This is a genomic window from Bradyrhizobium sp. AUGA SZCCT0105 (genome assembly GCF_018129565.1).
GTDB lineage: Bacteria > Pseudomonadota > Alphaproteobacteria > Rhizobiales > Xanthobacteraceae > Bradyrhizobium.
The window spans coordinates 221,910-337,252 of record NZ_JAFCMK010000005.1; the positions used below are offsets into that span (position 1 = coordinate 221,910).

104 protein-coding genes and 1 pseudogene (1 of these 105 only partly in view) are annotated in these 115,343 nt (G+C 62.5%); 66 read left to right on the top strand and 39 right to left on the bottom strand.

Annotation, left to right across the window (positions count from 1 at the left end; all coding sequences use genetic code 11):
- The 5 genes in view from paaI to JQ573_RS24125 are tightly spaced (at most 3 nt apart) and all read right to left on the bottom strand, a layout consistent with a single transcriptional unit that may run on beyond the window.
- Positions 1–331, bottom strand: partial view of a hydroxyphenylacetyl-CoA thioesterase PaaI gene (gene paaI / locus JQ573_RS24105; protein WP_249132226.1) — the 5' portion only. The gene continues 176 nt to the left of window position 1, outside the view; only the first 331 of its 507 coding nucleotides appear in the window; it begins with the start codon at positions 329–331; its stop codon lies off the left edge, out of view.
- Positions 273–1,277: a methylmalonyl Co-A mutase-associated GTPase MeaB gene (gene meaB, locus JQ573_RS24110; RefSeq protein WP_212316467.1), complete on the bottom strand. Its 1,005-nt coding sequence runs from the start codon at positions 1,275–1,277 to the stop codon at positions 273–275. Before meaB (JQ573_RS24110) ends, paaI begins: the two co-directional genes overlap by 59 nt.
- Positions 1,278–1,280: 3 nt before the next feature.
- Positions 1,281–2,960, bottom strand: a complete 1,680-nt coding sequence (locus JQ573_RS24115; protein WP_212316017.1) for a methylmalonyl-CoA mutase — start codon at positions 2,958–2,960, stop codon at positions 1,281–1,283.
- Positions 2,957–3,403, bottom strand: a complete 447-nt coding sequence (locus JQ573_RS24120; RefSeq protein ID WP_212316015.1) for a cobalamin B12-binding domain-containing protein — start codon at positions 3,401–3,403, stop codon at positions 2,957–2,959. Before JQ573_RS24120 ends, JQ573_RS24115 begins: the two co-directional genes overlap by 4 nt.
- A complete protein-coding gene (locus JQ573_RS24125; protein ID WP_212316013.1) occupies positions 3,400–4,011 on the bottom strand; it encodes a TetR/AcrR family transcriptional regulator in 612 nt (203 codons plus the stop codon). Before JQ573_RS24125 ends, JQ573_RS24120 begins: the two co-directional genes overlap by 4 nt.
- A gap of 197 nt (positions 4,012–4,208) precedes the next feature.
- Here JQ573_RS24125 and JQ573_RS24130 point away from each other — a divergent pair, with 197 nt between their 5' ends.
- Positions 4,209–5,564, top strand: a complete 1,356-nt coding sequence (locus JQ573_RS24130) for a phenylacetate--CoA ligase family protein (protein WP_212316011.1) — start codon at positions 4,209–4,211, stop codon at positions 5,562–5,564.
- Between the two features lie 326 nt (positions 5,565–5,890).
- Here the strand turns inward: JQ573_RS24130 and JQ573_RS24135 are convergent, their stop codons facing one another.
- The gene (locus JQ573_RS24135) at positions 5,891–6,412 is read right to left on the bottom strand and encodes a TetR/AcrR family transcriptional regulator (protein WP_312011606.1); all 522 of its coding nucleotides are present in this window, start codon (positions 6,410–6,412) and stop codon (positions 5,891–5,893) included.
- Positions 6,413–6,671: 259 nt separating this feature from the next.
- Here JQ573_RS24135 and JQ573_RS24140 point away from each other — a divergent pair, with 259 nt between their 5' ends.
- From JQ573_RS24140 to JQ573_RS24150, 3 genes are read left to right on the top strand one after another with little or no spacing between them, the layout of a single operon-like run.
- Entirely contained in the window at positions 6,672–8,594 is a 1,923-nt protein-coding gene (locus JQ573_RS24140; RefSeq protein ID WP_212316007.1) for a class I adenylate-forming enzyme family protein, read from the top strand.
- A 35-nt stretch (positions 8,595–8,629) separates the two neighbouring features.
- Positions 8,630–9,853 (top strand): cytochrome P450, encoded by a 1,224-nt coding sequence (locus tag JQ573_RS24145; RefSeq protein ID WP_212316006.1) that lies wholly within the window; start codon positions 8,630–8,632, stop codon positions 9,851–9,853.
- A gap of 31 nt (positions 9,854–9,884) precedes the next feature.
- Positions 9,885–11,138 (top strand): thiolase family protein, encoded by a 1,254-nt coding sequence (locus JQ573_RS24150; RefSeq protein ID WP_212316005.1) that lies wholly within the window; start codon positions 9,885–9,887, stop codon positions 11,136–11,138.
- 94 nt (positions 11,139–11,232) lie between these two features.
- On the opposite strand, the gene meaB (JQ573_RS24155) is transcribed toward JQ573_RS24150, so the two are convergent.
- The 3 genes from meaB (JQ573_RS24155) to JQ573_RS24165 are packed head-to-tail and all read right to left on the bottom strand — an operon-like array spanning position 11,233 to position 13,190.
- Positions 11,233–12,144 (bottom strand): methylmalonyl Co-A mutase-associated GTPase MeaB, encoded by a 912-nt coding sequence (meaB, locus tag JQ573_RS24155; protein ID WP_212316004.1) that lies wholly within the window; start codon positions 12,142–12,144, stop codon positions 11,233–11,235.
- A gap of 6 nt (positions 12,145–12,150) precedes the next feature.
- Entirely contained in the window at positions 12,151–12,537 is a 387-nt protein-coding gene (locus tag JQ573_RS24160; protein WP_212316003.1) for a cobalamin-dependent protein, read from the bottom strand.
- Between the two features lie 23 nt (positions 12,538–12,560).
- A complete protein-coding gene (locus JQ573_RS24165) occupies positions 12,561–13,190 on the bottom strand; it encodes a methylmalonyl-CoA mutase family protein (RefSeq protein ID WP_212316002.1) in 630 nt (209 codons plus the stop codon).
- Positions 13,191–13,202: 12 nt separating this feature from the next.
- Between JQ573_RS24165 and JQ573_RS40655 the strand changes: the two genes are divergently transcribed.
- Complete coding sequence (locus JQ573_RS40655; protein ID WP_312011607.1) at positions 13,203–13,388, top strand: MarC family protein; 186 nt, start codon at positions 13,203–13,205, stop codon at positions 13,386–13,388.
- Between the two features lie 145 nt (positions 13,389–13,533).
- Complete coding sequence (locus JQ573_RS24175) at positions 13,534–14,208, top strand: hypothetical protein (RefSeq protein WP_212316001.1); 675 nt, start codon at positions 13,534–13,536, stop codon at positions 14,206–14,208.
- A 185-nt stretch (positions 14,209–14,393) separates the two neighbouring features.
- On the opposite strand, the gene aspT (JQ573_RS24180) is transcribed toward JQ573_RS24175, so the two are convergent.
- Both aspT (JQ573_RS24180) and aspT (JQ573_RS24185) read right to left on the bottom strand, forming a co-directional pair.
- Positions 14,394–16,088, bottom strand: coding sequence for an aspartate-alanine antiporter (gene aspT, locus JQ573_RS24180; protein ID WP_212315999.1), 1,695 nt, complete (start codon positions 16,086–16,088; stop codon positions 14,394–14,396).
- Between the two features lie 15 nt (positions 16,089–16,103).
- Positions 16,104–17,795 carry an aspartate-alanine antiporter gene (aspT, locus tag JQ573_RS24185; protein WP_212315997.1) on the bottom strand — a complete coding sequence of 564 codons (1,692 nt, stop codon included), beginning with the start codon at positions 17,793–17,795 and terminating at the stop codon, positions 16,104–16,106.
- A gap of 322 nt (positions 17,796–18,117) precedes the next feature.
- Here aspT (JQ573_RS24185) and aspD point away from each other — a divergent pair, with 322 nt between their 5' ends.
- Together aspD and JQ573_RS24195 are read left to right on the top strand one after the other, a co-directional pair.
- Positions 18,118–19,749 carry an aspartate 4-decarboxylase gene (gene aspD / locus JQ573_RS24190; protein WP_212315995.1) on the top strand — a complete coding sequence of 544 codons (1,632 nt, stop codon included), beginning with the start codon at positions 18,118–18,120 and terminating at the stop codon, positions 19,747–19,749.
- A 196-nt stretch (positions 19,750–19,945) separates the two neighbouring features.
- Positions 19,946–20,134 (top strand): hypothetical protein, encoded by a 189-nt coding sequence (locus tag JQ573_RS24195; protein ID WP_212315993.1) that lies wholly within the window; start codon positions 19,946–19,948, stop codon positions 20,132–20,134.
- A gap of 9 nt (positions 20,135–20,143) precedes the next feature.
- On the opposite strand, the gene JQ573_RS40805 is transcribed toward JQ573_RS24195, so the two are convergent.
- On the bottom strand, positions 20,144–20,419 hold the full coding sequence (locus JQ573_RS40805) for a hypothetical protein (RefSeq protein WP_212315991.1): 276 nt from the start codon (positions 20,417–20,419) through the stop codon (positions 20,144–20,146).
- Between JQ573_RS40805 and JQ573_RS40315 the strand changes: the two genes are divergently transcribed.
- The gene (locus tag JQ573_RS40315; RefSeq protein ID WP_312011627.1) at positions 20,309–20,539 is read left to right on the top strand and encodes a hypothetical protein; all 231 of its coding nucleotides are present in this window, start codon (positions 20,309–20,311) and stop codon (positions 20,537–20,539) included. The two genes, JQ573_RS40805 and JQ573_RS40315, sit on opposite strands and share 111 nt — an antisense overlap.
- Positions 20,540–20,575: 36 nt before the next feature.
- On the opposite strand, the gene JQ573_RS24205 is transcribed toward JQ573_RS40315, so the two are convergent.
- On the bottom strand, positions 20,576–20,971 hold the full coding sequence (locus tag JQ573_RS24205) for a hypothetical protein (RefSeq protein WP_212315989.1): 396 nt from the start codon (positions 20,969–20,971) through the stop codon (positions 20,576–20,578).
- A gap of 189 nt (positions 20,972–21,160) precedes the next feature.
- Between JQ573_RS24205 and JQ573_RS24210 the strand changes: the two genes are divergently transcribed.
- Together JQ573_RS24210 and JQ573_RS24215 are read left to right on the top strand one after the other, a co-directional pair.
- The gene (locus tag JQ573_RS24210; RefSeq protein WP_212315987.1) at positions 21,161–22,240 is read left to right on the top strand and encodes an AI-2E family transporter; all 1,080 of its coding nucleotides are present in this window, start codon (positions 21,161–21,163) and stop codon (positions 22,238–22,240) included.
- Positions 22,240–22,677, top strand: a complete 438-nt coding sequence (locus tag JQ573_RS24215) for a potassium channel family protein (protein ID WP_212315985.1) — start codon at positions 22,240–22,242, stop codon at positions 22,675–22,677. The genes JQ573_RS24210 and JQ573_RS24215 overlap by 1 nt, the downstream gene beginning before the upstream one ends.
- Positions 22,678–22,685: 8 nt before the next feature.
- Here the strand turns inward: JQ573_RS24215 and JQ573_RS24220 are convergent, their stop codons facing one another.
- On the bottom strand, positions 22,686–23,309 hold the full coding sequence (locus JQ573_RS24220) for a helix-turn-helix domain-containing protein (protein ID WP_249132316.1): 624 nt from the start codon (positions 23,307–23,309) through the stop codon (positions 22,686–22,688).
- A 388-nt stretch (positions 23,310–23,697) separates the two neighbouring features.
- Here JQ573_RS24220 and JQ573_RS24225 point away from each other — a divergent pair, with 388 nt between their 5' ends.
- The 3 genes from JQ573_RS24225 to JQ573_RS24235 all read left to right on the top strand — a co-directional run bounded on the left by JQ573_RS24225 (position 23,698) and on the right by JQ573_RS24235 (position 26,739).
- The gene (locus JQ573_RS24225) at positions 23,698–25,446 is read left to right on the top strand and encodes an ABC transporter substrate binding protein (RefSeq protein WP_249132232.1); all 1,749 of its coding nucleotides are present in this window, start codon (positions 23,698–23,700) and stop codon (positions 25,444–25,446) included.
- An 84-nt stretch (positions 25,447–25,530) separates the two neighbouring features.
- On the top strand, positions 25,531–26,163 hold the full coding sequence (locus JQ573_RS24230; RefSeq protein ID WP_212315979.1) for a response regulator transcription factor: 633 nt from the start codon (positions 25,531–25,533) through the stop codon (positions 26,161–26,163).
- 102 nt (positions 26,164–26,265) lie between these two features.
- The gene (locus JQ573_RS24235; protein ID WP_312011608.1) at positions 26,266–26,739 is read left to right on the top strand and encodes a response regulator; all 474 of its coding nucleotides are present in this window, start codon (positions 26,266–26,268) and stop codon (positions 26,737–26,739) included.
- On the opposite strand, the gene JQ573_RS24240 is transcribed toward JQ573_RS24235, so the two are convergent.
- Complete coding sequence (locus tag JQ573_RS24240; protein ID WP_312011609.1) at positions 26,721–27,167, bottom strand: invasion associated locus B family protein; 447 nt, start codon at positions 27,165–27,167, stop codon at positions 26,721–26,723. The two genes, JQ573_RS24235 and JQ573_RS24240, sit on opposite strands and share 19 nt — an antisense overlap.
- A 169-nt stretch (positions 27,168–27,336) precedes the next feature.
- Positions 27,337–28,224: a S9 family peptidase gene (locus JQ573_RS24245; protein WP_212315973.1), complete on the bottom strand. Its 888-nt coding sequence runs from the start codon at positions 28,222–28,224 to the stop codon at positions 27,337–27,339.
- 163 nt (positions 28,225–28,387) lie between these two features.
- Here JQ573_RS24245 and JQ573_RS24250 point away from each other — a divergent pair, with 163 nt between their 5' ends.
- The 3 genes from JQ573_RS24250 to JQ573_RS24260 all read left to right on the top strand — a co-directional run bounded on the left by JQ573_RS24250 (position 28,388) and on the right by JQ573_RS24260 (position 33,534).
- Complete coding sequence (locus JQ573_RS24250) at positions 28,388–30,082, top strand: SulP family inorganic anion transporter (protein ID WP_212315971.1); 1,695 nt, start codon at positions 28,388–28,390, stop codon at positions 30,080–30,082.
- Positions 30,083–30,258: 176 nt separating this feature from the next.
- The gene (locus JQ573_RS24255) at positions 30,259–33,009 is read left to right on the top strand and encodes a decarboxylase (RefSeq protein ID WP_212315969.1); all 2,751 of its coding nucleotides are present in this window, start codon (positions 30,259–30,261) and stop codon (positions 33,007–33,009) included.
- Between the two features lie 90 nt (positions 33,010–33,099).
- Complete coding sequence (locus JQ573_RS24260) at positions 33,100–33,534, top strand: hypothetical protein (RefSeq protein ID WP_212315967.1); 435 nt, start codon at positions 33,100–33,102, stop codon at positions 33,532–33,534.
- A gap of 40 nt (positions 33,535–33,574) precedes the next feature.
- On the opposite strand, the gene ppk2 is transcribed toward JQ573_RS24260, so the two are convergent.
- Together ppk2 and JQ573_RS24270 are read right to left on the bottom strand one after the other, a co-directional pair.
- On the bottom strand, positions 33,575–34,375 hold the full coding sequence (gene ppk2 / locus JQ573_RS24265) for a polyphosphate kinase 2 (protein WP_212315965.1): 801 nt from the start codon (positions 34,373–34,375) through the stop codon (positions 33,575–33,577).
- 26 nt (positions 34,376–34,401) lie between these two features.
- Entirely contained in the window at positions 34,402–34,854 is a 453-nt protein-coding gene (locus JQ573_RS24270; RefSeq protein ID WP_212315963.1) for a hypothetical protein, read from the bottom strand.
- A gap of 157 nt (positions 34,855–35,011) precedes the next feature.
- Here JQ573_RS24270 and JQ573_RS24275 point away from each other — a divergent pair, with 157 nt between their 5' ends.
- The 12 genes from JQ573_RS24275 (at position 35,012) to JQ573_RS24330 (ending at position 48,459) form a co-directional block, all read left to right on the top strand.
- Positions 35,012–35,455 carry a hypothetical protein gene (locus JQ573_RS24275; protein WP_212315961.1) on the top strand — a complete coding sequence of 148 codons (444 nt, stop codon included), beginning with the start codon at positions 35,012–35,014 and terminating at the stop codon, positions 35,453–35,455.
- A complete protein-coding gene (locus JQ573_RS24280; protein WP_212315959.1) occupies positions 35,448–36,680 on the top strand; it encodes an HlyD family secretion protein in 1,233 nt (410 codons plus the stop codon). The genes JQ573_RS24275 and JQ573_RS24280 overlap by 8 nt, the downstream gene beginning before the upstream one ends.
- A 24-nt stretch (positions 36,681–36,704) precedes the next feature.
- Positions 36,705–37,118: a hypothetical protein gene (locus tag JQ573_RS24285; protein WP_249132233.1), complete on the top strand. Its 414-nt coding sequence runs from the start codon at positions 36,705–36,707 to the stop codon at positions 37,116–37,118.
- A gap of 93 nt (positions 37,119–37,211) precedes the next feature.
- Positions 37,212–38,537, top strand: a complete 1,326-nt coding sequence (locus JQ573_RS24290) for a TAXI family TRAP transporter solute-binding subunit (protein WP_212315957.1) — start codon at positions 37,212–37,214, stop codon at positions 38,535–38,537.
- An 87-nt stretch (positions 38,538–38,624) separates the two neighbouring features.
- Complete coding sequence (locus JQ573_RS24295) at positions 38,625–40,325, top strand: DUF3300 domain-containing protein (RefSeq protein ID WP_212315955.1); 1,701 nt, start codon at positions 38,625–38,627, stop codon at positions 40,323–40,325.
- Entirely contained in the window at positions 40,322–41,254 is a 933-nt protein-coding gene (locus JQ573_RS24300) for a DUF2950 domain-containing protein (protein WP_212315953.1), read from the top strand. The genes JQ573_RS24295 and JQ573_RS24300 overlap by 4 nt, the downstream gene beginning before the upstream one ends.
- 16 nt (positions 41,255–41,270) lie before the next feature.
- Positions 41,271–41,702, top strand: a complete 432-nt coding sequence (locus JQ573_RS24305) for a hypothetical protein (RefSeq protein WP_249132234.1) — start codon at positions 41,271–41,273, stop codon at positions 41,700–41,702.
- 651 nt (positions 41,703–42,353) lie between these two features.
- Entirely contained in the window at positions 42,354–43,091 is a 738-nt protein-coding gene (locus JQ573_RS24310; protein ID WP_212315951.1) for an SDR family NAD(P)-dependent oxidoreductase, read from the top strand.
- 107 nt (positions 43,092–43,198) lie between these two features.
- A complete protein-coding gene (locus tag JQ573_RS24315; protein WP_212315949.1) occupies positions 43,199–44,248 on the top strand; it encodes a phosphotransferase family protein in 1,050 nt (349 codons plus the stop codon).
- 458 nt (positions 44,249–44,706) lie between these two features.
- Positions 44,707–46,437, top strand: coding sequence for a thiamine pyrophosphate-binding protein (locus JQ573_RS24320; RefSeq protein ID WP_212315947.1), 1,731 nt, complete (start codon positions 44,707–44,709; stop codon positions 46,435–46,437).
- 113 nt (positions 46,438–46,550) lie between these two features.
- Positions 46,551–47,630 carry a zinc-binding dehydrogenase gene (locus tag JQ573_RS24325; protein WP_212315946.1) on the top strand — a complete coding sequence of 360 codons (1,080 nt, stop codon included), beginning with the start codon at positions 46,551–46,553 and terminating at the stop codon, positions 47,628–47,630.
- Positions 47,631–47,679: 49 nt separating this feature from the next.
- Positions 47,680–48,459: an SDR family NAD(P)-dependent oxidoreductase gene (locus JQ573_RS24330; RefSeq protein ID WP_212316461.1), complete on the top strand. Its 780-nt coding sequence runs from the start codon at positions 47,680–47,682 to the stop codon at positions 48,457–48,459.
- 104 nt (positions 48,460–48,563) lie between these two features.
- Here the strand turns inward: JQ573_RS24330 and JQ573_RS24335 are convergent, their stop codons facing one another.
- The gene (locus tag JQ573_RS24335; protein WP_212315945.1) at positions 48,564–49,517 is read right to left on the bottom strand and encodes a LysR family transcriptional regulator; all 954 of its coding nucleotides are present in this window, start codon (positions 49,515–49,517) and stop codon (positions 48,564–48,566) included.
- A 140-nt stretch (positions 49,518–49,657) separates the two neighbouring features.
- On the opposite strand from JQ573_RS24335, the gene JQ573_RS24340 reads away from it, so the two are divergent.
- The 9 genes from JQ573_RS24340 (at position 49,658) to tenA (ending at position 61,537) form a co-directional block, all read left to right on the top strand.
- On the top strand, positions 49,658–50,875 hold the full coding sequence (locus tag JQ573_RS24340; RefSeq protein ID WP_212315944.1) for an acyl-CoA dehydrogenase family protein: 1,218 nt from the start codon (positions 49,658–49,660) through the stop codon (positions 50,873–50,875).
- A 215-nt stretch (positions 50,876–51,090) separates the two neighbouring features.
- Complete coding sequence (locus JQ573_RS24345; RefSeq protein WP_212315943.1) at positions 51,091–52,917, top strand: NAD(P)/FAD-dependent oxidoreductase; 1,827 nt, start codon at positions 51,091–51,093, stop codon at positions 52,915–52,917.
- A gap of 70 nt (positions 52,918–52,987) precedes the next feature.
- Positions 52,988–53,869: an SDR family NAD(P)-dependent oxidoreductase gene (locus tag JQ573_RS24350; RefSeq protein ID WP_212315942.1), complete on the top strand. Its 882-nt coding sequence runs from the start codon at positions 52,988–52,990 to the stop codon at positions 53,867–53,869.
- Between the two features lie 451 nt (positions 53,870–54,320).
- A complete protein-coding gene (locus JQ573_RS24355; protein ID WP_212315941.1) occupies positions 54,321–55,526 on the top strand; it encodes an ABC transporter substrate-binding protein in 1,206 nt (401 codons plus the stop codon).
- 58 nt (positions 55,527–55,584) lie between these two features.
- Positions 55,585–57,147 carry an acyl-CoA synthetase gene (locus JQ573_RS24360; protein ID WP_312011610.1) on the top strand — a complete coding sequence of 521 codons (1,563 nt, stop codon included), beginning with the start codon at positions 55,585–55,587 and terminating at the stop codon, positions 57,145–57,147.
- 75 nt (positions 57,148–57,222) lie between these two features.
- Positions 57,223–58,443: an ABC transporter substrate-binding protein gene (locus JQ573_RS24365; protein ID WP_212315940.1), complete on the top strand. Its 1,221-nt coding sequence runs from the start codon at positions 57,223–57,225 to the stop codon at positions 58,441–58,443.
- Between the two features lie 194 nt (positions 58,444–58,637).
- Positions 58,638–59,612, top strand: a complete 975-nt coding sequence (locus JQ573_RS24370; RefSeq protein ID WP_212315938.1) for an NADPH:quinone oxidoreductase family protein — start codon at positions 58,638–58,640, stop codon at positions 59,610–59,612.
- Between the two features lie 373 nt (positions 59,613–59,985).
- Complete coding sequence (locus tag JQ573_RS40935; protein ID WP_212315937.1) at positions 59,986–60,327, top strand: HEPN/Toprim-associated domain-containing protein; 342 nt, start codon at positions 59,986–59,988, stop codon at positions 60,325–60,327.
- 535 nt (positions 60,328–60,862) lie between these two features.
- Positions 60,863–61,537, top strand: coding sequence for a thiaminase II (tenA, locus tag JQ573_RS24380; RefSeq protein ID WP_212315935.1), 675 nt, complete (start codon positions 60,863–60,865; stop codon positions 61,535–61,537).
- Positions 61,538–62,192: 655 nt separating this feature from the next.
- On the opposite strand, the gene JQ573_RS24385 is transcribed toward tenA, so the two are convergent.
- Both JQ573_RS24385 and JQ573_RS24390 read right to left on the bottom strand, forming a co-directional pair.
- Positions 62,193–62,615 (bottom strand): SseB family protein, encoded by a 423-nt coding sequence (locus JQ573_RS24385; protein ID WP_212315933.1) that lies wholly within the window; start codon positions 62,613–62,615, stop codon positions 62,193–62,195.
- A gap of 95 nt (positions 62,616–62,710) precedes the next feature.
- Positions 62,711–64,585 (bottom strand): sigma-54-dependent Fis family transcriptional regulator, encoded by a 1,875-nt coding sequence (locus tag JQ573_RS24390; protein ID WP_212315932.1) that lies wholly within the window; start codon positions 64,583–64,585, stop codon positions 62,711–62,713.
- A 334-nt stretch (positions 64,586–64,919) separates the two neighbouring features.
- On the opposite strand from JQ573_RS24390, the gene JQ573_RS24395 reads away from it, so the two are divergent.
- The 10 genes from JQ573_RS24395 (at position 64,920) to JQ573_RS24440 (ending at position 74,800) form a co-directional block, all read left to right on the top strand.
- A complete protein-coding gene (locus JQ573_RS24395) occupies positions 64,920–65,963 on the top strand; it encodes an NAD(P)-dependent alcohol dehydrogenase (RefSeq protein ID WP_212315931.1) in 1,044 nt (347 codons plus the stop codon).
- Positions 65,964–66,020: 57 nt separating this feature from the next.
- Positions 66,021–66,392, top strand: a complete 372-nt coding sequence (locus tag JQ573_RS24400; protein WP_212315930.1) for a hypothetical protein — start codon at positions 66,021–66,023, stop codon at positions 66,390–66,392.
- Positions 66,389–66,622, top strand: coding sequence for a hypothetical protein (locus JQ573_RS24405; RefSeq protein WP_249132235.1), 234 nt, complete (start codon positions 66,389–66,391; stop codon positions 66,620–66,622). The genes JQ573_RS24400 and JQ573_RS24405 overlap by 4 nt, the downstream gene beginning before the upstream one ends.
- 151 nt (positions 66,623–66,773) lie before the next feature.
- Positions 66,774–68,444, top strand: coding sequence for an aromatic/alkene/methane monooxygenase hydroxylase/oxygenase subunit alpha (locus JQ573_RS24410; protein ID WP_212315929.1), 1,671 nt, complete (start codon positions 66,774–66,776; stop codon positions 68,442–68,444).
- 104 nt (positions 68,445–68,548) lie between these two features.
- Positions 68,549–69,589 (top strand): NADH:ubiquinone reductase (Na(+)-transporting) subunit F, encoded by a 1,041-nt coding sequence (locus JQ573_RS24415; protein ID WP_212315928.1) that lies wholly within the window; start codon positions 68,549–68,551, stop codon positions 69,587–69,589.
- A 49-nt stretch (positions 69,590–69,638) separates the two neighbouring features.
- Positions 69,639–70,742: an aromatic/alkene monooxygenase hydroxylase subunit beta gene (locus tag JQ573_RS24420; RefSeq protein WP_212315927.1), complete on the top strand. Its 1,104-nt coding sequence runs from the start codon at positions 69,639–69,641 to the stop codon at positions 70,740–70,742.
- Positions 70,743–70,786: 44 nt separating this feature from the next.
- The gene (locus JQ573_RS24425; RefSeq protein WP_029085595.1) at positions 70,787–71,143 is read left to right on the top strand and encodes an MmoB/DmpM family protein; all 357 of its coding nucleotides are present in this window, start codon (positions 70,787–70,789) and stop codon (positions 71,141–71,143) included.
- Between the two features lie 111 nt (positions 71,144–71,254).
- Positions 71,255–72,298, top strand: coding sequence for an amidohydrolase family protein (locus tag JQ573_RS24430; RefSeq protein WP_212315926.1), 1,044 nt, complete (start codon positions 71,255–71,257; stop codon positions 72,296–72,298).
- Positions 72,299–72,303: 5 nt separating this feature from the next.
- Positions 72,304–73,104 carry a metal-sulfur cluster assembly factor gene (locus tag JQ573_RS24435; RefSeq protein ID WP_283815109.1) on the top strand — a complete coding sequence of 267 codons (801 nt, stop codon included), beginning with the start codon at positions 72,304–72,306 and terminating at the stop codon, positions 73,102–73,104.
- Between the two features lie 67 nt (positions 73,105–73,171).
- A complete protein-coding gene (locus tag JQ573_RS24440) occupies positions 73,172–74,800 on the top strand; it encodes a molecular chaperone GroEL (RefSeq protein ID WP_212315922.1) in 1,629 nt (542 codons plus the stop codon).
- Between the two features lie 96 nt (positions 74,801–74,896).
- Here JQ573_RS24440 and JQ573_RS24445 read toward each other — a convergent pair whose 3' ends face one another.
- The 4 genes from JQ573_RS24445 to JQ573_RS24460 form a co-directional block, all read right to left on the bottom strand.
- Complete coding sequence (locus tag JQ573_RS24445; protein WP_212315920.1) at positions 74,897–76,822, bottom strand: sigma-54-dependent Fis family transcriptional regulator; 1,926 nt, start codon at positions 76,820–76,822, stop codon at positions 74,897–74,899.
- 837 nt (positions 76,823–77,659) lie between these two features.
- Positions 77,660–78,823: an alkene reductase gene (locus JQ573_RS24450; RefSeq protein WP_312011611.1), complete on the bottom strand. Its 1,164-nt coding sequence runs from the start codon at positions 78,821–78,823 to the stop codon at positions 77,660–77,662.
- Positions 78,824–78,829: 6 nt separating this feature from the next.
- On the bottom strand, positions 78,830–79,837 hold the full coding sequence (locus JQ573_RS24455) for an MBL fold metallo-hydrolase (protein WP_212315918.1): 1,008 nt from the start codon (positions 79,835–79,837) through the stop codon (positions 78,830–78,832).
- Between the two features lie 39 nt (positions 79,838–79,876).
- A complete protein-coding gene (locus JQ573_RS24460) occupies positions 79,877–80,812 on the bottom strand; it encodes an alpha/beta hydrolase (protein WP_312011612.1) in 936 nt (311 codons plus the stop codon).
- A gap of 283 nt (positions 80,813–81,095) precedes the next feature.
- Between JQ573_RS24460 and JQ573_RS40810 the strand changes: the two genes are divergently transcribed.
- Positions 81,096–82,037, top strand: coding sequence for a ring-cleaving dioxygenase (locus JQ573_RS40810; RefSeq protein WP_212315917.1), 942 nt, complete (start codon positions 81,096–81,098; stop codon positions 82,035–82,037).
- Here the strand turns inward: JQ573_RS40810 and JQ573_RS24470 are convergent.
- Together JQ573_RS24470 and JQ573_RS24475 are read right to left on the bottom strand one after the other, a co-directional pair.
- Positions 82,034–84,895: a winged helix-turn-helix domain-containing protein gene (locus JQ573_RS24470; protein WP_212315916.1), complete on the bottom strand. Its 2,862-nt coding sequence runs from the start codon at positions 84,893–84,895 to the stop codon at positions 82,034–82,036. The two genes, JQ573_RS40810 and JQ573_RS24470, sit on opposite strands and share 4 nt — an antisense overlap.
- 92 nt (positions 84,896–84,987) lie before the next feature.
- Positions 84,988–85,419: a hypothetical protein gene (locus tag JQ573_RS24475; RefSeq protein ID WP_212315915.1), complete on the bottom strand. Its 432-nt coding sequence runs from the start codon at positions 85,417–85,419 to the stop codon at positions 84,988–84,990.
- Between the two features lie 191 nt (positions 85,420–85,610).
- Between JQ573_RS24475 and JQ573_RS24480 the strand changes: the two genes are divergently transcribed.
- Positions 85,611–86,534 carry a helix-turn-helix domain-containing protein gene (locus JQ573_RS24480; protein WP_212315914.1) on the top strand — a complete coding sequence of 308 codons (924 nt, stop codon included), beginning with the start codon at positions 85,611–85,613 and terminating at the stop codon, positions 86,532–86,534.
- 17 nt (positions 86,535–86,551) lie between these two features.
- Here JQ573_RS24480 and JQ573_RS24485 read toward each other — a convergent pair whose 3' ends face one another.
- The gene (locus JQ573_RS24485; protein WP_212315913.1) at positions 86,552–87,178 is read right to left on the bottom strand and encodes a hydrolase; all 627 of its coding nucleotides are present in this window, start codon (positions 87,176–87,178) and stop codon (positions 86,552–86,554) included.
- Between the two features lie 14 nt (positions 87,179–87,192).
- The gene (locus JQ573_RS24490) at positions 87,193–88,008 is read right to left on the bottom strand and encodes an alpha/beta fold hydrolase (protein WP_212315911.1); all 816 of its coding nucleotides are present in this window, start codon (positions 88,006–88,008) and stop codon (positions 87,193–87,195) included.
- Between the two features lie 343 nt (positions 88,009–88,351).
- Between JQ573_RS24490 and JQ573_RS24495 the strand changes: the two genes are divergently transcribed.
- From JQ573_RS24495 to JQ573_RS24530, 8 genes are all read left to right on the top strand, one after another.
- Positions 88,352–88,990, top strand: a complete 639-nt coding sequence (locus JQ573_RS24495) for a hydrolase (protein WP_212315909.1) — start codon at positions 88,352–88,354, stop codon at positions 88,988–88,990.
- A 132-nt stretch (positions 88,991–89,122) separates the two neighbouring features.
- A complete protein-coding gene (locus JQ573_RS24500; RefSeq protein WP_212315908.1) occupies positions 89,123–89,407 on the top strand; it encodes a XapX domain-containing protein in 285 nt (94 codons plus the stop codon).
- Entirely contained in the window at positions 89,404–91,281 is a 1,878-nt protein-coding gene (locus JQ573_RS24505) for an amidohydrolase (protein WP_212315906.1), read from the top strand. Before JQ573_RS24500 ends, JQ573_RS24505 begins: the two co-directional genes overlap by 4 nt.
- Before the next feature lies 1 nt (position 91,282).
- The gene (locus JQ573_RS24510; protein ID WP_212315904.1) at positions 91,283–91,723 is read left to right on the top strand and encodes a DoxX family protein; all 441 of its coding nucleotides are present in this window, start codon (positions 91,283–91,285) and stop codon (positions 91,721–91,723) included.
- 25 nt (positions 91,724–91,748) lie between these two features.
- Entirely contained in the window at positions 91,749–92,702 is a 954-nt protein-coding gene (locus JQ573_RS24515) for a VOC family protein (RefSeq protein ID WP_212315902.1), read from the top strand.
- A 26-nt stretch (positions 92,703–92,728) separates the two neighbouring features.
- Complete coding sequence (locus JQ573_RS24520) at positions 92,729–94,132, top strand: alginate export family protein (protein ID WP_249132240.1); 1,404 nt, start codon at positions 92,729–92,731, stop codon at positions 94,130–94,132.
- A 1-nt stretch (position 94,133) separates the two neighbouring features.
- The gene (locus JQ573_RS24525; protein WP_212315899.1) at positions 94,134–94,829 is read left to right on the top strand and encodes a YoaK family protein; all 696 of its coding nucleotides are present in this window, start codon (positions 94,134–94,136) and stop codon (positions 94,827–94,829) included.
- 6 nt (positions 94,830–94,835) lie between these two features.
- On the top strand, positions 94,836–96,437 hold the full coding sequence (locus tag JQ573_RS24530; RefSeq protein ID WP_212315897.1) for a Na+/H+ antiporter: 1,602 nt from the start codon (positions 94,836–94,838) through the stop codon (positions 96,435–96,437).
- Between the two features lie 59 nt (positions 96,438–96,496).
- On the opposite strand, the gene JQ573_RS24535 is transcribed toward JQ573_RS24530, so the two are convergent.
- Positions 96,497–97,126, bottom strand: coding sequence for an alpha/beta hydrolase (locus tag JQ573_RS24535; protein ID WP_212315895.1), 630 nt, complete (start codon positions 97,124–97,126; stop codon positions 96,497–96,499).
- Complete coding sequence (locus tag JQ573_RS24540; protein ID WP_212315893.1) at positions 97,123–98,061, bottom strand: ring-cleaving dioxygenase; 939 nt, start codon at positions 98,059–98,061, stop codon at positions 97,123–97,125. Before JQ573_RS24540 ends, JQ573_RS24535 begins: the two co-directional genes overlap by 4 nt.
- 123 nt (positions 98,062–98,184) lie before the next feature.
- Between JQ573_RS24540 and JQ573_RS24545 the strand changes: the two genes are divergently transcribed.
- Positions 98,185–99,078, top strand: a complete 894-nt coding sequence (locus JQ573_RS24545) for a LysR family transcriptional regulator (protein ID WP_212315891.1) — start codon at positions 98,185–98,187, stop codon at positions 99,076–99,078.
- 7 nt (positions 99,079–99,085) lie between these two features.
- Here the strand turns inward: JQ573_RS24545 and JQ573_RS24550 are convergent, their stop codons facing one another.
- Genes JQ573_RS24550 through JQ573_RS24560 form a run of 3 tightly spaced genes read right to left on the bottom strand, consistent with a single transcriptional unit; the run spans position 99,086 to position 102,625 of the window.
- The gene (locus JQ573_RS24550; RefSeq protein WP_212315890.1) at positions 99,086–100,234 is read right to left on the bottom strand and encodes a hypothetical protein; all 1,149 of its coding nucleotides are present in this window, start codon (positions 100,232–100,234) and stop codon (positions 99,086–99,088) included.
- A 38-nt stretch (positions 100,235–100,272) separates the two neighbouring features.
- Positions 100,273–101,382 carry an FAD-dependent monooxygenase gene (locus JQ573_RS24555; RefSeq protein ID WP_212315889.1) on the bottom strand — a complete coding sequence of 370 codons (1,110 nt, stop codon included), beginning with the start codon at positions 101,380–101,382 and terminating at the stop codon, positions 100,273–100,275.
- A 40-nt stretch (positions 101,383–101,422) separates the two neighbouring features.
- A complete protein-coding gene (locus JQ573_RS24560; protein ID WP_212315888.1) occupies positions 101,423–102,625 on the bottom strand; it encodes an MFS transporter in 1,203 nt (400 codons plus the stop codon).
- Positions 102,626–103,053: 428 nt separating this feature from the next.
- On the opposite strand from JQ573_RS24560, the gene JQ573_RS24565 reads away from it, so the two are divergent.
- Genes JQ573_RS24565 through JQ573_RS24575 form a run of 3 tightly spaced genes read left to right on the top strand, consistent with a single transcriptional unit; the run spans position 103,054 to position 107,117 of the window.
- Complete coding sequence (locus JQ573_RS24565; protein WP_212315887.1) at positions 103,054–104,361, top strand: cytochrome c; 1,308 nt, start codon at positions 103,054–103,056, stop codon at positions 104,359–104,361.
- 42 nt (positions 104,362–104,403) lie between these two features.
- Positions 104,404–104,892, top strand: coding sequence for a (2Fe-2S)-binding protein (locus tag JQ573_RS24570; RefSeq protein WP_212315886.1), 489 nt, complete (start codon positions 104,404–104,406; stop codon positions 104,890–104,892).
- Entirely contained in the window at positions 104,889–107,117 is a 2,229-nt protein-coding gene (locus JQ573_RS24575; RefSeq protein ID WP_212315885.1) for a molybdopterin cofactor-binding domain-containing protein, read from the top strand. Before JQ573_RS24570 ends, JQ573_RS24575 begins: the two co-directional genes overlap by 4 nt.
- Positions 107,118–107,133: 16 nt before the next feature.
- Here the strand turns inward: JQ573_RS24575 and JQ573_RS24580 are convergent, their stop codons facing one another.
- A complete protein-coding gene (locus tag JQ573_RS24580; protein ID WP_212315883.1) occupies positions 107,134–107,805 on the bottom strand; it encodes a TetR/AcrR family transcriptional regulator in 672 nt (223 codons plus the stop codon).
- Positions 107,806–108,003: 198 nt separating this feature from the next.
- Here JQ573_RS24580 and JQ573_RS24585 point away from each other — a divergent pair, with 198 nt between their 5' ends.
- The 4 genes from JQ573_RS24585 to JQ573_RS24600 are packed head-to-tail and all read left to right on the top strand — an operon-like array spanning position 108,004 to position 111,720.
- Positions 108,004–109,254, top strand: coding sequence for an FAD binding domain-containing protein (locus JQ573_RS24585; RefSeq protein WP_212315881.1), 1,251 nt, complete (start codon positions 108,004–108,006; stop codon positions 109,252–109,254).
- Between the two features lie 31 nt (positions 109,255–109,285).
- On the top strand, positions 109,286–109,585 hold the full coding sequence (locus tag JQ573_RS24590; RefSeq protein ID WP_212315879.1) for a DUF485 domain-containing protein: 300 nt from the start codon (positions 109,286–109,288) through the stop codon (positions 109,583–109,585).
- Entirely contained in the window at positions 109,582–111,240 is a 1,659-nt protein-coding gene (gene actP / locus JQ573_RS24595) for a cation/acetate symporter ActP (protein ID WP_212315877.1), read from the top strand. Before JQ573_RS24590 ends, actP begins: the two co-directional genes overlap by 4 nt.
- A gap of 36 nt (positions 111,241–111,276) precedes the next feature.
- On the top strand, positions 111,277–111,720 hold the full coding sequence (locus JQ573_RS24600) for a hypothetical protein (protein ID WP_212315875.1): 444 nt from the start codon (positions 111,277–111,279) through the stop codon (positions 111,718–111,720).
- Between the two features lie 99 nt (positions 111,721–111,819).
- On the opposite strand, the pseudogene JQ573_RS24605 reads toward JQ573_RS24600, so the two are convergent.
- From JQ573_RS24605 to JQ573_RS24620, 4 genes and pseudogenes are all read right to left on the bottom strand, one after another.
- Positions 111,820–112,101: pseudogene (locus tag JQ573_RS24605) on the bottom strand (nitroreductase family protein); the annotation flags it as partial.
- Between the two features lie 360 nt (positions 112,102–112,461).
- Positions 112,462–113,394 (bottom strand): sugar-binding protein, encoded by a 933-nt coding sequence (locus JQ573_RS24610; RefSeq protein WP_212315873.1) that lies wholly within the window; start codon positions 113,392–113,394, stop codon positions 112,462–112,464.
- Between the two features lie 91 nt (positions 113,395–113,485).
- Entirely contained in the window at positions 113,486–114,568 is a 1,083-nt protein-coding gene (locus JQ573_RS24615; RefSeq protein ID WP_212315871.1) for an ABC transporter permease, read from the bottom strand.
- Positions 114,568–115,332 carry an ATP-binding cassette domain-containing protein gene (locus tag JQ573_RS24620; protein WP_212315869.1) on the bottom strand — a complete coding sequence of 255 codons (765 nt, stop codon included), beginning with the start codon at positions 115,330–115,332 and terminating at the stop codon, positions 114,568–114,570. Before JQ573_RS24620 ends, JQ573_RS24615 begins: the two co-directional genes overlap by 1 nt.
- Positions 115,333–115,343 lie beyond the last annotated feature (11 nt).

A 115,343-nucleotide genomic window follows, 5' to 3' on the forward strand; every position in this document is an offset into this window, starting at 1 on the left:
GTCGCGCAGGGCGCAAGAACGTGATGCTGCATTGCTGCGCGACCGCCGGCCGGCCGTGGCTGTTGCAGGCGATCGAGAATGCCGTATCGGCTAGGGTGAACAGGACGCCGCCATGACATGTTCCGAACACGTTCAGGCCGGCTTGAGAGATGGTCATCTCGAGCTCGGCCTCACCGGGGCTGGCCCGGCGGAGCGTAAAGCTGAACGCCTTGGCGGGGGCGTCGCCAGAGAGCATGAAGGCGGCGCAATGCTCTGCCAGTTGCTTTGGGTCGTCAGGTAACGGGTTCATCGCGTCTGCTGCCGCTCGTGTGCGAGTTAGAGACGTGGTCATGTGCCTCGTGGTGAGAGCCCAGCGCCGCGCGCGTCGCAGTGTCGATCGAAACTTCGCCGGCCTCGACCTGCCGCAGCATGTTCACGAATGGTTCGTCAGTCCGTTCCAGGATGGAGCGTCGGATCTCGGCCGCGGCGGTCTCCGCGAGGAGACGATGGATGCGCGCGCGACGGCGCGCCTGACGCTCGGCGGGCGTTCGCGGCGCGACATTGAAGACAGCTTCAACCAGTTCGACGACGCCCTGGCCGGAGCTTGCCACGGTCTCGATGACCGGCACATTCCTGTCGGTCTCGCGGCGTAGGCTCAACATGCTGCGGAGTTGCCGGACAGTGCGCGCGGCCAAGGGCAGATCGGCCTTGTTGACGACGAGGACGTTGGCGATCTCCAGTATCCCGGCCTTGATCGCCTGGATGTCATCGCCGAGGCCCGGAGCGTTCACGACGACCCGGACATCGGCAACTTCGACGATCTCGACCTCGGACTGCCCAGCTCCAACGGTTTCGATCACGATCACGTCACGGCCTGCGAAATCGAGGATGTCGACGATCGGCTGAATGCTGTCGGTCAACCCGCCGAGATGGCCGCGCGAGGCAATCGAGCGGATGAATACGCCGGCGTCTTCGGTATGCCGCCCCATCCGCACCCTGTCGCCGAGTACCGCGCCCCCTGAGAGCGGGCTCGACGGATCGACCGCCGCAACGGCGACCGTCTTTCCGCTCCTGCGCAACTCGGCCACGAACGTGTCGATCAGTGTCGACTTTCCGGCACCGGGCGGCCCGGTGAAGCCGACTGTGAGCGCGCTCCCTGTCTGCGGCAGCACCGCGCGATGCAAGCTGGCGGCGGCGGCGCCACCTGCTTCGGCGATCGTGATGGCGCGTGCGATGGCTTTGGCATCACCGGCCCGCAGCCGTACCAGGAGTGACGTTGCGATGGAATCCGAGGTCATCACTCAGGCAACGATCAATGGATGTCCGAAGCCGAGCTCGCGACGCAGGCAACTCACCACCTCGCCATGCGTAACGCCCGCTCCGGTCGCTTCCACCACTTTTTCAAACACGTTCTCGTCCGAACTGTTGGCGGCGCGGGCCAGTGCGTCGAGCGCGCTGGCGACGTCACGCTGGCTGCGCTCCTGCTTGAATGCCTTGAAGCGCTCGACATGCCGGAGCATCGCGCCTGGGTCCGGCCGCTCGGCCGGAGGGACCGTCGAATCCTCATCGATCTGGTAGCAATTGACCCCGACGATCCTGCGTGCGCCGGCGTCGACCTGCTCCTGGAACGCAAGAGCCGATTCGCCGATCATGGTCTGGACCAGGCCCGCCTCCGCGGCCTTGTACATACCGCCGGCTGCGTCGATCTTTGCAATCACGCCTTCGATCTCCGCCTCCATCTGGTCGGTCAGGCGCTCGACGTAGTACGAGCCGCCCAAGGGATCGATGACGTCGCAGAGTCTGGCCTCGTCGCGCAGGATATTCTGCGTGGCCACGGCAACGCGCGCGGTTTCCTCGCTTGGGCAGGCGATCGCCTCGTCATAGGCGTCCGTATGCAGCGATTGCAGCCCACTGAGAATCCCGGCGATGGCCTGGATCGAGACTCGCGCGATGTTGTTGAGCGGCTGCTGTTGGGTCAGGTCGACGCCGGAGGTCTGGCCGTGGAATTTGAACCGCCAGCATGCAGGATCCTTTGCCCCCAGCCTGTCCCGCGCGATCCTGGCCCAGATGCGCCGGCCGGCGCGGAATTTCGCGACCTCCTCGAACAGCGAGATCGAGATGTCGAAGAAGAAGGTGAAGCGCCGCAGCACGTCGTCGATGTCCATGCCGCGCGCCTTGCAATCGTCGGCATACTGGATCGCGGTGGAGAGCGTGAAGCCCATGGTCTCGGCAGGCGTCGAGCCGGCCTGCTGCATATGCTGACCGACGACCGAGACTGGATTCCAGTTTGGAACGTGACGCCGGCAAAACTCGATATGGTCGAGTAGCACCCGCCGCGATCCTGGCAGTGACAGGCGGTAGAATTGGTGATTGGCGATGAAGTGCGAAATGTAGTCACTCTGGTTGGACGTTCCCGTCACCGAGCGCCAGTCGACGCCGCGCCGCCGCGCCACGCCGAGCGTAAAGGCAAGCAGCGTAAAGGGCGACGGGTCGTTCATAGCCGTCGAGATTTCTCCGATCGGAACGCCATCCAGCGCGTTGTCCATATGGTCGGTGGTGTTGATCACGGTGCCGCAGGTGCCGAGCAGTACCGGCTCGACCTCGTCGCAATCGACGCCGCGAAATCCCGAACAACACGGCAACAGGCTGATTGCGGTGGCGCCGGCACCGATGATGCGTCGTACCCGCTTGTTGTAGTCCTCCGGTGTGCCGAGGCCGATCAGTTGACGCTGCGTCCAGGTGCGGCCCCGATGCATCGTCGGATAGATGCCGCGCGTGAACGGAAACTGGCCCGGAAAGCCGACGTCCTCAAGATACCGCTCGCCGGTCCAGTCGCGTGGCGAATACAGCGGCTGGATCTCGATCCCGGAGCGGTTACGGATTGCTTTCTCGTCGCCGATCTGGCGAGAGTATTGCGCGCGCCACTCGCCTTGCGCATGTTCAAAGCCGGGGAGCGGAAGCTGGATCGCCGTGCGGGTCATTGGGTCGCCTCAAAAAATTCATCGCTCCGTGCCGTGCGCGATTGCCCGCCGAGTGCGGTGACGCAATCAACGATCTCTTCGCGGCCCGAGCCGGGCCCGAAAATCCGGCTGACGCCGGCGCCGAGCAGCGCAGCTTTCTCCTCGTCAGGCACGATGCCACCAATGATGACGCTGACATGGCCGAGCCCCGCCACCCGCAGCGCATCCATCATCTTCGGCACGATCAGATGATCGGTCGCCAGCGAACTGATGCCGATGACGTCGACATCCTCTTCGGTCGCGAGTTTCACCACACCCGAAATGGTCTGCCACGGCGGGGTGTAGATCACTTCCATGCCGGCGTCGCGAAGATAGGCGGCGACGATGCGGCTACCGCGGTCGTGGCCGTCGAGGCCGATCTTGGTCACGAGAACGCGAAGCGGCAATGCATCGACCTTCATCATCGTTTTGACCTGCGTCGGGGTTTGGTGTCGGTGCCGGACGGAGCGATGCCGAACACGGCGACGAATTCGTCGACAATCGCGTCCAGGCCCCCGCGGGGTCGCCGGTACCAGATCGGCGTCGCGTTGAGGGCGCCCAGCAGCAGCATCCTGAGCAAGGCGGGCGAGCGGCCGCTGGGCAGGCCGAGCGCGGCGATCAGCGACCGGAAGCGCGTCTCATAGCGATCGCGCTGGGCACGCAGCTCGGCTGCGGCTTCCGCGACGTCGTCCGGCAGGACCCGGACGATGACGCGAGCGAACGCGCTGGCATCGAGGATGGATTCAAGATGCGCCTCGATCGCGCGCCGGAAGCGCAGCGCCGGCTCGGTTTCCTTGTCGACCAGGGTGTCGACGTGGCGGACGATGCGGTCGACGCCTTCGGTGTAGACCGCGACCAGCAGCGCCTGCTTGGTCGGGACATGGAAATAGAGCGCGCCCGGCGTCACGCCGGCCGCCTCGGCGACGTCGCGGATGGTCGTTGCGTGATAGCCGCGCTCGGCGAAAAGCGCTGCGGCGGCTTCCAGCAGCGCCGGCCAGCGGTTCGCTTGGTGCTTTGCAAGGGTGGCAGCCAACTTGTTCTCCATTTAACTAAACGATCGTTTAGCATGTCACGCCGCTGCACACAATCTGTAAGTCGTCCAGATTCAAAATCTGCGATTCCAACGAGAAATCTGATCAGTCTTGCCTCGTTCAAGCGATATCTTGACGCTGTATCTGAATCTAGCTAAACAATCGTTTAGTTAATAAAAGAGAGCAGGGAGGGTGACGCATGGCAGAGCAGCGAGCCTTTTGGAATGCCGACAAGGAGAACCGTCCGCGCGAGGTGCGCGAGGTGGAGGTTCTCGGCTTGATGCAGCGGCAATTGCGCTATGCCTATGAGCATCTGCCGTTCTACCGACGACACTACGATCGGGCCGGCTTCCACCCCGATCAGGTCGACTCGATCGCGGCCTTCACGCATCGCGTGCCCATCATCACCAAGCAGATGCTGCGCGACGACCAGGCCGAGCATCCGCCATTCGGCAGTTATCTCGGCGCCGGCCCCGTTGACGTCTGCCGCGTGCATGGGTCTTCAGGAACCAGTGGAAAGCCGACCCTTTACGCGATCTCGCGCAGCGACTGGGACTACATCTCAGACGTGATGGCGCAGGCGTTCTTCACCTGCGGTGTGCGCCCGGGCGACGTGGTGCAACTCGCGACGGTGTTCAGTCTGTTCATGGGGGGCTGGGGCTCGCTGCTCGGGGTCGAGCGGCTCGGTGCGACGGCCTTCCCGATCGGCGCTGGCGAAACCGAGCGGCAGATCGAGCTGATGTGGCGGGTCAAGTCGACCGTGCTCATCACGACGCCGAGCTACGCGCTGCACATGCTGGAGGTGGCGAGGTCGATGGGGCTCGATCCCGCAACCTCGCCGCTGCGTCTCGGAATCTTCATCGGTGAACCGGGCTCATCGATCCCCGGAACGCGTCAGGCTCTCGAGAACGGATGGGGCATCGTCGTGCGCGACATGGCAACGACGTCGGAGATGACGCCGTGGGGTACCAACGCGGAATGTGAGATGGGCCAGGGTGTGCATGTGATGCAGGATGAGGTCTGGACCGAGATCGTCGCGAAGGACAATCCCAACCGCGCGCTTCCAGACGGGGAGAGCGGGGCGGTCGTCTACACGCATCTAAGGCGGCAGTCGCAGCCGATGATCCGTTTCTACTCTGGCGATGAATCGCACATGACGCATGCGCCTTGCGGCTGTGGCCGGACTTATCCGCGCCTCCCGATGGGTGTGTATGGCCGCCTGGACGACATGCTCCTGATCCGCGGCGCCAATGTCTATCCGAGCCAGGTCCAGCGTTCCCTGCTGTCGGTGCCGGGCACGGGGATCGAGTTCAAGATTCTGCTCGAACGCAACGGCGCGCTGGACACGGCGACCGTGCGTGTCGAACGCGATCCGGCAGCCAAGATAGATAATCTGGCGGAATTCGACATCGAACTGGCCAAGCAGGTCAGGCGCCGGCTGAAGAACGATACCAACATCAATTTCGAGGTCGAGGTGCTGCCGCCGAATTCGCTGGAGCGGGCGATCTCGAAAGCCAGCAGAGTTGATGATCGGCGCCCGCGGCTTCGTCCTTGATATCCTAAAGCAGAGAATTGTGCGTCAATTCCGGCCTCGGGTAGGACAGTGAGCGAGCTTCGTGCCGTGACGAAACTGCGCCGATGACTTCAGACGGAGCGGGAGCCGCCCGCTATCATGACAGGCTCGGGCGGGCGCGATAGTATCGAGACGCTGAGGCCGGCGATTTCTCGCCGTCTCCTCTTGGTGCAGTCATCACGGGACGCAACCTCCGCATGGGGGCTGGAATATCCGTCGGAGATGGAAGGCTCGCCGCGTGAGGCCTTTGCGCGGGCTGGGGAAGCGCCTGAATAGTTGCAGCAGTATCTGAATTCCGATCGAGCCGCTTACTCGCGCCGAATGATGTTAAGCAGTTTCCGCACGATGCTCGCAGGTGTCTCGCCGCCGGGCCGATACCAGGTGATCGCCCAGTTCATTGCGCCCAGCAGTCCAAGTCTGAAGATGCGCTGATCAAGCCCTGCGGGCAGCGGGAGCGCCGAGATCAGATCCTTGAAAATGGATTCGTAGCTGTCGCGCAGGGTAACCACCTCTTCCGGCAGGCTGGTGACCGACAGATGCGAGACCAGGACTGCGGCGAAGCGGCTTCTCTCGAGCAAGCCTTGCGCATGCGCGATGCAGGCGGCTTCCAGCCGGGTCCACGGATCCGTGCGGCCTTCGATGGCCGCATTCACCGCCTCGCGCGATTGCGACACCGCAAAGGAATAGACGGCGACGAACAGTTCCTCCTTAGAGGGAAAGTGGTGATACAGCGATCCCGGCAGAATGCCGACCGCTGCCGCGATGTCGCGCATCGAGGTGTTTTCGTAGCCCTTGCTGCCGAACAGCCGGGCCGCCTCGTTGATCAGCACCTGTCGACGGTCATCCGGAAGCTCTTGGCGCCTGTCGTCCTTGTGCGGCCGGCGTGCTGCCTTTGTCGATTGAGTTCGTGGCGTGGGACGGGCTCGTCTTTTCGCAATCATCGGATCGGTTCGCGTTCGGGCTGAAGCGTCTCTTACCTGACATGCTCTGCCTCGTCGAGGACAGCAAGAGTTGCCAAACAAACAGTTGTTTGGTAGCGAGGTCGACAGGCGCCGGATGGATGAGTGCCCGGATCAGCGAGGAGGGAAAATGGGAGCTTGGGAGGTGAAGGGCCCGGCGAGGGGGGTGTGCAAGTCGTGGCGTGACGTCTATCCGGAGCTTGCCGGGCAGGTCACCAGGATCACAGCTCCGCACGGGCGGGGCATCGCGTGGGAAGGTTCTGAAATCTGGGCCTATCGCGATCGGCCGCGCAGCATTTCGGAGTGTCTTGCGGCCAATGTGGCGCGCTGGCCCGATCGTGAAGCCTATGTCTTCCATCCCGGCGGCGAAAGAATGACTTGGGGGGATGTCGGCAGTCAGGTTCAGCGAGTCGCCGCGCGGCTTCGAGATGACTTCGGCTTCCGGAAGGGTGATCGGCTCTGCTTGCTGACGGCCGGGTGTCCAGAGTACGTGACCAGCTATCTCGCAATCATCCAACTCGGTGGCATAGCGGTTCCTGTCAACCTCGGTCTGCACGCGGAGGGATTGGCGGCGCAGATCAACAAGGTAGGCGCCAAGGGCCTCGTGGTCTCGCCCGAGGTCTGGAACGGCAAGCTCGAACCGGTGCGAGGCAGCCTCGAGAGCGTAAAGGCCGTGTTTGTCATTGGCGGAGAAGCGCCGCAGGGAACGCTTCCCTTCGCCAAGCTGACCGGCACCGGGACGAACCCGGTCGAGCACGAGGCAGTCGACGAGTGGGATCTCTGTGCGATCTCGTTCACTTCCGGCACGACTGGGGTGCCGAAGGGCACTATGGCCTTGCACATCAACGCGCTTGGCTGCGCCCAGAACGTTGTCATGGCCGCCAAGGGGCTCGGCGTTGACGACGTCAATCTGTGCATGCCGCCGCTCTATCACAACACCGCCGTCTATGCGGACTTCCTGCCCGCGCTGCTGAGCGGCGGCAAATGCGTGATCATGGCGGCCTTCACGCCGCTCGATGCGATTAAGCTCATCGAGGCCGAGCGGGCGACATGGGCGGTTGCGGCGCCGATCATGCTCTGGATGATGATGAACCATCCGGAGTTCCGAAGCCATGACCGCTCGACGCTGAAGAAAATCATCTTTGGCGGTCATGCCTCATCGGAGACGTTCATCAACCAGCTCAACCAGGAATTCGCGCCGATCGCGATGGTGAATGCCGGCTCGGTCTCGGAAAGCACGGCGCTCGGCTTCGCGCTGCCAACCGAGGACGCGATCCGCAAGATCACGAGTTGCGGCCTCGCAACGCCGAACACCGACATTGCGATCTTCGACGACGCCGGCAACGAAATCATCGAGCCGAATGTCATCGGTGAAGTTGCCTACCGCGGCCAGCAGACCAACGCGGGATACTGGGAGGAGCCCGGCAAGACCGCCGAGGTATTCCGGCGCGACGGCTTTGTCCTGTCCGGGGACTGGGCCAGGATCGATGAGGAGGGCTACCTCTGGCTGCTCGATCGCAAGAAGGACATGATCGTGCGCGGTGGTCAGAACGTCTACTGCATCGAGGTCGAGAACAAGCTGTATCTGCACCCGAAAGTCCTGCGAGCGGCGGTGGTCGGAGTACCCGACCATGTGTTCTCGGAGCGCCTGAAGGCGGTCGTGGTGCTCAAGCCCAGCGAGAGCGCGACGGCCGACGAAATCCGCGACCACTGCGCGAAGCATCTCGCCAGATACGAGACGCCGGAATACGTGGTTTTCGCAACCACCCTGCCGGCCAACGCCGCCGGAAAGACCCTCAAGCCACCGCTCGTCGACTTCTGGGGTGAGTCGGGGAACGCCACGCTCGAACGATTTGCCGCGTTCTGTGCGAGCATGCCGCCTGCGCTGTTCGACATGCCCCACCTGAAGATCGACGGAAAGTCGGCCGCACCACGCGAGGTGCTCGCAGAGCTCGAAGAGGGCACGGATCGCGGGCGAACCTTCGCGCGAATGATCGAGGAGCAGGGCATTTGCGCGCTGACGACGCCAAACGAATCCAGATTCCGCAAATGAATGCCGACACTCCGAGAAGACAGAGAGTTTGATTGATGCTGAACCTCGATTTCGCGGATCCAAGCACAAATGCCGATCCATTCCCCATCTTCGCACGGCTGCGCGAGAGCGACCCAGTGCACTGGTCGTCGGCCATGAAGACGTGGGTCATCACGCGGTATGAGGACGTTAAACGCGTGGCGGTAGCGAACTCCGACATGTCCGCGGAGCGGCTTGCGCCATTCTTCGCAACGGTTCCGGCCGAGAGCCAAGGCGGCTATGCCCACCTGATGACATACCTCGGCAATTGGATGGTATTTCGTGATCCGCCCGAGCACACGCGCCTGCGCCGGCTGTTCACCAAGGCTTTCACCTCCCGTTCGGTCAAGGCGCTGGAGCCCAATGTCGAGCAGATCGTCGGATTCCTGTTCGATCAGATGGAGAAAAAAGCGTGGTCATCGGGAGTTGTCGACTGGATCGCAGACTTCGCCTATCCGTTGCCTGCCACAGTGATGATGGACCTGCTCGGTGTGCCGCGAGAGGACCTGTACCTCGTCAAGGATTGGTCGGACGATATTGCGCTCTTCGTCGGAACCTCCCGTGCGACGGCCGACAAATATCTGCGTGCAGAGGCCGGGGCCAAGGCCATGGCGAATTACTTTCGTGGCATTCTCGCCAAGCGCGCCGCCGATCCCAAGGACGACATCATCAGCCAGCTCGTGTCGGCGCGCGAGGATCGCGAGGCCCTGACCGACGACGAGGTGATTGCAACCTGCATCCTTCTGCTGTTCGCAGGACACGAAACGACGACCAATCTGCTCGGCAACGGGCTCTACTACACCTTGAAGTCGCCGGAGCAATGGAAGCGTGTCAAGGATGATCCGTCTCTGGCTGAATCTGCGGTCGAGGAATGGTTGCGGTACGACGGTCCTAGCGGCGCCCTGGCGCGCGTTATCACGGCCGATCTCGATTTCGGAGGAAAGCGGCTGTTGAAGGGGCAACGCCTGTTCGCGTTCGTCAACGCGGCCAACCGTGATTCCGAACAGTTTCAGGACGCCGATCGGTTCGATATCGGCCGATCGCCGAATGCCCATCTGACCTTCGGTCACGGTATTCACTTCTGCCTCGGCGCGCAACTCGCCAGGCTCGAGGGACAGATCGCGCTTCGTGGCCTGATCGAACGCTTCCCCGACACCGCACTGGCGTACGCGTCCGCTCCGGATTGGAAGGACTCTCTTATCCTCCGCGGCTTGCAGTCGCTCCCGGTGCGTCTGCGCTGATCCACCTGCCATCTGACATTGGGTGCAAGATATGATGCCAGAAGCCTACATCATCGGAACTGCCTGCACTTCGTTTGGCAAGAAGCCGCAAACAAGCTTCAAGGCATTGACGCGCGAAGCCTACCTTGCCGTCCTCGCCGATGCGGGGATGGAGGATGGATGCGACATTGCGATGACGTGGTTCGGGAACTGCGGCATGGGCTCGTTCGGACAGCGCAATATCCGGGGGCAGGTCTGCTTTTCTCCACTGGTGCGGGAAGGCCTGTTTCCCGAGCGCGTTCCAACGATGAATGTTGAAGGCGGCTGTGCCACGGCGTCCCAGGCCTTTCATGGCGCCTGGAAGGACATTGCCTCCGGCGCAGCGGAGCTTTCACTGGCCATCGGGGTAGAGAAGACGTTCGTTCCGGACAACCCAGCGCGAACGCAGGAGATCTTCGACGGTGGCATCGACCAACTGGATCCGGACGAGTGGCTCGGCTACTACGGCGAAGCCGGGCGAGCCTGCGGCAAGCCCTTCGCGGCTGCCGAAAAGCGTGGCACGATCTTCATGGATACCTACGCCATGCAGGCGGCCTATCACATGAAACGTTACGGCACGACACGGCTCCAGATCGCTGCGGGTGCGGCAAAGAATCACGACCACGGAAGTCTTAATCCTCTCGCACAATATCGCTTCAGGATGACTGCCGACGAAGTGCTGGCAGATCGCGAGATCAGCTATCCGCTGACCCGAAGCATGTGCGCTCCGATTGGCGATGGAGCCGCGGCGGCCCTTGTCTGTTCGCGAGATTACCTCGCGAGGTTGCCGAGCAAGGTGCGTGAGCGAGCAGTCAAGGTGCGGGCCAGTGCCTTGTCGGGCGGAAAATACCGGTCGTTTGACGAGCCGGGTCTTTCACGCATTGCGGCTGACAAAGCCTACAAGATGGCAGGTCTCTCGCCATCGGAGATCGATATCGCTGAGGTTCACGACGCAACGTCGTTCTGCGAAATCTATCAGGCCGAAATGCTGAGATTCTGCGCAGATGGGCAGGGTGGTGCTTATGTCGCTTCCGGCGCGACCGCGCTCGACGGGGAGCGGCCCGTAAACCTGTCTGGCGGGCTCGTCTCCAAGGGACATCCCGTTGGCGCTACAGGCCTGTCGATGATCCATGAGCTTGTTCTGCAGTTGCGTGGGGAGGCGGGTGCGCGTCAGGCAAAAAGGGCGCGAATCGCGCTTGCCGAGAATGGCGGCGGTGTCATGGGCTTTGACGAAGCAGCTTGCGCGATAACGATACTTGAGAAGTAGGGCTCCAATCGCTGCTTTCACCTGGCGAGACCCCGACAAGCATTGCGCGCAAGCTGCTCAGCGGCATACGTCGGACGCAAACCTCAACGCCTTCTCAGCGACGTCGCTCCTTCAAGCGCCCTACCACTCGTTCAAAGGCCTCGCGGGGAGAGCGATCGATGGCTTCCGGGCTTTCCGCCAGGATGTCGGCGACAGTGCGCATGATGAGACTCTTGACGTGATACTCCCTGCGCAGACGGCGGACCTCGTCCGCGTTCCGCGATGCTCGCAAGAAGTCCAGATGGTGGGAAACCGCGTCGTTGAGGGCCGTGATACCGTCCGGACTCTCCGCAGCGGTCATGATCACCGGCGGCTCCCAGTCCGACGCCAGTCTCCGGCGTAATCTGGCGACCGCGCGGATTTCGCTTGCAATTCTCTCCGCGCCAGCCAGATCGGCCTTGTTGATGACGTAGATATCCGCCATCTCGAGCGTACCCGCCTTCATCGCCTGGACCTGATCCCCGGACTCGGGAATGAGCACCAGGACCAGCGTATCGACCAGGGCCCGCACGGCGTATTCGGCCTGACCGACGCCTACGGTTTCCAGGATCACCTCGTCAAACGGGTAACCGTCCAGCGTCGCCAGGACGTCGGCAATGTTGTCGGCAAGACCGTCATTTGCACCCCGGCTTGCCAGGGATCGAATGAACAGCCGCGGATCGTCGGCAACGCTATCCATCCGGATGCGATCGCCGAGGATTGCACCGTGCGTGTGGGGGCTGGTTGGATCGATCGCCACAACGGCAACCGCGGCGCCGTCGTCAAGACGCCGCCGCGCCAGACGGCCGATCAACGTGCTCTTGCCCGCGCCGGGCGGACCGGTGATCCCGATCCGGCTTGCGCCGCCCGCAGTCTCGCGCATGCCGGCCAGGGCTTCCTCAACTGACGCATTGGCAATCCTCGAGAGCGACCGGCCGAGCGCACGGCGGTCCAGATGTCCGTCCGGCTTGCCCGAAGCTGCTGCCACAGCCGCCTACGCAGCCTTCACCGGCATGAGCACGCGCGCGACCTCAGCAACGACGTCGTCAAGCCGCATCTCCGCAGTGAAGATGCCTATCACGCCAGCATCCAGCAGCGCCGCGCGATCCTCGGCCGGGATAGTGCCGCCGACGAACACGGGGATGTCGCTGGCATCGAGGGCACGAAGCTCCTGCATGGTCTCGGCGACCAGTTCCTTGTGACTCCCGGAAAGCAGCGACAGACCAACCGCGTCGACGTCTTCGTCGACTGCAACACGCGCGATGAAACCCGGTGTCTTGCGCAGTCCCGTATAGATCACTTCGGCGCCGGCATCGCGCAACGCCAGCGCGATGATTTTCGCTCCGATATCGTGACCATCAAGGCCGGGCTTGGCGATCAAAATCCGCTTTCCCTTGAGAGTGCTCATAGGCGTACTGGCTCCTGAAATTCACCCCAGCCCTGCTTCAGGCGGCTCACAATCTCCCCGACGGTCGCATAGGCGTGACAGCAATCGATCAGATAGGGCATCAGATTTTCGTTGTCTTTCGCGGCTGCCGCGGCAAGATCGTCGAGGCTCTTCTCGACCGCGGCGTTGTTGCGGCCGGCCCGTATCGCGTCGAACTTCTCGAGCACGCGTGCAGCGCCCGTCGGATCCAGCCTGAACACTTCGCCAAAGTCGTCCGTCTGGTCCTCGCGGCGAAACGCGTTCTGGCCGACGATGATCGTATCGAGCGAATCGATCTTGCGGCGCCGTTCCGTGGCCCGCTCCGCCAAACGCATCTGCAGCCAGCCATCCTCGATCGCCTTCACGACACCGCCATAGGCATCGATCTCACCCATGACTTTCAGGATCTCCTCCTCCATCCGGTCCGTCAGGTGTTCGACATAGAAGCTGCCGCCCAGCGGATCGACCGTCTTCGAGATACCGCTCTCATAGGCGATGATCTGCTGCGTTCTCAGCGCAATCTCGGCCGAGAACTCGGTCGGGATCTGAAACGCCTCATCGTATGCACAGGTAAAGATTGACTGGGCACCGCCGAGCACGGCGGCCATCGTCTCACCGTCGTGACGGCAGCAATCTACCATGCATATCGCAAGTCGAGTGCGATGGCGCGACTATTCGGCGAAGAAGGGACCAGCGTGGTGACACGGCTGTCTGCCTTCCTCCTGGTTTGCATCGGCGTGCAGATCATTGTCGTCGGTGTCACGGAGGTTGCGCGCTCGATCGCCGGCGTTGGGCCGACCATCTGATCTCCCGTCGATTAATCCCGGTGGAGGGCGGTGGTCGCGCGGTTGACCTATGTCAAGCGTCACGGGTGGTCCTCCGATCATGCTGAGAACGACTTAACGTCAATCGGGGTGAGACGTGCCTAGTCAGGATAGCTGTCGGATTGGCATGGCTCGAATCGTGGAAGCGGCCAAGACCGGCCTGAGCGCCGCGATGCTGCTGCTGTCAACCAGCTGTTTTGCGATGGACATCCTGCGGGTGCCTAATTGCACAGGAGATGTCCTGAAGCTGAGCGGCGACATCGGGCCTGGCGATTTTGCCCGTTTTCGTGGGTTTGTGGGCGCGGAGAGGCGCGTGCGTGGTGTCGATCTCGACTCAGGCGGCGGCTCTCTTGATGAGGGCTTCCAGATTGCCATGCTTGCCTACCGACGTCAGCTCACAACCTATGTTTCCGGAGAATGCGACTCAGCCTGCGCATTCATTTTCCTGACAAGCAGGAAACGCTACGTGTCGCCAGACGCGAGGATTGGCGTTCATTCCGTCTCCAATGTGCACGGCAACGAGGATAGCGGGACCATTCGCGACACGATCAAGCTGGCGCGATTGATGGCCAAGCACGGGATTTCTCCTTCGACGATCGGCAAGATGGTGACGACCCCACCGGGAAAGATGTCTTATTTGAACAAAGACGATCTCGCGGCGCTCAAGGTCATCGTGCGGAACCCCTTCGATCGCATCATCGGCACCTCAACGGCGCAAGCGATGAAAAGCACTTCGACATGTGACACAGGAGCTTCGAACAGCAGTCCTGCGTTGGCTGGCAGCGGCGGAAAGAAAAGCTAGGTGGCGATCCGCCGACAGGTTCGAGGCGTTCAAGGAGCGGGCAGACGAACGCGGGTTCGGCGCGGAGGAAATCGCCGCCCGTTTCGGCGTTACGGCGCATGTGGTACGGCAACGCCCGCGACTAGGCGCTGTCTCCCCGAAGCTGGCACAGCGCTTTCGCCACGGCGACCTACGCGCCCGCCGGTTCATCCAGCGACGACGACCACCATGATCGATCCCCAGGTCGTCAACAGTATATTCGAAATCGGATAGGCAGGCGTATAGCCGAGCACCACCACGGAGCTGCCCGAGCGTTCCTGAATGGCGGCCATCGCTGCCGTGACCGTCTGTGCCCCAGTCAATGCACCGAGCAGGAGGATGGAATTCATGCGCAGCACGAAATGGCCAAAGCAGAAGCCGACGATCTGCGGCAATAGGGTGACGATCATGCCACCCAGAAGCAGGCCGATGCCCGACTCCCGGATGGCGGAAAGGAAGATCGGTCCGGCATGAATCCCGGTCAGGCCGACAAAGGCCGCCAGTCCGAGCGACGTCATCAGGCTGACGGCGCCGTCAGGGATCCGGCCGAAATACGGCAGGCGGGTGCGGAGATAGCCGACCAGAAGTCCGGCGAGCAGGGTGCCCACGCTGGTGCTCAGCGAGATCGTGACGCCGCCAACGGAAAAGCTCAGGAGAACGCCGACGAGGCCGCCGAGGAAGATCGCGAGCCCCAGCACGACGAAATCGATGCTGGTGCTCGGCGCGACGATGACGCCGATGCTGTTGGCCGCATTCTGCACCACCGCTTCAGGACCCACGATGCGAAGCAGATCGCCGCGCTGCAGGACGACGCCGGCGGCAATGGGAAGTGCCTCGCCACCCCGGCTCACCGAGCGCAGATAGAGGCCGCGTGCCCAGCTCTGCTCCGACGCCTGCTGGAGACTGCTGCCCGCGAGCTTCGGGTTGATCAGGAACACGTCGGCCGCGACCAGCGGGATATCGAGCAGCTCCCGGTCTTCCACCTCCTGGCCGCGCGGTCCGATCAGCTCCACGACGGTTTGGCGCGGAGCGGACAGCGCGACAACGTCGCCGGCCGCGAGTATGGTTCCAGGCTCCGCCTCGAGGATGCGCTCTCCGCGGCGAATGCGGTGGACGAACACGCGCTGCTCGGGCACCCGTGCTTCGGCGGCCGCAACCGTCAATCCGACGATCGCCGCGTGATCATCCAGCCGGTAGGCACGCATTTCGAACTTGCGCCAGGCGGACGCCAAGCCGGGCTTGGCGCGCGTGATCCCCAGTGCCTGCTCCAGCTTGAGCGCTTCCGTCTTCAGGTCGAATTTCAGCAGCGCCGGAACGACAATCGTGCAGAATGTGATCACGCCGGCATAGCCGAAGATGTAGCAGACCGCATCGGCCACCGCGATGTGTGAAACGAACAGCGCACGCTGCGCTTCGGACACGGGTAGCGAATTGACTGCGTCGGTCGCCGTACCCATTGCAGCGCTCTGGCTGAGTGCACCAGATAGCAGTCCGGCCGCAAAGCCGGGGTCGAGTCGCAGCACGCGCGCCACGACGATCGCCGCCGCAAGACCAGTGAGGCTGACGACAACGGCCATCAGCACCGGCTTCAGCCCGTCGCGCTTCATCGCCAGCACGAATTGCGGACCGACCGAGTAGCCCACCCCGAACAGGAACAGCAGGAACAGGAACGACTTGGTCATGCTGGACACGGGGACGTGCGCGAAATCGCCGACCGCGAGGCCCGCGAACAGCGCGCCCGTCACCGGGCCAAGGCTGAAGGCGCCGATCCTGAAGCTTCCTATCCAGTAGCCGGCCGCGATCACCAGGAACAGCGCCAGCTCCGGATAGCGGACCAGAAACTGCTGCAGCCAGATCAACATTTTCCCGGACCACGGCTAAGTCATCATCATAACCAGCACCATGCCCCAGATCGTCAGCAGCGTGTTTCCGACCGCGTAAGTGACGGTATAGCCGAGGCCGGGTATCTGGCTTTTCGCGCGGTCGTTGATCATGCCGAGCGATGCGGTGGTCGTGCGCGCGCCGGAGCAGCATCCGAGCAGGATCGCGTCGTGGAAACGGAACAGGTATTTGCCGACGAACATCGCGAGGATCAGCGGCACGGTGGTCACGACGACGCCCCAGAGGAACAGGCTGAAGCCGAGCTTTTGCAACCCGGCGACAAATCCCGGTCCCGAGGAGATGCCGACCACGGCAATGAAGACGTTCAGGCCGACCGAGTTCATGAACCACACGGTGGGTGACGGGATGCGGCCGAAAGTCGGGTGCACGGATCGGAGCCAGCCGAAGAACAGGCCGGAGATCAGCGCGCCGCCGGACGTGGACAAAGTGAGCGGCACGCTTCCGATCTTGTAGACGAAGGCGCCGACCAGGGCGCCGATCGCAATGGCTGCGCCGATGAACGCGACGTCGGCAATGTCGGTCGCACGATCCGGCCGGCCCAGCATCTTTGTGGTGGCCGCGACATCGGACGTGCGGCCCACCAGGGTGACGATGTCGCCCCGATTGATCTTCGTGTTCGGCAGGATCGGGATCTCGGTCGCGATCGCGCCCCGGGCGATCTTGCGCAGGAACACGCCGCGAGCGCCCGGTTCTTTCGCCAGTTGCTCCAGCGTCTTGCCATCGACGTCCTTGCTGGTCACGTAGACGTCGACGCCCTCGATCGGTACCGCCAGCAGCTCGCGATCGTCGACTTCCTCCGCCTGCTCGCCGATCAGCTGCACGAGCACATCGCGGCGGCCGGCGACGGCGACGACATCGCCGGCGTGAATCACCGTGTCGGAAGTTGCCTCCGCGATCTTTCCACTTTGCCGAAGCCGCAGGACGAAGACGCGATGATCGGGAATCAGTGACTCGGCCTGCTCGACCGTCTTACCGACGACAGGCCCACGCTCGCGAACGCGGTAGGCGCGCAAATCGAACTGGTGCCAGGCCGTTCCGGGGCCACCCAGCTCCTTTTTGCCGCCATGCTCCTCCTCATATCTCTTGCAAGCGGCCTCGAGATCGATACCGAGCAGCGCAGGGCCTAGCAGGGCGAGGACGATCGCCGACCCGACCGTGCCGAAAATATAGGTCACGGCATAGGCGACCGGCATCGCATCGAGCAGTTTCTTGGCTTCGTCTGCGGGCAGACCGAGGCGATTGATGGCGTCGGTCGCGAGCCCCATCGACGCCGAAATCGTCTGCGAGCCAGCATAGAGCCCGATGGCCGACCCGACGTCGTAGCCGGCGACCTTCGCGCCGAAATACGCCGAGAGAAGACAGAACACGCAGACCACGGCCGCGAAAATCGCCTGCGGAACGCCGTCCTGCGCGATGCCGCGCACGAACTGCGGTCCGACGCCATAACCGATCGCGAACAGGAACATAAGGAAGAAAAACGGCTTGAGCGGGCCTGAAATGGTGATTCCGATCTGGCCGATGATGACCGCGGCGACCAGTGTCGCGGTGACCGCGCCGAGACCAAGGCCCTTGTAGGTGAACGATCCGAAATAGTAGCCCAGGGCCAGAGAGAGGAAGATCGCGATTTCGGGATAGGTGCGGAGCGTCTGGAAGAGCCAATCGATCATGATGTCACCCGTTCATGCTGTCCCGGGGCCTAAGGAGGGCGAGGCGACCGTATTGATCGACATCAGGCGGCGGCCGGTGAGAAGGATGTTGATCTATGTCAAGCGCAACTGCGAGAGCCCTCGCTGTTTCATCGTCTTGCCTGCAGCTCACGCGCGGTTCGCACATTGCATCGTGACGCGGCCGCTGCGACTGCATCGCCGGCACAGGACCGTTGACATAGATCAAGCTCGGTCACCGGCGGCCGATCATGCTGACCGCGATTGCGCAGGCGAACAGCCCGTCCGCCTCCATCAACAGCTTGCATCGCCCCGGGAGTGTCAAATGGCCGATCTTCTGACCTTAAAGAAATTTGAGGCGTTGAGCCCCTTCGAGATCAAGGACGAGCTGATCAACCTCGCGAAGAGCAATTCGAAGCGGAGCCAGATGCCCTTCCTGAATGCCGGGCGGGGCAATCCCAACTGGGTGGCCACGACGCCGCGTGAAGGCTTCTTCCTGCTGGGACAATTCGCCATCACCGAGAGCAAGCGGGTGTTGGAGCACCCGGCGGGCATCGGCGGCATGCCTCAGGCAAAGGGCATTGCCGGGCGTTTCGAGGCCTGGCTCGCACAGCACAAGGATATGCCCGGTGCGAGCTTCCTGACCGAGATGCTGCCCTTTGCGGTCAAGAAATTCGGCTTCGATCCCGACGCCTTCGTTCACGAGCTGGTCGATTCGATCATCGGCGACAATTACCCGGTGCCGGATCGCATGCTGGTGCACAACGAAAAGATCGTACACGAATATCTGATGTGGGCCGTCTGCGGCGAGCCCCGGCCGGCTGGAAAATTCGACATCTATGCGGTCGAGGGCGGCACCGCGGCGATGTGTTACCTCTTCAAGTCGCTGAAGGCCAATCGGCTGCTGGTGCCAGGTGATACGATCGCGCTGGCGACGCCGATTTTCACGCCCTACATCGAGATGACGCACCTGGAAGATTACGATCTGAAGGTCGTTCAGATCAGGGCTCCGCAGGAAAACAAGTTCCAGTTCACCGACGAGGAAATCAAGAAGCTGGAGGATCCGAAAGTTAAGGCCTTCTTCGTCGTCAATCCGTCCAATCCCCCGGGGATGGCGCTGAGCAAGGAGACGGTTGCCAAGTTGGCCAATTTGGTCAAGACCAAGCGCCCCGACCTGATGATCCTCACCGACGACGTCTACGGAACCTTCGTGCACAACTTCCGTTCGCTGCTCGGCGAGCTGCCGCGCAACACCATTGGCGTTTACTCCTATTCGAAGTATTTCGGCTGCACGGGATGGCGGCTCGGGGCCATCGCCATCCACGAAGACAATATCTTCGACAAGAAGATCGCCAAGCTCCCGGACGAAGCCGTCAAGGCGCTCGACAAGCGTTACGGGCCGCTCACGCTCGAGCCGCGCAAGCTCAAGCTGATCGACCGCATCGTCGCCGACAGCCGCGATGTGGCGCTCAATCACACCGCGGGATTGTCGTTGCCGCAGCAGGTGATGATGAGCCTCTTCTCGCTGGCGGAGATGCTGGACGTGAAAAAGGCCTACCAGGCCGCCTGCATGGAAATCGTCAACAAGCGCCTGTGGTCGCTGCTCGACGGGCTGGGGCTCGCCGACAAGCTGACCCCGAACCCGAACTACGATGCCTACTATGCCCTTATCGATTTCGAGTTCTGGGCCCGAAAGAACATCGGCGACGATGCCGTCGAACACCTGAAGAAGAATGTACACCCGCTGGACCTTGCGTTCAGGCTGGCCGAGGCCCACGGGATCGTGCTGTTGAACGGAGGTGGCTTCGATGCTCCGGAATGGTCGCTTCGTGTTTCGCTCGCGAACCTGTCTGACGATGTCTACGACGATATCGGACGCGGCGTCCGGACCATCGCCAGGGGCTACCGCGATGCCTACGAAGCGGCAACCGGGAAGGGCGGAGCGGCGAGGCGCTGAGCTCTCCACGTGATCGGAACTTTGTCAGCCTCCAGCGCGAGAGCTGTCGCGGATAGCGCTGCCCAGGCATTCGTCACTCATGGGGTCACGTGGTCAACCGGGCAATCTAGTCCGATTGGGTGAGCCAGCTTGTCGCAGGTCATTTCGATTGTCTGGCACAAGCTGCACTGGTCATTCGGTTTTTCCGTGATCTACCATGACCAGCATGGGGAACGGCAGCGACATATTTCGGCGAGTGCTTCGAGCGAGAGAGGCGGCCGGCGCGCGCAATTGGCTGCATCGTTCGCTTGAAGCGATCGACGGCGATTTTGCATTTAGGATAACCGTTATGACGGCCGGGATGCTGTCGACTGTCGCGCTTGCCTTCGGATTGCTGTCGCTTTGAGCGAGCCTCTCATCCGAAGCCGAGCGAACTGATGCCGGCGACGAGTTCGGCGCCTGCAACCGGAGGCCCCAGCCCGGGCGGCAATGAATGCGCTTCAAAATAGTTGCAAATTCGACCGGACGGCGAGACCATCCCGCGCCAAGGGTAGGGATCGGGGCATCCGCCACGATTGTCCTGTTCTGTTGTGCACAGCAAACGGTTGCGCTGCCGCTGACGTCGTTCCGTCATCAGGACCAGGCTCAGCGGCATTGTCCTGGCGATACCGTCGTCTGGCTCGATCTCCACCGCGGACGCTACTTCCTCAAGGGACAGAGCCGCTACGGCAGGGGCTTCGACGGCAGTTTCGTGTGCAGGAACGAAGCCCGCGATAGCGGCTATCGGCGTTCGTTGCTCGGCCTCCGGTGACTTCGCCGCGAGCGAGCCAGGCGCCCAACGGCCGACCTACCAACCATAATACCGCGGCTGGGCATAGTAGCCGTAACCTGCGCCAGGCGGGCAATAGCCGTATCCGGAGCCATAGCCATAGCCGTATCCGGCGCCATAGTAGGGATATCCGCCATAGGCCGCGCTCGCGATGGCTCCGCCAACGATCGCACCGGCAGCGGCGGCGCCCCATCCTCGATAACCCCAGCCGCCGTAACCTCCTCTCCAACCGCGATAGCCCCAGCCGCCGCGCCAGCCACCACCCCAGCCGCCCCAACGGACCTCAACCGCGCTGTTGTCGACCACGCCTTTCATGGCGGCGATGTTGGTCGGTAGTGGGGCCGCCCGGCCTCCGCCAATGGCGACCGCGCTCGCAAGCAGGGTCAAGGCCAGCAAGGTTTTGGTGTTCTTCATGGCGTCCTCCACATCAGGGTGACATGCGCGGCTGTGATCGAAACGGCAGGCAAGGTCATGATCAAATTCCGAATCATGCGGAGCCTGTCAGCCGGCGCCATCCGACGCTTGATCTGGATCAAGCAGCGTGTGCCGAGGCGATGCCACCGCTTCCCATCTGCCTGCTGACGCCCAATCGAAAGCACGCTCTTGAGAACCCTTCGCCAACTCGTGGCCGGAGACGAGTTCATCCAGCTCGCAATTCGCCTCGGATTGCTTGCGCTGCTGATCTACTGGTCGTTCGTCCTGGTCCGCCCGTTCGTGCCGATCCTGGCCTGGAGCGTTGTGCTCGCGGTCGCGCTCTATCCGGTGTTCAACTGGCTCACAGGGATGCTCGGGGGCCGTGCAGGCATCGCGGCCCTGGTCCTCACCTTGATCGCATTGGGAATCGTCATCGGACCGGCGGCCTGGCTCGGGATTGGGGCAGTGGAGGGGGTGAGGGAGCTCGCCGAACAACTGAGCGCCGGCAACGTCGTCGTGCCATCGCCGATGCCGGGGATCAAGGAATGGCCACTGATCGGCGGCCCGCTCTATGACCTCTGGGATCGGGCGTCGACCAATCTGCGCGCCGTGCTGCGCGAGGTCGTGCCGCATCTGAAGCCGCTGGCCGGGATCCTGTTTGCGTTTGCGAGCAATGCCGGCGTCGGGATGCTGAAGTTTCTGCTGGCGGTCGTGCTGGCCGGGTTCCTGTTTCCCCACGGCCGGCAGCTTGCCGCGGCATGCAGGGGCTTCCTGTCCCGCATCGTGCCGGAGCAAAGCGAGCACTTTCTTGACCTGGCTGGCGCGACCATTCGGGCAGTCTCCCAGGGCGTTATCGGCGTCGCCGTCCTGCAGTCGCTGCTGGCCGGCATCGGGTTCAAGCTCGCCGGAATTCCGAATGCGGGCCTGCTGGCGTTTGTCGTGATGCTGTTGGCGATCGTGCAGATTGGGGCGGCCATCGTCCTGTTTCCCGTCATCATCTGGCTCTGGTCGGCCAAAGACTTCACGACGGCGCTTGCTTTGACGTTGTTCTTCCTGGTCGTCGGCGTCCTCGACAATGTGCTGAAGCCGCTGGTCATGGGGCGGGGCCTGACCACGCCGGCCCTCGTTATCTTCGTCGGCGTGATCGGCGGGACGCTCGCCCACGGGATCGTGGGCCTGTTCATCGGACCGATCATTCTCGCAGTTGCATGGGAGTTGATCACGGCATGGATCGGGGACGACCGTGTCAGGCTGGCAGGACAGCAGTGATGCTATTTCAGCTCATCGTGGGATCGGCGGTAAGCGCGACCAATATCGTGCTTCATTCGTTGTTCACCGTCGGGGTGATCGGACTGCTGCGGAACCTCACTCTGAGCGCCACCGGCCGGTTTGGGTTGCAGCTCAGCGGCGTGATGGTGGCGACTGCGCTGATCCTGATGGTAGCTCACACGTTGGAGATCGTGGTCTGGTCGCTGGCCTATCACGCGGCTGGTGCAGCGCCAGTGGGCAGCGATCTGCTCTATTTCGCCTTTGTGAACTACACAACGCTTGGCTACGGCGACGTCATTCCGGTCAAGGAGTGGCAGCTGATTGGACCGATGGCGGCCATGAACGGCATTCTGATGTTCGGCTGGTCGACTGCGGTCCTGTTCGAAGTGCTGCAGAAGACGATCGAGCGCCAGGCCGCGCTCGCGAAATCCCCGTGATGTCGCGCTCAATTGTCGAGTTGGGCCAGTTTGCCGCGGTCAACCAGCATGATTTCGCGCTGGTTTGAGCCCAGGAAGTTGAGAGTTCCGTAGGCGTGCAGCTTGGATAGCGCACGCGATACGGTCTCGAGGGTCAGTCCGAGGTAGTCGGCGATATCGCGCCGGCACATCGGAAGGGCGACGACGCCGACGCCGGCCAGCCGGCGATCCATTTCGAGCAGAAACGCGGCCACCCGCTCCAATGCGGTCTTGCGGCCTAGCAGCAGCATGTGATCTTCCGCATGCTGCAGGTTGCTGGTGGTCATGATCAGCAGGTTGTGAGCCAGATCTGAATCAGAATGGGCAACCCGCTCGAGACTCATTCGCTTGATCAAGCGCACATTTGTGTCGACAATGGCTTCGGCAGTGAAGCGATGGGTGTCGGCATTCTCAAGACCGAAAATGTCTCCGACGAGGTGAAAAGCACCGATCTGGCGTCGTCCGTCGGAGAGGAGCTTGTAGCTGCGGACAGCCCCAGAAACGACCTGGTAGACGTACTCCGCGGGCTCCTTCTCGCCGTAGATCTCGGCGCCCCTTCTGTAGTGGAATTCGCTGGTGATGAAGTTGGTAGGATGGGCGGTCAGCCCACCCATGATGCTCGGTACATTGGCCGGTCTGACGTTGACGCGAGCGAACATGGACCAACTCTTTTCACTACGGTCTTGCGGTGTCCGCAGCGGCTCGAAAATGCTTGTCCGCATGCAATGACTACGACACGGCCCGGCCAGCCTCTATTGGTCTTGAGGCCATTGTCCCAAAGGACAGGGTACGCGGAATGCGAAAACTTGTTCGCAATTGGTACGCAAGTCCCGCATTAGTTTTCAGCATTTGCAGCGATAACCGTGTTAGCTTTCGTGAACCCGTTGATCTCCGGCTCCGAGCGCTATGAGCAACGCAATTCGGCTCTCTGGACTGATCATTTTGCTGGCTAGCTTGCTATCGCCGGCTGGTCTCCGGGCGCAAGAGATGCGTCCACATTCCATGCTGGTGCTGGACCAGTCCGATCGGCGCGGCCCGTTCTACTACCAGGTCTTCGTTGGACTGAGGGATGCCGTGAGCGCGCACGGTCACGCTTCGACGACAATCTACACGGAAAGCCTCGATCTCAATCGCTTCGGCGGTGAAGCCTATCAGGATGGCTTTCGGCGCTTCCTCGAGGCCAAATATCGCGATCGACCGATCGGTGTCGTGGTCTCCGTTGGAGCGGCTGCGCTCGAGCTCGCGCTCCGCTGGCGCTCGCAACTTTGGCCCAACGCGCCAATCGTGTTTGCGATGGTCGAAGAGAACGATTTCAAGCGATTGCGGCCGCCGGCCTATGTCACCGGCGGGATCGTGACCTTGAAGCTCAAGGATGCCGTCCGGGCCGCCCGCGCCGTGGTGCCAGACCTCAAGACGGTCGTGCTTGTTGGTGCCGAATGGGATCGGCAAGTTCTGTTTCGCAATTGGAAGGACCATGCCGCGGCCGACCTTCCGGGCCTCGATCTGATAGAGATCATCGGACGTCCGATGCCCGATGTCATCGAGCAGGTGGGCGCGTTACCCGACCGCAGCGCGATCATACACACAGGGCTCTATAGCGACGGCAAAGGCAACTATTATCCGCCCTCAGATGCCCTCGCGTTTGTCGCGGCCAAGGCAAATCGTCCCATTGTCGTTGGGGCGGAGACGTTCCTCAAGCCGGGCGGGATCGGCGGATTCGTTGTCGTCCCGTCCTTGATCGGTGCCGAGGCAGCACAAAGGGCGCTGCGGATCCTGGATGGAGAAGCGCCGGAAAATCTGCCGCCGTCGGTCATCGATGCCGTGAAGCCGATCTTCAATTGGCAGCAGATGCAACGCTGGAATGTCAGCGAAGCCAGTCTGCCGCAAGGCAGCGAAATCCGCTTCCGAGAGCCGACCTTCCTCGAAAAATATCGCTGGCGAGCGGTTGCGTTCAGTGCGGCGTTGCTGTTTCAGACCGTGCTGATTGCGTTCCTGCTGCACGAGCGGTACATGCGACGAAAGGCCGAAGTTGAGGCCCGCAATCGCCTGTCCCAGCTTGCCCACAGCAATCGGCAGGCTACCGCCGGAGAGCTGTCGTCCTCGATCGCCCATGAGCTCAACCAGCCGCTAGGCTCGATCCTGACCAATGCCGAGACGGCGGAGTTGATCCTCGGCTCGCCGACGCCCGACCTTCAGGAGGTGCGGGAAATCATTTCCGATATTAAGCGCGATGATCTGCGTGCGAGCGAGGTGATCCGCCGGATGCGCAGCCTGCTGAAGCGTGCGCCATTCGAGAAGACCGAGATCGACCTAAACCAGATCATGCGGGAAGCATTCGACTTCCTCAAGCTGCAAGCGTCGGCACGCAACGTCGCAATCTACCTGCAGACATCGCCGCAGACCCTGCGGGTGAAAGGAGACCCGGTCCAGTTGCAGCAGGTCATTCTCAACCTCGTGGTCAATAGCATGGACGCGATGGGAAAGATGCCCTACGGACGCACGATCATCGGTCGTACCGAAGTCAACGGAGGGGCGTCGGCCGTGATTTCGATCTGCGATTCCGGTCCGGGAATTCCCACGGACAGGCTGAACGAGATTTTCGATCCGTTCTTCACCACAAAGGAGCAGGGAATGGGCATTGGACTGTCTATCGCGCGGACGATCGTTCTGGCGCATAGTGGTCAGATCTGGGCTGAGAACCAGTCTGGCGGCGGAGCGGCTTTCCATCTGTCATTGCCGCTGGCGGCATAGCGCGTTTGGGCTCTTACTTTAGCAGGAGGCAGTGCTAACTTAGCGACGCAGTCTTTTGTCGTCGGATGTGTAGGAGAGAGGGTAATGCACGCTTACGTGCATATTGTCGACGACGACGCCTCGTTTCGCACAGCACTTGAGCGCAGGCTCAAGCTCGCCGGCTACCGTGTTGCGACCTATGCATCGGCCCGGCAACTGCTTGATCAATTGCCTGGCGACGAGGATGCCGGCTGTATCGTGCTGGACGTGCGTATTCCCGGAATGAGTGGTCCGGAGCTGCAGATGCGCCTCAACGAGCTGGAGTCGACGCTTCCGATCGTATTCCTCACTGGACATGCCGACACGGCGACGACCGTGCAGGCGATCAAGGCCGGAGCCGAGGATTTCCTGACCAAGCCGATCGCGTCGGAGCAACTGATCGAGGCAATCAATCGCGCTGTCGCGCAGCACAAGTTGGCCCGCGGCCAACGAACCAAGCTCGACTCACTCCGCGCGCTGCTGGCAAGGTTGACCCCGCGCGAGCGGCAGGTATTCGATCTGATTGTGCGCGGTCGGATCAACAAGCAGATCGCCCATGAACTCGGCACGACGGAACGCACGATCAAGGCGCATCGTCACCAGGTCATGGAGAAGATGCAGGTGCAGTCGCTTGCCGAGCTGGTCTCGATCGCCGAGCGGCTCGGCGCGCGCGAGCTTGATGGCGAGGTCAAGGGGTGACCCGCCGCCGGCGCGGCTGCGGCCGTCCTGTCCCATGGTACAATATGAAAGCTCTGTGACGGCGTTTATCTCCAATAGTGCCCGCGACGGTGTCGCGCGCCGATGGAGGCTAAGTGTGCTGCATCGGGACATGGGCATTGGATCGCGGCGCCGAGGTGGAGGCTTCAAAATTTGCCGATCCCGAGAATTGTTTTCGTTGTGGACGATAACCCCTCCATGCTCCGGGGAATCGGACGGCTGCTTCGAGAATATGGATTTGCATCCAGATTGTTCGAGACCGGAAATGCCTTGCTGATGGATGGCGGCTTCGATTGCGCGCTGTGTCTGATCCTGGACATCAATCTCAGCGATGGTTCAGGGATCGAACTGCGTCATCGCCTGGCGGATCAAGGCATCGAAGTCCCCGTCATCTACATCACCGGAAATGACAACCCGGCGACACGAATGGCCGCGATGGCATCGGGATGCGTGGCCTATCTGACCAAGCCGTTCACGGCAAAGTCGCTGATGCAGCCGATCGAACAATTGTTGGCTGGCGCAGCGATCGCGGGTCTGGATCATTCGTCGATGGCTTGATCGAGCGTCAGCGCGGGTGCTCCGTTGCGGACGACCGCAAAGCGGTCGAGCGGGACCGATGTCGTCACCGTCAGAATGCTGGTGTCGACGACGTCGACCGAGAGCGCCTGTCCGCCATCCATTTCCTCGATCAGCTTGGGATCGGCAACATCGGCTGCGATGCACATGTTGCTCACGCACCAGGTGTAGGGCAGGCGGTGGACCTGCTGCTGGTCGACCGACAGCTTGACGCCGGCTTGCAGGTACATGCCGACCGGCAGGAATAGCTGGATGCGGGAGGTCCCGTCTTCACGCTCGATCAGGTCGATGCGAACGGCTGTCTGGCCGGTCCCGAAGGTCCCGGTGATCGTGGTCCGGCATAATGTCCTGGCGCCGGCCGCATTGAAACAAAGCTTGCGCCAATCGCCAAATTTGACGTCTCGCGCCACGTGTGATCCTCGAGAGGCGACCTCGCCACCGTCCTTCACCGCGGGCGGCGGCGTGGAGGTCTGCTGACTGTGGGCAGCACCGATGCTGGCTGCTACCAGCGCCAACGTCGCCAAGGTAGTATACAAGGCACCATATCGGACCATGGACACTCCTCCAGCGAGAGTGCGCCTAGCGCACCTTGTCCAGAAATCGTTCGACCAATGGCGACCAGATGGGAATGGCATCGGGAGAGCCGATCAGGAAATGCCCTTCGTCGCCGAACGGCGGCAATAGGTGGTACTCGGCTCGGCCGCCGGCGCCCATGAACGCCTCATACATCCGCTTCGACAGGGCCGGCCCGAAGAAGGTGTCGTTCTCGATGTAGAGCCACAGCATGGGCACGCGTGACGTATGGCCAAAGAAGCCGGTCGCTTCGACAAGCTTGTCAGGATTGCAGTTGTTGTTGGGCTTGCCATCGACCCTGCCGCCGCGGCCGGCTGCGAAGGTGATGATGGCCTTGACTTGCGGCGGATTGAGGCTCGACAGCGCGATGGCAGCCCAGCCGCCGGCCGACTGTCCGACGACGATGACGTCTTTCGGTACGATGAGCTTTTCGGCTGCCACGTAGTCGATGATCCAGAGATCGACCTGCGCGACGGCGAGACCCGGATCGAGGAAATTCGGATTGGTGCATTTCCCGATCTTGGAGAAGAACGGGCCGTAGAGACCGCGTTCGGGAATATCGATGGCCGCCGCGCCATAGCCGGTGCCGACCGGTGCGACCACGAGATAGCCGCGCCGCGCAAACCACATTGCGGCGTCGCGAAACTCTACCAACGGGAAGAAACTGCGATCCCTGGCGTTCAGCGACACACCGTGGTTCATGATGAGCAGCGGGAAAGGGCCGTCGCCCACGGGGCGGACCAGGTAAGCGAACATTGGTAGCGGGAGTGGCAACGCCCAGATCTCTTCCTGGATGCGCTGGGATGGGCCTTGATCATCGGCGCGTGCTGGAGCGGTCAGGCCAAGCACCAGAAGGGCTGCGGTTACGAGGATCCGTAAGCGGTGCTGACCCATGCCATGCGCTCCAGCGGTCGTCCGGCAAATGTGCAGGTCACGCTAATCGAGCCGAGCTAGGTGAGAAGCACATTGCGGGCAGCGAGGCTTGATCTGAGTCAACGAGCATCGCGTCCGCCGGCGCAACCACATCCAGCCATTGCGGCTTCATACGGCGGGCTTGATGTCGATCCAAGGAGAGATGAGTTGGATGCGCCGGTTCCCGCCGGCGATCTGGCTCGCCGATTATCGCGCATCCTGGCTTGGCGCAGACGCAATCGCCGGGGTCACGCTGGCGGCCTATGCCATACCGGTGTCGCTGGCCTATGCGGGGCTCGCCGGGCTGCCGCCGCAGGTCGGCATCTACGGCTATCTGCTTGGCGGTGTTGGGTATGCGTTGTTGGGCTCATCCCGGCAACTCGCGGTCGGTCCGACCTCAGCGATCTCGCTGATGATCGCCGGCGCCGTCGGCCTATTGGCCGGCGGCGATGCCACACGCTACGGGCAGATCGTCAGCGTCGTTGCCTTCAGCGTCGCGCTGCTCTGCCTGATGGCGTGGCTGTTCAAGCTCAGCCTGCTGGTGCGGTTGATCAGCGACAGCATCCTTGTAGGCTTCAAGGCCGGAGCGGGGCTCACCATTATCATGAGCCAGCTGCCGAGCCTGTTCGGCGTGGCTGGCGGCGGTCACAATTTTTTCGACCGCGCGATCAAGCTTGCCGGCCAGTTGGGCGATACGAGGCCGCTGGTGCTCGGCATTGGTGTAGCTGCGACCGTGCTGCTCCTGCTCGGCGAACGCAGGCTGCCCGGCAAGCCCGTTGGGTTGGCAGTGGTCGCGCTGTCGATCCTGACCGTCTCCCTGCTCGGGCTTGCAGAAATGGGATTGCCGGTGACCGGAAAAATCCCGACCGGGTTGCCGAGCCTTGCGCTGCCGACGTTCGGCTTGCTCGAATTTGACGATCTGTTTCCCATCGCCGCCGGATGCCTTGTGCTGGCTTACGTGGAAGGCGTGTCCGCCGCGCGAGCCTTCGCGGCCAAGCATGGCTACCCGTTGGACGTCCGGCAGGAGTTTTTGGGACTCGGCGCGGCCAACCTCGCGGCGGCCCTTGGGCATGGTTACCCCGTCGCGGGCGGCCTGTCGCAGTCGGCCGTCAATGACGCAGCCGGCGCGCGGACGCCTCTCGCACTCGTGTTCTGCTCCGCGACCCTCGCCCTCTGCCTGCTGTTTTTCACGGGTCTCTTGACCAATCTGCCGAAGACCGTGCTTGCTGCGATCGTCTTTTCCGCGGTCTACAAACTGGTCGATATTCCGGCGCTCGCAACAATGTGGCGGATCAGCCGCATCGATTTCTATGCCGCGGTCATCGCGCTTGTCTCCGTGCTGTTCCTCGGGATCCTGCAGGGCGTGCTGCTGGCCGCCGTCGCCTCGATCTTCCTGCTGCTGTTGCGCGCGTCCCAGCCGAATATCGCGTTTCTTGGCCGTCTGCCTGGCAGCGGCCGCTATTCCGACCGGGCGCGGCACGACGATGTGGAGCCCTTGACCGGGATCATCGCGTTTCGCCCGGAAACTTCTCTCCTTTATGTCAATTCCGAGACAGTCTTCGAGACGGTGCTGGCCACACTGCGGACGTCCCCCGACATCAAGCTGGTGGCCTGTGATCTGTCGGCCTCGCCATTCATCGACCTGGCGGGGTCGCGCATGCTGCACGATCTTCACCAGGAACTCGCATCGCGTGGAATCACGTTCTGCATCGTCGGCGCGCACGCGCAGTTGCGGGATCTGCTTCGGGCGGACGGTCTTGCCGACAAGACCGATAGCGGAGACTGGATGCGCACGCTCGACAGCGTATTGAGCAGCTGGAGGCCGCCGGCAAACACTTAGCGTGCGCAGCCGTGCGGACTGCTCCTGACATTGCAGCCTTGTTGCATCGCAAGGCGACGCGCTCACTCGGCAGCTACGAGGCTTGTCTCATCCGGCTGCGGCTTGACTTGGATCAAAGGGGGCGATGGGCGCGGTTCTTACCGTCGCAGAACCAGCGCCAAGATCGGGAGACACAGATGGCAAACGACGCGAAACCGGCACCGCAGCGCATCGACCAGTTCTTCTCCGGCCCCGGCGGACGCGCGGATAATTGGCGCGATCTGGTTGAGGCCGCAAAGCTGTGGAGCAAGGGCGGTGACCGTGCGCCGTATGACGCGGCGCTGTCGGCGCTTACGGTCACGGAGGAGTTTCACGGCTACCCGGGCCTACGCTTGATGACAGCGCTGAAGGAGGCCGCGGTGGCGGGCGACGCCGCCACCTCGCATATGCTTGCAACGCGGATCGCGCAGGCCCTTCAGACAAAATCCTTCCGCCAACATGCCCACGATTGGAGCACGCAGGACGACGGCAATGGCGATGTTCCGGATCTGCTCCCGCCGACCCTCGGACAATCGGCCGCGCGCCGTCCTTACTTCGAGACCCTGATCGTGACCGGGGTGCCGGCCAGCAACTGGCCGGGACTCCTGGCGGAATGGCGCAGGCTGCGGCGTCCGGTCGACGCCTTCATCTATGAGCCCGTGGTGGTGGGCAGTCTCGAGGACGCCTTCTGTGCGGCAATGCTGAATCCCAACATTGCGGCCGTGGTCATCAATGAAGGCTTTGGCTTGCGCTCGCGCCACGATGCGCCCGTGCTTCGTGCCATGACTGCCGCCATGGGGCTCAACGACGAGTCCGATGCGTCCGCACTGCGGCTGGCGCATATCCTGAAGCGGATCCGGCCCGAGCTTGATCTCTACCTGATGTCCAATCGCGACGTCGAGCAGTTGGCCGGCAATCCCGAGGCCGACGTGGTGCGCAGGGTGTTTTACTCGGTCGAGGATATCCTCGAACTGCACCTTTCCATTCTGGAGGGCGTTCAGGATCGCTTCGATACGCCGTTCTTCGACAATCTGAAGAAATACGCGCAGCGGCCGATCGGGACCTTCCACGCGTTGCCGATCGCGCGCGGCAAGTCCGTGTTCAAGTCGGACTGGATCCGCGACATGGGCGAATTCTACGGGCTGAACCTGTTCCTTGCCGAGAGCAGCGCTACCACCGGTGGCCTCGACAGCATGCTGGAGCCGACCGGCAACATCAAGAAAGCGCAGGAGAAGGCCGCACGCGCGCTCGGCGCCGACCGCGTCTACTTCGTGACCAACGGCACTTCGACCTCCAACAAGATGGCGGTGCAGGCGCTGCTCGGTCCCGGCGACATCGCGATCGTCGACCGCAACTGCCACAAGTCGCACCACTACGGCATGGTGCTGGCTGGCGCGCAGCCGCTCTACGTCGAGGCGTTCCCGATGACGGAATACTCGATGTACGGCGCGGTGCCTCTAAAGACGATCAAGCAGGCGCTGCTGAACGCGAAGGCCGATGGCCGGCTCGACCGGGTCAAGATGATCGACCTCACCAATTGTACCTTCGATGGTCACATCTACAACACGCGGCGGGTGATGGAGGAATGCCTCGCGATCAAGCCCGACCTGATCTTCCTCTGGGACGAGGCCTGGTTCGGCTTCGCGCGGTTCTCGCCATTCCTGCGGCGGCGAACCGCGATGGGCGCGGCGAACGAGATCGAAGCCTGGATGCGCGATCCCAAATCGGTTGCGGCTTACGAGAAGCAGCAGGCCGAGCTCGGCAAGAACCCCTCGGACGAGGTGCTGCTCAAGACCCGGCTGATTCCCGACCCGCGCCAGATCCGGTTGCGGGTCTACCAGACCAACTCGACGCACAAGTCGATGTCGGCGATACGGCAGGGCTCGATGCTGGCCGTCAAGGACATCGAATTCCACACCGTCGAGGCGCAGTTCAAGGAAGCAGTGTTCACGCACGCATCGACCAGTCCGAACCAGCAGCTGATTGCGAGCCTGGACGTCTCGCGCCGCCAGATGGAGCTCGAGGGTTATGGATTGGTGGCCAATGCGATGGAGATCGCGTTCGCGATCCGCAATGCAGTCAACACCAATCCGCTGATTTCCCGGTACTTCCGCGTTCTGGGTGCGGATGCGATGGTCCCCAAGGAGTATCGCCAGAGCGGGTTCACCGACTATCTGGCGGCTGGGACCAACTGGGCGAGCGCGCTGAAGAGCCTGAACGACGACGAGTTCTGCCTCGATCCGACCCGGATGACGCTGGTCTGCGGCACGGCCGGCTACGACGGAACGCAGTTCAAGGGCCTGCTCGCCAGCCGCTACAACATCCAGGTCAACAAGACCTCGCGCAACTCGGTGCTGATCCAGTCCAACATCAACAACACGCGGAGCGACGTCGCGCACCTCGTCCGGGTGCTGGCCGAAGTCTCCGGCGAAATCGATCGGGGCCTCGCCAAGGGCGGGGCGAACGCCAGGCGCGATTTCGACGCGCGGGTCGACAGCCTGATGAAGGACGTGCCCGACCTGCCGAACTTCTCGCATTTCCACGACGCTTATCGCGGCGACGCGGGCACGAAGACGAACGAGGGCGACATCCGCGGTGGATTCTATTCAGCCTATGATGCGGCTGGATGCCAATACATTCGCCTGAACGATCCCGAGATCGACAGGCGCCTGAAGAACGGGCCCGCTCTCGTTTCCGCGAGCTTCGTGATCCCGTATCCGCCGGGCTTCCCGATCATGGTGCCTGGCCAGGTCATCACGCAGGAGACCATCGATTTCATGCGCAAGCTCGATGTGAAGGAGATCCATGGCTACGACGCCGCCGAAGGCTTGAAGCTCGTGACCACCGAGGCGCTGGCCAGGATGGGCAAGCCGCGGGCGGCAGCGCCGAAGCTGAAGGCCGCATCATAAGGGCACGAGATCTCGCAAGGCGTCTTCGCATTCTCGGAGCGGTGATCCTGGCACAACAAGTCGTAACGCAACCGGTTTCTGGAGAGAGTCATGAGGAAAGTGAGTTTGATCGGAGTTCTTGCTGCGGTGGTGATGGGATTGGCCGGCTTCAGCACGCCATCAATGGCCGAAACCGGCTCCGTCGCCGTCATCTTCACCAAGGGCGGCTTCATCGTGGGTGTCGGAGGCGGCGAGGGCGTATTGACGTTGCGCGGCAAGCATTATCCGTTCACAGTGTCGGGGATGAGCGTTGGCTTCACGATCGGCGCTTCGACCACCAAGTTCGTCGGGCGCGCCATCAATCTCAGGGGGCCTGCCTCAATCGAGGGCTCCTACAGCGCCGCAGGCGCCGGTGGTGCGATCGCCGCGGGCGCCGGCGGCGTGCAATTGCAAAATGCCAATGGTGTGATCCTGCAGCTCAGCGGCCCGAAAGTCGGCGCCGAGGTCTCGGCCGCCGTGGGCGGTGTCACGATCCGCTTGAAATAGATCTGAGGGACCAAGGCCGCGCCCGGCGCGGCCTTGCCCTTCAGTAGCGTTCCTCGACGAACTTCATCCCGCGCAAGCCGGTCTGGTCGTTGTAGCGGCCCTTGTTCGAGCGCTTGGGCAGCTTGACCTTGACGCGCTTGACGCGTCCGTGAGGAATTGTCTTGAGCAGGAATGAGATGCAGTTCAGTCGCGCCCGCCGCTTGTCATCGGATCGGATGATGTTCCAGGGCGCATGCTTCGAGCTCGTCGCCTTGAACATCAGGTCGCGCGCACGTGAGTAGTCATACCAGCGGCGATAGGATTCGGTGTCCATCGGGCTCAGCTTCCACTGTCGCAACGGATCGTCGATCCGAGCCCTGAAGCGCCGTTCCTGCTCATCCATCCCGACCTCGAGCCACAGCTTGATCAGGATGATGCCGCCCTCGATGATGTATTGCTCCATCTGCGGGCAGAGCGAGAGGAACCGCTTGTGGTCCGCAGACGTACAGAATCCCATCACATATTCGACGCCTGCGCGATTGTACCAGCTGCGATCGAAGATCACGATCTCGCCGGCGGCGGGAAACTGCTGCATGTAACGCTGGATGAAGAGCTGGGACTTCTCGCGATCGGATGGTGCCGGCAGCGCGACCACCCGAAACACACGTGGGCTGACCTTCTCGGTCAAGGCCTTGATGGATCCGCCCTTGCCGGCTGCATCGCGCCCCTCGAACAGGATGATGACCCTGAGCTTGTTCGCCACCACCCAGTCCTGGAGATGGCAGAGCTGGACCTGCAGCTTGTGCAGCTCTTCCTCATACTGCTTGCGCGTCATCTTCTCTGCGGACTTATCGTTCGCCATGGGATACCCGTCCATCGTTCGAGCTGTTAGCCCCAGGCAATGACGATGCCGATGTCGCCGGGCATGCCGCCGGGGTATTCAACGACCTGGTATCGAATGCGGTAGCCGCGCGGTTGCAGGTAGTCCGCCCAAAGCTGGTATATTTCCTTCGGTATGCCTGTCAGCGTCTTTTCCCAGCCCGTCTCCATTTGATTGATGGCGCGCCCCTTGTCGGTGCACAGCGTGTTGGGGAAGCGGTAGACCTGCACTTCGGTCAGTCCGTTGCGTACTGCGCGCTGAATCACCGTCGAGGCCAGCTTGACCTTCTCGTCCTCGCTGAGACCGGATGGCTTGCTCAACCGCTCGATCAGGGCGCGCTTCTCGGCCTCCACGGCCGCCGCGCGCTTGGCATGCTCCTCGGCCTTTTCCGCCTCCTTGAGGGAGGCCTGCTTCTGGATCTCGTGCGCATTCGGGATCAGGTCATCGATTTTGTCTCGCATGGTTGGGGACTCCTACGCCCGATCTTCCACCGTGCCCCCCGAACGGTAGGAGTGAACTGAGCGGCCTCCTTGATCCAGATCAAGCAAGCCGCGCGACGGGAAGGCACGGTGCGGGGCACGGCTGCGACGCGCCAGGCGCTCGGAAGGGAGATGAAACTTGAGCGAACAGATGCATCCGGCAGCGCCCCATCATCTGCCGTTTTTCATTCCCGGCGCCGACGGGTCGGATACCCTGATGGTGGTGATGGGCATTTTCCTCGTGGCTACCGTCTTGTGGGTTGGCACTCTCTATTGGAAGCTGCACAGCCTGCCGGAGCGCATGGCGCACAAGAGCCAGAAGCTTCAATTTGAGATCGTCGCGGTCCTCGGCCTGATATCGCTTTTCACCCACATGCATATCTTCTGGGTCGCCGGCTTGCTGCTGGCACTGATCGATCTGCCGGATTTCGGCACGCCGATGCGCAGCATTGCCGATTCCGTCGAACGCATTGCCGACGCCACGCCGGGCGCGCCCGCTGCCGAACCGGAAGCCGAATCCGGCCCTGCCGGCAGTCCCGACGCCCGCACGCCCGCGAAGCAAGAGGTGCACGACCATGCTTGAGCTGATGATCTGCTCGCTGGTGACAATCCTGCCGGATTACCTCTACCGCCGCTATCGGCAAGGCAAGCGGTTCGGCAAGGAGATCACGTTCTTCTCCGTCTGGTACGAGCTGAGATGGGGCATCACCGGCTGCCTGATGCTCACGATCTCGCTGATCACGATGATCTTCTACTTCCATCCCTCGACAAGCTCCGCGGCGATCTACTTCAGGACCGTACCGATCCTGCCCGAAGGGTCCGGCCGCGTCATCGAGGTCAATGTCGACTTCACCGCGCCGGTGAAGAAAGGCGACGTTCTGTTCCGGCTTGATAGTTCGAAGCAGGAGGCTGCGTTGGAGACCGCCAGGCGAAAGATCGCCGAGGTCGATGCGTCGCTGATCTCGGCGCAGGCCGATGTGGTCAAGGCGGACGCCCAGATCGGGGAGGCGAAAGCCTCATTGCAGCAGGCCAAGGACGAACTCGACGTGAAGAGCGAATTGCAGCGCCGTAATCCCGGCATCGTGCCGCAACGCGACATCGAGAAGCTGCAGGTCCTGGTCGATCAACGGCAGTCCGGCGTCGATGCCGCTAGCGCCACCAAGGAATCTGCGACGCTGCGGGTCTCCACGCTTCTGCCGGCCGAGCGGGCAAGCGCAGAGGCCGCGCAGGCGCAAGCGCAGGTGGATCTCGACAAGACCTTCGTCCGTGCCGGCGTCGATGGCCGTGTCGAGCAATTCCTGGTTCGCCCGGGAGACCTCGTCGCTCAGATCATGCGGCCGGCCGGAGTCCTGATACCGGACGAAGCGGGCCGCAACAGGTTGCAGGCGGGCTTCGGGCAGATCGAGGCCCAGGTGATGAAGCCCGGCATGGTTGCGGAAGCCACGTGTATGTCGAAACCCTGGGTGATCATCCCGCTCGTCGTCACCAGCGTGCAGGATTTCATCGCCGCCGGCCAGTTTCGGGCCACCGAGCTGTTGATCGACCCGCAGAGCCTGCAGAAGCCGGGTTCGATCCTCGTGTTCCTTGAGCCGCTTTACAAGGACGGCCTCGACGGCGTGACACCGGGCAGCAGTTGCATCGTCAATGCCTACACCAGCAACCATGACGTGATTGCCGATCCGAAAACCGGCGTGTTGAAGGGTTTTGCCCTGCACGCCGTCGACGCGACCGCACTCGTTCATGCACTGCTGCTGCGGATCCAGGCTCTGCTGCTGCCGATCCAGACGCTGGTGCTCAGTGGTCATTGACCGGCGCGAACTGGGAGACTGCAGATGAAGCCGGACGGCAAGCTTCGTGCAATCGTGGTGGCGGGCATGATCTTCGCACTGCCGGATCATGCGCTCGCATTCGATCTCGCCGGCGCCTGGGCCACGAGCGCGAACCAATGCGGCAAGGTGTTCGCCCGCAAGGGAAGGGCGAACCAGGTCACGTTCACGAATTTCTCCGGGGTCTATGGCGGCGGCTTCATCGCCGAGGCCGATCGCCTTCGGGGCAAGTTCGAGAACTGCAAGATCAAATCGCGCAAGGATGACAGCAAGGACATCAATATCATCGTGAGTTGCGCTTCGGGGATCATGATGTCCAACGTGCAGTTCTTCCTCAAGGTCGTCGACGACGACACCATTACGCGCGAGTTTCCGGGTATCGAGGGGATGCAGATCTCCTATCATCGCTGCAAACTCTAGCGGAATGCAGCCTTTGACCAATTTCTGCGGCCCGATATATTGAGCGTTGTGAAGCAAAATCCGGTCAACGCCGGATTGACCGAGTAGCGCGCCGTGGATCCCAGCAATTTGCCAAGGTCGTTGCGCATCGCCCTGGTCGCCGGGCTCGTGCTGATGCTCGGAGGTGCCGCTTTGTTGGCATATCGCTGGTATCTTCGGCCGACAACGCTCGCTGTTGCCGTCGGTTCGCTCGATGGCGAGGCGAACAAGCTCGTTTCGGCGATCGCCGGCAGGCTTACTGAGTCGAAGGCGACGGTCCGGCTTCGCCTGGTCCAGACCACGGGGCCGCTCGAGTCTGCCGCTGCGTTCGCGTCCGGAAAGGTCGACCTTGCGGTGGTGCGTGGCGATGTCGGCGACCTGTCACAGGCGCAGGCGGTGATCGTGCTGGCCCATGCCGCCGTCCTGATCGTTGCGCCGCCTGGGGCTTCGATATCCGACGTGACGGAGCTGAAGCGCACGACGCTCGGTGTGATCGGGTTCGACGCCAATCAGAAGCTAATCAAGGTGTTGTCGGACGAGTACGATCTTGCGCGCGCCGGCGTGACGTTCAAGCCGCTTCTGCCCTCGGACGCGCGCCGGGCGCTGGAAACCAAGGAAGTCCGCGCCATCCTGCTCGTGATTCCGCTGACCGAGAAATATCTGTCCCTTCTGCGGGGCGTTCTCCCGCACACATCGCGAACCGGCCCCGTGATGATTGCGATCGAGTCCGCGGGCGCGATTGCTGAAAAAGAGCGAGCCTACGAAAGCTTTGACGTGCCCAAGGGAACATTGCGGGGCTCGCCGCCAATTCCCCCCGATGACCTGACGACGCTGCGGACTTCGTTTTACCTGGTGGCGCAGAAGAAGCTCGGCAACGACCTGATCGGCGACCTGACCCAGTCGATCATGACCGCACGGCACGATCTGCTTGCCGAATTGCCCGGGCTGGCGCAGATCGTGACACCCGACACCGATGCAGACGCCTACATCCCAGTACATCCGGGTGCCGCCGCGTTCTACGAGGGGACCCGGGAGAGCTTTCTCGATCAATGGGGAAATGCGATTTTCCTGGCACCGATGATCGCGGGAGGCCTTGCATCGGTGCTTGCCGCTGCCTGGAAGTTTCTGCGGCCGGTCGAGACACCGAGCCGCCAGGAAGCGCTCGACATGCTTTATGCACTGGGACCTCGGATCCGGGCGGCTGAGCATGTGCCCGAGCTGGAAGAGATAGAGCGCGAGATTGACCAGGTACTGCGGACGCAGCGCAGCCAGCCGGTCGGGGACGACAAGAGCGAGCGTGCTGTCACCGCAGTGAACGTTGCGGCCCATCGGCTCGAAAGTCTGATCCACGATCGCCGTGCCCATCTTGCGTCGCGGCAAGCGGACCAGGTCGGAAGCTGAGCGAACCGGCGCTTTCCTTGATCTCGATCAAAGGGCGGACGTGGCCCGTCGCCGATTCTGTCGACCGTCGTGTCAATGGAGGTGGCCATGTTCCGTTGGGGCAAGACCCTGCTTGCGATCGCGCTGATGTCGGTAACGCCTGTTGCCGCATGGGCGCAGACTGCCGACAAGCCGCCGGCCCAGGCCAGCCAGCCGGCCGCGGCAACAGCGCAGCCGGCGGATCAGCTCCTGAAGCCGGAGCAGCTGGAAGCCCTGGTGGCGCCGATCGCGCTTTATCCGGACTCGCTGCTGGCCAATGTGCTGGCGGCCTCGACCTATCCGCTCGAAGTCGTGCAAGCCGATCGCTGGCTGAAGGAGCGCAAGAGCCTGAAAGGCGATGCGCTGAAAGCCGAGGTCGACAAGCAGGCCTGGGATGACAGCGTGAAGGCACTCGCGAGTACCGCCGACGTGCTCTCGATGATGAGCGACAAGATCGATTGGACGAAGAATCTGGGTGACGCCGTGCTGGCCCAACAGGCCGACGTCATGGATGCGATCCAGCGGCTGCGCAGCAAGGCGCAGGCGAACAACAAGCTGGTGACGACCAAGCAGCAGAAAGTCAGCGTCCAGACCCAGGAGAACAAGCAGGTCATCGTCATCGAGCAGACCGATCCGGACACGGTCTACGTACCTTATTACGATCCTGCCACGGTCTACGGCGCGTGGCCCTATGCTGCATACCCGCCGTATTATTTCGGCTATCCGTCCTATATCGGCGCGGGTGTGATCGCGGCCGGCCTTGCCTTCGGCGCCGGATGGGCGATCGGGCGCTGGGGCAATTATTGGGGCGGCGGCTGCAACTGGGGCAATCGCAACGTCTATGTGAACCATTTCAACAGAACCAACAATATTGCCAACGGCTGGCAGCACAATTCCGCGCATCGCCAGGGCGTACGCTACAACAACAGCAGCGTCCAGCAGCGCTTCGGCGGCAACAACAATCGTGCCGGCGTCAGCGACCGGATGAACTATCGCGGCCGCGACGGTCAGCAGGTTCTCAACCCGGGCGGCGATCGCGCGGGTGGCGCAGATCGGGCAGGAGACCGCGGCGGAGACCGTGCGGGTGATCGCGCTGGAGATCGTGGAGGAGACCGCGCCGGCGATCGCGCCAGAGGTGGCGACCGTGCCAGTGCGGGCGATCGTGCCAAAGGTGGCGACCGCGCCGGTGCCGGCAACAAGGCCAAGGGCGGCGGCGATCGCGCAAAGGCCGCCAACCGTGGCAATTCCGGTAACCGCGCCGCTTCGGCTAATCGCGGTGGCGGCGGCAGTCGCGGCGGCGCCATGAACGTGTCGTCGGGACGGGCAGCCGCGGCGGCATCGGCGCGCGGGCGATCGAGCATGGCCAGCATGCCGCGCGGTGGCGGCGCAAGCTTCGCCGGCCGCGGTGGTGGCGGTGGCTTCCATGGTGGCGGCGGTGGCGGTTTCCGAGGCGGAGGAGGTGGTGGTGGCTTCCGCGGCGGCGGCGGCGGCGGACGGCGCTCCGACATCGCGCTCAAGCACGATATCGAACTGCTTGGATATCTCGCCAACGGCCTCGGCTATTACCGCTTCAGCTATCTCGGCAACAACAAGGCCTATGTCGGCGTGATGGCGCAGGAGGTCGAGCAAGTGATGCCAGCGGCAGTGACACGCGGCGCCGACGGCTATCTCAGGGTCTATTACGACAAGCTTGGTCTCAAGTTCCGCAGCTACCACGACTGGCTTGCCGCTGGTGCGAAGATTCCATCCCCGTCGGAGGCTTCACGATGACAGGCACTTCGTACTTGCGATTGGGTCGCCTGGCTTGGATCAGCGTCGCGGCGGCGGCAGCATTCGCTTTGCTAATTTCTCCGGTTCGCGCCCAGCAGGGCTTCCCCAATCCGGAAGATGCGTCGTCCGCCCTGGCGGCCGCCGTCAAGGCCGGCACGAGCCGCGCCATGCTGAAGGTGCTGGGCCGCGATGCTGCCGACATCATCGAGTCCGGCGACGATGTCGCCGACGCCAATGCGCGTGAGCATTTCCTTTCGGCCTACGACGCCAGGCATTCGATCAAGGCCGACGGCAACAAGAAGGCCACCCTGATTCTGGGGCCGGACGATTTCCCGTTCCCGATTCCCCTCGTCAACAATAACGACGGCTGGAGCTTTGACGCGGCTGCAGGGCGTCGCGAAATCCTCTATCGCAGGATTGGCCGCAACGAGCTTGCCGCGATCCAGACCTGTCTCGCCTATGTCGACGCGCAGAATGAATATGCCGAGAAGGATCGCGGTGAGGGGGTGGGCACCTATGCCCAACGCATCGTCAGCAGGCCGGGCAAGACCGACGGATTGTTCTGGCGCGACGACAAGGATCCGAGTCCGCTCGGTGAGCTGGCTGCCCAGGCCGCGGCGGAAGGCTACAAGGTCGGCGAGCAGGCCGAGCCCTACCACGGATACTATTATCGGATCCTGAAGGCGCAGGGCTCCGATGCCCCGGGCGGCGCGCTGAACTATGTGGTGAAGGGCAAGATGATCGGCGGATTTGCACTGGTCGCGTGGCCCGCCGAGTACGGCAATTCCGGCGTGATGACGTTCCTGGTCAACCACGCAGGCACTGTCTATCAGAAGGATCTCGGCCCTCGTACCGATTTCCTGGCCAAGCGCATGATCGTTTTTGATCCGGATCACACCTGGAAGAAAGTCGACCCTACAAATCCCTGAGCGAAGAGGGGCTGCAATGATGCGAGGCATCCGTCCCGTCATACTGGCTCTTGTGGTGATGGTGTTGTCGGTCACGCCATGCTCCGCACAGGCGATCGGTCATGTCCAGGTCAAGTTCGTGAAGGCGGCTCTCGTCGTGGGTGGTGGCGGCGGGAGCGGCACGCTCATCTACCGCGGGCGGCACTATCGGTTCATCGTGTCCGGCTTCAGCCTCGGCATAACCGCGGGCGCGTCCGTGACCTGGCTGGAAGGCACTGCCACAGGCATCAGGGAGGTCAACGATTTCGCCGGCAGCTATACGCTGGTCGGAGGAGGCGGCGCATGGGCGGCCGGCGTGGGCGGCGTGAGCATGCGAAATGAACACGGCGTTCTGCTCATGCTCAAAGGGCCGAAAGCAGGACTGGAATTTGCGGCAAATCTGGGCGGGTTAACGATTTCGCTGCGGTGAACTCAGGTTCCATGTCTCAATCTTGATTTAGCCGATAAGGTGCGGCAGCTCGGGGATCGGCAGCTTGCCGATGAAAGGCACTTCGACGTGAGATCGTAGAACCCGAGCGAAGTCTGGTAGGTTTTCAGTTTCCGCGCCTCCAGCCAAACCTTGCTTGACCCGCCCTGCTAAGCCACGACGCACTTTGTGCGCGTTGTCTTCACGATAGAGTTGTCCGACCAGACCGCGAAGCTTCCTCCAGGCCGAACGCAATGTAACATGTCGCCTGGCTGTGGGTTCTCGACGGCCAGGCACGCGCAAGCCGTCGGGTTACCACGCGTTGGCGGTTACGGACCACGGCCGAGAGGTTGAAGCAATGCAGCGGCTCCCACACTCTGAGCTGAAAAAATTTCGCAGCTTCAGCTTGGGCATCTCGGCTAACGCGTCAAGCCGCAGTCCATAACCAATTCGAATTGAATCTGCATGAATTTTCGATTGGACCGGGGGGCGTGGTTAGCCCATTTTCGCGGCCGAATGCGATTTCATAAGCTCCAGCGCTTTGACGGAAGAACTGGGAGTTGTTTGGAAACGTCATGAGCGAATGAATCGCTCCACCGATTTAGACAGATGACTAAAACAAGCCACTTAGGAGTGGCGAACGGAGGGCTCGCCATGGAGACGCTGGACTTTACCGGCCGAAACGTTCTGGTCGTGGGCGGCTCGAGCGGGATCGGCAACGGGATCGCCCAGGCGTTCCGGGCGCGCGGCGCCGCTGTCACTGTCTGGGGGACGCGGAAATCAGCGCAGGACTATGCCACGTCAGAGGGATCCGACCTGACGGGGCTCGCCTATGAACAAGTCGACGTGTCCGATGAGCGCTCGATCGAGGCGGCCGCCGGTTTCACCGAACTCGACGTCCTCGTGCTGTGCCAGGGCGTTGTTCGCTACGAGCGCGCGGAATTCAAGATGCCCGGGTTTCGTGAGGTTCTTGAAGTGAATCTGATGAGCTTGATGGCCTGCGCCGACAAGTTTCATGACGCGCTGACGGCGGCCAAGGGGGCGCTGATCATCGTTAGCTCGATCGCGGCGTTCCGCTCCACCATGGGTAACCCCGCCTACAACGCGTCGAAGACGGGCGCGTATGGATTGACGCGCACGCTTGCCGAAGCCTGGGCGCGCGACGGCATAAGGGTCAACGGCATTGCGCCGGGGCTCGTCGATACCAAGTTGACAAAGGCGACCACGGATAATCCGAAAAGACTCTCCGCCAGCTTGAGGAAGATTCCGCTCGGCCGCCTCGGTATGCCCGCGGACATGGCCGGCGTTGCGCTATTTCTCGCCTCGGACCTGTCCGCCTACGTGCTCGGCCAGACAATCATCGTCGACGGTGGGCTCATTCTCGGAGGCTAACGCCGCTTTGAGATCTGGACGGCGGCGGCGTGTGAACACACCGCCGCGCTTTATCGTGAAGAGGCAGGCTACGCCCGGGCGAACGGATCGCGCGCGTGGAGGGATAGATGATTCAACCGAACTGGCGCGAACTGGTCGATTTCGACAAGCTTACTGCATGGATGGACGGGTTGGGCCTGGAATCCGGTCCAATTGTAGACGCCGTGCCGCTTGCTGGCGGGACGCAGAACATACTGCTGCGGTTCAAGCGCGGTGGGCGCACGTTCGTGCTGCGGCGGCCGCCGAGTCATCCGCGCATGGACGGCAATTTCACCAACAGGCGCGAGGCGCGCATGCTCGGCGCGCTTGCCAACACGGACGTCCCGCATCCTCGCCTGATCGCGGCTTGCGACACGCCAGACGTGCTCGGCGGCACCTTCTACCTGATGGAGTCGATCGACGGATTCAACGCCGGTATGGCCTTGCCCCAGCCTTTCTCGGAGTCTGCAGATCTGCGGCGGCAGATGGGCTTTTCGATCATCGACGCGCTGCTTTCGCTTGGCTGCGTCGATCACGTCGCTGTCGGGCTCGGCGATTTCGGCAAGCTCGACGGGTTTCTGGAGCGTCAAACTCCACGCTGGCGTGCCCAGCTCGAAAGCTATCGCGAATATGACGGCTGGCCCGGGCCACAATCGCTGAAGCATGTGGATGAAATCGGCAAATGGCTGAGCGAGAATCAACCAAAATCGTTTCAGCCGGGCATCCTGCATGGCGACTATCACCTGTCCAACGTTCTCTACCGCTCCGACGTGCCGCAAGTCGCTGCGATCGTCGATTGGGAGCTGGCGACGATCGGAGACCCGTTGGTCGATCTCGGTTGGATCATGGCGACTTGGCCTGATCCGGAAGGCCGGGGAACCTCCGGCACCCGCGTGAAGCCGTGGGGCGGATTTCCTGTGATAGGAGAATTGATCGAGTACTACGGAAAACATACCGCACGCGATGTTTCGAACATCGCCTGGTATGGCGTCCTGGGGTGCTACAAGCTCGGCCTCATTCTGGAAGGCACATTCGCGCGCGCCTGCGCCGGCAAGGCGCCGGTCGAGACGGGGGAGCGCCTGCACAACTCCTGCGTTGCACTGCTGGAACGCGCTGTCGGGATGATCGAGCGTCGTTGAAGTATGATTGCCGACGTCGCCTTCATATTGCGTTCCACCATCTCCAACGCAGCCAACGTGCAGCTACAGCTGAATAGCCGTTCCACGTGCCGGCGGTTACGGACCAAGGCTTAGAGCGTTGGAGCGATGCAGCGGTTCTCACGGTCTGAGCTGAAAAGAAACTCGCAGCTTCAGGATAGGCATCTCAGTCGGCATGTCACGCCGCGGTCGATAACCAATTCGAATTGAATCTGCATGAATTTTCGATTGGACCGGGGGCGCGTGGTTAGCCCATTTTCGTGGCCGAACGCGATTTCATAAAGCTCCAGCGCTTTGACGGGAAGAACCGGCAGTTGCTTGGAGACTTCATTAGCGAATGAATCGTTCGGATCGCCACCCGAGCGGCAGAGATACTCGGATGGCGCCGGTCATATACGAGGCTCAACGCGTTCGAGACAGGCGCGAACGGGAGGAATTTCATGGGAAGGATCAGCGGCGGCGCCGCACTCGCGCAAACGCTTCGCGCGCTTGATGTGACCGAGGTCTTCACGCTCCACGGCGGCCATCTCGACGCCTTTCTCGTCGCCTGCCCGGACGCCGGCATCCGGCTGACCGACATGCGCAACGAGGCCTCCGCAGGCCACGCCGCCGAGGCCTACGGGCGCGCCACGGAAAAACTAGGCGTCGCCGTCATCACCGCCGGCCCCGGCTTCACCAATGCGCTGACGGCGGTCGCGAGCGCCTGGCTCGACGCCTCGCCCGTGCTGTTCATCGCCGGCTCGCCGCCGTTGCGCGAGGTCGCGACCAATCCGCTGCAGGGCGGGTTCGATCAGGTCGCCATGGCGGCGCCGGTGACGAAATGGGCGCATCGCATCACCCATGCCGACCGCATTCCCGACCTCGTCGACAAGGCTGCTCGCATGGCGCTGTCGGGCAGGCCCGGACCGGTGTTTCTCGAAGTGCCGATCGACGTGATGTTTGCGCCGGTCGAAAGCGATCGCCTCGTCTTTCCAGAGCCATATGCGCTCACAAGGCCCTCCGCGCCGGCCGACGCAATCGACCGTCTGCTCGACATGCTCGCGCGGGCCGAACGGCCGGTGATCATCGCCGGCGGCGGCGCGATTTCGGCCGCCTGCGCGGTGCGGCTCAAAACCTTTGCCGCGCGGACAAAGATTCCCGTCGCCGTCAACGGCAAGGCGCTCGGCGTCTTGGCCGCTGATCATCCGCAGAACGTCGGCATGGTAGGCGTGCTGGCGACGACCGCGACGATCGCGAAGCAGAAGCCTGACGTGGTGCTGCAACTCGGCGCGCGCGCCGGCCTGTTTCTCGGCGGGCGCAGCGGCACCATCGTGCCGCACGACGCCAAGCTCGCGCAGATCGACATCGACGGTGCGGAGATCGGCCGCTTGAAAGCCGCCGACCTCGGCATCGTCGCCGATTGCGGCGAAGCGCTCGCGGTCATGCTCGATCGCGCGGACAAACGCGAGTGGCGCGCTCGCGACGAATGGACGGACCTTCTGAGGAAGTGCGGAAGCGCGGCGATCACGTCCTTCAGGGACGCCCCGCATGAAACGCAACCGGGCCTGCTCCATCCCTTCCACGCCGCGCGGGCTGTGGCGGAAGCGCTGACACCCGACACGGCGGTCGTCCTGGACGGCGGCGAGGCGCCTTCGTGGGTCCGGCCGTTCCTGAAATCGCCAGGTCCGGGTCTTGCGCTTGGCAACGGTTATCTCGGCTGTCTCGGCATCGGCCAGGGTTTCGCCATCGGTCTCGCGCGCGCACGGCCCAGCAAGCCCGTGGCGTTGGTCATTGGCGACGGTTCCGCCGGCTTCAACATCGCCGAATTCGACACGATGGCGCGCCATCGCTTACCGATCGTTACCATCATCTACAACAACGCCTGCTGGGGCATGTCGCAGCACGGGCAGGAGATCATCTACGGCCGCCAGCATCTGGCGGCGGTGAAACTCGCGGCGTCCGACTACCACCTGGTCGCGCAGGGGTTCGGCTGCGGCGGCGAGAAGGTCACGCGCTACGAGGACATCGGGCCGGCGGTTCGCCGTGCGCAGGCGACGGGTCTGCCCGCCTGCATCAACCTCCTCATCGATCCCGATATCGTGCATCCCGTGACGACGGCGATGATGGGCGCGATGAAGTCCAACAAGGAGATCGCCATTCCCTATTACGAGAACATCCCGGGGGCGAAATAGCGCCCATGCAGAATCAGCGCGACGGCGTGATCATCAACACCGGGGATCTGGTTGCAGATAACGCGACGCATGCCAAGAGATCGCGTGTCGCGGGGCGATAGGGAGAGAGACAGATGAAAGCAGTCGTGCGTCGCGGCAAGTCGTTGATGCAGGCCGAAGTAGGTGACGTCACGCCGTCATCCGGTCAGGTTCTGGTGAAGACTTTGGCCTGCGGCATCTGCGGGTCCGATCTGCATGCCGTGCATCACCTGGACAAGATAGTGGAGATGGGACGGCGGGCCGGCGGCGCTTCGGCGATCGATCTCACCTGCGATCTGGTGATGGGACATGAATTCTGCGCCGAGATTCTCGATCATGGCCCGGACACAAGGAAGACATTGAAGGCGGGAACGCGCGTCGTGTCTGTTCCCTACGCGATCGGCCCGAAGGGGATGGAGGTGATCGGCTATTCCACGCGCTTCCCCGGCGGTTTCGCAGAACAGATGGTGCTGACCGAGGCGATGCTGCTGGAAGTGCCGAACGGTCTTTCATCCGAATATGCCGCCATGGTCGAACCGATGGCGGTGGGGGCGCATGCGGTCGCGGCCGCCGATCTGTCGGAGCGCCCGCCGGCGCTGGTGCTTGGCTGCGGCCCGGTGGGACTGGCGGTGATCGCCGCTCTGAAGCGCAGGGGCGCCGGCCCGGTGATCGCCGCCGATTATTCCGCGAAGCGGCGCGCCATCGCCGAGCGGCTAGGCGCCGACATCATCGTCGATCCCGCGACGTCTTCGCCGCATGCCCATTGGACCGCATTCGACGTGCCGGGGACCCTGGCGGAGCTCGGCGCGGCGCGAACGACGCGCCGCGATATTCGCACCGCTCTGGTGTTCGAATGCGTGGGCGCGCCCGGGATGCTGCAGGCGATCATCGAGCAGACGCCGCCACAGTCGCAGATCGTCGTAGTCGGCGTCTGCATGGAGGAAGATAAGATCTTTCCCGCGCTTGCGATCAGCAAGCAATTGCACATCCGCTTCGTGTTGGGCTACACGCCGGATGAATTCGCCGCGACTCTGCGCGATATCGCTGACGGCATTGTCGATGTCGCGCCGCTGTATTCGGGCACGGTCGGGCTGTCCGGAGTGGCCGCAGCTTTCGAAGCGCTTGCTTCGCCCGAAGGCAGCATCAAAATCATCGTCGATCCGCAGAAGGCCTGAGTTCTTCAGCCGCGCTTCTGTCTCAAGACATGTGAAAATGGACAAAATCATGCGTGACTACAGAGAACTCAGCCGGTCAATTACAGGTTTGACGGTCCTGGTGACGGGGGCTGCAAGCGGCATGGGGCGGGCAACCGCGCGTCTGTTCGCGGTTGAAGGCGCAAATGTCGCTGTTACCGATTACTCGGCGGCTGGCGCGGACGAAGTCGCGCGTGAGCTCGCAAGCAAGGGATACAATGCCAAGGCGTGGAAACTCGACGTCGCGGACGGCGGTGAAATTAGAACCGTAGTAGATGAGGCGGCCAATCATTTTGGCGGTGTTGATATCGTCATCAACAATGCAGGCGTTTCCGGCGCAATGGCGATCGATGCGCCGGGCTACGAAGATCAGTGGGACAGGAAACTGGCAATCCTGCTCACCGCACATCAGCGGATCGTGAGAGCGTCGCTTCCCTATCTGCGCAAATCCAAATCTCCGCGAATCGTAAACATTGCCTCGACCGAGGCGCTCGGTGCCACGGCGCTTCAGAGCGCATACTCCGCCGCAAAAGGCGGTGTCGTCGCCCTTACGCGCTCGCTCGCGGTCGAACTTGGCCGCGAAGGAATTACGGTCAACTGCATCTGCCCCGGCCCAATCACAACCGGCATGACGCAGCGGATCAGCGACGAGCACAAAGCGACCTACGCAAGACGGAGAACCGCGCTTGGTCGCTACGGCGCCCCGGAGGAAGTTGCCCATATGACCCTCAGTCTTTGCTTGCCGGCGGCTTCGTTTCTGACCGGCGCAATCATTCCTGTTGATGGCGGACTGATGGCCCGCAACGGCTGATCCTTCACTGAGCATCTGCATGGGGCGCGAGTGGCACGCGGCCCATGATCATGGAAAGATGGCCGTCTGCGCGGCTCATCAACCAAGCTCTCACATCAGGTTTGTCAACCAGAGTTCGCTATGGTGGCGGATGCGATGGTTGCAGCTTTCGCTGCACGCCAGAACGCTTCGGCAGCCGGCCTTGCCGGTTGCACACCGCGCGCGAGCACGAGCGTGGTCGCGACATCCATGCCCTCGATATCCCGCGCAACCATGCGGTCATTGGCGCGTGCGGGCTGATCGTCGAACCAGCCGAGCGTCACAGCGGACATACGCATCAGCGCGCCATATCTCTCCACTGCCAAGGCATTGCCTTCGGGCGGTCGGACCAGAATGGCCCGCGCCTGCGTGAATTTTTGGATCACTGCTTCAGATAGCGAGACGCCGTGCGAACGATTGATGATCGCGATTCTTTCGTCGGCGAGCCTTGCGGGCGGGATCGATGCAAGCCCTGCAAGCGGGCCCTCCTGCGGCGTCAGCAGGCGCAAAGCCCGGCGGCGCAGTACGAGACGCTCGATGCCCTCTGACGGTATCTCGTCGGTGAACATCGATTGCTGGCTGGGGGTCGCCTCGTGTTCGAGCACGATCGCGAGCTCGAGCCGCTTTTGCTGCAGGTCTTCGTAGATCGCGCGCTGCGTGCGCACAGAAATGCGGGTGGGGATATCCGGATTGTCGCGTAGATGTCCGTCGGTCAGCGCAATGCGTTCGGCGATGATCGCGGTGTAATAAGTTGCACCGATCAAAAGCTGGTTGGCGCTGATGTCGCCCGCCATGCGCCGCGCGAATTCGGTTTCGGTAACGATCCGCCGCGCATTTCCCAGAAATAGGCTGCCTTGTGCCGTCAATTCGACCCGCCGACTTGTGCGGGTGAATAAGTCGAAGCCGAGCCGCCGTTCGAATTCCTTGATCAGCGCCGACAAGGCGGGCTGCGACATGTTCATGACTGCCGCCGCCCGTCCGAACGATCCGTGTTCGGCGACCGCCAAAAAGCAGCGATAGGGTTTGGCGTCGAGATCCATGTGCTCCTTATTGATAGGAAGACTGGATCGATCTGTCAAAACTAATCTATTGGACCGCTCCCGGTATCGTCGAGCAAATAGCTCCGGATCACAATTGTTATGGCCAATCCGGCGCTGGCGTCGATAATGGGAGAGAAAAATTGGATTTCGATCATTCTGAAAAAGTTAAGGAGCTGATCGCGCACCTCAAGCGCTTCATGGACGCCCACATCTATCCGGCCGAACAGGCCCGCTACGACTGGACCTCCGACCACAAGAACCTCTGGAAGTACTGGCCGGGCGTTGACGACCTCAAGGCGAAGGCAAGGGCTGAGGGCCTTTGGAACCTGTTTCTGCCGCATGAATACGGCGACTACAGTCCGGGCCTCACCAATCTCGAATACGCCCCGCTCGCCGAAATCATGGGTCGCGTTCCGTGGTCGTCGGAAGTCTTCAACTGCGCCGCGCCTGACACCGGCAACATCGAAGTGTTAGCAAAGTTCGGTTCGGAGGCGCAGAAGAAGCAATGGCTCGTGCCGCTGCTCGCCGGCGAAATTCGCTCGGCTTACCTCATGACCGAGCCGCAGGTCGCCTCTTCCGACGCCACCAATCTGGAAACGTCGATCAAGGCCGATGGCGACGATTACGTCATCAATGGCCGCAAGTGGTGGATTTCCGGCATCATGGACCCGCGCTGCAAGTTGCTGCTGCTGATGGGCAAGTCCAACCCGGAAAACAGCCGCCACACTCAGCATTCCACGATCATCATTCCGCGTGAAACACCCGGCATTCACATCGTGCGGAATCAGACCGTATTCGGCAGCATGAACTCTCCCGGCGGCGAGGCGGAACTGCGTCTGGAGAACGTGCGCGTTCCGAAGTCCAACATGATTCTGGGCGCGGGCCGCGGCTTTGAAATCGCGCAGGGACGTCTTGGCCCGGGCCGCATCCATCACTGCATGCGCTCAATCGGCCAGGCGCAGCGCGCGCTGGAGATCATGGCGAAGCGGGTCGAAAGCCGCGTTGCCTTCGGCAAGAAACTTTCGGACCAAAGCAGCATCCGTCAGGACGTTGCCCGCTCCTGGTGCGAGATCGAGCAGGCGCGCTTGCTCACGCTGAAAGCCGCCGACGCCATGGACAAATATGGCAACAAGGTCGCGCGCGATCTGATCGCCGCCATCAAGGTGATCGCACCGCAAATGGCCCAGACCGTCACCGACCGCGCGATCCAGTCGCACGGCGGCATGGGCGTCAGCTCCGACACGCCGATCGCTGCTTTCTTCACCCTGAACCGCATGCTGCGCATCGCCGACGGTCCGGACGAAGTGCACATGTCGCAACTCGGCAAACTGAAGATCAAGGAATTCAACGAGGCATAGGTTGGAGCGACACCTGGCGCGTCACACTTCAAGCGAAGAAATCCGATGACGACCGATCAGCAAGGCCAAGTTTGGCTGGGTGAAGCGCAAATTGTTGGACGCTCGATGTCACCCTCTTGCGGCTGGGTGCGGCCGCAAGACGGAGACGGGCGTCCGGAATGAGCGGATGAGGCTCCGCAGAGCAGTATCCGAACGACGAAAGGCGAGGAGGAAGAATGACTGGTGCGACGATCAGCGACCCGCCGGGTCTCATCAACCAGAGCCCGGGCTTCGATCCGCAAGCGTTGCGCGCCAAGTATCTGGCCGAGCGGGACAAGCGTTTGCGCATCGACGGCATCGCCCAGTATCAGGAGATTACGGGAAAATTCGCGCGGTTCGGGGACGACCCTTATGTGTCCCCCGGCTTCACTCGCGTGCCGCTCAGCGATGAGGCCGACGTCGTTGTCATCGGGGGCGGCTTCGGCGGCCTTCTGGCCGGAGCGCGGCTGCGCGACGCAGGCGTCAGGGACATCCGCATCATCGAGAAGGGCGGCGATTTCGGCGGCACCTGGTACTGGAACCGCTATCCCGGCGCGGCGTGCGATATCGAAAGCTATGTCTATCTCCCACTCCTCGAAGAGACCGGCTTTGTCCCGACCGAGAAGTATGTCTGCGGTCCTGAGATCCTGGAACACCACCGACGAATCGGGCGCCACTACGATCTGTACAAGGGGGCTTTGTTCCAAACCGAAGTCACCAGCATGCATTGGGACGAACAGGCGGACCGATGGATCGTGCGCACCAACCGCGGCGATGCGATCCGAAGCCGGTTCCTGGCACTCGCGAGCGGACCGCTTCATCGCCCCAAACTGCCGGGTGTTCCCGGACTCGAAACCTTCAATGGCAAGGTCTTCCACACCAGCCGCTGGGACTACGAGTACACCGGCGGTAGTGAGAGGGGCGCCCTTGCTGGACTCGGCGACAAGCGGGTGGGGATCATCGGAACGGGCGCCACGGCGGTCCAATGCGTTCCTCATCTCGGGGCGGCCGCCAAGCACCTCTATGTGTTTCAGCGCACGCCATCGTCGGTCGATGTGCGCAACAACCAACCGACCGACCCTGCTTGGGTCGCCGGCCTTGAGGCAGGCTGGCAGAAGCGGCGGATGGACAACTTCAACATCCTGACGTCTGGCGGCCACCAGGACGAGGATCTTGTCAACGATGGCTGGACCGACATCATCCGCAACATTCTGCTCATGGTACGCACCTCAAGCGATGTTGCGCGCGCGCCGGCGGAAATGGCCGAACACACCCAGCTGGCCGACTTCAAGAAGATGGAACAGATCCGGGCACGCGTGGACGCTATCGTGCAGGATCCGCAGACGGCGGAGGCATTGAAGCCTTACTACAATCAGTTTTGTAAGCGCCCCTGCTTCCACGACGACTACCTACCAACCTTCAATCGACCCAATGTGACATTGGTCGATACCCGTGGGCGCGGAATCGAGCGCATCACTGAAGGCGGAGTGGTGGTTGACGACAAGGAATATGGCGTCGACTGCCTGATCTTTGCGACCGGGTTCGAGGTGGGGACCTCGTACACGCGACGCGCCGGCTTCGAATTATACGGCGGAGACGGAACCAGCTTGACGGACTACTGGTCCAACGGCGTTCGGACCCTGCACGGCATGCATGTCCGAGGCTTCCCGAACTGCTTCATCATGAGCATCGCGCAGGCCGCTCTGGCCGCCAGCTACCCGCACATGCTCAACGAGCAGGCCAAACACATCGCCCACATCGTGACACATGCTCGCGATCGCCAGGCGACGCGCGTGGAGGCCAGCGCCGAGGCGGAGGAGGCGTGGATCGAGAAAGTGAAGTCGCTGGCCCGCCTCCGCCAGAAGTTCCAGGAGGAATGCACGCCCGGTTACTACAACAACGAAGGAAGGCCCAATCCGGTGGCGATGCAGAACAGCCCCTATGGGGCAGGGCCGGTGGCCTTCATCAAGGTCTTGGAGGCGTGGCGTGAGGAAGGCGGGCTCCAGGGTCTTGAGGTGAGCTGAAGCGCGTTGCGCCGACAGCAACCCAGACAGGCTGCGTACGATTGTCAGCAGCACAACAACGAGGATCCACATGGAGCTTTCCGGAAAACTGGCTTTCATCACCGGCGCTGCAAGCGGCATTGGTCTTGCGCTCACGCGTGAATGCGTTGCGCACGGGATGAAGGTCATCATGACTGACGTCGAAACCCCGGTCTTGGAAAGGGCTGCGGATGAGCTTTCCGCCGGCGGTTTCGACGTCGTCGCCCGGCAACTCGATGTGACCAACCGCGTGCAATACGAAGCCGTCGCTGCCGAGACCCTGGAGCAATTCGGCGCGCCCTACGCGCTCTTCAACAACGCCGGCGTCGCCTGGGGCGCGGCGGCGTCGACTGCGAAGATCGAAGATTGGACCTGGCTGATCAACGTCAACATCCTGGGTGTCGCCAACGGACTGACGCTTCTCTTGCCCGCGATGATTTCGGCGAGGCACGGCGGATATGTCGTGAACACCGGCTCGATCACCGGTCTGATGACTTGCCCCGATGGCGCGGCAATCTACTCCATGACCAAGCACGCCGTCGTGGCCATGTCGGAAACACTTGCCCACGAACTGCGCGATCACGACATCCACGTCACGGTCATTTGTCCGGGCGCGGTGGCGACGTCGATATCCCATGCCGACCGGAACAGGCCGGCCGGGGCGCTCGGCGCCGGCCTCACGGAGCCGCGGGAAGGTACGCGCGAACGAACGCGTGAGTACCTTTCGCGCGGTCTGCCGCCCGCGGAGATCGCGCGGCGCACATTCGCGGCGATGCAGGAGAAGCGCTTCTACATGATCTCGCACCACGAGTACCGGGGGGCTGTCGAGATGCGCTGCGCCCAGATCCTGAACGCCATGCAGGGCGAGCCCGACACCGACAAGGAGTCCCTGGCCGCCGCCAGAGCCGCCAGGCCGATGACGCCGTTGCTCTGAAGGAGCCGCGGCGTGGGCCCAGGCGGCTCGGATTGTACGCCGGTGCGAGCCGGCATCGAACGGCCGGTCAACAGGCAGCTTCGGCGTGGGTACCATCGTGTCAGAGCGCGCAATCCATAACCAATTTGGATTGAGTTTGCATGAATTTTCGATTGGACCGTTGGTCGTCCTTAGCCCCATCTTTGTGGTCGAGCGTGATCTGAAGGGAAGCGCCATGCCGTGGGGCTTCGAAGCAGATCTGGAGTCTCAGAAAGAATTGAATTGGCGCTTTCGCAAGGGAGAAGGTCGAGTTGCACGACGGTTCCGTGGCTTCCCTACGAGACAGAGAATCCCAAGCGATCGCATGAGGGAGGCCGTGTCTCACACGTTGTGAGCTCGACGGCTCTCATTCGAGAGAACAAAGCGCAACGCATCGACGGGGCGCATCAACAAAACGATACGGGGAAGCGACATGAAGGTGAATGTCTTGATTTGGGTGTGCGCGCTCGTGGCTTTCAGCGTCGCCGCTGAGCCTGCAGTTGCGCAGAAGGCCTACGATCCCGGCGCCTCGGACACCGTAATCAGGATCGGAAATACGGTCGCGTATAGCGGGCCGGCGTCCGCCTACGGTACACTCGGCAAGGCCGATGCAGCCTATTTCGAGATGGTCAATGCGCACGGCGGTATCAACGGGCGAAAGATCGAATTCATTTCGCGTGACGACGCGTTTAGTCCACCGAAGACCGTCGAGCAGACGCGCCGCCTCGTCGAGGAGGATCGCGTGCTATTCATGTTCAATTCGCTTGGAACGGCGCCGAACAGCGCGGTCCAGAAATACCTGAACGGCGCGAAGGTACCTCAGCTTTTCATCGCTGCGGGGGGCCGCAAGTTCACCGACATAGCGAATTTCCCGTGGACAATGGCTTTCCAGCCCAACTTCAATATCGAAGCGAAGATCTACGCCAAATTCATTCTCAGCAATTATCCGGACGCAAAGATTGCCGTGCTGTATCAGAGCGACGATCTCGGCAAGGACTATCTGGCGGGCCTCAAGGAGGGTCTCGGCGAGCGGGCAGGCACGATGGTCGTTGGCGAAGCCGCCTATCAGATCACCGACGCGACGATCGATTCCCAGATGGTCGCGTTGAAGGCGACGGGTGCGAACGTGTTCTTCAGTGCCTCGACGCCGAAATTCGCCGCACAGGCCATTCGGAAAGCCGCCGAACTGGGCTGGAAGCCCGTGCACATTCTCACCGGGGGCGTCAGTTCGGTGGGCGCGGTGCTGAGACCCGCGGGCCTCGATAACTCCATCGGAGTCATCACCGCAACGGCATCGAAGGATCCCACGGACCCGAAATGGCATGACGATCCGGGCTATCTCGCCTGGGCCGCCTGGATGAAAAAATACTATCCGGAGGGTGACATGTCGGACGCCTTGAATGTCGGAGCCTACACCGTCAGCGAAACGATCGTGCAGGTGCTCACTCAGGCCGGCGACAATCTCACGCGCGCCAACGTCATGAAGCAGGCGCTGAATCTGGACTTCAAACCGTCGATGACGTTGCCGGGTATTCGGGTGAAGACAAGCCCGACCCAATCCGCGCCCGTGACCTCGATGCAGCTTCAACGCTTCGACGGAAAACAATGGGTATTGTTCGGCGACATCATCAGCCAATGACCCATTCCGAGCTTTATCCGGACCGGGGGACCGATGATGGCGGTTCCCAGGAAAAATTGTGAAGGACAGTGCATCGATGGGCACAATGTGGATCGGCGATCGTGAGTTCGATGCCGCTGAAATGACGCGACGGATTTCCCAGGCGGCGACGGGCTTTCGAAGCCTCGGCGTCGTTCCCGGTGATTGCGTCGCGCTATGCCTACGCAACGACATTCCGTTTTTTGAGGCCGGCGTGGGGGCAGGCCAGATCGGAGCCTTTCGCGTCGCCGTCAACTGGCACTATACGCTGGATGAATTTCAATACCTGATGATCGATTCCGGGGCGAAGGTTCTTGTCATCCATGCAGATCTGTTCAAGCCGCTGCGAGCGGGCGTACCGGATGGCGTAACGGTGATTGTCGTCCCGGTGCCGGATGAAATCCGCAGCGCCTACGGGCTCGACGACGAGATGACGGAGATGCCGGAAGGCGCCTTGAACTGGGAGACATGGCGGGAGAGTTTTGCCGTTGACGTGACGCCGCCGGCCGAGATTCCGAGCACGATCATCTACACGTCCGGGACGACGGGGCGACCCAAGGGTGTCAAGCGAACGATACCGACCCCCGAGCAGAGCGCCGTCCACTCCGGCATGCTGGCTCGTTCTTACGGGTTTACCGAGCTTCTCGATCGCCCGTCCGAGATCGTCACCGCCATCGTCGGTCCGGTCTATCACGCGGCTCCGAACGCGCATGCCAATTTTTCGTTCAAGTCGGGCGCGAATATCGTGGTCACCCCACGCTTCGATCCCGAGGATCTGCTTCGCCTTATCGAAAAGCGCCGCATCACCCATCTGAACATGGTGCCGATCATGTTCAACCGGTTGCTCAAGCTGCCGTACGACGTGCGCACCAAATACGATCTCTCGTCGCTACGCTTCGTCGCCCATGCCGCGGCACCCTGCGCACCGGACGTCAAGCGCGCCATGATCGACTGGTGGGGACCGATCATCAACGAATACTACGGTGCGACCGAGACCGGCAACGTGACCTTCTGCACGACCGACGAATGGATCGCTCATCCGGGCACTGTCGGCCGGGCCATCCCTGGTGCCGAAATCCGCATTCTCGATGCGTCGGGCAAGGAGGTGCCGCGTGGCACGGCCGGCGTGGTCGCGATGAGGCTCCGGGGGCTTGCCGATTTCACCTATCACGGCGACGATTCAAAGCGTCGCGCCGCCGAGATTGGTGGCCTGATCACGCCTGGCGACATTGGTTATCTCGACGATGAGGGATTTCTGTTCCTGTGTGACCGCGCCAACGACATGATTATCTCGGGTGGCGTCAATATCTATCCGGCGGAGATCGAAGCGCAGTTGCAAGGCATGCCGGGACTTGCCGATTGCGCCGTATTCGGCATTCCAAATGCTGAGTATGGTGAGTCCGTCTGCGCGGTGGTGCAACCACAACCCGGGGCCGCATTGACCGAAGCCAGCGTCTTGAAATTCCTTACCGGGAGAATCGCCGGCTACAAGATGCCGCGGCGTGTGGAATTCAAGTTCGAACTGCCGCGCGAAGATTCGGGCAAGATTTTCAAGCGCAAACTTCGCGAGCCGTTCTGGGAGAACACGGGACGCTCGATCTGACATCGCGACGGTTACACCAAATAAAACCAAGAACAAGCGGGCGAACGCCCCGCGATACTTGGGAGGAAAAGCACAATGGCTCGTTTCACGGCATCCATGATCTTTGCTCTGGTACTCGGCGCTGCGCTGACCGCGGCTGCGCGAGCTGAAAAAAAATACGATCCCGGCGCGAGCGACACGGAAATCAAGATCGGCCAGACCATCGCCTATAGCGGGGCGGCGTCGGCCTTTGGGCAGATCGCCAAAGTGCAAGCTGCCTATTTCAAGATGATCAATGACCAGGGCGGCATCAGGGGCCGCAAGATCAACTTCCTGTCCTATGACGACGGTTACAGTCCGCCCAAGACGGTGGAGCAGACGCGCAAGCTCGTGGAAGGCGACGAGGTACTGCTGACGTTCATGTCGGTAGGAACTCCGACGCAGGCCGCCGTCCAGAAGTACCTGAACGACAGGAAGATCCCGCAATTATTCGTCTCGGCAGGTGCAGCACGCTTCACGGATCCGAAGAACTTTCCGTGGACGATAGCCATCAACCCGAGCTACCGGTCGGAGGCTCATGTCTACGCGCAATACATCCTCACCAATTATCCGAACGCCAAGATCGCCGTGCTCTATCAGAACGACGATTTCGGCAAGGACTACGTCGTTGGGCTGAGGGATGCGCTGGGCGACAAGGCGGCCAGCATGATCGTGGCGGAAACATCCTACGAGACCAGCGATCCGACCGTGGATTCGCAGATCGTCAAGCTGAAGCACTCCGGCGCTGATCTGTTCTTTAATGTAGCCACGCCGAAGTTCGCCGCGCAGGCGATCAGGAAGATAGCCGAACTCGATTGGAAGCCCGTTCACCTCCTGAACATCAACGCGACGCCTGTCGGGCAGGTAATGCTTCCGGCCGGAGCGGAAAATTCCAAAGGGATCATTAGCGTCAATTACGGCAAGGATCCGCTCGACCCGCAATGGGCCGATGATGCCGGCATGAAGCGTTACAAGGCTTTCATGGAGAAACACGTTCCGGGCATCGATGCCAACAGTGGGTTGAGCACCTACGGCTATGGGACCGCCAAGCTCATGGTGGAGGTGCTGCAGAATTGCGGCGACGACCTGACCCGCGCCAACGTGATGAAGCAGGTGACCAGCCTCAACAACTACGTCAGCGATCTTGCGCTGCCGGGCATCTCGGTCTCGACCAGCCCGGACGATTACCGCATGAACAAGCAGTTTAAGCTGATGCGCTTCACCGGCGAGCGCTGGGAGTTGTTCGGCGAGATTCTTACTGACACGTTCACGAAGTGAGACGGCAGGGCCGGGTAGCGCTCATCGCGCAGCGACGATGCAATCAGGGCCTTTGCGTCGCTCCGGATTGCATCGCTCCGTGGACATCAAAGAACAGGCGTGCAACCCCTTATTCGAAACAGATTGTACCCGGAAGGCAAATCCCGCGTGAAATACTCCAGCTCTAACGGTGCCTCCGGAAACCAGGTGTGTCCATGAAAGCCATTCTGTGCTCGCAATATTGCCAACCCGACGATCTCGTACTGGCCGAAGTGCCCGCGCCCGTGGCCGGGCCCGGAGAAGCGGTGATCGCGGTTAAATCCGCGGCGTTGAATTTCTTCGACATCCTGATGATCCAGGGCAAGTACCAGATCAAACCATCGTTTCCGTTTTCACCGGCCGCCGAAGTTGCGGGCGTGATCGAAAGCGTCGGCTCCGGCGTCACCGACCTCAGGGTCGGCGATCGCGTGGTGGCATCGTGCGGCTACAACGGCGCGCGCGAAATGATCGCGCTGCCTGCTAGGTCGATCGTGCGAATTCCCGACAATCTGGATTTCGACCGCGCAGCGGGGATAACCGTTATCTACGGCACCGCGCTGCATGCGCTGGAAGATCGCGCCAGCCCGAAGCCGGGTGAGACGCTCGCCGTGCTCGGCGCCGCTGGCGGCACGGGCCTTGCCGCCTGCGAACTCGGCAAGCTACTCGGCCTGAACGTGATCGCCTGCGCATCGTCGGACGAGAAGCTCGCCTTCGCCAAACAGCACGGCGCGGAACTGACGCTGAACTACGCCAAGGAAGACCTGAAGGACGGCCTGAAGCGGCTGACCGACGGCAAGGGCGTCGACATTATTTTCGATCCGGTTGGCGGCAGCTATGCCGAGGCCGCGTTGCGCGCCATCGCATGGGAGGGCCGCTTCCTGGTGATCGGCTTTGCCGCTGGCGACATTCCGAAGATGCCGCTCAACCTGGCGCTGCTCAAGGGCTGCGACATCCGCGGCGTTTTCTGTGGCGCTTGGGCGCGGCTCAATCCACCGAAGTATCGCGCCAATCTGGAAAAGCTCGTAAACTGGGCCGCCGACGGCAAGATCTCGTCGCACGTCGACCGCACCTTCCCGCTGGCGCAAGCCGCCGGCGCTCTGAAAGTGCTCGCTGGCCGCGAGGCGATGGGCAAGGTGATCTTGCATCCGTGACGCAGGTGCTCTCGCGTATTGCCGCTATACCAGGCACTCGATCCGGTCAAATGTACGTCCTGCGAAGGTAATGGCAAGATCAGGGACAACGCCAGTCGAGGCGCCCTTCGAACCTGCATGTCCAGTGCCTGACTGAAGCTAGCATTGAGTCATCTGGTGGAAAGGGAGCCCGGTGCTCCTAACCCCTGCCGGGCCCCGTTTTTTTGCTAGGTGGCTGTGGGCTGCATGATAAGCGCTAAGCCGCTTTAGCCACCACTCGAACTACTGGGGGGAATAATGGGCAGAGCCGTTATCCCTCTATTGGTTCGGTCCGGTATGCTGCTTGCCATGTCGTTGGAAATTCCGCTGTTGATCGTGGCAGAGCTCGTTCCAGATGCCGCTCGCTGGTTGCCGATCGGCCGATCGGACTTCAATCAGCTGGCGATATTGGTTTGACAGCGACCTTCGTTTATGGAGCATTTTGGTTCGGGGCGCACGCAACTCGGTAGTGCCAACTCTGCAAAGTTCAAGCTGGCAGCGAGTCGGTTCGGTTGCGCTGTCGGCGAGTGCTGATTCACGCGGCCGTAGCTTCGTGAACATGTTGCATCCATACGCCGTACTGCGAGTATTGGCGGCGTGTAAGAACAATCTGGACGCTGACGTCGAATGTCAATATGGGCCCTTGATGGGAGCCGGCTGGGCCTCGGAGCGTCCTCAATTGATGCGCTCGCGGTGATCGAAGGCCGCCCAACGCGCTCACCGTCAACCGCTGTCCGTCTGACGAGTCGCGGGATTGACGCGCGAACCTATCCACGAACGAAATGAGCACGTATCTGGCGCGGTTTCTGGTGCGGTCGTCGCGCTACGGGCGACGAGAACGAGGTAAGCTATTGATCACGTTGGTGGGCCCGGCAGGGCTCGAACCTGCAACCAGACCGTTATGAGCGGCCGGACAATGGCCGCCGCCGTTGATTTTCTTGCGCTTTTCGTAGAATTCGACCACATTCGCCGCGCTTCGTGCGGGTTGTTTCTGGTGCGAAACTGGTGCGGCTCGTCTGCAATCGAAATTTGGACTTAGGGCATAGCGTTCTGTTGGTGATAACGTGAGAACGCAAGTCAGTCCCGGCGACCGACGGCAAGCGAATTCCGTGCGCCCGTGCGCCATCGCTGCCGGCTGATCGCCGTGGCCTGTCAAGGTCAGCGTCCCGGTTCGCGCGCTACGGTAGCGAGCAAAAGAGGTTCATGGGAAAGCAAGCCAGGCGAAATAGATCGTGAGTTTCTTCGAGCGTCTAAAGACAGAAGCATCCGCTGAGTGGCGGGCCTACACCGAGCATCCCTTCACGAACGGATTGGCAGACGGCTCGCTCGCCGAAGCGGCGTTTCGTCACTACCTCGCGCAGGATTACCTGTTCCTCATCGAGTTTGCGCGCGCCTACGCGCTCTCGGTCTACAAGTCGCCCAAGCTTGCAGACATGCGTGAAGCAGCGGCCGGCCTCTCGGCCATCCTTGATGTTGAGATGAACCTTCATGTGAAGCTCTGCGCCGGTTGGGGTCTATCTCCGAGCGACCTTGAACAAACCCCTCCGGCGGTCGAGATGCTGGCCTACACACGCTACGTGCTCGACGCTGGAATGCGCGGCGATCTGCTGGCACTCAAGGTAGCGCTTGCCCCCTGCGTGATCGGGTACGCGGAGATCGCCACGCGGCTCGCCTCGCGACCCGATGCGGACGCTGCGACGAACCGCTATCGCGTTTGGATCACCGAGTACGCCGGCGCGCCATACCAGGAGGTCGCGGCGAAAGCGCGAGCGCACTTGGAGCATCTCGCCGATTTCTACGCCACACCGGCCCGCGAGGCAGAACTGATTGCGATCTTCAAGGAAGCCACCCGACTCGAGGCAGATTTCTGGGAGATGGGCTGGCGCGCGGGTCAGCGTGTCGAATAGCCGTTCGGCAATCGTCAGGCTCATAACCTGAAGGTCATAGGTTCAAATCCTATCCGGGATTTGAACCTATTCGAGCACCATTTTGTGTGGCGAGGAATCGCGCGCGAACGGCGGCTCTTGACGGGCTATCAGGAGGCTAGCTCGGGAGTTATTAGGCTGCCCGCCAATAAAAAAACAGGGATTCCAAAATATTGGGTTTAGCGACGTAGCGCTCCCCCACTACCACCTTCCCCCGACGCCTTATCACTGGGGGATTGGCGGTAGCGCCCTCCCGCCCACCAATCCTGCGATTTCATACGCAAAGCTACGACTTTCCGCGATCTGGTGCGCGTGATGTAGCGCCGAGGCGGCCCAGGAGCGAAGACGGCCGGTTCACCGGCAATATCATCCCAACAAAGTACGTTTTTCGGGAGCCCACAGACCGGACTTGCCTGAAGACGACATTCCTCGCCGTGAAACTTGGAGCTGGAGAAATATCGATATGTGGCCCACGGGCGCAGACTCGATCCCATCTGGTGCTTGGCCGCTTAGAACGCGTCCTGCGAACGGGTCCATCGAGCGCCTTGCGGTCCGAGCTGAGTGCGACAGCGGCGAGTTCGACGTGGCCTGCTGTGCTGGCTGGTCGTGCCGATACGTTGTTGCACAAGTACCGCGCCTATCGCGCGGACTTCATCGGCATGCCAAAGATCTTGCCACTCATGAGGAGAGCGATTTCGGTGGCGGGCAGCGGCTTCTGACATTCGGATAACGGATTGAGCCAGATATTAGAGTCAGGCAACATTTCGAACAGATTGCGCGCAGCGGCGCCAAGGCACACCTCAGGCTCCTTGATGTAGTCGTAGATGCGCTTCTTTGAGGTGAAGGCGGGGTGCCATCTCATGTTCTGGAAATCGACCGTTGCGACGTTGATTTCCTCCTGAAACTTGAGCGAGCGACGGCGTCCAGGTTTCATCGGCGCTTCCGGCGTCAGAATGTAAATCTCCGTCTCGAGCAACGCGCGATAGAATGCGGGAACGATGCTGGCGTCCCTTGCGGCGGCCTGCATGAGGGCCTCGAGACTGTTTTCCGGTTCGAACATGGCAATGCTCCCAATTGGACCCGGCGAGGGGCTGGACTTCAGTGCCTCCAGCTTCAGCCGGATCGAGTCGCCGCGGCTCCTTGGCCGCGATCGTGCTAGTCCTTGTTGCCGCGCAGGGCGCGATAGATCGTATTGCGCGACACGCCGAGGCGGCGCGCGGTCTTGCTGATGTTGTTGCCGGTCTCGGTGTACGCGGTCAGCACGTGCGAGCGCTGAATCTCGTGCAGATTGGCCTTGAGGCCACCCGCCGCCTTGCCGGTCAGGCGCTCGCCGCCGGAATGTGCAAGGACGGACTCGACCGATGTCTCGCAGATCAGATCTCCCGGCTCGGCCAGTGACAATCGGGAAAGCACGTTGCGCAGTTCGCGGATGTTTCCATCCCAATCGAGTTCGGCCAAACGATCGATCGCCCCTTCGGTCAAATCCATCAAGGGATCGATCTTGTGGATCAAATGCCGCACGATCTCGGCGAAATCGGAACGCTCGCGCAAAGGCGGCAACGTCACCTCCAGCGTGTTGAGGCGAAACAGCAAATCCGATCGGAATCGGCCCCTCGCTATCGAGTCGTCGAGATTGGCATTGGTGGCAGACACCAGGAGAACGTCGACCTGACGTTTGGTGCCACCGACCGGCCGGACAGTCCAATCATCTAGAAAGCGCAGCAGCACGGCCTGCAACGTCACCGGCATGTCGCCGATCTCGTCGAGGAAGAGCGTTCCGCCGTCCGCTTCCTTGAACAGTCCCGCAGCCCCGCCCTTTTTGGCTCCCGTGAAAGCGCCTTCGGCATAGCCGAACAACTCGGCCTCGATCAGGCTGTCGGGGAGCGCTGCGCAATTCACCGGGACGAAAGCGCCGGCCCGTCCACTGGCGGCATGAGCATGGCGGGCGAGTTGCTCCTTGCCGGTGCCGGTTTCGCCGCGGATGAGGATCGGCATCTTCCGGACGGCCGCAATGCCGACCTGCTGGACCACGGAGGCGATCGCGGGATCCGCCGACACGAATTGCGCGGCGACGCCCTTGGGTTCCGGAGGCCGGGGCCGCGAGACCGCCTGGATCATCGAGAACTGGCGCGCATTCTCGATGGTTGCGACGAACTGGCTGCCGACCTCATCTTGCAGGCGCTGGCGTTCTTTGTGCCGCCCTTCATCGACAAAGGCGCTGAACTTGGTGCGAAACACATCGGCGAAGCGGCGCCCCGGTGAGGCGGGCAGGCCATGCAGCAGGACGCTCGCGGCGCGGTTCGCCGCAAGGATACGGCCCTCATTGTCGACGGCGAGCAGGCCGGCGCTCAGGGTGTGGAGGTATTCGCCGCGGTTGTGGAAGGCGATCAGGATGTTGCCGCGGTGATACTCGCGGAACAGGCCGTTCTCGATCTGGGTTGCCGCCATTGCCACCAGCGCCTGTGTGTGAGCCTGGCGCGACATGCAATCCGATGACGCATCCAAGATTCCCGCCAGTTCTCCGTCGGGCGCGAAGATCGGGGACGCGATGCAAGTGAGATTGCTGTAGCGCGGGAAGAAGTGCTCGCGTCCGTGAACGACGATGGCCCGCTTGAGATAAGCCGCCGTGCCGAGGCCATTGGTGCCGCAACTGGCTTCGTTCCACACCGTGCCGGGCCGGATACTCGCGGCGTCGGAGGTGTCACTGAAGCTCGAGTCCGAGATGATGTCGAGCAGCAGGCCGTCGGCGTTCGCAAACGCGATCATGAAATTCGAGCCGGCGATCTGCTGATGCAACGTGTGCATCTCCGCGAGCGCCAGGCCGCGGATCAGTGAGCAGCGCTGCTGTTCCTGGCGCAGCACGGCGCTGCTCACGAGTTCGGGCGATGGCGGACGCAAGGTGTCGAGGCCAAGCGAAATGCAGCGCATCCAGCTATCGTAGATGTCCGCGGACAGAAGTTCGGCCGGCAGCGCGCCGCGCTGCTCGAGCGTCATCCAGGCACTGTCGATGCGTCGGCCGGATGTCAACATTCTGGCTCCTCCCAGAGTCGCGGCTTGGCGATTTCCTCTTGGTCGCGTCGCTCGGCTCGTGCTGTTCGCGCGACGCAGTTTTCACAATCATAGATCAAGCAGTCGAAAATCCAAATTTACTCCCCGTCGTTGTCGCGCTCATCGAACTGTTCCGACTCGGAACAGTTGCGCGCAAAGCCTGCTCCGAGGCGGATCGGCGCGCGCATGCCGGCGAACGCAAGAACGATAGGAAGATCAGGCCTTTGTGGGCTTGGCACAGCCCTTGCTGACTTATTCAGCGGGATCGCGATCGCGTCCGATCGGCAGAACAAAAAAAATTGGGGAGGCCTTTTCAATGAAAGCGGCGGTGCTGCATGAGTTCGACGAGAAGCTGACGGCAAAGGAGTTCGTCAGGTTCGAGGACGTGACCGACCCGAAGATCTCGCGTCCGATGGACGTGATCGTGCGCATCGGCGGCGCCGGCGTCTGTCGCACCGACCTGCATATTGTCGAAGGCATTTGGCGCAGCAAGGTCGACGTCAAGCTGCCTTACATCATGGGTCACGAGAATGCCGGCTGGGTCGAGGCGATCGGGCCGGGTGTCGAAGGGGTCAAGGTCGGAGACAGCGTGATCTGCCATCCGCTGGTGACCAGCGGGCATTGTCTGGCATGCCGCCGCGGCGACGACATGCACGCGCTGGATAGTTCGTTTCCCGGCATCAACGCCAATGGCGGCTATGCGCAATATCTGCTGACTGGCCAGCGCTCGCTGATCAAGTTGCCGAAATCGCTCGCACCGAAGGACGTCGCTCCCTACACCGACGCCGGCCTCACGGCCTATCGTGCCGCCAAGAAGGCATCCCGCCATCTGCTGCCGGGTGAATATGTCGCGGTGATCGGCGCCGGCGGGCTGGGCCATATCGGCATCCAGGTTCTGGCAGCGCTCTGCGCGGCAGAGATCATCGTGATCGATCGCGCTGCAGACTCGCTCGAGCTCGCCAAGAAGTGTGGCGCGCATCATCTCGTGAAGGCTGACGGCAATGAAGTTGAAGCCGTGCTGGCGCTGACCGGCGGGCGGGGCGCGGAGGCTGTAATCGATTTTGTCGGCGAGGGTGACGCTATCGCCAAGGGCCTGTCGATGACGGCGAACGCCGGCTACTACTACATCGTCGGGTATGGCGGGAAGATCGATATCCCGACCATCGACATGATCACGTCGGAAAAGACGATCGTCGGCAATCTGGTCGGCACCTATGCCGAACTGGTCGAGCTGATGGCGCTCGCGGACCGCGGCCTCGTCGAACTCCACACCAGGGAATACCGGCTCAGCCAGGCCAACGAGGCGCTTCATGATCTGCATCACGGGCGCATTCATGGCCGTGCGGTGCTGATCCCCTAGGGCATGTGCCGCGAGATGCAAAGCTTCAGTCCGGATCGTCGAGCGAGAGTGGCGCGAGTGACAGACGACAGCCCGCCAAGGCCACAGATCACCGCCGGGGATGCGGCCGAACTGCGGCGCGCCCGCGACCGGATGATCGCCCGGGACAAGGTGATCGACGAGATGGTCGACAACAACGAGCGGCAGATCACCAACGAGCATGCCCGCGGTGGCGCCGAAATCGAGCTCGCCTGTGCCGTGCGTGGCGCGGCGCGTGCCGAAGCCGGGCCAGAGGCGCATGCGGAGTTGGAGCGGGCGATCGCACGCCTGGAGCTGCTCCGGGAGGAGGATCGGCGCCTGGTGGCCGAGCGTGAGTGGCTCAACACGTCACTGCGCGAGATCGACGACGGCCCGTCACCCGGCGAACACGAACGTTCTGGGCACGCATGACGAACGAGGCGACCATGATTGCATCAGAGGGGCAGAAGCAAATGCCGTCTCCGCAACCGGGCATGAGCGAGGAGGACAGGTCGAAAGACGCCTTCTTCATCCAGCTGGCCGAGATCGCGGAAGCCATGATCGCCGCGCACGGCAAGGATTTCGCCACGGGCGCACTGGTTCTCTCGGCGAAATTCGTCGCCGAAGGAAAACCTCTCATCAAACGGGCCAGCGGAGGGTGACGAGGAACGACGAAGTCAACAGATCGATCAATCCATTGACGGACTCAAAGTGAGTTTTACAGCCGAGAATTTCAACAGAACGAACCAGGGGTTTTGACCTCTGATCAAAACGAGAATGCCGGAAGCAACGCAACGTTCAAAGGAGCTGGAAATGACCGCAAGTCTGACACTGAACAAGATAACCGCGCAGAAAGGGATCAGCATCGCTGAAGCGGCCAACCGCGTCGCGGATCTTGGCTGGACGCCAAGCTACGTGCAGGAGGCGATGACGTTCCCGACCGACTACAAGATCTCGAAGACGCCGCGTGACCCGATGAAGCAGGTGCTGCGGTCCTATTTCCCGATGCAGGAGGAAAAGGACAACCGGGTCTACGGCGCGCTGGATGCCGCATTGCGCGGCGACATGTTCCGCAATGTCGAGCCGCGCTGGGTCGAGTGGATGAAGCTGTTCCTGGCGATCATCCCGTTCCCGGAGATTTCGGCGGCGCGTTCGATGGCGATGGTCGGGCGGCTCGCGCCCGGCGAGGAACTGCGCACCGGCTTCACCATGCAGATGGTCGACGAGTTCCGTCACTCGACGATCCAGATGAACCTCAAGAAGTGGTACATGGAGAACTATATCGATCCCGCCGGATTCGATATCACCGAAGCCGCGTTCGGCAAGTGCTATGCGACCACGATCGGCCGCCAGTTCGCCGAAGGCTTCCTGACCGGTGACGCGATCACCGCCGCCAACGTCTACCTGACCGTGGTCGCGGAAACCGCCTTCACGAACACCCTGTTCGTGGCGATGCCCTCAGAAGCCGCCCGCAACGGCGACTATGCGCTGCCGACCGTGTTCCTGTCGGTTCAGTCGGACGAATCCCGCCACATCGGCAACGGCCACTCGATGCTGATGGCAATGATCAACGATCCGTCGAACCACCAATTGCTGGAACGTGACCTGAAATACGCCTTCTGGCAGAACCACGCGATCGTCGACGCCGCGATCGGCACCTTCATCGAATACGGCACGACCAACCGCGACAAGAACAAGGAGTCCTACGCGGAGCTCTGGCATCGATGGATCTACGAGGACTACTACCGGACCTACATGCTGCCGCTCGAGAAGTACGGCATCAAGATCCATCACGACGACGTCGCGGCCGCCTGGGACCGGATCGTCAAGAAGAACTACGTCCACAAGACCGCGCAGTTCTTCACGGTCGGCTGGTCGGTGAACTTCTGGCGCATCGAGGCCCAGACCGAGCGGGACTTCGAGTGGTTCGAGCATAAATATCCGGGCTGGTACGCCGAATTCGGCGACTTCTGGAAGTGGCACGCAAAGCTCAGTGTGCCCGGCGAAACCAACATCCTCTTCAACAGCGAAGTGGGCTACACGTACCCGCATCGATGCTGGAGCTGCATGGTTCCGTGCCTGATCCGTGAAGACTTCGTCTGCGACGAAGTCGACGGCAAGATCTACACCTACTGCTCGGAAGGCTGCCGTTGGACCCACAAGGTGGCGTTCGCCGCCGAATACGAGGGGCGGGCGACGCCGGCGATGGGCCGCTTCAGCGGTCGCCGCGAATGGGAAGACTGCTACCACGGCTGGGATGTCGCCGATGCGATCAAGGATCTCGGTTTTGTCCGGCCTGACGGCAAGACCATGATCGCACAGCCGCATCTGCGCTTCGACGCCAAGGACATGTGGACGCTCGATCACGTGCGCGGCCACACGCTCGGTAGTCCGTTGCGCGGGTTCCGGGCGCTCTCGCCTGCCGAACGTGAGGTCGCGACGGCCGAGTATCGCAAGGGCTTCAAGATCAACCCCTGCCACTAAGCGTGACGATGGGAGGGGCCGCGCTTCGCGGTCCCTCCTGCCGGCGGCCGGCGAAGGCTCGTCCGGCTGTTCTGTTCAATTGCCGTGACGACAAGGCGGGGACGATGACGGACGTGCTGGTTCATAAGGTTCGTTTCGAGCCGGTGGGCATCGAGATGGAAGTGGAAGAGGGCGAGACGGTGCTCGACGCGGCGTTTCGCCAAGGCATCTCGCTGATGCATGGCTGCAAGGAGGGCCAGTGTGGGAGCTGCAAGTCCAGGCTGGTCGACGGCGACATCGAACTGCTGAAATATTCGACCTTCGCCTTGCCGGACTACGAAAGCGAGACCGGCCACGTGCTGCTGTGCAGGACGCATGTCTACAGCGACATCAGCGTCGAGCTGCTCAATTATGACGAGGATCTGCTCAGCCGTTCAATCGCGGTGAAGGCGTTTGCCGGCCGCGTGACTGATGTGACGGCGCTGACGTCCGACATCAGGCTGCTGGAGATCTACATCGACAGACCGATGAAGTTCTGGGCCGGCCAGTATGTCGATCTGACGCTGGAGGATGGCGGCATCACGCGCGCATTCTCGATGGCGAACCCGCCGTCTGAAGCGACCCGTCTCCGCTTCATCATCAAGAAATACCCGAACGGGGCGTTCTCGGCCCAGCTCGACGGGAAGCTCGGCGTCGGGGATGCGGTGACCGCCAAGGGGCCTTACGGCACCTGCTTCCGGCGCGAGGAGCGGCCGGGGCCGATGCTGCTGATCGGAGGCGGTTCGGGCATGTCGCCGCTGTGGTCGATCCTGGCCGATCACATCGGCAGCGGCGAGCAGCGGCCGGTGCGGTTCTTTTATGGTGCGCGCACCCGTGCCGACCTGTTCTATCTCGAAGAGCTCGCGGCGATCGCCGCGCGGCTCGACGATTTCAAATTCGTGCCGGCGCTGTCGCATGCCGAGGTGGGCGATGGCTGGGACGGCGAGACCGGGCTGATCCACGAGGTCGTGCAGCGGCATCTGGGCCAGGAGAAATTGAGCGGTGCCATCGACGCGTATGCGTGCGGGCCGACGCCGATGATCGACGCCGTGTTGCCCGTCCTGCAAATGAACGGGGTCGAGCCCGAACAGATCTACTTCGACAAGTTTACGCCGGCCGTGCGATGACGGCGTTCAAAAGTTCGTCGCAGAACAGAATGGCAAGAGGGAGTGAGCAATGAGCGCGCAAGCAAGTAGAGCAGCAGCAACCAAGCCGGCAGCAATCGTCAAATCCGGGGCGGCGGGGGCCGCAGTGTTCCCCGGCTCTGACAGTCGCAAGTACAACTACTTCGAACCCAAGGGCCGCAAAGCGACCCACTACGAGGACATGACGGTCGACGTTCAACCGGATCCGGAGCGCTATCTGCTGCAGGACTGGATCATCTCCTTCCCGGACGGAACGCCGACCTATTCCAAGGATTGGACGGCTGCGAAAAGTTCGAACTGGCACAAGTTCCGTGCCGTCGACCAGGAATGGGAGCGCACGCACTATCAACGCCAGTCGACGATTTGCGGCATGGTGCAGAACACCATCGAGAACGGCCGGAAATCGGGCGCGCCAACCCGCTTCGATCCGGCCTGGGTGAAGATTTTGCAGAACCATCTCGGCGCCTACAAGCATGCCGAGTTCGGTCTCGGCACCTCCACGATGCAGGCGCAGCGTTACGGTTACACGCAGATGGTCAACAATGCGATCCTGACCAACTCGTCCTACAAGCTTCGCTTCGCGCAGGACATCACTCTCTATCTGAGCGAAATCGGCCTCGACCTTCCAGGCTTCGACATTGCCGCCGGCAAGAAGCACTGGCTGGAAGATCCGATCTGGCAAGGCGTGCGCAAGTCGGTTGAGTCGGTGATGGGTTCAAACGACTATCTGGAGCAATATTTTGCGACCAATGTGGTGTTCGAGTCGCTTATCGGAGAACTGTTCCGTTCAGGCTTCCTGATGCAGGCGGCATCTGCGCAGAACGACTTCATCACTCCGGCTGTCGTCTCCGCCGCGGAAGCCGACTATGAGCGCAATCTCGCCAACACGGTCGAGCTGTTCCACATCCTCGGCACCGATCCGACCTATGCGGCGCAGAACCTTGCGTTGTTCAACAAATGGTTGGCCAGGCATGCCGATCTCGCGCTCGATGCCGCCAATCATCTGCAGCCGATCTGGTCTCAGCCGCGTGTCAAGGTCGCGGCTTTCGCCGATGCGCTGGCGCACGCGAAGAATCGCATCAGGGGCATTGCTGCCGAGCTTGGCCTGACGGTTCCGGCAAACCTCGCGTCGTAACCAACACCGCTTCACATCCTCACTCAATTCTTCAGGAGATCGACATGCTGCACGAGAATGACAACATCTTCAAATCGATGAAAGACATCACGTTCGAGGACACGGTGTCGCATCAATGCGGGGTCACCATGAACGATAGTGTCGAGGCGCGTGCCATTGCCGAGGTCATGAGCCGTCACGACCACATCAAGGTGACATACATGCCGGCAATGATTCGTATCGATGGAGACGGCAAGATGGAATTCAAGATGGACGAGATCTCGGAAGAGCTCGGCCGGGTCATGACCCCACATCTCTTCGAGATCTCGACCTCGACGCATTACGGCCGCATGGTGATGACGGATGACAACACCGTCATGCTGTTCGGCGACATGAACGAGATGATGAAATACATCGTCTGATGACCGCCTGCGAACAAACCCTGGCCGGCGCGAAGCCGGCCGGGCTCGTTCGACGACATTAATCGCGCGCCTCGTAACAACACGCCATCCAGCGGGATCGGGAGAAACGCCATGTACAGGACAGCCAAGGGTGAAGAGATTTTTGTCATCGATGGGCATACGCATTTCTGGGATGGTAGTCCGGCAAACCAGAAGAACATCCACGGCAAGCAGTTCATCGACTGTTTCTACGCCTACCACTCCAACCTGAGCCCGCCCTCGGAGAAATGGGAGAAGGAGAAGTTCGAGAAATACGATGCCAAGACGATGTTCGACGACCTGTTCGTCATCGGCTATGACGACATGGCGATCCTGCAGCCGACCTATCTCACCGATTTCTACAAGAGCGGTTTCAACACCACTGAACGAAATTCGGCGATGAAGAAGAGCCATCCGGATCGCTTCATCCTGAATGGCGCGTTCGATCCGCGTGACGGCACCAAGGGGCTGGAAGCTCTTCATGCGCTGTCCGAGAAGCACAAACTCAAGGGCGTCAAGCTCTACACCGCGGAATGGCGCGGTGAATCGAAGGGCTACAAGCTGACCGACAAGGCGTCCTACCAGTATCTCGAGGCTGCGCAAAAGCTCGGCATCAAGAACATCCACGTCCACAAGGGGCCGACGATCATCCCGCTCAACCGCGATGCGTTCGACGTGGCCGACATCGATGATGTCGCGACCTCGTTCCAGGACCTGAATTTCATCGTCGAGCATTGCGGCTTGCCGAGGCTTGACGATTTCTGCTGGATCGCGACCCAGGAGACCAACGTCTATGCGGGTCTTGCGGTGGCGCTGCCCTTCATCCATTCGCGGCCGGGTTATTTCGCCCATGTGATTTCCGAACTGCTGTTCTGGGTTGGACCGGATAAGATCCTTTACGGTAGCGATTACGGCATCTGGACGCCGAAATGGCTGATCGACAAGTTCATGGCATTTGAGATTCCGGCCGACGTCACCAAGGAGACCGGTTCGGTGTTGTCGATGGAGGCCAAGACCAAGATTCTCGGCCTCAACGCCGCCCGCATCTACGGCATCGATGTGGAGGCGCAGAAGAAGAAGATCCGAGCCGGCGGCGGTTATGCCCATTTGCCCGAAGCCGTTCACGCGCCGAGGTGATGGTCATGGAGCGTGGCGTTGAGGGGAGGGAGCGACCGAGAAGCCGCTCGTCAGATGACAAGCAGTCCCAGATATGGGCCTGTTTGCAAGGTGTGATGGATCCGGAACTCGACGAGTCCGTCACCGAGTTGAATTTCGTGACCAAGGCCGACGTCGATCCGAAGGACCACGTCCACATCGAGTTTCGCTTGCCGACCTATTGGTGCGCTGCCAATTTCTCATTCCTGATGGCAGACGACATGCGCCGGGCCGTCAGCGCGTTGGACTGGGTCAAGGGCGTCAGCGTGGTCTTGGGTGAGCACATGTATGCCGACAAGATCAATGCGGGCCTCGCCCAGGGGCGTTCGTTCCAGGAAACGTTTGGCACCGAGGCCGATGGCAGCCTCGATGATCTGCGTCAGACATTCCTGGTCAAAGCGTTCCAGCGCCGCCAGGTTGCGCTGCTCGGCCACCTCGCTGCGCTGGGGCAGTCGCCGACAGAGATCGTGAGCCTGACGTTGAAGGAGCTGGGTTGCCTGCCGCTCGACGATGCAGGTGAGAAGCTGATTCAGCGCTATCTTGGGCGGCGTGCGGTCGTGGGCCCGGCAAGCGGCGATGGGCCTGCCTTTGTCGATGCGAACGGAGCACGGCTAAGCGCGGACAGCCTTGCCGGATACGTATCGAATCTACGGCGCGTCGGCATCAATGCCGAATTCAACGGCGCGCTGTGCCGTGGCCTGCTTGCCGCGCGGTTCGACCTCGAGACACCGTTCGTACCGAAACCGAGGGCGATGCCGGCGTCGCCGGGTACGCAACATGGGCCGTGATGCCGGTGCGCAGCGTCGATAACCAGGCCAGACCAGACGACCTCAAGGCAAAGTCGGGGATTTTAGAATGCCGAAGATCATGTTGCACGATGAAGCTGCGCGGGCCGCGCTCGGCCGGGGCGTCGCCAAGCTCGCCAAGGCGGTGCGCGGGACGCTGGGTCCGAAGGGCATGAACGCGATCATGGATCGACCGATCGGCACGCCGATCGTGTCGCGCGATGGCGTCAGCATTGCCAGCGAAATCGAACTTGAATGCCCGTTTGAGAATATGGGCGCGCAGGTGTTACGCGAGGTTTCAGCGCGAACCAATGAGGTGGCGGGGGACGGCACCACCACGGCCACCGTGCTCGCCGATGTTCTTGTGCAGGAAGGCCTGAAATGTCTGGCGGCCGGCGCCAATCCGGTCGATCTGGTTGAAGGGCTGGAACTGGCGGTTACTGAAACCATCACGGCGTTACGACGGTCGGCGAGACCGCTGCAGGGGCCTGCCGGCCTGCGGGCTGTTGCGAGCATTGCCGCCAACGACACAGCCCTCGGCGACATGGTAGGCGAAGCTTTCGAGCGCGCCGGCAATCACGGAATCGTCGCGGTGGAATTCGGCAACACGGTCGAGACGACGCTGGAAATCGTCGAAGGCATGGCCTTCGATCGAGGCTATCTTTCACATCACATGGTCACCGATGTCGAGAAAATGCAGGTTGTGCTAGACAATCCCTTCATCATCATGACCGATCTCAAGATCCAGGCCGGGGAGCAACTCGCTGGTGTGATCTCGCTCGTCGAGAAGAGCGCGCGACCTTTGCTGATCATCGCCGAGGAAGTGGCGCCATCGGTCATCATGCAATTGCTGGCGCATCGGGAGAAATCCAATTTCAAGGTCGCCGCGATTCACCCGCCGGAGTTCGGCCATTGGCGCAAGGCGATGCTCGAGGATATTGCGATCGCGACCGGAGGGCGCGTCATCTCGGCTGATCTGGGCGGAAGGCTCGAGAAGGCGGAACTGCACGACCTCGGGTCCGCGCGCCAGGTACGCATTTCCGCCTCGAAGACCCTGATCACAGCGGGAGGTGGCGATCAGAAGACCATCGCGGCGCGACGCGAACAGGTGTTGCGCCAATACGATGCCGCTCCCGAAAATATCGAACGGGACAAGTTCCAGGAGCGCATCGCAAAACTGTCCGGCGGCACGGCGATGATTCTCGCCGGCGGCGCGACGCCGGTCGAGCAAAAGCGTCGGACCCAGTTGATCGAGGATGCCATCAACGCGACCCGCGCTGCGCTCGAAGAAGGTATTGTGCCGGGCGGCGGAGTGGCCTTGCTGAGGATCGCTGCAAGGCTCGACGAATTGATCAATCGCCTGGACGGAGGCGCCAGGCAGGGCGCCGAACTGCTGCAACGCGCACTCAGCCGGCCGCTTTTCTACATCGCGGCCAATGCCGGCCTGAACGGAGAGGCGGAGGTTGCGAAAATTGCCAAGGCCGGGAATGGCCACGGGCTCGACGTGCGCAATGGCTCGGCGGTCGATCTTGTCGAAGCTGGCATCATCGATCCGGTCAAGGTTTGCTACAGCGCGGTTCGCAATGCGGCATCGGTGGCCGGACTTATCCTGACGACGCAGACCTTGATCGCCAAGAAGCCGGATGATTACGATCCGACCGCGGGCCCGGCCCGAGGTGGTGGTGCTGAGCTGCTCTGAACGGAGCGGATCATCGGTTCGAAGCGACCGGCGCTCCGTCGATAGCCGGGCATGCTGCGATACTCGCAACATCCAGCGATTCGAGGCGCTATCGCATCACTCGGGCTTCTTCTGCCCGAGAGCGCGATAAATGGTGTTTCTTGAGACGCCGAGACGGCGCGCGGTTTCGCTGACGTTTCCGGCGGTCTCGGCATAAACCACCAGGATTCGCGCGCGATGGATGTCGTGAAGTGATCCGGACTCCGTTCCGGCGGGGTGAACGATGTTCTCCACGCTGGCTCCGTTGATGGATCCGTCCGCGGCGGCAAGGCTGAATCGCGCCAGAACGTTGCGGAGCTCGCGGACGTTGCCGGGCCAGGGACGTGCGGCGAGATGCGCAATGTCGGTCGGCGTGATTTCGCAATTCGGGTCGATCGTATTGAGCAGATGGCGAACGATGGCATCAAAGTCGGTTCGATCCCGAAGTCGCGGCAGAGTGACCTCGAGCGTATTGAGACGATAGAGCAGGTCAGATCGGAACCGACCTTCGACGATGGCCTTGTCCAACCTGGCGTTGGTGGCGGAGACGAGAAAGACATCGACCTTCGATCTGACGCCGCCGACGGGGCGCACGGTCCAGTCGTCGAGCAGGCGCAGAAGCACCGCCTGCAGCGCGACAGGCATGTCGCCGATCTCGTCAAGGAACAGCGTGCCGCCGTCGGCCTCCTTGACCAGTCCAATCGAGCCGCCGCGCTGCGCCCCAGTGAATGCTCCTTCGGCATAGCCAAACAGCTCGCTCTCGATCAGGCTTTCCGGCAGGGCGGCGCAATTCACAGGAACGAACGCGCCGGTTCGACCACTCGCGATATGGGCATGGCGGGCAAGCTGTTCCTTGCCGGTTCCGGTCTCGCCGCGGATGAGGATGGGCATCTTGCGTGCTGCCGCGGTCTCGACTTGACGGACGATGGCTCGGACCGCCGGGTCGCGCGCAACGAAGCTGGCGGCCATGCTCTGAAGAGACCATGGTTCCGGCTTTGAATCCTTTCGGGCGGATGATGAACTCGCGGTCTCGCCGCCTTCGGATTCGGACCTCGATTTCCGGGCGTCGGGATGCGTGATCAACTGGCGTCGGCGCGTATGCAGCACCACGATTGCGCCGATACCGGAGCGTTCGTTCTCGACGAAGTTGAAGCTCGCGTTGGGAAGCAGCTTCTTCAGCCTGCTCGGCCACTCGTCGAAGGGAACCGTCTTCAAAAAGCGGGTTGGCGCGTCGTTGTGAATGCCGTGGCGATCGTGCTGGAGTGCGTTCAGAGCACGCTCGGTGGCGTGGAGGATCATGCCACGACGATCCAGCACGATGCATTCATCGTTCGCCCATTGCGATCTCTTGCCGAGAAAGCGGCATAGCAACTCTTCGTGTTCCTGTCGGACTGATTGAGCCAGAACGCTTTCCACGTGATGGCCGACCGCGACGGCCAAAGCCAGGCTCTGCGGATTGAAGGTGCTCGCAGGACCCGAGATGTCGACCACGCCAAGCAGTTCGCCATCGGTCGGGTCATGAACCGGGACGGCAGCGCAAGTCCACCGCTGCACCTCCGAGCAGAAATGCTCCGTACCGTGAATCTGGACAGGTTTCGATTCAGCTAACGCGGCGCCAATCGCGTTGGTGCCAATGTCGGCCTCGCTCCAGCGACCTCCGTGTTCGAGATGGACTGCGCGGCCGGCGTCAATGACCCTGTCGTCGCCCTGCGTATCGATGATCAGCCCACTCGGATCGGTGAGGATCATGATTGAGTTTGCATCGCGTAGAAATGTTTTTGAATTTTCGAGAGCGCAGCGGGCGGCATGACGGAGCGGCGCGTATTTGGAGCGACGACGAAACAACTCGGCGTCCGCGACGAGCGGCGCTCGCGCACGGTCGACGGTGACGCGATGGTTCCTGGATCGCTGCCACGACGCTGCGACCGATGATCTCAAGTCGGATGATAACGCTCCGCGCTCGACGAACTTCTCCCATGCCGCCAGCACTTCTCGTTGGTCCATCCCGGCTCCTCCGAAGTGAAAGGTGCTGTACCCGCTCATGACGGGCCCTGCGATCATTCACCTGAATGCGGGGGAATGCCTGCTGCAACTGCCGGTTCGCTCACGAAAGTCCGACGGCAAGACCCGTCCAGGCCGCGGTAACGGCCGTCTGATCGGATTCCATCCCGCCGCACCCGCCGTGAAGACGACCGCGCCTTCCGATCAAGCAACCCCTCCAGCGTCCCACGTCCCCAACGTCCCAGGCTTTTCTCTCGTACCCGTTGACCAGATCAGCCTATCCTTTTTGAATGGTTCTAGCAAAGGTAGCGATCGAAGTTCCTTCGGGCCGCGGCTGGATATGTTCGAAAATTGGGGCTAAGCGCGCTGTAGTGCGGCGCAGCATCAGGGAATTGGACGGCGCTCGCTAATATCTTCGGCCATCCACACCAGCCGCAGCTATGGACATCCGGGCTGCATCCGATCAAGCGCGGAGGCGATTCCGGGTATCCAACCCGGAGACAACGGCGGCGGCCAGAATGCCATCGAAAGTGACATGCGTTCAGGATCAGGGTTACGTCAGTCAAAAGTGGTGACGTCAGTCAAATCGCTACCTCGACCGAATGTCGGTATCGGTGGTTGCATGCCCCCGGTTTGAACCCACCGCTCGACAAGTTTCTGAGTTTAGGCGGACGACCGGAAGAAATATCGCAGATTTGCGTCGTGTGGGGAAAGGCAGTAGCGGTCTTCCGCTACCAAGGCTGCGAATTTGTCCGCCAGCCTTACGATTTTCTGTGATTTCGAGCGCTCGGCGTTGGCGGCGGGACTTAGCGCATTGGTCCGACCGCCACCCGGAAATTCCTATTCTCCTCGACCAATTTGCTCGTCAATGAACGGTAGGCTCGGATAATCGAGATACCCCGCATCCGACCCGCCATAGATTCCGACCGGCTGTGGCGAGTTGTAGGGACCACCAGCTCGTATCCGCGCCGGGAGGTCCGGATTGGCGAGAAAGAGGCGGCCGAACGCGACTGCGTCAGCCTCGCCGGAATTGACGATGTCGGCTGCACGCTCGGGCGTGATGCCGGCATTAACGATGAGAGGCCCACGATAGTGCTCGCGGAATATCGCCAGCATTCGCTCGTAGTCCGGCGCTCCAGTCCACGCGTTGGTGTCCGCAAGGTGCAGATAGGCGAGCCCCGCGGTCTGTAGCCACGGCGCGAGCCGACCATAGGTGTCTTCCGGCTTCGGGTCCCGCGTGCTGTTGTAATCGGCAAAGGGCGACAGCCGCAATCCTATCCGTGATCGCGGCATGACGTCGGAAATCGCCGCAACAATTTCGAGAAGCAATCTGGAGCGCGCTTCGATGCTTCCGCCGTACTGATCGGTCCGCAGATTGATCGTCGGTGACAGAAACTGGTGAACCAGATAGCCGTTGGCGCCGTGAATCTCCACACCGTCAAACCCGGCGCGAATGGCGTTGGCCGCCGCCCGTCGAAATTCGTCCACGACGGCCTCAATCTCCGCCGTGGTCATCGCACGCGACGACGTGGCCGCGACGCGCACATAGGCGCCATTGGCGAGCAGCGCCCATACCTGCAGCCGTTCCAGATCGTTATTCACGCCCGATGGTGACAGCGGCTGCCTGTTGGACAGCAAACCGCGCGCGCTCGCGCGGCCGGCATGCCAGAGCTGCGCGATAATCCGGCCCCCTTGCTTGTGGATCCGCTCGACGACCGCCTTCCAGCCCTCGGTCTGCGCGTCGGTCCACAGGCCGGGCGTTCGATCAAAGGCGTTGGACATCGGCCCAACGTTGATGCCCTCGCTGATAATCAGGCCGGCGCCGGCGCGCGCCGCGTAATATTCGCCGGCGGAGCCATTGATGACGCCATGCTCGTCGGCGCGCGAGCGCGTCATCGGCGCCATGACGATCCTGTTCGGGAGACTGAGGTCGCCGAGCGCTGCGGGACGAAAGAGACCTGCCATGTTGTTCACCTTCGGTTGGGCTGTTCGCAAGATTGGCATCGGCAGCTAGCGCCGCAGGACCGTCGTGTAATTCGCCGCGATCCATTCAAATCGACTGCCCGTGGCGCGGACGTGTCCCAGGCCCGGGAAGGCAATGTGGGCGGCGGCGATCCACGTGTCGGTTCGCGCAGCATCCGAGAACGCTGCCACGCGTTCGGCCTCGGCCGCGAGCGGATCGCTGTCATAGGTCACGGTCACGGCGGGATCGGGAAACTGGATCGGTGCGACGTGGACAAGGTCTCCCCACACCAGCAGCCGATGCGGTCCGCTCGTGATCTCGTAGGAGGTGTGGCCCGGCGTATGGCCGAACGTCGGGAGCGCGCGAATCCCGGATGACAGCTCTGCGCCCTGCTGGAACGGCCGCAAGCGGCCAGAGTCCAGATAGGGCTTCAACGAGGCGCGATCGCCTTCAAACATGGGCTTGAGGAAGGCTGGTGCCTCGTCCTCGCTCTTCGGATCGAGCCAGTAGTCGAGGTCATTCTGGCTGACCCTGACGATGGCGTTTGGGAACGCTATCCTGCCATGCGGGGCTATACCTCCGACGTGATCGGCATGGAGGTGGGTGAGATAGACCTCGTCGATCTGCTCGGGCCGGTAGCCGGCAGCGATCAGGTTTTCGATGAGATGGCCGCAGCAGTCTCCGTACAGGCTGCCCGCGCCGCTGTCGATCAGCACGAGCTTGCTCCTGGTGTTGATCAGGAAAGCGTTGATCGAACCTTCCACGGGGGCTGCAAGCCGCTCCGCAGCGAGACGGGATTCGGCTTCGCCGGGACGGACATCCGAAAGCCTGATCGCCTTGCGGCTCCCATCGGCCGCCGCCTCGTTCCGGGTCATCACCTCATGAACGGGAAAGGGGTGGGTGCCATCGAGGAGCGCCGTGATCTCGAACTCACCGAGCATGATCCGGTAGAAGCCGGGCGCTTGCGTGTGTTGCAGCGGAGCGGCCGCTTCGCAATTCGGTCCAAGCAGGAGGCAAGCGATTGCGCTCGCGATGAACGTGCGGGCCGGGGTCATGATCCTCTCCATTGTCGTGCGCGATCAGCCGGCCGTCGTCTAACCATCGAGAAAATCGAGCAGCAATCTGGTCACCGTTTCGGGCTGCTCCTCATGCGGAAGGTGGCCGCAGCGCTGGATCGGCGCCACCCGCAGGTTCTCGGCCATCTCGCTCCAGACCGCTTGCATGTCGAACAGCTTTCCGACGGCACCGAAGTCCTCTCCCCAGATCGAGAGCACCGGACAGGCGATCTTGCTGTCGGCATCTGCAAGGTCCTGTGCGATGTCCTCCGGGCCGGCCCGGTAGTCGGACAGGGCTCCGCGGACGCCGCCATCGGCGGCAAAGGCCTTCACATAGGCGGCGATTGCTTCATCGGAGATGCTCTGGGGATCATGACACCAGTCGGAGAAGAAGTGACGCAGCCAGATCTCTTCGCGGCCCGCCAGCAGGGCCTCGGGTAGATCGGCCACCTGATGAAACAGGAAGAACCAGTACTGCCGCGCGATCTGCGCATTCATCTCGCGCGCGACAATCCGCGTCGGCACGTTGTCCATCACGACGAGCCTGTCGACCAGCGCGGGATGGTCCTTCACCAGGCGCGTAGCAACCCGCGCGCCGCGATCATGCCCAACCAGTGCGAATCGGCCGATGCCAAGAGCCTCTGCCAGTTTGACGATGTCATTGGCCATCGTCCTCTTGTCGTAGCCGCTCGAAGGCTTGTCGGTGTCACCGTAGCCGCGCAGGTCTGGCGCTATCACGCGATATCGCCGCGCAAGCTCAGGAATCTGGAAGCGCCAGGCGTAGCTCGTCTCGGGAAAGCCATGGAGCAGGATGACCGGTGGACCGGAGCCCGCGTGGCGATAGTGCTGACGAATGCCGTTGGCCCTGATTGTGTCGTGTCCGACGTCGTCCATTGCGATCTGATCCCCTGAACCGCCGCGGGCGGCCTCGATCTTGTTCCGATGTTGATCCAAAACAAGTCCGGCTGATTGCACATCCTGGCGCGCGGTTGTACGATTGCGTCCAGGTTGAGAGTGAGGATGCTGCCGGTTGTGGCTCCCAAGTCCGTCTGGCCCGCCACGTGATCGGGCGAAAATCCAAGACATTTCGACCGGTATCCGCCTCAATAAGTGGTCAGACAGCTGCGATTGCCGATGGCGGGAGCAGGGACGACGAATTGCGTTCGTGTGTGATTTGGATCGTCAAATCGAGGATTACATATCGGCTATGAAGGATTCTTTTTATTACTATTCAGCAAGGCAACGGTGAGCGCGTATCGTGGCCGAACCAGACAGATCGTGCTCGCCATCCCGTGGACTTCATCACGTCACGACCATCATTGATGACGCGCAGTGCGCTGCGCGTTTCTATTCCGGCGTTCTCGGTCTGAAACGAGTCAAGAAAACGGTCTGCTACGACGACCCGGGCAGTTACCATCTCTACTATGGCGACGAGGCCGGGAGCCCGGGAACGGTGCTGAGTACCCTGGCATGGCGATGCGTCGCAAAGGGATTGGTTGGGGTCGGCGAAGTCGTGCAGACCGCCCTTCGTGTGCCGGCCGGATCGCTCAAATGGTGGTCAGAGCGGCTCGAGGCCGCGAACGTCGCGTGCCGGTTCGATCATTCGCCATTTGGCGAGCCGCTGCTTTGCTTCGCCGATCCGGACGGAACCACGCTTGCTTTGGTGGAAGCGGAGCAGGATCGTCGCGACGCCGGGCGCAGCGATGCCATTCGAGCGGTCATGGGATTGAACGACATCACCCTGAACGTCCGCGCGGAGGACGCCACGGTCGACATCCTCCAGGACGTACTGGGTTTCAGGCGCGTTTTACAGGCCGATGATTCGATCCGGTTCGTCGCACATGATGGTCCCGGGGGCACGCTGACGCTGCGAATGGTGGGCGCGTCGTCGCGGGGCCGGCTTGGAGGCGGCACGATCAGGCATGTCGCCTTCCGCGCGGCCAATATCGAAGATCAATCCGAAATGATCCGGAAGCTTCAAAGACGGCACGACATCGCCGTGACCGAACCGATTGAGAGAACCTATCTGACTGCGATCGGCTTCCGGGCGCCATGCGGCGTGCTTTTCGAGATCGCAACCGATGGGCCCGGCTTCGCGGTCGACGAGCCGCGCGATCAACTCGGGGAAGATCTTAGATTGCCCGGCTTTCTCGAGGAGCGTCGTCTGGAGCTGCAAAACATCCTGCCTCCTCTGAGCTAGCCGGACTTGCGATTGTGCAACTCGTCGAGCATGGCCTTGGTCCGGCGGAAAGGCACGGCGTCGAAACCCTCGGTAAATTTTCCGAGCGTCCGCTCGAGCACCGCTGCAGGCTCGCTGGTTCGTCGCTGCTGACGCAGGAAGCTTGCAAGACTTTCGGCCGACCTAAGCTCCCATCCAAGGGCGCCTTGCCGTTCCGAAACCTCGAGCGCCTCGCGCAAATGGGCTTCGGCCGGTTCCGAGTCGGGTCCCTGCAATGCAGCCAGCACATCGCCGTGGATTCTCAACGAATCCGGCAGCAGCCAGAGCGCCTCCGTAGCCTTGGTTCGCTCCAGGCATTCCGCGGACGCCAGCAGCGCCTCTTCCGGTCGATCGTCCGCCGCCAGCACCTCGGCCAGGCGGCCGAGAAACGGGATCGATACATTTTCGTATTGTGCGCCGCTCAGCTTCGAGAGCGCCTCTCGCAACAATCTTTCGGCGGGCTCGATCTGGCCGCGCAGGAACAGCAGCCTGCCTTCGAAACCGATCGACGAAAATAAGTAGCTTTGGATATCGTTATCCTGAGCCACCTGCCTGAACCGCTGGATCGCGCAAGCAGCTTTGTCGAGGTCCTCCAGGCTCAGGAACAGCGAAACCCCGCACCAGCTGAGTGCCTGGCAGATCGACGTCGGATTGCCGGTCTCCTCCGCTTCGGAATGCGCCGACAGGCAGGCTCGAACAGTTCGATCGAAGCGCCCCAGATTCCAATGGGCCCGCGCCATCACGCATTGCGCATAGACCGAGTGGTTCAGTCCCCATCGGCCGATCTGCGAGACGTCGCTGTGAGTTCGGAAGTACTCGTGGGCCTCGCGCGCGAGTTCCAGGGCCGTCGCATACTCGGCGCGGAAGAAGAGCGACGCACTCTTCGCGCTTTTCGTCATCGCCAGCGCCGCGGGCTCGTCGGCGTCAGCGACAAGCGTCTCGATCCTCTGCGTTCCTTCCAGCGCGCCCTTGAAGTCGCCGCGGCGGTGCAGGAAAACGATCAGGCCCAACCGCGCCCTCAGCTCCCATTGCCGGTCGCCCAGGCGTGCCGCAAGCTCGATTGCCCTGTTCAGGGCATCGCGCGACTGGCCGGTCATGCCCTGGGTGAACATCAAGGCGAGCCCGTGAGCTGCCTTCAGGACCATCTCGTTGCGCTCGCTTTCGATCGCCGGATCGAGAGCGTCGATCGCCCTGGTCGTCCAAGCGATACATTCCGTCAGCAGCGAATTCTCCAGCCAAACGGGTACGGCGGCGGCCGCGAGCGCAATGCCCGCCTGCGCGTGGCTGTCCGTCGAGAACGCCCAGTCCAGGATTCCGCGCACATTATCGAGTTCCTGGACCGCATCCCTGAGGGTTTGCACCTGTTTCGGGCCGTCGGCGTATCTGCAGAGCATTTCGGTGACGCAGGCCGCAAGCCGGGCGGCGAGTTCGTTCCGCTCGGATTGCTCGACCAGCTTGGCAAGCGCGAATGCCTTGGTGATCTCCAGCAGCCGAAATCGGGTGCGCTCGGAGCCGATGTCGACCGAGACCAGCGATTTGCAGACCAGATCAGCGAGGATCGATGCGGTGTCGGCGCCCTCAGCTGCCGGAATCACGGAGACGGCGGCCTCCAGCGTGAAGCTGCCGGCGAAAATGCCGAGGCAGCGGAGAACGTATCGCTCGCGCTCGCACAGCAGCTGATAGCTCCAGTCCAGTGCTGCCGCGATCGTACGATGCCGCGCCGGCGTGCCGCGGCGCGCATCCGCGAGCAAGTGCACGCGGTCCTCGATCCTGGCGGCCAGTCCGTTGACGCCGAACGCGTCGACGCGCGCGGCCGCGACCTCGATCGCGAGCGGGTTGCCGTCCAATTCGCGGCAGATCTGCGCGGCAAAGCCGGCATTGGCATCGGTAAGCTCGAAATCGTTGACGATGGCAGCCGCCCGCTCCACGAACAACTGAACTGCCGGATAGCCCAGCACGTCCTTCGGTCCGAGGGACGCACCGATTGGAGGCACCTCGAGGGGAGGGAGCCGGAACACCTGTTCGCCATCGACGCGGAGCGGCTCCCTGCTCGTGGTCAGCACCTTGATGCCGCCGGCGCCGCGCAACAGCTCGCCGATGGCGGCCGACGCCCCGTCGATGAGATGCTCGCAATTGTCGAAGACCAGAAGAAGACTCTTGTAACGGAGCGCCGCCGCGATGCCGGATAGTACGTCGCTCGAACGTGCGTCGATCGGAAGAGCGGACGCAATGACGCTCGAAATCAACGATGCATCCGTGATCGAGCCGAGGTCAATCAACCACACGCCGTGCGGAAACTGCGGCAACATCGCTTCCGCGAGCCGAAGCGCGACCGACGTCTTGCCGACGCCCGGCGGTCCGACGATACTCAGCAGGCGGCTGTCGGCCAGTTTTTGCTGCATCGTTCGAAGCGCTTCCGCGCGTCCGACCAGCCGGTTCAATTGCGCCGGCAGGTTATGAGCCGCCTGCATCGCCGGCTGATCAATGGCCGGGCGCTCTTCTTCGAGCACCTTGATAGGCGCAACGAAGCGATACCCGCGTCCCGGACTGTTGACGATGTACTGATTGGCGCTGTCGTCCTCGCCAAGCGCACGGCGAAGCGCCGCCACCTGGACGGTAAGGTTCGCTTCAACGACGAATGTATCGGGCCAGGCGATCTCGACGAGTGCGCGCTTACTCACCAGTTCGCCGGCGTGCTCCACGAGCGCGATCAGGATATCGATCGCCTTGCCGCCGAGGCGAATGACGCGGTCGCCCTCGAGCAGGATTCGTTTGGAGGTGGAAAGGCGAAACGGTCCGAATAGAAACGTACGCTCTGGTCTGTCGTTGCGATCGGGCATCCTTCAGTCAGCCATGGGCCTTCTCAAGGGACCTTGCTACGCCACAGCCCGGAGGGTGTCCATCCCCTTGGAGGTCCGCGCGAACGAGGACGTCACAGCTGGTTTTCGCGCTCGACCTGAAGGGCAATCGCCTGCCGGCGGGCCATGATCGCGGTCACGGTGAGGCGTTCGGCTTCGACCGTGGACAGTGCCGCCAATTCCACGGCGACCGTGGCCATCTGCTCGATCAGATCGGCACGGGTGTGCAGCTGCGCGGTTTGCCGCTTGCTGACCCATCTGGACAGGGTTTCGGGCGCGAGCGTGGCGTCGCGTTCGAGGCCGGAGCGCAATGCCTCGCGAAGCGCTGCGGCGCGTTCGGCGGACTCCTTGACGGCCGCCTGCAGTTCTTGCGTCCGGCTCGCGAATTCCGCATCACGAGCAGCGGCGTCCCTCGCGAACAGTCCGTTGATGTTGTCAAGGCTCACTTGCAGGCGAGCCAAATGGAGGCACAAATCCTCACCGAATTGAGCCAAATTGCCGTTCATCAAGTCCTCGTCTCATCGATGTACGCAACTCTCTCGCGGCGGAAGGCCGCAGCCAAATAAAACCTTGCAAATTCCATGTGGTTGACGGCAACACCGCATCGTCAGCTGTGGTTTTTGGAACGATTTACTGGCCATGCGATGGGGCGGCGAATAACCATCGGCGCGGTGTGCAGAATCTCGACGGGGCTCCGATGGACGACACCGATACTTCATCCGACGGCTTCTACGGCCGTCGACTCGCCTCGCACCTCGGAATGGAAGGCGATTGCGTTCGCAAGATCAATCGCCACGGCAAGCTCGCGCTTGCCATCACGAGATTGACATGTACTCGCTTTGTTCGTGAGCGGACTGCGGCGATTCCGTCGGAGCCGGCATTCAGCATCCTCCATCAACTGGGCGATCTGGACCGGCACTCATGCTGGCTCGCCGGCCGCCAGAGGTATTCCGGATCGTTCGGTGCGGGAACCGTAAGCGTCATCGACCTGCGCGACAATCCACAGTGCGAGTTCAGGGGCCCGTTTGATGCGCTTCAGTACTACATCCCGCGCCGCGCTCTTGACGACTTCGCCTACGAGAACAGCGCGAAGCCGATCTCCACGCTGAAGTGGACCCGTCACCGGCGCGATCCCTATCTGTCTACGCTTTCAAACGTTCTTTTGAACGCCCTCGAAGAGGAGAGCGCGAACAATCAACTCTTCGTCGATCAGCTCGGACTGAGCTTGCTCGCCCATTTCGCGCAGACCTACGGTGATCTCAGCTCGCGCGAGGGCATTCAGGAAGGGGGACTGGCGCCATGGCAGGAGCGGCGTGCCAAGGAGATCATGCGTGCCCGCCTCGCCAGCGGTTTGACGATCGCCGATGTCGCGGCCGAGTGCAGGCTGACGCCGAGCCATTTTGCCCGCTCGTTCCGGCGCAGCACGGGCATCGCTCCCCACGAATATCTCTCCCGGCTCCGGATCGATGAGGCCAAGCGCCTGATGACCACCACCAGGCTGCCGTTGGCGGATATCGCGCTGATCTGCGGGTTCGGTGACCAGAGCTATTTCACCCGGGTCTTCTCGCGCAGCGTGGGAACGAGCCCCGGCGCCTGGCGCAGGGCTCGTTCCGAAGGTTGAAGGGCTTCCGCCGAAACCTAGGTCGGATGGATCATGTCACGCGCGTAGGACAAGCCGATCCCGTATCCGCCGCCATGGGCCTCGACGATGGCTCTCGCGTGGTCATAGGTCTCATGGCGGGTCCAGTCTCGCTGCAATTCCAGAAGGACCTGGATCCACGACGTTGGCCGTGCGCCCGCGGCTTCCATGCGGCGAAGCGCGAGGTCATGGCCGACCGTGGTGAGACCTCCGCAGGCGTCGCCGACCACGTAGACCTCGAGCCCGGCGGCCAACGCCGACAGAACGGTGAAGCTGACGCACGCTTCGGTCAGCAGTCCCGATACGATGAGGCGCCGCCGGCCAGTTGCGAGAATCTTCCCGCGCGCGTTGTCGTCCTCCCAGACGTTCATGTTGCGCCGCTCGATCGGGACGATGCCAGGCAAGGCCGCACTGATCGCCGGCATCAGCGGACCGCTGTAGACTTTCGTCGCAGAGGTCGAAGCAATGACCGGAAGGCTGAACGCCGTGGCCGTCTTGGCCAGGGCGACCACGTTGTTGAGCAGGATTTGCCGGTCAATCGAGCTAACGCCGAAGGCGAGCCCGGCCTGCTGGTCTGCGAACAGGAGGGCGCAGTCTTTCGGTTCAAGAAGGGGAGCGTCGGTCATGTGATCACCCAATGTCACGCCTTGAGGAATTCGAGCAGATCCGCGTTGAGCTGGTCCGCGTGGGTCGTGGCAGTCGCGTGCGGAGCTCCGGGATAGACCTTGAGCGTGGCAGACTTGATCATCTCGGCCGCGAGCTTTCCAGTGTACTGAAGCGGGACCACCTGATCGTCGTCGCCGTGGACCACCAACGTGGGAACGTTGATCTTCGCCATATCCGGCCGGAAATCGGTTTCCGAGAACGCCGTCACGCAGTCGATCGTCGCCTTGATAGAGGCCTGCAAGCCGATCTGCAGCGTCTGCTTGAATACGCCCTGCGAGACCTTGGTGCCGTGGTTGGTCCCATAGAAAAGCGGGCTGAAATCATCAAGGAATTGCGGGCGATCCTTGGCGAGGCCGGCCTTGATGCCATCGAAGACGGCCTTGTCGACACCGTCATGGTCCGCCGTCTTGCCGAACAGCGGCGTCACGGCGCTCACCAGCGCCAGCTTTGACACCCGCGAGGAGCCATGACGCGCGACGTAGCGCACGATGTCGCCGCCGCCCATCGAGAAGCCGACCAGGGTGACGTCCTTCAGGTCTAGATGCTTGACGAGTTCGGCGATGTCGTCCGCGAACGTATCGTAGTCATAACCTTCCCAGGGCTGGCCGGATCGGCCAAAGCCGCGGCGATCGAACGCCACGGCGCGGAAGCCGTGACTGGCGAAGAACAGCATCTGGGCGTCCCACATGTCCGCGCTGAGCGGCCAGCCATGGCTGAACAGGATCGGCTTTCCGCTGCCCCAGTCCTTGAAGTAGAGGTCGGTACCGTCCCGTAATTTCAGCAGCGCCATCAGTTGCTCCTTTGTGGTGGCGATGGCCGCGCACAAATGCGTCGGGCCATCCTCCGCCAAACTCATCGATGGAAGCCCCCTTGGCTTGGACGGCCTCGGCGCTGTTTGGACGGCCTCGCGGTCTCGGCTGAGCGCGCCGTCGGCAAGCTCCGAAGGGCGTGATCCCGGAGCGAGACATCTCCGAGAGCAGTTTTGTCGCACGCGAGCCTTCATCGCGACTTCGTCCAAGCAGCGAACAACCTGTCCAAGCGGCGGCGCCACCTCGGGTCATACAGTCGAAGCCGTACGGACGCTGGATGTCATTCGCTCCGGCCGGCAATCGTCAATTCAAGGAGAAATCTCGATGTCCAAACTCGATATGCTGACCCCAGACAACAGCGCTATTGCGCTCATCGACTACCAGCCGGCGATGTACCAGGGCGTCCAGTCGCACGACCGCCTCGTGGTGTTCAACAACGTCCAGATCCTGGCGAAGGCCGCCAAGCTGTTCAAGATTCCGACCGTGCTGTCCACGGTGGCGAAGGATTCGTTTTCCGGACCGTTCATGCCGGAGGTCGCCGAGCTCTTCCCCAATCACGACATCATCGACCGCACCTCGATGAACTCCTGGCTCAATGCCAATTTTCGCAAGGCGGTCGCCGCGACGGGGCGCAAGAAGTTCGTGATCGGCGGCCTCTGGACCGAGGCCTGCGTGATGTTCCCGGCGCTGGACATGCTGAAGGAAGGCTATGAGGTCTACATCCCGGCGGATGCATGCGGCGACCTGTCCATCGAGTGCCACAACCGCTCGATGGAGCGCCTGGTGCAGGCCGGCGCGGTTCCGATCACCTCGTGCCAGTATGCATTCGAGTTGCAGCAGGACTGGGCGCGCACTGAGACCTACGACGGCATGATGGAGATCCTGAAGGCGCATTCGCCTTACGGCATCCAGATCCGCTTCTCGAAGTGGGTGCTCGGCGAGCATGCGTCGGAGGCTGGCTAAAGCATGATCCGGAAAAGTGCGAAGCGGTTTTCCGAATAGATCATGCTCGAACAAGGGGCTAAGTCGCGATGACCTGATCTCATCGCGCCTTAAGCCGCCTGATTTCTCCCTCCATCCTCCGAGAGGGGTGCGATGAAGATCTACATTCTGTCCCTTGGCGCCGGCCTGCTGGTCGGCATCATCTACAGCCTTCTCAACGTACGTTCGCCCGCTCCTCCTTTGGTGGCTCTGGTCGGTCTGCTCGGCATCCTCGTCGGCGAGCAGATCGTTCCGGTCGCCAGGCAGATCGTCGTCGGCGAGGGTCTTGCCGCCGCGTGGCGGCAGGCGAAATGCGCGCCTCACATGTTCGGCCTGCTGCCCGGGCGGCACGCCGAAGAAGTCAAGACAACCACAGATGTTGCGGAGAAGGCGTCATGAGCGCTCCTGATACGATTCTTCATCGCGGCCTTTTCACCACGCTCGACCGTTCCAACCCGGCCGCCAGCGCCGTCGCCATCAAGGACGGGCGCTTCACGGCGGTCGGCCACGACCACGACGTGATGAAGCTCGCCGGACCCTCGACCAGGGTGATCGATCTGAAGGGACGGCGCGTCCTGCCCGGACTGATCGACAATCATCTGCACATCATTCGCGGCGGGCTCAACTTCAACATGGAGCTGCGCTGGGACGGCGTGTGGTCGCTCGCCGACGCGATGGCCATGTTGCGGAAGCAGGTCGCGATCACGCCGCCGCCGCAATGGGTGCGTGTCGTCGGCGGATTCACCGAGCACCAGTTCGCCGAGCGGCGCCTGCCGACGATCGACGAACTCAACGCGGTCGCGCCGGATACGCCGGTCTTTATTCTCCATCTCTACGACCGCGCGATGCTCAATGCCGCAGCGCTGCGCGCCGTCGGCTACACCAAGGATACGCCGGAGCCTCCGGGCGGCGAGATCACGCGCGACGCGAAGGGCAACCCGACGGGGCTCCTGCTCGCCAAGCCGAACGCCAACATCCTCTATGCGACGCTGGCGAAGGGCCCGAAGCTGCCGTTCGAGTACCAGGTCAATTCGACCCGGCACTTCATGCGCGAGTTGAACCGGCTCGGCGTCACCGGCGCGATCGACGCCGGCGGCGGCTTCCAGAACTACCCGGAGGACTATGCGGTCATCGAGAAGCTCTCCGACGAGGGGCAGCTCACGATCCGGCTTGCCTATAACCTCTTTACCCAGAAGCCGAAGGGCGAGAAGGACGACTTCCTGAACTGGACCAGGACCTCAAAATACCAGCAGGGCACCGATTACTTCCGCCACAACGGCGCCGGCGAAATGCTGGTGTTCTCGGCCGCCGATTTCGAGGATTTCCGCGTCGCCCGGCCGGACATGCCGCCGGAGATGGAGGGCGAACTCGAGGGCGTCGTTCGCATCCTCGTCCAGAACAAATGGCCGTGGCGGCTGCACGCGACCTATGACGAGACGATCTCGCGCGCGCTCGACGTGTTCGAGAAGGTCAACCAGGACATGCCGCTGGACGGCCTGCACTGGTTCTTCGATCACGCCGAGACGATTTCCGACCAATCGATCGATCGCATCGCCGCGCTCGGCGGCGGCATCGCCGTGCAGCACCGCATGGCGTATCAGGGTGAGTATTTCGTCGAGCGCTATGGGTACGGTGCCGCCGAAGCGACGCCGCCGGTGAAGAAAATGCTCGACAAGGGCGTCAAGGTGTCCGCGGGCACCGATGCGACCCGGGTCGCATCCTACAATCCCTGGGTCTCGCTCGCCTGGCTCGTGACAGGCATGACGGTCGGCGGCTTGCGCCTCACTCCGCCACGCAACTGCCTCGACCGCGAGACGGCGCTGCGGATGTGGACCGAGAATGTCACCTGGTTCTCGAATGAGGAAGGCAAGAAGGGGCGTATCGAGGTCGGGCAGCTCGCCGATCTGATCGTTCCGGATCGCGACTATTTCTCGTGCAGCGAGGCCGAGATCGCCGATACGTCGAGCGACCTCACGGTGGTCGGCGGCCGTATCGTTTACGGTGCCGGAGATTTCAAGGCGCTCGACACCAACGCGCCGCCGCCGGCGATGCCGGATTGGTCACCAGTGCGCAGCTTCGGCGGCTATGGCGACTGGCTCGGAGCTGACGGCAAGGCAAAGGCGGTGCGGGCGAACGCCATGCAGATGTGCGGTTGCAGCAGTGGCTGCGGCGTGCACGGCCATGACCATGCCCGCGCCTGGACCGGCAAGCTGCCGGTTGCGGACCTCAAGAGCTTCTGGGGCGCGCTCGGCTGCGCCTGCTGGGCGGTTTGAGATGCCTGCGAAGGTCGGCACGCCGCGCTGGATCGCAGTCATCCTGTCCTGGCCGTGGCTGCTGCCGATCGCCAGGGGCGGGCTGGTCTCCGCCTTCCTGATCGGCGGCATCCAGAAGCTCGCCGATTTTCCGGCAGCGGTCGCCGAACAGGCGCATTTTGGTCTGCAGCCGGCTTGGCTGTGGGCCGTAGCGGCGATCGTCGTCGAGCTTGGCGGTTCGCTGCTGGTCATCGCCAACCGGCTCGTCTGGCTTGGCGCCGGCGGACTTGGCGTTTTGACTTTCGTGGCGATGCTGACCGCCAATGCGTTTTGGCTATCGGCCGGCCACGAACGGTTCATGGCGATCAATGCGTTCTTCGAACACCTCGGCCTCATCGCCGGTCTTGTCGTCGTGACGATCTGCGCTGAAAAGACGCAATCTCGTCGAATCAGCGAATTCTAGTCCAATCTCGCTCAAGGAGTTGTCCATGAAACGGCTATCGGCATCGATCCTGCTCTTGTCGGTTGCGGCTATTGCCGCAGCGGCGCCAGCGGTCGCCAGGGATGCGGGAAAAGCCGGCACGGAGATGGTTGCGGTGGCGCCGCAATATGACACGACGCATGTCTATGTCGCGCCTGATGACGTGGACAAGTTCGTGTCGAGCTTTCTGGCGACTTTCGGCGGTCAGAGCACCAAGCAGGTGGTTGCGACCGTCACACCCACGCCGAGCAGCACGACCTCGCAGCTGCTTCAGACACCGGTCGGCACCGTCTCGCTGTTCGGCTTCAAGACGCCGGTGCCGTATCCGTTCGGCACTGAGCGGAACGGATATCTGGTCAGCGACATCGACGTTGCGATCAAGACCGCCCGTGCGGCGGGCGCCGACGTGATCGTCACGACCTTCCCGGATCCGATCGGGCGCGACGCCGTGATCCAGTGGCCGGGCGGGGTCAATATGCAGATCTACTGGCACACGACCAAGCCGAACTACGCCGCCTTCGAGAAGATCCCGGAGAACCGGGTGTATGTTTCGGCCGACAGGGCGGATGCGTTCGTGCGGAGCTTCCTTGCCTTCTCGCACGGGAAGGTCGTGTCGCAGACCGCGAAGGCCCCCGGGATCGAGATCGGCAAGACGGGACAGACTTACAAGAGGATTCGCATCGAATCGGCATTCGGCAAGATGGTCGTGCTCGTGACCGACGGTCAGCTGCCCTATCCCTACGGCCGCGAGACGACCGGCTATGAGGTGGCGGATCTCGACGCGACGCTTGCCAAGGCAAAGACGGCCGGAGCCACGGTCCTTGTCGAACCCTACACATCCGAAGGAAGATCTGCGGCGATCGTGCAGTTTCCGGGCGGTTACATCGCGGAGGTACATGCGACGCCCGCCAAACATGCTGCTCGTGCAGACCAGCAGCCTCTTGAACGCGCCTTGAAGTAATGGTCGTTATGCCGGCATGGATCGACATGCGAATTGTCAGGACGCTATTGCCCCTTCTGGCGATCGCGTCATCGGTCCATGCCGCCGTTGCGGCAGATGGGGATGACGCGACCGCGAAGCGGCCTGCGATCCAGGCCAACCGATGGGCCGAGGATTGGTCGGTGCTTGCCGATCCCAGGTTGCGGACCGAAGCTTTCGACGGGCTCAAATACATCCCCCTGTGGGCCACGGATCCGAAGAGCTACGTCTCTCTTGGGGCCACGTTGCGCGAGCGCTTCGAGTCGAACAGTGCTGCGGCGTTCGGAACCAGCAAAACCCCCGCGGACAGCTACCTCCTGCAACGGCTTCAGGTCCATGCCGACGTGCATTTCGACGAGAACTGGCGGGCGTTCGTCCAGCTTGAGGACGATCGTGCCTTCGACAAGCTGAACGTCTCCTCGGTCGATCAGGACCGCCTCGATCTGCGACTGGCATTCATCGAGTATGTCAACACCACTGCGGCGGGCACCTTCAAGGCGCGCGCCGGACGTCAGGATTTTGCGTTCGACCTGCAGCGTTTCGTTTCGTCGCGGGACGGACCGAACGTGCGCCAATCCTTCGACGCGATCTGGGCCGATTGGGAAAGCGGTGCCTGGCGCATCCTCGGATTCGTCAGCCGACCCGTGCAATATTTCGACGTGCGTCCGTTCGACGACACGTCGAACGACCGCTTCAAGTTCAGCACCCTGCGCGTTGAACGGAAGGTATTCGGAAACGACGAGCTGTCCGGCTATTATTCGCTTTATGAGCGCAGCGACGCCAAATATCTCGACGCGCGCGGCGACGAGCAACGGCATATCCTGGACATACGGTTCGCAGGCAAGGGCGCCGGATTCGATTGGGACCTCGAGGCGATGGGGCAGGCCGGCCAGGTCGGTACCACGGACGTGCGGGCCTGGGCGGTCGGTGCGCGGACGGGCTACACATTTTCCGATGTGACATGGCAGCCGCGTATCGGCCTGCAGCTTGACGCGGCATCGGGCGACCGCCACCCGGGAGACGGTGTGGTCGAGACCTTCAATCCGCTGTTTCCGAACGGTTACTATTTCACGCTGGGTGGCTACACGGGGTACACCAATCTCATCCATCTCAAGCCTGCGATCTTCGTCAATCCCACGGATCGGCTCAAAGTGATGGCGGCGGTTGCCTTCCAGTGGCGTCAGACGACGGCTGATGCGATCTATGTGCAGCCGAACGTGCCGGTCGCGGGAACGGCAGGAACCGGAAGCGCGTGGACGGGTGCGTACGGGCAGTTGCGCCTCGACTACGCCTTCAACGATCATCTCACCGGCGCGATCGAAGCGGTACACTTCGCCGTCGGCAATACGATCCTCGGCGCCGGCGGGCACACGAGCAACTATATCGGTGTCCAACTCCAATACGGCTGGTAGCATGTCAAAGCCAATTTCCCTTCTTGCCCTGCTGATGAGCCTCAACGCAGGCTTCGTTGATACGGCCGGCTTCCTCGCCCTTCAGGGGCTGTTCACGGCGCATGTCACCGGCAACTTCGTCACGTTCGGTGCCGCCATCGTGCTTGGGACGTCCGGGGCGTTGGCCAAGCTGCTTGCGCTTCCCGTCTTCTGCGCGGTCGTGATCGTCACGAGGATCTTCAGCTTCTATCTCCCCGTCATGGGACTGCCGATCCTCCGCTCGATGCTGGCGATCAAGACGCTGCTTCTCGCGATAGGTGGTGCAGCGGCCGTCCATTTCGGGCCGTTTGTGCAAGGAGACAGCTGGCAGGCGATTGTCACCGGGATGCTTCTCGTTGCCGCGATGGCAATCCAAAACGCCGCCCATCGCATCCATATGGGGACGGACCCGCCCAGCACTCTGATGACGGGAACGACGACCCAGATCATGATCGATGTCGCTGACGTCCTGCGGCGCGCGCCGGTCTCGGTTCTGACTGTTGCCAAGCCCCGCTTGGGCAAGATGTCGGCGAGTGTGGCTGCGTTCGCCTTGGGGTGCGCGGCCGGCGCCTGCCTTTATGCCAAGTTCGGCACCTGGTGCTTCGTCCTGCCTCCGCTTCTCGCGTTGCCGGCGATGTTCCTGGCGGGAGGCGAGCCTGTACCGGAAAAGACGGCTTAGCGCGCGATGAGTTCAGCCGAGTCTTTCCAGACCATCCTTCTGCTGCTGATGATTGCCGTCGTGCTCGACACGGTGGCCCGTCGCGTGCGGCTGCCGTCCGCGTCGGTGCTGGTGCTGGCCGGCATTGTGCTGGCCCTGGTTCCGGGACTTCCGGAGGTAGAGTTCGACCCGGACTTCGTCATGGTGCTGTTTCTGCCGCCGCTCTTGCTCTCGGGCGCCTATTTCACGGTGTGGCCTGACTTTCGCGCCAATCTCAGGATCATCCTGCAGTTGGCGGTCGGAGCCGTCGTGTTGACGACCCTGCTGGTCGGTGTCGTGACGCACTTCTTCTTCCCGGCATTGCCCTGGGCCGCGTGTTTTGCGCTTGGCGCAATCGTTTCGCCGCCCGACGCCGTCGCGGCGCGGGCTGTGCTCGACCATCTCAACGTCCCGCCGCGTATTGCTGTCCTTCTCGAAGGCGAAAGCCTCATCAACGACGCATCGGGCCTCGTACTCTTTCGTTTCGCAGTCGCCGCCGCACTGACCGGTGCCTTCAGCGCGGAGGCGGCCGCAGCAAGCTTCGTCTACGTTTCGGCCGTGGGTATCGGGATCGGTCTCGCGCTCGGCTGGATCTGCGCCTTCGTCGCCGGAAGATTGACCGATGCGAGGCTGACCGTGGTCTGGACCTTCCTGTCCGCCTGGGCTGCCTATCTGCTGGCTGATCGCCTGCATGTGTCGGGCGTGCTTTCGACGGTTGCGTGCGGGCTCGTCCTTGGACGCCTGCAGCACAAGGCCCTGAGCGCAGCGTCCCGCGTGCAGGCGCTGGCGGTGTGGTCCGTCGTGACCTTCGTGATGGAGGCCCTGGTCTTCGTATTGGTGGGGTTGGCGCTTCGCGGCGTTCTGCACCGGTTCGGCTCGGATTGGGGGATCGTGCGCACGCTTGCGCCGGCAGCCGCGACGATCTTTGCAGTGATGGTGCTCGCCCGGTTCGCGTGGATTTTCCCGACCGCCTACATTCCGCGAGCACTGATCCCGTCGCTCCGTGCGCGGGATCCCTATCCACCGCTGGCCGTTCCGTTGGTAATGAGCTGGGCCGGGATGCGCGGGGTCGTCAGTCTCGCCGCCGCATTGTCATTGCCGGAGCATTTTCCGGGCCGCGACATCATCCTGTTCGTGACCTTCTGCGTCGTCGCCGCGACCATCGTCGTCCTTGGCCTTACTCTCGGTCCGGTCGCGAAGACGCTGGCGGGGAAGGAGTTCCTGCTCCGCGGTGAAGAGACGTTGTCGGAAGAGGTGCTCCGGGCCGAAATTGCCCGTGCGCAGTTCGATGCGATCCGCGCACATTCTGTCGGGGCCGAGGGCGAGCACGCGCACCCGCGACTCGTCGAACAATACGGACATCGCCTTGCGGTCGCCGAGGACCATGCCCTCGCCAAGGGAGGCCATGAGGAACGCAGGCTTCAGCACTACCGTGCCGTATTGATCGCGGTGGAAGCCGGCCGCAACAGGCTTCTGGAGCTCTTCAACGCCGGGCGCATTCACGACAGCGTCATGCACAGGCTGGAAGGAGAGCTCGATCAGGAGGAGCTTTTTGCCGCGCGTGTGGTCGAGCTGATCGAAGTTGACTGACGCGCGCGCCCCCAGCAATCGAGCCGAACTGCCGGGATGACAGTTCGGCTCGGATCAAGCTAGGCAACCCGGGCATCGACGCTGGTTATCCAATCTCGCGCCAGACTGACGTCCGCCTGCGTCAGTTGGTGGCCAGCCGGCAGGGTCCTGAGGGTCACCTTGGCTCCAGCGTCCGCGAGCATGGCCGATAGTCTGGCCGCATTGCTGGCCGGAACGATCGGGTCTGCCTGCCCCGAGAGGATGAGCACCGGCTTGCCGTCGAGCCTGGCTTTCGGCGGGTCCGACAGCGGCACCATCGCCCGAAGCAGGACTGCTCCGGCGAGAACGTCCGGCTTCATCAGGAGAAGCGCGGCGGCGATGTTCGCGCCGTTGGAAAATCCCACGGCGACCGGCGCCGCGATGCCATGGCGGCGTCGTGCGTCTTCGACGAATGCCCCAAGCTCGAGCGCGCGCTTGCGCACGTCTTGTTCGTCGAACACGCCTTCCGCCAGGCGTCGGAAGAAGCGCGGCATGCCGTGTTCGAGGACGCGCCCGCGTGGCGAGAGCAGGGCCGAGCCCGGCGATATCATGGCGCCGAGTTGCAGCAGATCGTTCTCGTCGCCGCCGGTGCCGTGCAGGAGCAGGAGCGGCGGCCCGTCGGCTTTGCTGGCTTTCTCAAAACGATAGACGAATGAGGGGGCGTCCGTCACGACACGGCTCCTTCCAGCTTCGGCAAGACACCTTCGATCTCCTTGCGATGCGACTCGAGGAAGCCCGGTAGCTTCAGCTCGCGTCCGAGCGTCTCCACCGGCTCATCGACGGCAAAGCCCGGGATGTCGGTCGCGATCTCGAACAGCACGCCGCCGGGTTCACGAAAGTAGATCGAGCGGAAGTAGTTGCGGTCCTTCTGTTCGGTCGGATGCAGTCCGTGATTGTCTACGAGCCGCTGCGCCATTCTGCCCTGCTCGCCGTCGTCGGCCGCGCGGAAGGCGATATGGTGCACCGAACCGCCGCCTTGATGACCGCGCAGGAATCCCTTCGCCTCATAGATGTCGACGACGCTGCCGTTGACGTCACCGGCCGCCTTGTAGCGGATCACGGAGCCCTCTCGGGCCGTCTCCTTGAAGCCGAACACGTCAGTCAGGACCGCCGCGGTCTTCCCGGCACTATCGAGCAGCAGGGTCACGCCGTGAAAGCCGCGGATCGCGTGCTCGACCGGAACGTCGCCATTGCTCCAGGCCGGCTCGTCTTCGGCGCCCGGCACGCCGACGAGCGCCAGCGCCATACCGTCCGGATCCGTGAACGGCAGGACCGATTCTCCGAACCGCTTTTCCAGCGCTTCGTAATGGATGCCCTTTTCAAGGAATCGCTGCGTCCAGTAGCCGAGCGAGCGTTGCGGCACGCGGAAGGCGGTCTGGTGGGTTTCGCCAACGCCCCTCCGGCCCGGAGGAACGCCCTGCCAGGGAAAGAACGTCAGGATCGTGCCGGGCCGGCCTGTCTCGTCGCCGTAATAGAAGTGATAGGTGGCGGGATCGTCGAAATTGACCGTCCGCTTGACGAACCGCAGGCCGAGATCCCGCGTGTAGAAGCCAAAATTCCTGATGGGGTCACCAGCGATGGCGGTGACGTGATGAAGTCCTGACATGTTCTTCCTCCAGCTCGAATGAGCAACTTCGTTTCGCGAATACATATCGGACGGCTTTGTTCTGAGGACAATTCATGGTTTTATGGCAGCTATGTCTACGATTTGGCGACAATTGAGGGGTAGATGGACAAGCTGGCGAGCCTGAGAGCCTTCGTGAAGGTCGTCGAAAGCGGCAGCTTCGCCGAGGCCGGCCGCCAGATGCGGCTCTCGCGGTCGGCGATCAGCAAATATGTCGGCGATCTCGAGGAGAGCCTCGGGGTGCAATTGCTGAACCGCACCACCCGGCACGCAAGTCCGACCGAAAACGGCCAGATGTATTTCGAGCGGGCCATCGTCATCCTCTCGGATGTCGATGCGGCGGATCAGGCGGTCACCCAGTTGCAATCGGCGCCGCGCGGCCTGTTGCGCGTCAATGCGCCGATGTCGTTCGGCACGATGCGCCTCGGGCCCGCGCTCGCCGATTTCATGACGAAGTATCCCGACCTTCAGATTCAACTCGTGCTGAGTGACGATCTTCTGGACCCTGTTCAGGACGGCTTCGACGTGACACTGCGCATTGCCGAACTGGAATCCTCGAGCCTGATCGCGCGCAAGATCGTCCCCGTCCCGCGGCGGGTCTGCGCATCGCCCGACTATCTGAAGCGTCATGGTACGCCGCTCCATCCGCAGGATCTGCGCGATCACGTCTCCCTGACCTACGGCTTCCTGCTGACGGGCAATCAATGGAAGCTGACAGGCGACGACGGCGTCCATTGGATCCAGCCGGCGTGGTCGCTGTGCGTCAACAACGCAGAGGTGCTGCGCGACGTGGCGGTCAGGGGCAAGGGCATCGCGCTGATACCGGAGTTCATCGCGGCGGAGGCCCTGAAGAATGGCAGCCTCCAGGCCGTCCTTGCGAACTATTCGGCTCCGCCGCTCACCCTTTACGCGGTCTATCCGCCGACGCGACATCTTGCCGTCAAGGTCCGGCTCTTCATCGATTTTCTCGTCGACCGGTTCGGAGCGGGTGCCGGCTGAGCACTCGCTAGTCGGTGCTTCTATCGCGTGACCAGCGATTGCCGAGCGCAAGACCGTATTGGTAGAGCGCGTTGCCATATTCCAGCTGCAACCGTTCGGTGGATTGAAGCGCGACGTCGACATTGGCGCGTGCCGATTTCAATGCGCGTGCGAGAACCGAGGCCTCGTAGGCCGCCTTGGCGGTCCCTCCGGCCGTGTGCGGCCGCACCACGAAAGCTGCGTCGCCGGTCAGCAGGACGCGGCCGAACAGGGTCTTCGGCACCGTCACGTCGAGGATGCTCTGAAGGAACGGATCCGGCGTCTCTGCGACCAGCGCGGCCATCTTTGGATGGATCTCGCGCAACGCGCGGGCCCTCAGATCGGCAACGGCTTTTGCAGATGCCGAGCCGCGCAGAAGCGAGGATCGATGCCGCGTACCATCCTTGTCGGTCAGCACAGTCGCGAGCTCGGCGACACCGACGTGCACATACCAGACCCAGTTGAGCCGACGCGATCCGACCGTAACGGCGCCGTCGGGTCCCGGGATGAAATAGGCCAGCATGTGGCCGCCGTTGCGGGCTTCCGAGAAGGTGAAGCGATCATCGAAGAATGGGAGAAGATCGGAAGGCACGTTGCGTTCATCTAGCGTGCCTCTCCAGGCAACATAACCGGCGTATCTCGCCTCGACATCAGGAAGCATTTGACGCCGGACCGCCGAGCCCGAACCGTCGGCGGCCACGAACAGATCGCTTTCCACGACGGAGCCGTCGCCAAGCGTCGCAGAGACCTTGGAGCCTGCCTGAGACACCGCCATCACTTCGGAGTCAGCCCGATAGCATTCACCGGGAACGGCTGCCCGCAGCGCCTTGTGGATGGCTTCCCAGGAAGTGAATTCCTGCGGCATGTCCTGGAGAACACCATCGCCGCCGTCCGGGTCGAGATATCGCCGGCCGCGGCAGGTCGTGAACGGGAGCGGACCTGCACCGTTTTCCTCGAGCAACTGGATCAGTTCTCGCTGAACGACGATCCCCGCTCCTCGGGCCAGCATCGGACCGGGCACGCGCTCGTGCACGGTGACGGTCGCGCCCAACTTGCGAAGCGTGATTGCATTGCAAAGCCCGGCGACCGATCCGCCGCTGATCGTCACCCTGAAATCATGATCGTGATGCCAGCCCATCTGCTTCTCCCTGACTTGCCGTTTCGACAATTGGCGGCTCACACGAGGTGCGCGCCCAGCTCGCGGCCGGACGCGGCGATAGAGGCGCCTGCCTGTCGGCGTTCCCGGTCATATCGCTGGAGCGCCTCGCCGAGCGGCGCCGATGCAAGGTGCTGTCGCAGCGCCATGGAGTCAGCCGCCGCCTTTGCGATGCCCATCCCCGTATGCGGCCGCACGACGAATGCCGCGTCTCCTACCAGCGCAATCAGTCGCGAGGTCATTCGCTCCGCTTCGTAGTCGAAGATCCCTTGCACGAACGGCTGGGGTGTCGCTTCGATCGCCGCAGCGAAGGAGCGCGGCAGCAATCGCTTGGCGTCCTCGACGAGTCCGTTGCGGGCGTGTGCGGAGACCGCGCCCGGAGGTAGCGAGTATGGGTGGATGCGGCCTTCGCGGTCGGTGAGCACATCGTCCCGCGCCGCCGGTCCGATCGCCGGCCGATACCAGACCCAATTGTACCTGCGATCTCCGGGCTCGGTTTCGCCGTTCGGTCCGGGGACCAGGAAGCCGATCACGTGGGAATGCGGCATCCGGAAGTATGCGAAGCGCTCGAGGAGGTCGCTGGCCGCGAAGCCCGGCAGGTCGAGTTCCGGAACAAGGCCGCGCCACCCGACATAGCCGGCGTAGACGTTGGCCGCGGCCTGGCCGTCGACTGCGGCGCGCGCGACGGACGCGATGCCGTCGGCGCCAATGACGAGATCGGCCGCCGTCTCGCTGCCGTCGCCGAAGCGAACGACGACCCGCTCGGCCTCTTCGCGAAGGTGTTCGACCTTTCGGTCAAGCACGTACGAGTTGTCCGCGATCTGCTTTCGAAACACGCGATAGATGGAGTCCCACGACAGCTGCATCTGGGGCGGCATCTTCTGATCGATGGTCGGGCCCGTGTCGCCGAACACGATCCGTTCCCGCGCGACCACTCCGACGCGTGCGACATGTTCGCACCCGGCCGCGCGCAGAATGGCAAAGGTTTCGCGCTTGCCCAGCAGGCCGGCTCCGCGCCCTTCGAGCCCATGGACCGATCGCTCGTAGACCGTGACGTCGTGTCCATCCTGGGCCAGCAGCGTTGCGGTGAACAATCCCGCGAGGGAGCCTCCGACGGCCGCGATTTGCATGTCTTGCGATCTCCAAATGCGTCCGTTCGACCTGGCGAGGTCAGTGATGCGCTGACTTCCGGCCGAACAGTGTCGGCAACTGCAAGAGCAGGCCAGCGGCCGCAAGTGCGGCGCCGTAGCCGCAAACGCCGAACCACGACGCGTGCGCATAGGCCCAGCTCGCGCCGAGGGATCCAAGCGATCCGCCGATAAACATGGCCGTCATGAAAACCGTGTTCAGCCTGCTTCGCGCCTCGGGACGGAGCGCGAAAATCAGGTGCTGGTTAGCCACCAGCGCTGCGTTCACGCCGACGTCGAGCAGCACCACTCCGACGGTCAGTCCGGCGACGGTGTTCCAGCCCCCGAACACTGCCCAGGAGGACAGCGAGATCGCGGCGGCGACCGCGATCACGAGATGAGGGCCGCGCTTGTCGGTCGTTCGGCCGGCGAGCGGCGCAGCGAGGATCCCCGACGCGCCGATGACGCCAAACAGGCCGGCGATCTCGGGGCCGAGACCAAACGCCGGCTCTTGCAGATGGAGGGACAAGACGGTCCAGAACGCGATGAAGGAGGCAAACAGCATCGCTTGCGTCGCAGCGGCCAGCCGAAGCGCCGGTTCTTCGATCAGCAAATGCACCAGCGAATGCAGCGCGGCTGCGTATCCCAGGCTCTGGGTCGGATGATGGCGGGGCAGGGTCGTGCGGACCAGCGCGGCGGCGCCGAGCGCCAAAGGCACACCAAGCCAAAACATCTCGCGCCATCCGAAATGCGATCCGACGAAGCCGGCTATTGTTCGGCTAAGGAGGATGCCGCCCAGGATTCCACTCACCACCGTTCCGACCGCGGCGCCCCGCGTCTTGTCGTCGGCGAGCGTCGCGGCGAACGGGACGATCTGCTGCGCCACCGTGGCCGCTACCCCTAGCACCAGCGAGGCTGCGATCAACGCGAGCGTGGTCGGTGCCACAGCAGCGAAGGCGAGTGCTGCCGCCAGAACGACGAATTGCACGGCGATGAGGCGCCGCCTCTCCACGAGATCGCCCAACGGGACCAGCAGGAGGAGACCGACTGCGTAGCCAAACTGCGTGGCCGTGGGTATCAGGCCGATCGCCGAGGAGCTCGGATAATTTGCTTCGATCAGGCCGAGCAGCGGCTGGTTGTAATAGATGTTCGCGACCGCGATGCCCGCACAGACCGCCATGGCAAACGTGCGTGCGCGGGTGAGTTCAGGAACCCGTTGGTCCGTGCTGAGAGCAGACGTCGACATGGCCGCAATCCTCGCTGGTCGGCGCGCAGCTTCGGTTCGCCGCACCCGACGCTTGACTTCAAACACGATCGGCAGCTAATTATCAACTGATAAATAACAAGGGTCGTCCGGGATGAATGGTTGCCATGTGCAGCTGGCTGCGCGGCGCGCGGCGTTCCGGGTGACAGAACTCTCGCCCGGCACCTTACGTGGCAGGCCTGCGAACGTATTGGACTGAATGCGCACGCTTTGGACTGGCTTTTGAATCCGCGCGCGCATTGCGGCGGTGCGACCTCCCGGTCGAGCGTCGTTGGCCGAACCGGCGACACGCCGCCGATGCTCCGCAGCGCCGTGGCCTTATCGGGAGATTGTTCAAGGGCCGCATCAAACTGAAAAGATGAGTGCCTGCAGCGGACTGGTATGGCGTTTCCATTGAGGAAGGAACGGCGATGAAGCTCAGGTCAGTTCTGCTCGCGCTGCTTGCCGTCGGGGCGATCGGTGGGATGGTAGCGCTTCTCTACGCCTGGGAATCGTCCATTGATCCGATCGATCCGCGATCAACCAGGGCCACCGATACTGTGATGGTGCGTCGTGGCGCAAGCCTCGCGCTGCTTGGCGACTGTGCCACCTGTCACACCGCGTCCGGCGGAGCGCCGTACGCCGGCGGACTTGCGATGCCGACGCCGTTCGGCACGATCTACTCCACCAACATCACGCCCGATCCGGAGACCGGCATCGGCCGATGGTCGGAACAGGCGTTCGTTCGCGCCTTGCGGTCCGGCGTGGACCGCGAGGGCCGTCATCTTTATCCGGCGTTCCCGTATGACCACTTCACGCGCGTGACGGACGATGATGCGAGGGCACTGTACGCCTTCCTGATGTCGCTCGATCCGGTCAGGTCGTCGGCGCCGCCAAACGGACTTCCGTTTCCGCTCAATATCCGCCTGACGCTCGCCGGCTGGAAGCTGCTGTTTCTGCATCAGGAGCGCTTCGTCGCCGACCCGTCGAAGGATGCGAAGTGGAACAGGGGGAAGTATCTGGTCGACGGGCTCGGGCACTGCGGCGCCTGCCATTCTCCGCGAAACCCGATGGGCGCAGAAGAGGTCTCGGCGAGCTTCCAGGGCGGCGTGGCCGAAGGCTGGCGTGCCTACGCGCTCGGTCGAAGCTCGCGGTCGCCGGTCCCGTGGGATGAGGCGGCCCTGACGGATTATCTTGCGCGTGGTTCGCATCCCCAGCATGGCACGGCTCAAGGTCCCATGGCGAACGTGACCGACAATCTGTCCCAGGTCGATCCCGCGGATGTCAGCGCAATGGCCTATTATCTAGCCTCGCTCGGCAAGAGCGAAGCTCGGACCGGCGCAAAGATCGCCGCTCCCTCGGGGCCCGGACGATTGCCGCAAGTGGCTGGTGCGCAAGCCGCGACGCCGTCACTCCAGTCCGATCCGGGTGGAGCGATCTACGGCGTCGCTTGCGCATCATGCCATGAGGGCGGCAGACCTTTGCCGCTGGGGGGCGTGGGCCTTGGTCTCTCCACGGCCCTTGCCGACGAGACGCCAGCCAACCTGATCAATCTCGTGCTGCGAGGAATCCCCGCGTCCTCCGACGGTTCGGCGCGTCCGATCATGCCCGGCTTTGGCGATGTTCTCGGCGACCGGCAGATCTCCGATCTCGCCAACTACCTGCGCACGCAGTTCGCCGGCAAGACCCGGTGGGACGGGGTCGCCAAGGCGGTGGCGGTCGCAAGAGCCAACCAGTGAGCCGGGCAAGAGAACAATGAGCAGAAAGGCCGCTGACGCGCCATGACAACGTTGACCGTTAACGGCGAGAGCCGATCCATCAAGGCGAGCCCGGACACGCCGCTGCTCTATGTTCTCCGCGACGAACTCGGGCTGAACGCCGCAAAGTACGGTTGCGGCCTCGGCCAGTGCGGCGCGTGCACCGTGATCGTCGACGGCAAGGCCATCTTCTCCTGCATCACGCCGGTAATGGTGCTGGAGGGGCGGGCCATCACCACGCTGGAAGGACTCGGAAGCCAGGCGACGCCAGGCCCGTTGCAGCAGGCCTTCATCGCCGAACAGGCAGCGCAGTGCGGCTATTGCATTCCCGGCATGATGATGCGCGCCCAGGCGCTGCTCAATCGTGATCCGAATGTGACCGACGAATCGATCAGGGCCGAACTGCAGCCGCATCTCTGCCGATGCGGAACTCATATGCGGATCTTGCGTGCGGTCCGCCGTGCCGCCGACGAGCTGAAGAAGAGGTCTGCCGAGGTGAGGGCGGGGCGATGACGCATGCTGTCTCTCGACGGAGCGTATTGGCGGGTGCCGGCGCGCTCATTGTGGCCTTGCGATTCTCCGGAGCGCGTGCACAGACGGAAACCGGCACCGGTGGAGGTCCGTCGAAGCACGGTCTTCCGGGAAGCCTCGACGACACACCCAACATCGATGCCTGGATTCGCGTCGATGCGTCGGGTGCGGTTACGATCCTCACGGGAAAGGCCGAGCTCGGCCAGGGTCTCAAGACGTCACTGCTCCAGGTCGCAGCCGAGGAGCTCAAGCTGCCGTTCGATCGGCTGTCGCTCGTCACGGCAGATACCGCACGGACGCCGAATGAAGGCTACACGGCCGCAAGCCATTCGATGCAGGATTCCGGCACCGCAATCCGGCACGCGGCGGCGCAGACGCGCGAGATCCTTCGCGACGAGGCCGCCCGCCGGCTTGGCGTGCCCGCAACCACGCTCCAGGTCCGCAGCGGCGCGGTGTTCGGCCCTCACGGCGCACGTCTGGCCTATGGCGAGCTGGTTCGCGATCAACTGTTATCTGTGGAAGCGAGCACAACGTCGCATCTCACCTCGCCGGCAGACTTCACGGTGATGAACCAGCCGGCTTCGCGGATCGATATTCCGGCCAAGGTGACAGGCGGTAGCGCCTATGTTCAGGATCTGCGCCCCGAGGGGATGCTGCACGGTCGTGTCGTCCGTCCACCGAGTTACGGGGCCACCTTGCGCGATCTCGATGTCGCGCCTGTCGAGCGGATGAACGGGATCGCCAAGGTCGTGCGCGACGGCAATTTCCTTGGCGTGATTGCAGACCGTGAGTGGACCGCCGTTCAGGGAATGCGAACGCTCGCTGCGACCACGACCTGGATCGAACAGCAAGCTCTGCCTGATGGCGAGGACCTGCCGGGCGCCCTGATCAACCTGCCTTCGCGCGACACGACGATTCACGACGAGGGACGTCCGGGCAAGCCGGGAATCGCGGTCGAAGCGACCTTCAGCCGGCCTTACCTCACCCACGGCTCGATCGGGCCGTCCTGTGCGATGGCGCAATTCCAGGACGGCATGCTCACGGTTTGGACGCATACGCAGGGCGTTTTCTTCCTTCGTAATGCGATTGCCGGCATGCTGCGCATGCCCACAGAAAACGTGCGCTGCATCCATGCGGAAGGGGCCGGTTGCTACGGTCACAATTGCGCCGACGACGCCGCAGCCGATGCAGCGATGCTTGCCGTCGCGATGCCCGGCCGGCCGATCAGGGTGCAGCTGATGCGTGAACAGGAGCACGCCTGGGATCCGTTCGGACCCGGCATGGTGGTCAAACTCCGCGCAGCGGTCGGACCGGATGGGGTGATCGCGGATTGGCACCACGAGGTCTGGAGCCAGTCGCATATGATGCGGCCCGGACCTCCGGGAACGCTCACAGCCGCCCGGCTGAAGTCCGACGCATCTCCACCCGCGCCGCCGGTTGCGCTGGCGCAGCCCGAGGGTGGCGGTGACCGCAACGCGATTCCGCTCTATTCGATCCCGAACTGCAAGGTGATCAGCCATTTCCTGCCCGACATGCCCTTGCGTGGCTCCTCCATGCGCTCACTTGGTGGCTACCTCAATGTGCTTTCGATCGAGAGCATGTTTGACGAGCTGGCGGCGCGCTCGGGGCAGGACCCCGTCGCGTTTCGACTTCGCCATGCCGTCGATCCCCGCGCGCGCGACGTCATCGAAGCGGCGGCATCCCGCTTCGGCTGGGCCGCGCGGGTCAAGCGTTCCGACAACAGCGGATTCGGCTTTGGCTTTGCACGTTACAAGAACCTCGAAGCCTGGTGCGCGGTGGCCGTCGAGATCGAAGTCGTACGCCTCACTGGCACCGTTCGCGTCCGTCGCGTCGTCGCAGCGGTGGATACGGGGCAGGTCGTGAACCCGGACGGTGTCCGCAACCAGGTCGAGGGCGGCATCCTGCAATCGATCAGCTGGACGCTGTTCGAACGCGTGACGTTCGATCGCACCCGCGTCACGTCGGTGGATTGGTCAGCCTATCCGATCATGCGGTTCGACAGCGTTCCGGGCGCGGTCGACGTTCACCTGATAGATCGGCCCGGCGATGGCTTTTATGGTGTCGCCGAGGCCGCGCAAGGGCCGACGGGAGCCGCGATCGCGAACGCGATCAGTGATGCGATCGGCGTTCGGATGCATAACCTTCCGTTCAATCCCGCTCGCATCAGGAAGGCGATTGGCGCGTAGTTGGAGGGAGCAGGATCTAGGCCATCGCCTTGGCCGGCAGGACGAATCGAACGCCGCCCAGGAATGTCGTCACCTTGGCATCGATGATCGAATTGACGTCGGCTTCCAGGGGCATCGAGTAGATGAACTTGCGAACTCCGAGATAGAAGATCGCAGCGTGCAGGCCCCATATCATCTCGACCTCGAGATCGGTGGTCGGCAGCTCGTCGGTCGAGGGGCGTCCATACTCGAACCTGATCTCCTCGATCACTCTCTCGAACGCCCGTTCGCGCAGCATCTTGAGATAGCGGGCGTTCAGTCCGAGGTCCTTGAGGCCTGCGAACATGAACAGGCGGATCCACTCGTAGGTGAGAATGACCTCGGCGTATTCGCGATAGAACTGGATCAGCCTGGCCTTGAGGGGGACCGTGCGATCGGTGATGACCTTCTCCCAGGACGGTTTCCAGCGCCCGACGAAAACCTCCTGATAGACCCGCTCGATCAGGGCTTCCTTGCTCGGAAAATAGCGATAGAGCAGGGGCTGGGTAATGCGCAGCCGCTTTGCGAGTTCGCGGGTCTGCCCTTCGAACCCGTACTCGGCAAAGAACGACACGGCTTCTCGCGCGATGATGGCTTCCCGCTCGGACGGGTCCAGCCTCTGCTGCTCTCGGATCGGCGTCGGAAGACGCGCTCTTCTGGCCTGCTTCACGTCTGATTCGTCGGCTTGAGGACACTTTCATGTCTTCATACACCGATTTGCCGCCAGGGCCGACGGCAAGCGGTGCCATCACTTTTTGTTTATCATTTGATAAATAACGATTGACTTGGATCAATGACATGCCAATAATTGATCAAACGATAAATAAGTACCGGTTCGCGTGAACCAATCACCGAAAGGAGGATGCTCATGAGCGACCACCGCTGGAAGTGTGGAGTGCAGCCGAGAGCACTCGTGATCGGTGGGTCCATGGCGGGGCTGTTTGCCGCGTTGCTGTTGCGGCGGGAAGGCTGGGACGTCGACGTCTACGAGCGTATCGGCGCCGAGCTCGCGGGCCGAGGCGCGGGCATCGTCACGCATTTGGAACTGTTCGACGTCTTGGGCCGGGCCGGCATCGATACCGCGGCCGCGGCGGTCGGGGTCGTCGTTCCGGGGCGGCGCGTCTTGGACCGAAGTGGCCGGATCGCAGGCGAGCTCGGGTTGCGGCAAGTGCTCACATCCTGGGGACACCTCTATGGGCTCTTGAAGGCGGCGCTGCCGCTGCAACACTACCATCACGGCAAGAACCTCGAGGATGTCACGGAGCTCGGCGACCGGGTGGTGGCGCGCTTTTCCGACGGCACCGAAGCGTCGGGAGACCTGCTGGTCGGCGCCGACGGCATATTCTCGAGCGTCAGGACGCAGCTCGCGGCCAACGTCCAGCCCAAATACGCCGGTTACGTCGCCTGGCGGGGCCTCGTCAACGAGCGGGACCTGTCGGCTCGGACGCGGGCGGAATTGTGCGACTGGTTCGCCTTCAGCCTGCCTCCCGGGGAGCAGATGCTCGGCTATCCCGTTGCCGGGGCCAATGAGGAGATGGATGTCGGCGAGCGCCGCTTCAATTTCGTCTGGTATCGCCCGGCCGACGCCGACCATGGACTGGCGGATCTCCTGACGGATATCGATGGTGTCAGGCAGCCCTTGTCGATTCCGCCGACCAGGATTCGATCTGATGTGATTGCCGCGATGCGTCGGGACGCGGAGCGGCTGCTGGCGCCGCAATTTGCCGAGGTCGTTCACCTCACGTCTCAGCCGTTCATCCAAGCCATCCTGGATCTCGAGACGCCGCGCATGGCGCTCGGATCCCGCACCGTCATTCTCGGCGATGCTGCGTTCGTGGCGAGGCCCCATGTCGGCATGGGCGTGACGAAAGCCGCGGCGGATGCGGCGGCTCTGGTCGATGCGTTGCGAGGCCATCCGGCCGATCTGCCGATGGCGCTCGCGAAATTCGAGTCGGCCCGGCTTCCGTTCGGCGCCGCAGTCGTGCGGCGCGCCCGCCACCTCGGCGCATACATGCAGGCGCAAATCGCCACGGCCGAAGAACGGGCGATGGCAGAGCAGCATCGCAGCCCCGAGGCGGTGATGGCGGAGACAGCGGTGGCAACCGGTATTGCCGCCTAGGTGAATTCAAAGAAGGGAGCATAGACGTCCAATGGACTTGCAAACCATCCAGCACCATCCCGCGTTCAAGCAGCTTGCCAGTGAGCGCGCACGTCTTGGCGTTGGGATGTCGATCGTCATGGCGGCCGCTTACTTCGCCTACATCCTGACCATCGCGTTCTGGCCCTGGCTGCTCGGGTATCCGCTGTGGAGCGGCACCGTGATCACCTGGGGCGTGTTGGTCGGCGTCGGCCTGATCGCGCTCGGCTTCCTGCTGACGGCGCTCTACGTGCGGCGCGCCAATTCTCGTTTCGATAGCCTCAGTCAGCTGCTTCTGGAGGATCTCCGATGACGTCACGTTCGGTTTGCGGAGCCCTGTTTGCAACCGCACTCGTCCTGCTTTCCGGGCCCGCCGCGGCCGACGCGTTGACCGCGGCGAGCGGCACGCGGCAACCGCTGAACGCGACGGCGATCGCCATGTTCCTCGGCTTCGTCGCGATCAGCCTCGGCATCACATGGTGGGCTGCGCGACGTGGTACGAGCACGGCCAAGGATTTCTATGCCGCCGGCGGCGGTCTCAAGGGTGTCCAGAACGGGCTCGCGATCGCCGGCGATTACACGTCGGCCGCGACGTTCCTGGGCGTTACCGCGCTCGTCTATACCTCGGGCTACGACGGCATGATCTATGCGATCGGCTTCCTCGTCGGCTTTCCGATGATCCTGTTCCTGATTGCCGAGCCGTTGCGCAATCTCGGCCGTTACACCTTTGCCGACGTGGCGGCATATCGGTTGTCCGAAGTCCCGGTGAGGGCGGTCGCAGGCGTCAACACCCTCGTGATCGTGGTCTTCTATCTGATCGCCCAGCTGGTCGGCGCCGGCAAGCTGATCCAGCTGCTGTTCGGACTTCCCTACATCTACGCGGTCGGCATCGTCGGCGTGCTGATGATGATCTATGTGACGGTCGGAGGCATGCTCGCGACGACCTGGGTGCAGATCATCAAGGCCATCCTGCTGATGTCGGGCTCGGTCCTGATGTCGATCCTGATCCTCGGGCACTTCGGCTTCAGTCTGGAGGCGCTGTTCCGTGAAGCCGTGACATTGCATCCGAAGGCTGACGCCATCATGGCGCCGGGCGGACTTGTCAAGGATCCAGTATCGGCGATCTCCCTCGGGCTCGCCCTGATTTTCGGCACGGCCGGGTTGCCGCACATCTTGATGCGCTTCTTCACCGTGAGCGATGCCCGCCAGGCGCGTACATCGGTGCTGGTCGCGACCGGGTTCATCTCCATCTTCTACAGCCTATTGTTTGTGCTCGGTTTCGGCGCCATCGCGATCGTTTCGGCCAACCCGCAGTTTCGGGATGCGTCGGGCGCCCTCGTTGGCGGCGTCAACATGGTGGCTCTACATCTGGCCGATGCCGTCGGCGGATCGCTGCTGCTCGGGTTCATCTCGGCGGTGGCGTTCGCGACGATCCTCGCTGTCGTTTCGGGGCTGACGCTCGCGGGAGCCTCGGCGGCGAGCCACGACCTCTATGCCCGCGTGATCCGCAGGGGCCGTGCGAGCGAGCATGAGGAAGTGCTCGTCTCGAAGGCTGCCGCGGTTGCGATCAGCCTGATTGCGATGGGTCTGGGTGTCCTGTTCGAGAACCAGAACATCGCATTCATGGTCGGACTGGTCTTTGCGATCGCGGCGAGTGCGAACTTCCCGGTGATTCTTCTCTCGATCGTCTGGCCTGACCTGACGACGCGCGGCGCCGTGAGCGGGTCGCTCGCCGGCCTGCTGGCATCGGTGGGACTGGTCGCCCTCAGCCCGGGCGTATGGACCGCGGCGTTGAAGCTCGGGCCTGCACCATTCCCTTACGACAATCCGGCCCTGGTCTCGGTTCCTCTCGCCTTCGCCGTATCATGGGCGGTGTCGGTGCTGGACCGCAGTGCGGCGGCGGCTTCCGTCCGCGCCTCGTTCGGCGCGCAGCACGTCCGCGCCCAGACCGGGCTCGGCGTCGAGTAGGGCAGCGTGGATCACTCATCTCAAGGAGGCACAACAATGAGCGTCGATGTGGCCGAAAAGGGGAGGGCCGCCTGGCCCGACGACATTCGCAAGGAGTTCGATACCAATCAGCTCAACGGGCGGGTCGGGACGCGGCTGTTGTCCGAGACCGAGCGCGTGCGGGTCTGGGAAATCCGGCTTGCCCCAGGTGAGCGCATCGGATTCCATCGTCACGTGCTGGACTACTTCTGGACCGCGGTAACGCCAGGCCGGGCGCAATCGCATGCCGAGGACGGGACGATCGTCGAAGCGGTCTACTCGGCCGGCGAGACGCGTCACTTCGTCTATGGAAAGGGTGAATACAAGATCCACGACCTCGAAAACGTCGGCGATGCCGACTTGTGGTTCACCACGGTTGAGTTCCTCGACAGCGCCAATGCGCCCTTGGAGCTTGGCCGGATGCGCGAGGGCGAAACTTTCTCCGAACGGGGCGATTCCTGAGGGAGCTAAACTGCAGCCGAGCCACAGGTTGTCTGCGTAAGACCCCGCGGGAGCGATGGAAGCCCTGGCATCGTTGCGACCATCCGTCTCCTGACCGTACTAGGCGAATTCCAGCACATCGGCCACCGGACGGCGCGGCTTCTGCGGCCAGTTTCCCGGACGTTCCGCGCCGACGGATAACAGCATCACCGGCACCTCGTCGTCGGCCCGCGCGAACTCGCGGGCCATTGCTTCGGCGTCGAAACCGATCATCGGCGTCGAACCCAGGCCCAGCGAGCGGGCCGCATAGATCATTGCCGCCGCGCCGGAGATGCCGGTGCGTACTGCTTCGTCGCGCTGACGCTGCGGGTACTCCATATACAGACCGCGTGCAGGGATTTCCTGCCGCTCTGCGTGACTAACCTCAATGAACGACGGCTGCCGGCGGACTGTCGTCGGCCGTTGGAATTGACGCGATAGCAAGCGCAACCGGCGGGCGAGGCGGCGCTCGCATAATTTCGGAATATTGGAAGTAAACCCCTGAGTTGCCCGACGTGTCAAGTCGCCCTGTCGAACGTCGGCAGCCGCCGCTCACTTTGCATGGGGTTGTTTTCGATATTTTGCCGGCGCGCACCCCGCGCCGGCAATTGGTCCGCTGCGGGCAAATCCAGAGATTTCGACGAGAGATCGGGTCATGCAGGAACCGCCGCGCCCATCCGCGATTTCTCCTTGAATGGGCGGGCCGGAACCGGGCAGCGGTGTCTACTTCAGCATCGCCGCGACGTTGTCCTTTGTCACGACGTCGAGACCGGTGTGGATGATCTCCGGCACCTTCTGGCCCTTCTTGATGGCAAGCAGCGTATCCATCGCTTTCTCGCCCATCTCGAACGGACGCTGGCCGATCAGTGCGTTGACATAGCCCTCGTTCAGAAGTTCAAGCTGCATCTTGAGGGTATCGGCCACGACGAGCGTGAACTTGCCGGCGTCGATGTCCTTCTTGCTCTTGCTGGCGAACGCCTTGAAGCCTTCCGGGGCGAACATCGGCCAGCCGCCGACCGGGATGATCGCCGCGAGATCGGGAACAGCGGTGCGCAGATCGGTCATCTGCTGGACGCCCAGCGCGGGGTCGTCGTTGCAGAACGTCGGCGAGCCCCCGACTTCGGTCCACTTCGAGCCTTTGAGCGCTTCCCGGACGCCGTCGACGCGTTCGGCCAGGTTCTTCGCACCCGGCCCGCCGGAGACCATCGCGTACTTGCCGCCATCGGGCCGGAGCTTCAGCAACTGCTTGCCGAGCGCGACGCCGAACTCCTTGTTGTCGGTGCCGATATAGCCAATCCGCTTCGAGCCCGGCGCGTCCGCGTCAAACGTGATGACGGGAATGCCGGCCGCATTTGCCGCCTCGATCGACTTGGTCATGGCCGCGACATCGGCGACCGAGATGGCCAGGCCGTCCACCTTCTGGGTGATGAAATCCTGGATGATCTGTGCTTGCGTCGCCGGCTCGTGCTCGACGGGACCCTTGTAGATGCATTCGATGTTGCCGAGTTCCTTGGCGCGCTTCTGGCAACCGTCGCGCGCGAAATCGAAGAACGGATTGTTCATCGCCTTGGGCACGATCACGAATTTGTAGCTCTGGGCAAAGCCGGGTGTCGCCATCATGGCGAGGACCGCAGCGGCAAGAAGTGCCTTCTTCATTGTTTCCCTCCTCATTTTTATGCCTATCCCTCGAAATCAGCGGCTCCCGAAGGCGGATAGGCGGACATTACGATCCTCCAGGACGAACTCTTCAGGCCATGCGCGAGCGAAGACGATCGACCAGCACCGCTGCGATGATGATCACGCCCACCAAGGTCTGCTGCCAGTAGGAGTTGATCTGCGCGAGCACGAGGCCGTTGCGGATCACCTCGAGCAGCACGCAGCCGACGATCGCCCCGAGCGGGCCGCCGGCGCCGCCGGCGAGATTGGCGCCGCCGATGACGGCGGCTGCAATCACGTTGAGCTCGTAGGACGTCGCCATGTTTGCCGGCGCCGATCCCAGCCAGCCCGAGACGATGATGCCCTGCAGGCCGGCGGCGAGCGCGCAGATCACATAGATCTCGATCTTCACCCGCACGACCGGAATGCCGGTCAGCGCGGCCGCCTTCTCGTTGCCGCCGACGGCAAAGACGTGGCGGCCGAAACCGGTGTGGTGCAGCACGATCGCCATCGCCACCGCAAGAACCACGAGATAGATGAACGGCGCCGGCATGCCGAATACGACGCCGGATGTCAGCGCGTAGAGATATTCGGCTTCGGGGCCGCTTGGAAAACTGCCGCGGCCGTTGGAGACGACGTAACCGAGGCCGCGCACGATCGACAGCATGCCGAGCGTGGTGACGAAAGGCGACAGCCCGAGCACCGCGATGCAGAAGCCATTGACGAGACCGACGATCAGCGCGACGCCGAGCCCCGCAAGGACCGAGACGAGCAGGATCAAGCCGGGCATATTTGCGATCACGGTCTTGCCGTCGTCGGCCAAATGCACGAACCACTCCGTGCCAGGCATGCCCGGCGTCGAGATTTGGGTCATGACCATCGAGGTGATCATCGCGGAAAAGCACATCACCGACCCCACCGAGAGGTCGATGCCGCCGGTGATGATGACGAAGGTCACGCCGAGCGTGGCGATGGCGATGAAGGAAAAGTTCTTCGCCACATTCTGCATATTGCCTTCGGTGAGGAAGTAGGGGCTGGCGAAGTTCATCACCACGAACAGCGCCACCAGCGCGAGCAGGACGTAGCCGGTCTGCGAGGCAAAGAAGCCGCTCTGCCACCATTTGGTCTTGCCGACATTGGTGAAGGTGATGGGAGATTCCAGGGGCGTGGCCATTACGCAGCCTCTCTCGCTCCCGTGATGAGGGAGGTGACTTCCTCGGGGCTGGTGTCGCCGATCGCCTTGTCGGCACGTTTTTCGCCGCGGCGCATCACCACGACGCGGTCGCAGACCGCGAACACGTCGGGCATGCGGTGCGAGATCAGCATCACCGCGACGCCCTGTTCCTTCAGGCGATGGATCAGGCTCAGCACCTGCTCGACCTGGCGGACCGAGATCGCGGCCGTCGGCTCGTCCATCATCACGAGCTTGGCATTGGACAGCCGAGTCCGTGCGATCGCGACCGCCTGACGCTGGCCGCCCGACATCTGCTTGACGAGATCGTGCGGTCGGGTCTCCGAACGCAGCTCGCCGAACAGCTCCAGCGCGCGGGCTGCCATCGCCTTGTGGTCGAGAAACGCGAACGGACCAAGCTTGCGCTTGAGCTCACGGCCGAGGAAGACATTGGCCGCTGCCGTGAGATTGTCGGCGAGCGCGAGGTCCTGATAGACCACTTCGATTCCGACCGCGCGGGCATCGATCGGCCGGACGAAATGAACCGGCTTGCCGTCAAAGCGGATCTCGCCGTGACTCGGCGGGAAGTTGCCGGCGATGATCTTGACGAGCGTCGACTTGCCGGCGCCGTTGTCTCCCATCAGGCCGACCACCTCGCCGGGAGAAACGCGCAGGTCGACGCCATGCAACGCGCGAATGGCGCCGAACTCCTTGCCGATGCCCTTCAACTCCAGGACGGCCAGCCCGGCGTCGTGAGGGGTTACCATGGCGGGCCTCG

Excerpts from the sequence above, each read along its gene's own strand:
- meaB (WP_212316467.1), bottom strand. The coding sequence starts at position 1,277 with ATGACCTCGGATTCCATCGCAACGTCACTCCTGGTACGGCTGCGGGCC.
- JQ573_RS24115 (WP_212316017.1), bottom strand. The coding sequence starts at position 2,960 with ATGACCCGCACGGCGATCCAGCTTCCGCTCCCCGGCTTTGAACATGCG.
- JQ573_RS24120 (WP_212316015.1), bottom strand. The coding sequence starts at position 3,403 with ATGATGAAGGTCGATGCATTGCCGCTTCGCGTTCTCGTGACCAAGATC.
- JQ573_RS24130 (WP_212316011.1), top strand. The coding sequence starts at position 4,209 with ATGGCAGAGCAGCGAGCCTTTTGGAATGCCGACAAGGAGAACCGTCCG.
- JQ573_RS24140 (WP_212316007.1), top strand. The coding sequence starts at position 6,672 with ATGGGAGCTTGGGAGGTGAAGGGCCCGGCGAGGGGGGTGTGCAAGTCG.
- JQ573_RS24145 (WP_212316006.1), top strand. The coding sequence starts at position 8,630 with ATGCTGAACCTCGATTTCGCGGATCCAAGCACAAATGCCGATCCATTC.
- JQ573_RS24150 (WP_212316005.1), top strand. The coding sequence starts at position 9,885 with ATGATGCCAGAAGCCTACATCATCGGAACTGCCTGCACTTCGTTTGGC.
- JQ573_RS24165 (WP_212316002.1), bottom strand. The coding sequence starts at position 13,190 with ATGGCCGCCGTGCTCGGCGGTGCCCAGTCAATCTTTACCTGTGCATAC.
- JQ573_RS24175 (WP_212316001.1), top strand. The coding sequence starts at position 13,534 with ATGGCTCGAATCGTGGAAGCGGCCAAGACCGGCCTGAGCGCCGCGATG.
- aspT (WP_212315999.1), bottom strand. The coding sequence starts at position 16,088 with ATGTTGATCTGGCTGCAGCAGTTTCTGGTCCGCTATCCGGAGCTGGCG.
- aspT (WP_212315997.1), bottom strand. The coding sequence starts at position 17,795 with ATGATCGATTGGCTCTTCCAGACGCTCCGCACCTATCCCGAAATCGCG.
- aspD (WP_212315995.1), top strand. The coding sequence starts at position 18,118 with ATGGCCGATCTTCTGACCTTAAAGAAATTTGAGGCGTTGAGCCCCTTC.
- JQ573_RS24195 (WP_212315993.1), top strand. The coding sequence starts at position 19,946 with ATGACCAGCATGGGGAACGGCAGCGACATATTTCGGCGAGTGCTTCGA.
- JQ573_RS24205 (WP_212315989.1), bottom strand. The coding sequence starts at position 20,971 with ATGAAGAACACCAAAACCTTGCTGGCCTTGACCCTGCTTGCGAGCGCG.
- JQ573_RS24215 (WP_212315985.1), top strand. The coding sequence starts at position 22,240 with ATGCTATTTCAGCTCATCGTGGGATCGGCGGTAAGCGCGACCAATATC.
- JQ573_RS24220 (WP_249132316.1), bottom strand. The coding sequence starts at position 23,309 with ATGGGTGGGCTGACCGCCCATCCTACCAACTTCATCACCAGCGAATTC.
- JQ573_RS24225 (WP_249132232.1), top strand. The coding sequence starts at position 23,698 with ATGCTGGTGCTGGACCAGTCCGATCGGCGCGGCCCGTTCTACTACCAG.
- JQ573_RS24230 (WP_212315979.1), top strand. The coding sequence starts at position 25,531 with ATGCACGCTTACGTGCATATTGTCGACGACGACGCCTCGTTTCGCACA.
- JQ573_RS24235 (WP_312011608.1), top strand. The coding sequence starts at position 26,266 with ATGGAGGCTAAGTGTGCTGCATCGGGACATGGGCATTGGATCGCGGCG.
- JQ573_RS24245 (WP_212315973.1), bottom strand. The coding sequence starts at position 28,224 with ATGGGTCAGCACCGCTTACGGATCCTCGTAACCGCAGCCCTTCTGGTG.
- JQ573_RS24250 (WP_212315971.1), top strand. The coding sequence starts at position 28,388 with ATGTCGATCCAAGGAGAGATGAGTTGGATGCGCCGGTTCCCGCCGGCG.
- JQ573_RS24255 (WP_212315969.1), top strand. The coding sequence starts at position 30,259 with ATGGCAAACGACGCGAAACCGGCACCGCAGCGCATCGACCAGTTCTTC.
- JQ573_RS24260 (WP_212315967.1), top strand. The coding sequence starts at position 33,100 with ATGAGGAAAGTGAGTTTGATCGGAGTTCTTGCTGCGGTGGTGATGGGA.
- ppk2 (WP_212315965.1), bottom strand. The coding sequence starts at position 34,375 with ATGGCGAACGATAAGTCCGCAGAGAAGATGACGCGCAAGCAGTATGAG.
- JQ573_RS24270 (WP_212315963.1), bottom strand. The coding sequence starts at position 34,854 with ATGCGAGACAAAATCGATGACCTGATCCCGAATGCGCACGAGATCCAG.
- JQ573_RS24280 (WP_212315959.1), top strand. The coding sequence starts at position 35,448 with ATGCTTGAGCTGATGATCTGCTCGCTGGTGACAATCCTGCCGGATTAC.
- JQ573_RS24285 (WP_249132233.1), top strand. The coding sequence starts at position 36,705 with ATGAAGCCGGACGGCAAGCTTCGTGCAATCGTGGTGGCGGGCATGATC.
- JQ573_RS24295 (WP_212315955.1), top strand. The coding sequence starts at position 38,625 with ATGTTCCGTTGGGGCAAGACCCTGCTTGCGATCGCGCTGATGTCGGTA.
- JQ573_RS24300 (WP_212315953.1), top strand. The coding sequence starts at position 40,322 with ATGACAGGCACTTCGTACTTGCGATTGGGTCGCCTGGCTTGGATCAGC.
- JQ573_RS24305 (WP_249132234.1), top strand. The coding sequence starts at position 41,271 with ATGATGCGAGGCATCCGTCCCGTCATACTGGCTCTTGTGGTGATGGTG.
- JQ573_RS24310 (WP_212315951.1), top strand. The coding sequence starts at position 42,354 with ATGGAGACGCTGGACTTTACCGGCCGAAACGTTCTGGTCGTGGGCGGC.
- JQ573_RS24315 (WP_212315949.1), top strand. The coding sequence starts at position 43,199 with ATGATTCAACCGAACTGGCGCGAACTGGTCGATTTCGACAAGCTTACT.
- JQ573_RS24320 (WP_212315947.1), top strand. The coding sequence starts at position 44,707 with ATGGGAAGGATCAGCGGCGGCGCCGCACTCGCGCAAACGCTTCGCGCG.
- JQ573_RS24325 (WP_212315946.1), top strand. The coding sequence starts at position 46,551 with ATGAAAGCAGTCGTGCGTCGCGGCAAGTCGTTGATGCAGGCCGAAGTA.
- JQ573_RS24330 (WP_212316461.1), top strand. The coding sequence starts at position 47,680 with ATGCGTGACTACAGAGAACTCAGCCGGTCAATTACAGGTTTGACGGTC.
- JQ573_RS24335 (WP_212315945.1), bottom strand. The coding sequence starts at position 49,517 with ATGGATCTCGACGCCAAACCCTATCGCTGCTTTTTGGCGGTCGCCGAA.
- JQ573_RS24345 (WP_212315943.1), top strand. The coding sequence starts at position 51,091 with ATGACTGGTGCGACGATCAGCGACCCGCCGGGTCTCATCAACCAGAGC.
- JQ573_RS24350 (WP_212315942.1), top strand. The coding sequence starts at position 52,988 with ATGGAGCTTTCCGGAAAACTGGCTTTCATCACCGGCGCTGCAAGCGGC.
- JQ573_RS24355 (WP_212315941.1), top strand. The coding sequence starts at position 54,321 with ATGAAGGTGAATGTCTTGATTTGGGTGTGCGCGCTCGTGGCTTTCAGC.
- JQ573_RS24365 (WP_212315940.1), top strand. The coding sequence starts at position 57,223 with ATGGCTCGTTTCACGGCATCCATGATCTTTGCTCTGGTACTCGGCGCT.
- JQ573_RS24370 (WP_212315938.1), top strand. The coding sequence starts at position 58,638 with ATGAAAGCCATTCTGTGCTCGCAATATTGCCAACCCGACGATCTCGTA.
- JQ573_RS40935 (WP_212315937.1), top strand. The coding sequence starts at position 59,986 with ATGCCGCTCGCTGGTTGCCGATCGGCCGATCGGACTTCAATCAGCTGG.
- JQ573_RS24385 (WP_212315933.1), bottom strand. The coding sequence starts at position 62,615 with ATGTTCGAACCGGAAAACAGTCTCGAGGCCCTCATGCAGGCCGCCGCA.
- JQ573_RS24390 (WP_212315932.1), bottom strand. The coding sequence starts at position 64,585 with ATGTTGACATCCGGCCGACGCATCGACAGTGCCTGGATGACGCTCGAG.
- JQ573_RS24395 (WP_212315931.1), top strand. The coding sequence starts at position 64,920 with ATGAAAGCGGCGGTGCTGCATGAGTTCGACGAGAAGCTGACGGCAAAG.
- JQ573_RS24405 (WP_249132235.1), top strand. The coding sequence starts at position 66,389 with ATGACGAACGAGGCGACCATGATTGCATCAGAGGGGCAGAAGCAAATG.
- JQ573_RS24410 (WP_212315929.1), top strand. The coding sequence starts at position 66,774 with ATGACCGCAAGTCTGACACTGAACAAGATAACCGCGCAGAAAGGGATC.
- JQ573_RS24415 (WP_212315928.1), top strand. The coding sequence starts at position 68,549 with ATGACGGACGTGCTGGTTCATAAGGTTCGTTTCGAGCCGGTGGGCATC.
- JQ573_RS24420 (WP_212315927.1), top strand. The coding sequence starts at position 69,639 with ATGAGCGCGCAAGCAAGTAGAGCAGCAGCAACCAAGCCGGCAGCAATC.
- JQ573_RS24425 (WP_029085595.1), top strand. The coding sequence starts at position 70,787 with ATGCTGCACGAGAATGACAACATCTTCAAATCGATGAAAGACATCACG.
- JQ573_RS24430 (WP_212315926.1), top strand. The coding sequence starts at position 71,255 with ATGTACAGGACAGCCAAGGGTGAAGAGATTTTTGTCATCGATGGGCAT.
- JQ573_RS24435 (WP_283815109.1), top strand. The coding sequence starts at position 72,304 with ATGGAGCGTGGCGTTGAGGGGAGGGAGCGACCGAGAAGCCGCTCGTCA.
- JQ573_RS24440 (WP_212315922.1), top strand. The coding sequence starts at position 73,172 with ATGCCGAAGATCATGTTGCACGATGAAGCTGCGCGGGCCGCGCTCGGC.
- JQ573_RS24445 (WP_212315920.1), bottom strand. The coding sequence starts at position 76,822 with ATGGACCAACGAGAAGTGCTGGCGGCATGGGAGAAGTTCGTCGAGCGC.
- JQ573_RS24450 (WP_312011611.1), bottom strand. The coding sequence starts at position 78,823 with ATGCCAATCTTGCGAACAGCCCAACCGAAGGTGAACAACATGGCAGGT.
- JQ573_RS24455 (WP_212315918.1), bottom strand. The coding sequence starts at position 79,837 with ATGACCCCGGCCCGCACGTTCATCGCGAGCGCAATCGCTTGCCTCCTG.
- JQ573_RS24470 (WP_212315916.1), bottom strand. The coding sequence starts at position 84,895 with ATGCCCGATCGCAACGACAGACCAGAGCGTACGTTTCTATTCGGACCG.
- JQ573_RS24475 (WP_212315915.1), bottom strand. The coding sequence starts at position 85,419 with ATGAACGGCAATTTGGCTCAATTCGGTGAGGATTTGTGCCTCCATTTG.
- JQ573_RS24480 (WP_212315914.1), top strand. The coding sequence starts at position 85,611 with ATGGACGACACCGATACTTCATCCGACGGCTTCTACGGCCGTCGACTC.
- JQ573_RS24485 (WP_212315913.1), bottom strand. The coding sequence starts at position 87,178 with ATGACCGACGCTCCCCTTCTTGAACCGAAAGACTGCGCCCTCCTGTTC.
- JQ573_RS24490 (WP_212315911.1), bottom strand. The coding sequence starts at position 88,008 with ATGGCGCTGCTGAAATTACGGGACGGTACCGACCTCTACTTCAAGGAC.
- JQ573_RS24495 (WP_212315909.1), top strand. The coding sequence starts at position 88,352 with ATGTCCAAACTCGATATGCTGACCCCAGACAACAGCGCTATTGCGCTC.
- JQ573_RS24500 (WP_212315908.1), top strand. The coding sequence starts at position 89,123 with ATGAAGATCTACATTCTGTCCCTTGGCGCCGGCCTGCTGGTCGGCATC.
- JQ573_RS24505 (WP_212315906.1), top strand. The coding sequence starts at position 89,404 with ATGAGCGCTCCTGATACGATTCTTCATCGCGGCCTTTTCACCACGCTC.
- JQ573_RS24510 (WP_212315904.1), top strand. The coding sequence starts at position 91,283 with ATGCCTGCGAAGGTCGGCACGCCGCGCTGGATCGCAGTCATCCTGTCC.
- JQ573_RS24515 (WP_212315902.1), top strand. The coding sequence starts at position 91,749 with ATGAAACGGCTATCGGCATCGATCCTGCTCTTGTCGGTTGCGGCTATT.
- JQ573_RS24520 (WP_249132240.1), top strand. The coding sequence starts at position 92,729 with ATGCGAATTGTCAGGACGCTATTGCCCCTTCTGGCGATCGCGTCATCG.
- JQ573_RS24525 (WP_212315899.1), top strand. The coding sequence starts at position 94,134 with ATGTCAAAGCCAATTTCCCTTCTTGCCCTGCTGATGAGCCTCAACGCA.
- JQ573_RS24530 (WP_212315897.1), top strand. The coding sequence starts at position 94,836 with ATGAGTTCAGCCGAGTCTTTCCAGACCATCCTTCTGCTGCTGATGATT.
- JQ573_RS24540 (WP_212315893.1), bottom strand. The coding sequence starts at position 98,061 with ATGTCAGGACTTCATCACGTCACCGCCATCGCTGGTGACCCCATCAGG.
- JQ573_RS24545 (WP_212315891.1), top strand. The coding sequence starts at position 98,185 with ATGGACAAGCTGGCGAGCCTGAGAGCCTTCGTGAAGGTCGTCGAAAGC.
- JQ573_RS24550 (WP_212315890.1), bottom strand. The coding sequence starts at position 100,234 with ATGGGCTGGCATCACGATCATGATTTCAGGGTGACGATCAGCGGCGGA.
- JQ573_RS24555 (WP_212315889.1), bottom strand. The coding sequence starts at position 101,382 with ATGCAAATCGCGGCCGTCGGAGGCTCCCTCGCGGGATTGTTCACCGCA.
- JQ573_RS24560 (WP_212315888.1), bottom strand. The coding sequence starts at position 102,625 with ATGTCGACGTCTGCTCTCAGCACGGACCAACGGGTTCCTGAACTCACC.
- JQ573_RS24565 (WP_212315887.1), top strand. The coding sequence starts at position 103,054 with ATGAAGCTCAGGTCAGTTCTGCTCGCGCTGCTTGCCGTCGGGGCGATC.
- JQ573_RS24570 (WP_212315886.1), top strand. The coding sequence starts at position 104,404 with ATGACAACGTTGACCGTTAACGGCGAGAGCCGATCCATCAAGGCGAGC.
- JQ573_RS24575 (WP_212315885.1), top strand. The coding sequence starts at position 104,889 with ATGACGCATGCTGTCTCTCGACGGAGCGTATTGGCGGGTGCCGGCGCG.
- JQ573_RS24585 (WP_212315881.1), top strand. The coding sequence starts at position 108,004 with ATGAGCGACCACCGCTGGAAGTGTGGAGTGCAGCCGAGAGCACTCGTG.
- JQ573_RS24590 (WP_212315879.1), top strand. The coding sequence starts at position 109,286 with ATGGACTTGCAAACCATCCAGCACCATCCCGCGTTCAAGCAGCTTGCC.
- actP (WP_212315877.1), top strand. The coding sequence starts at position 109,582 with ATGACGTCACGTTCGGTTTGCGGAGCCCTGTTTGCAACCGCACTCGTC.
- JQ573_RS24600 (WP_212315875.1), top strand. The coding sequence starts at position 111,277 with ATGAGCGTCGATGTGGCCGAAAAGGGGAGGGCCGCCTGGCCCGACGAC.
- JQ573_RS24610 (WP_212315873.1), bottom strand. The coding sequence starts at position 113,394 with ATGAAGAAGGCACTTCTTGCCGCTGCGGTCCTCGCCATGATGGCGACA.
- JQ573_RS24615 (WP_212315871.1), bottom strand. The coding sequence starts at position 114,568 with ATGGCCACGCCCCTGGAATCTCCCATCACCTTCACCAATGTCGGCAAG.
- JQ573_RS24620 (WP_212315869.1), bottom strand. The coding sequence starts at position 115,332 with ATGGTAACCCCTCACGACGCCGGGCTGGCCGTCCTGGAGTTGAAGGGC.